This is a genomic window from Chlamydia muridarum str. Nigg (genome assembly GCF_000006685.1).
In the GTDB taxonomy this organism is placed as follows: Bacteria; Chlamydiota; Chlamydiia; order Chlamydiales; family Chlamydiaceae; genus Chlamydia; species Chlamydia muridarum.
The window spans coordinates 634,387-749,729 of sequence record NC_002620.2; the positions used below are offsets into that span (position 1 = coordinate 634,387).

Here is a 115,343-nt window from a genome sequence, read left to right on the forward strand (position 1 = left end):
AGCAAAGCCAGTACAAAACTAATGAAAGTAATAAATAACTCACACCCTCATACAACTGAACTGGATGCCTCGCTATTAAGCTACTGTCATTGGCAAAAACAACTCCCCAAGGCATAGATGTTGGAGTTCCTAAAATCTCTTGATTCATAAAATTCCCTACGCGGATCAATAGAGCCGCTACTCCAAATACAGCTCCACAAATATCGCAGATGTAGGTTACAGAAAGCATTGGTAAGCGACGAATATGAAATCGAGAAAATGCTGCAGACCATATAACCAAGGCAATTATGGCGCCATGACTAGAAAGCCCCCCCTTCCATATCTTGATAATTTCCGAGGGATTCTCAAAATAAAAGCTTCCTCCATAGAAAAGGACATAGAAAGCGCGAGCCCCAATAACAATGACCAAAAGAGCCCCTAAAGCAAAATTCTCCAAACCTGTTTTAAGTTCTTTTCGCATATTCGGGTCTTTGCAAAGTACCGTTGCCAGTCTAATCCCCGCGAAAGACGATAAAAAAATTCCTAAGGAAAAAAAGATTCCGTACCACGATAAATGAAGCCCAACTTGCGGGAAAGACAAGAGAGTCCTAGACTGTTCCCAATGTATCACGTTTTTATTACCTCTCTCAAAAAGAAACACTTCTCTAAATAAAGAAGACTATGTCAAAACTCTTTTGCGAGCAATCTTGCAAGCAACTTTCTTCTATTGTTTTCTCCTTCCATCTTCTATATTAGTTGCTTTTTGAAAATACTCATGATAGAGTCCCTTTAGTACATAAGTTCCCCTTGTCTTTTGCGCAAGTCTACAAGAGCGTTGCTAGGGACATAAAATTGAATCAAATTTTTCATTGAGTTGCGTTATGCGAAAATTCTGGTTACTAGCTTCTTTTGGTCTTTTGTCTTTAACTGCAACAACCCTCTCTAGTTGTTCTATGTCGACTTCCGGCAGCTATAATGCTAAATTGTATACTAGGGGAAGTAAGGCTAAAGGCGTTGTGGCTATGCTTCCCGTCTTTTACCGAACAGAAAAGTCTGCAGAGATTCTTCCTTGGAATTTGCAGGCAGAGTTTTCTGAAGAAATTAGTAAACGTTTGCACTCATCTGACAAACTACTCCTAATCAAACACCATGCGTCAGCCTGTGTTGCTGCGCAATTTTTCTCCCCTATCCCTAACCTTTCTTCTGAGTTAGCAGCTCAACTTTTACCTGCAGAATTTGTGGTTGCGGCAGAAATTTTAGAGCAAAAAACCCTGGAAAATGTTTTAAACCCCTCTATTTCAGCTTCTGTTCGTGTACGAGTATTTGACATTCGTCACAATAAAATCTCTATGGTATACCAAGAGATTTTAGACGCGAATCAATCTCTTGCCTCTGGAAGCAGCGATTATCATCGTTATGGCTGGCGCTCTAAAAATTTTGATTCGACTCCAATGGGTCTTATGCATCAGAGATTATTTAGAGAGATTGTTGCTCGCGTGGAAGGATATGTCTGCGCAAACTACTCTTAATGTATGGTAAGTTTAGGACTTCTACTCATTTTTGTTGGGATTTCAGCTTTTCTATCAAAAGGGCTTTTCTTATGGCCTAAACTTGAAGGGCATCGCAATTTTCCGTTCGGCTCAGTGTGTTGGGGAGCAGCGTTATTTCTTTTACCAGCTTTTCTTCCAAACTGGGCCCTCTTTTCTATATCCAGGGTTTCTTTTCATGGTATTTTTGTTTTCTTCGCCTTTATTTTGTTTCTACTAGGACTCCCCCTTCCTGTTACAAGATCTATTTTGTATGCAGGGAACTCTTCTAGTTCGACTTCTTGGTTGCTCGCTGTAGCGGCAGGGACTCGTATGTGGGTCATTACCATCACTGCTACACAAATATTAGCGCGATTATTGCAGTTCCTGTTACCACTTATTTTACCCAGACAACTTTTCCAAGAGCAGGTTATTACAGAGGAAATCCGAGAACAACTTTCGACAAGACCAGATCTTCTGTATATTTTTTGTATAGCCATGCTTATCCCCATTGCAGAAGAAATCTTTTTCAGGGGAATTCTTCAGACCTTCTTTAAAAACAAACTTTCTAGATGCAAAGCAATCCTAGCTAGTTCCTTTATTTTTGCGGTCACACACACAGAAGCTTCTTTAGGAAGTTTAATTTTTGTTCCAACGCTATTTGTATTTTCGTTATGCACAGGCTTCATCTATGAGAAAGTACAACACATAGCGGCCCCTATCACTCTACACATTCTGTTCAATAGCTGCCAACTAGTCTTGCTGACTTTATAGGGAAATAAAAAGAAAAGTAAGTCAGAGAAGACTCTTAGCACAAAAGGCCTTTCCTTAGGGCTGCTATCTTCCGATCCTGACCCGGTTCAGAAGTCTCTCATCTTAAGAGGTCCCCGACTTACGACATCTTTGGTATCATAAATAGAGTTTTCTCTCAACCTTCTTTACTTGAATCTCAACTAAGAAATTTTTTCTTGCTCTTTCATGCGAGACCAATACTCTGCCGCCTCTTCCAAAGAAATTTGGTTATCTGGATCAAAAACATGAGGAGATCGACGTCGAAGTTTTGCTATAGCTTCAGCAAAAACTTCCTCGGCTTTAAGTTTTCCTTCTCGCTCTAATAAAAAACACAAAGTTAATACTAAAGTAAGAACATCTCCTGCTTCCGAAGCAATTTCTAATGAGGCCTTATTCTCTTTCACAGCATCTGCTAACTCCTGGCACTCTCCCAATATATATCGTAACATAGAATCAATACTTTGCAGATTCGTCCAAGGACAAACTCCTTGCAATGCCATTGCTCGTGAAACTGCTGCCAACTGTAAGATATGACTTTCTTCCATAATCAAAGATCCTCTTCTCCTAAAAATAGGTTGATGCAAGTATAAAAACTACTAAAACTCTTCTCTATTTATATTTTTCTCAGGTCAATTCGATTTTACTAAAGCTTCCAGAACTCTAGAGAAAAAGTAGAATTCTACTAGCATTTTTTATAGATAATAAGAATAATCCGAATCCGCTCACAATAACCCAGATCGAATGTTCTCTCCAGTAATTATTGTTTTAACTGCAGTTTTCGTCCTGTGCTCGGGGTTTATTTCTTTATCGCACATTGCTCTATTTTCTCTCCCCTCGTCTCTTATTGCACACTATAATCACTCCAAGAACAAACAGCTTCGACAAATCGCCAATCTCATGGCTTACCCCAATCATTTACTCATTACCCTGGTCTTTTTCGACATAGGGATTAATATTGGGGTACAAAATTGTATAGCAACGTTAGTCGGAGACTCTGCATCATTTCTAATGACCGTAGGAGTTCCCCTCGCTTTAACGCTTGTTTTAGGAGAAATTATTCCTAAAGTCATTGCTATTCCTTACAATGTTCGAATCGCACGTCTTGTAACTCCCATTATCTTTGTCTCAACTAAAAGCTTCCGTCCTATTTTTGATTGGGCTATTTCAGGCATTAATTTTATCATTCAAAAAATGTTAGTTCATCAAGAGGGTGATTTTATTCAACCTCAAGAACTAAAAGAAGTCTTGCGCAGTTGTAAAGACTTTGGAGTCGTAAATCATGAAGAAAGTAGGTTACTGTTTGGATACCTCTCTATGGAAGAGGGAAGTATTAAAGAAAGAATGAAACCCAAACAGGAAATTGTTTTTTATGATGTCCTTACTCCTATTGAAAATTTATATCGGCTATTTTCTGGACAACGCTACTCAAGAATTCTTGTCTGCAAAGATGGACTACAAAATCTTTTAGGAGTTTGCTCTGCTAAATCTCTTGTCCTCCATAAGGAACAGTTACAATCTTCAGAAGATCTTCTTCCTCTTCTTAGAAAACCTCATTATATTCCTGAAACTGTATCTGCTAAAACAGCTTTATATCACCTAGCTAAAGAAGATAGTGGATTAGGTATCATTATTGATGAATATGGATCTATAGAGGGGTTAATCACCCAAAATGATCTATTTGAAATTGTTTCTAATGAAGTTTCCCATATCCGTCCTGCTTCCAAACAGTTCGCTCACTCAGATAAAAATGTTATCATCGCTGCAGGGACCTATGAGCTTTCTGATTTCTATGATCTTTTTGGAGTAGATCTTCCTACCACTTCTAATTGTGTTACAATCGGTGGGTGGCTTACAGAACAATTAGGAGAAATCCCTGAAACAGGAACAAAATTTGCCTGGGGACAATTTGTATTTCAGGTACTAGATGCAGCTCCTAATTGTGTAAAGCGAGTGTATATAAGGAAAACACATGGAAACTGACTCTCCATTCTTCTGGTTAGGAGTTAATCTCGTCTGCATTTTCGTCCAAGGTTTTTTCTCTATGATGGAAATGGCTTGCGTATCATTTAATCGTGTGCGTTTGCAGTATTACCTTACCAAAAGCAACAAAAAAGCTTCCTATATTAACTTTCTTATCAGAAGGCCTTATCGCTTATTTGGAACCGTGATGTTAGGAGTGAATATTGCCTTGCAAGTAGGGTCGGAAGCATCCAGAACCTGTTATCGACTCCTAGGTATTCCCCCTGAATATGCTCCTGCCACACAAATTTTTTTAGTTGTCATCTTTGCTGAGTTACTCCCTTTAGCCATTTCTCGCAAAATTCCAGAAAAAATAGCTCTAAAAGGAGCTCCTATCCTCTACTGTGCGCATTACCTTTTTTACCCTCTTATTCAGAGTGTTGGCGGCATCACAAGTATGATTTACTTTCTTCTAAATATCAAAGAAGAAACCCTGCACTCAACACTTAGTCGAGATGAACTGCAAAAAACATTAGAGACTCATCATGAAGAACAAGATTTCAATGTTATTGCTACGAATATTTTCTCCTTAAGCGCAACTTCTGTCGAGCAAATATGTCAATATTTAGACCAAATCCCGATGCTATCAGCAACCGCCTCCGTACAAGATTTTTGTCAAATAGTACGTCGCCATCGGCTAGATTTTGTTCCCGTTTACCATAAAGTCAAAAAAAATATCGTAGGAATAGCTTTCCCAAAAAACCTCATCAATCGAAATCCTAACGATCCTATTGTCCCTTATCTAAATTCTCCATGGTTTGTAACAGCGAAGTCTAAACTCATTCATGTTATTCAAGAATTTCGAAAAAATAGCTCTAATGTGGCTATTGTTTTAAATGACCACGGAGAGCCCATGGGAGCTTTGGGGTTACATACCGTATTCAAAACACTATTCAATACAGGAAATATTGCTCAATCCAAGCCGAAGACAGCTTCTCTAATTGAGCGAACGTTCTCAGGAAACACCCCATTATCTGAAATAGAAAATGAACTTAATATCTCTTTTTCAGACAATGAGTGTGAAACTATTGCACAACTGATGTTAAAGCTCCTTGACACCCCTCCGGAAGTCGGAGCCTCCATCATCATTAATGGCTTGCTATTGGAAGTAAAAGAAATTTCTCTATCTGGCATCAAGACCATTGAAATTAAAGACACCTTGTAATGGGTTAAGCATATTGTTGCAAATGCCGCACTACATGAATCACTTTCTGCACAGCAGTAAGAACTTCCTGTTCTGAAAGCAAATAACTAAAGGAAAATCTTAGAGTCGCCATAGCAAGCTCCTGAGGCACTTTCATAGCCGTCAATGATTTAAAAACCGTAGTTGCTCCTGAAGAGCATGCGGAACCATAACCACAAGCAACACCTTCAAGATCTAAAGCTATCTGCATAACCTCCCCTTCTAATCCAGGGAAAGCTATCGCAGAGAGATTGCTAACTCGAGGTTCTTTTTGGCAATGCACAACACACTCAGGAAAAGCTTCTTGCAAATGTGATTCAAATAGATCTCGATAGGAGCACATAGTCTGAGAAATAATAGATTGCTCAGCCAATATTTTTTTTAAAATATAATGTAAGGAAGCTATCCCATGAATATGTTCTGTCCCTGAACGGCTCCCCCCCTGCTGTCCTCCTCCCAAGATAATTGGAGATAGCTTAATTTTTGGGGCAGTAAGAAGCACCCCTATGCCAGACAAAGCATGAAATTTATGTCCAGAAAATGCCAGCATTGAAACTCCCTCTGGAACACGGATGACCTCTTTCCCCACAATCGCCGTAGCATCAACTATAAGTAAAAGGTTTCGTTCTTTAGCAAATGCAGCTATAGACTCAAGGTTAATCCTTACCCCAACCTCGCTATTTACCCATCCTAAAACAATAGCTGAAGTATCCGACTGGACAGCGTCCTTAATTTGTTCTAGAGAAACGACACATTTCCCTGGGATGGGGTCTAAATAAGTAACAGAAAGCTGCGCCTTTTTCAAAGGCTCAATAACCGCAGGATGTTCCATGCTAGAAGTGATTACATGGCTACCCGGAGGAATATTTTGAATCGCTAAATTAAGACTTTCTGTTGCTCCAGCAGTGTAAATCACGCGACACCGAGCAAACCCTAAAGCCTTTTCTATGAGAGAGGAAGTTTCTTTGATTAGCTGTTTTGTTTTTTTCCCAAAGCTATGAACACTAGAAGGATTCCCAAACCCTCCTTCTTCTATAAATAGAGAATGTAAATACATTAAGATGCCCGGATCTAAAAAAGCCGAAGCATTAGTATCTAAGTATATCGTCATAAAAATTAACGCATTCGAACAAGTACAACAGTAGCATTATCTCTACCGCCCCGACTATTTGCTAGGGAAATCAGGATATTCCCGCCTTCTTCTAAGGTAGTCGACTGAGTTAATATCTCTAGCATATCATGATCCGAAACCATACTAGTTAACCCATCAGAACAGAAAACAAACAGATCTTCTTTCTCATAGGACATTTCTCGAATATCCGGAGATACATGAGGACGTCTTCCTAACACATTTGTCAGAACGTGCTGCCCAGGATACCTTTTCACGTTTTGTTTTGAAAGCCCATATCGAGAAGCTAAATGATTTGCCAAAGAGTGATCTTCTGTTAGTCTTTCTAACATCTTATTTCTTAGCCTATAGACCCTACAATCCCCTACATGGAACAGCCAAGCTTTTCCCCTTCGGAATTGCATACAACTCAAAGTTGTCCCCATTCCTTTGAATTGCTCATTTGATAACCCTTGCCGATAAATCGATAGGTTAACTTCTGATAAAATTGTTTTTATGGATTCCTTGTACTGCTCGTCCTCTAAACGCGCTAAATCTACTTTATGCAAATCCACAAGCTCCATCAGATTGCAAACGGCCTCATAAGAAGCAACATCTCCTGCGAGATGCCCCCCCATGCCATCAGCAATAGCGATGATCTGGGAAGCACAATTCACCTGCCAAAAATCTTCATTATTATGTCTGACTAAGCCAACATCGCTTAACCCGAAATATTCAAATTCCGCAACAATCATCACGCCCTCTACGTCTAGGAACTTTCCTTAGACGGTCGATACACTAATCGCTTAAGATCTCCGGAGATATATCAAAGTTTTTTTTAAAAAAGAATGCAAACTTTTGCCCCTACAAACGAGTGGAAAGCAATATTGATTTTTATAAGAATCTTTTTATTCAATAAACGACTAGAAAATGGTTCCCCATTTGTTTACTTTGCCTAAATAAACATCAGTATTTTGCTCTGACCAAAAAACCATACTCAAGTATAGTTAGGGTATTCGAAAGTCGCTTCCCTTTTCATAATCAGTACTTAGAGGCCCCGCACAATGACGACATGGACTTTAAATCAAAATAATCTCACAAAATTTCTAAACCATGCTCAGTTAGAGCCCTCTTTGGAACGAGAAAGCGGCCTAACTTACATTACGATCTCCGCTGGAGAACATGAACTTCCTCTGTTTTTCGTTATTCGTAACGAGGGAGAAGTCTTACAACTTGTCTGCTACTTCCCTTATCAAATACAAGAAGGCCAACGAGATGCCACAGCAAGACTTTTACACCTTGTTAATAGAGACATTGACATTCCAGGATTTGGAATGGACGAAGAACAAAACATTATTTTCTATCGACTAGTCATCCCTTGTTTAAAAGGGGAGATTAATGAAAACTTGCTACGAGTTTATATAGATACGATTAAATTAATTTGTGACAGCTTTTTCCATGCCATAGGGTTGATCTCGACAGGGAATATGGATCTCGATGAATTAAAAAAACAAGCGAACCAGGAAAATAATCAAACTAATTAAATAAGAAAATTTTTTGAGGGACCTGTGCCAGATTTAATTTTTTATGATACGGAAACAACTGGGACACAAATTGACAAGGATCGCATAGTGGAAATAGCTGCTTACAATGGAACCACAGGCGAATCTTTTCAAACTTTGGTAAATCCAGAAATTCCTATTCCTGCTGAAGCAACCAAAATTCATGGGATTACAACTTCAGAAGTTGCCAACGCCCCTAAATTTCCAGAAGCATATCAGCAATTCAGTGATTTTTGTGGCACAGATAACATTCTTGTAGCTCATAATAATAATGCTTTTGACTACCCTTTGTTACTTCGTGAATGTCGAAGACATGGATTGCCCGAACCGCAGCTTCGTACGATTGATTCTTTAAAATGGGCGAAAAAATATCGAACAGATTTGCCTCAACATAGCCTTCAGTATCTTCGTCAAGTCTATGGATTTGAAGAGAATAATGCACACCGGGCTTTAGATGACGTAATTACTCTTCATAGAGTATTTTCCGTATTAGTCGGAGATTTATCTCCAGATCAGATTTATAATCTGCTAAATGAAACATGCCATCCTAGAGTCTTTAAAATGCCTTTCGGTAAATATAAGGGGAAACCTCTTTCTGAAGTCCCTTCTAGTTACATTGCTTGGTTACAAAAAGGAGATTACCTGTTACAACCAGAGAATAAAGAAATTAAAGCAGCTATCGAGGCTTATCAACAACTCAAATGACTTTCTCCGTAGCTTTTTCCCCTTGTCCAAATGATATTTTTTTGTTTAGGTCTTTCTTGGAAAAACATGAAGGGGCCCCTTCTTTGCGCCAAATTATGATCGCGGATATAGCCTCTTTAAATCACCTTGCTTTAGAAACTCGATTCTCTTTAATTAAAATCTCCGCGAGCCTATATCCCCGAATTGCAGATGCCTATCATGTTTTGGATGTTGGAACCACTTTAGGGCACAAGATAGGTCCGTTGGTTCTTTCTAAACATCCTGATAAGCTTTTAAGAACTCTCGCTACTCCAGGTGAAACAACAACGGCACATGCTCTTTGCCGACTGTTCTATCCGCAAACAGAACTAATTCCTATGAAATATCATGAGATCATCCCCGCTATCCTTGCAAATCAGGTAGACGGTGGAGCAGTAATTCATGAAGAACGTTTCTCTTTTCCAAAAGAGTTGTGCCTTGTGGACGATCTTGGTCAACTTTGGGAAGAAAAGTGGCATCTTCCTTTACCTTTAGGATGTATTGCAATCTCTAAAGAGATTTCTGCTGATGACTCTTATCGGTTAAATTATGCCCTTCTGAGATCCTTAAGGAGATCTTTAACAGAAAGCTCTTTGGCTATTCAAAAAGCTTCTGAGTATTCTCGAGATAAAAATGCAGCTACTATCCAACGTTTTATTGATACTTATGTAACGGAAGAAACATTCTGTCTCTCACCTATCGGAAGAGAAGCTCTCTCTACATTATGGACGGCTTGTCGTAATGTTTAAACTTCTTCTCATTTTTGCGGATCCTGTAGAGGCCTCTGAAACTCTTGCTCTTTTTCCTTTTTCCGCTCGTAGCGAATTCCTATATTCTTACTCCACAGAGACTGCTCTACTGGATGTCATAATATTGAAACAGTGGGGACACAAAGGAGTTCTCCAAGCACTAACCCCTACCCCCATCGGGTACGATCTTTGGCTAAATCTAGGATTTGCTGGAGCAGGAAACCCCTGCATACCACTTCTTAGAACCTATACAATTACATCTGTAAGAAAATGCTCTGACCAAATGTCCTTAGGGGAAGAACTCTTAGTAATTCCTGTACCAAAACTCCCTCTAGCGCAATTAACATCAGTAACATCTCCCTATAGAGAAGGCTTTAATCCACACTTACAACTGGTCGATATGGAGGGCTTTTCTATTGCACAGCAAGCTGCTTTAGTCTCATGCCCTTGTTCTATGATCAAAATATCCTCCGATTACACTACTCAGCAAGGAAGAAGCTTCTTACAAAGTAACAAAGCTCGTCTCTCTAAAAAATTAGCAGACGCCTTCTCTGTACTATACGCATCTTTTAATCATAAAAAAGTCGATTCACCACAAGCTACTACTACTATGGGTTCATAACGGGACTAAGCTCCCAATCCTTTGCACCGGATAAAACCCACATTCGTTGAAAAGCAGGACAAGAAACCAACAGTTCTTCCTTTGTTCCTTCCGCAATTTTCTTACCCTGTTCTAGATAGACAATACGATCTACATATTCAAGGGTGGAAAGCTTATGAGCAATAATAATTTGAGTACATCGGCCTTTCAATTTCCCAACCATTTCTTTGATATAATTTTCGCTAATGGCGTCAAGAGAAGATGTTGCTTCATCAAGTAATAGAATTGAAGTGTTATGAAGCAAAGCTCTGGCTATAGTCAAACGTTGCTGCTGCCCACCTGATAAGTTTTTTCCAGACTCTTCTAATAAACTATGCACTCCCTGAGGCATCTTACAAACAAATTCATAAGCACGAGATTGCTTTAGGGATTCAAAAACCTCTTCTTCCGAAAAATCTCTTCCGCAAGTCAGATTATTCCAAATGGTATCATAGAATAAGAATGGCTGTTGCAACACACAACCGATATGTTTTCTGAGAGAATTTTTGCTATAACTTGTGATGGGGAGTGAATCTACAAGTAATTCACCCTGAGAAATCTCATAAAGTCGTGGCAATAATTTAGCTATTGTAGATTTTCCAGATCCTGTTGGGCCAACAATTCCAATAGCTTCACCCTTTTTCAATACTAAATTAAAATCCGAAAGTACAAGACTGTCTTCTGAATAACCAAAAGACACATTACAAAACTGAATGCTGTGCTGCAACCCTTGAAATTCATTTAACTGTTCGGAAACAGTGGTCTGCTGTTTCGACAAATCTAATACTTCGTAAAATCGCTCTGCTGCTGCACAGCCCCTCATAATAGTAGCATTTTCATCAGCAAACTTTTTAATCGGATCATAGATAAGATATAACAACCCACAGAAAACGATGAGCTCTTCAGGTGGAATATGAAATTTATATAATCCGATCATTACAACAAAAGCAAAGAAAAGAGCCGCAATCGTATGCAGAAGAGGTCTTGGAATTAAGCTATATGCTGCGCTGCGTTCTTCCAAGCGCGCAATTTCATCATTTTTCTGACAATATTTGTGGAAAGAGAACTGTTCGGTTCTAAATACTTTTACTGTAAGGATCCCTAACAAAAAATCCAGCAACACTGCTGTAAAATGATCCTGATTTTTTTGAATCCGTTTAGCTAAGGATTTGATTTTCTTAGCGACTATAATGATGGGTAAAATAAGAATAGGGAATGCCAAACAAACGCAAGCACAAAATTTCCAAGAGATAGACAAACAAACCACTAAGGCTAACGCCATAGTAATGGGGGCTTGTATATAATTCACCATAAGTGCATTGATAGCCAATGCAATCATAGAAGAATCCGCTATCACTCGACTACTTAAATTCCCCATATCATGAGCATGGAAGAATGTCATCGGCAGTGTTTGCAAAGCTAAAAAATAGTCCTTACGCAAAGAACAGCTCACACGAATAGCGATAAGTTGCGCCAAAAATCTTTGAAAAAAGAGCGTTGTTGACTTCAAAATAGCAACAACAACAAGAAAAAGGGCTAGATATTGCAGCCTAGAAAGATCAAAACACCCCGAAAGATAAGCTGAAAGTCTTTTTGTTATTGATTGGGAGCCACCTGAATGTTTAGCAATATAGGCATTTGCCTGAGCCAGAGAAAGCGTATCGCCATCTCCAACTATACTATCCCACTGCTCCAGAAGCTGTTCTTTTGAGAGTTCTTTGCTTTTAACTAACGTATTATGATCCTGTTTCCCAAAAAGGAGAAAGGTATCGGGACCAGTCTTAGCGATAAGTCCCAAAGAAAAAATTTCTGCTTGAGACGTTATCGTCAGTCCTAATATGGATAAAAGAGAAAAACCGAGCAGAACTAAATGCTTTTTATGCCTCAGAACTGCTTTCAGAAGAAGTTTCATATAGACCTATCGTTCGGAATTTCTGGTATCGTTTCTCTAGCAACTCTTCTACCGGTAGATCTTTCAATTTAAGCCATTCTTGCAGGACATATTCTTGAACACTACGATATGTAGCCACAGGATTGTGATGCGCCCCACCTATGGGCTCTTTAATCACTGCGTCTACAATAGCAAATCCTTTAAGATCCTCTCCATGCATTTTTAACATGGCTGCGGCATCGCTATTTTTTTTGGGATCTTTCCACAAAATAGAAGCACATCCTTCGGGAGAAATTACGGAATAATAAGAATGTTCTAGCATTGCTACAACATCTCCTATAGCCATCCCTAAAGCTCCTCCTGAACATCCTTCTCCAATAACAACTACGATAATTGGAGTAGCTAATCTGGCAAGCTCAAACAAATTCGTTGCAATAGCCCACCCCTGCCCACGCTCTTCAGCTGTTAGTCCTGGGAAAGCCCCTGGGGTGTCCACTAAGAAGATAATAGGAAGACCAAATTTTTCAGCCATTTTAGCTAAGCGCAAAGCTTTCCGAAATCCTTCAGGACAAAGCATTCCAAAATTGCGATGCATACGAGATGTCGTATCACAACCTTTTTCTTGCCCTATGAGCATAAACCGTTGTCCCTGAATCTTTGCAAATCCTCCGACAACTGCAGGATCATCACGGAATGTTCGATCTCCACAAAGCTCAACAAACTCTTCACACATCCCTTCAATATAATTAATCGTGCGGGGTCTCGAAGGGTGTCGGCAAATTTGTACCCTTTCCCAAGGAGTAAGATTCGAATAAATTTTTTCTTTTAGTCTATCTAAGCGATTTTCCAATTTTTGAATCTCTGAAGAAGAAAGCAGACTGTTTTCTTTATTTTTTTCTTTGAAATCGGCGATCGTTTTTTCGTATTCGACAACCTGTTTTTCATGAGGAAGTAGTTCCACCGTAGCACGCTCCCTTCTTATAAAAAAGAGTTATTTTAATACAAATAATTATCAAAAACAACCAAAAACCAACTAGTTGATTATAACATCCCTTGTTTCAAGAAAATTATTTTAATTCCTTTCGAAGAAAAATCAAGCTTTTTCAAAAAAAACATTTAAAGAGTTTTGAGTATATGGAAGGTTAATTAAAAAATTACTTCCCCAAAACCGATCTTTCCCTTGTAAAGAAAAAATTTCCATATAAGGGCTAGAAGACAGAACCCGAATGGTCTCTTTCTCCCCCTTAATCAACACGTCATGAGCTGGCCCCTTATAAGAGTCCGGTGCTCCAGTGCGTAGTTTAGGTCCGTTGGATACCTGACATTGTACCCCCTTGCAAAAGATAGCAAAAGAGGCTTCGTGATTTTCTTTATCCAAAGAAGAACGAATCATACATCTTTGCTCAGAAATTTCAATAGAGTAGCGCGAACTAATTCCCTGTAGGGCATCCTGCAAATAAGAAAAACCAGTTTGTCTGAAGCAGGGACGTGCTAAAGATGCTGAAAAAGATATTATGGTATCTTCACCTTTCTCTTGGCACAAGAACTCTTTTACCCGACCACACAAACCAAACCCTAAACATTCTCCAGGATCACCTACGCAGGGGCCATAGTTAACAATCCCCACATCTCCAATAAAAAAAGCTCCTATTCCGCTTTTACAACCGCTACCGCTAACATAGGAAGAGAATGTGGACGTTCTTCTCATCCAAAAACCAAGAGAAGCATCTGTCAATGTTAACTGATCCTTAATCTGAGTTTCTTTTTGGCAAAAAAGCAACTTACTTATCGCAGTTTTTTCCTGTTCCGATCTGTCGCCTTCTTGGCTCCATAATGCTGGGAAAATTTTTCTCTCATGAGAAAACAGCGCATGTTGAAACGCAACCATTTTTTCCACGATTTCATAGCTTTCATCATAAAATTCTGCGATACGAGATAGCAACATAGCCATCTCAGCATGTTCTCCAGGGTAAGGAAGACCTCCCCATAAAAAACCTGCTCGACAAAATAATAATGCAGCCCCAGCATGGGTGTGATGCATACTGAGAAACTCATACCCAAGATCCAAGCCCTCTTCCAAAGCCGCTAATAAATAAGCTGCTCGAGCAATATCATGAACACGTAACAACGGATGATACAGAAAACACTGCACGGAGGCTCTTCTCAGTTTCTTATTCTGAAAAGCTGCTATAAGATTCTTACTTTGAATGTCAAAATTCCTATTAGAGAACGCTTCTAACACATTCTCTAGCTCTAACCGTGATTCTACTAGCATAGTCAATGAAAGGGCTTTCAGTAGCAAAAGATAATCTTGGGGAAAATTAGAGTCAAGCCTGTGTAACCATCAAGCTTGACCCTATGATCGAAAGCAGAGCGGGGAAAGGGAAGAGAACTAAGAAGATTTTGTTGGTGTTTCAATCAAACGTTTCATTCTTTTGCCAGGAGTGAACTTCACGGCTCTTCTAGCAGGGATATGGATAGGCACTGCTGCATTCTTAGGGTTACGCCCAACTTTAGGTTTTCTTTCTACAACCTGCAGAACGCCAAAATCTCTAAACTCTAATCTATCCCCCTGAACCAGAGCATCTGTCATCTTATCCAAAAAATTTTGGATAACAGTTCTCACGTGGTTAGGATGTATTTTATGATCTTGAGATATCGTACTGATTAGTTTCTTCTTAGTCATCGTTGCCATGGTAGCTCGTTGCCTCCTAGTTAAAGTGGTAACCCTTGCGTCCCTAAATACCGCAATATATGCGTATAATATGCATTCATCCTTTGGATTCAAGACTTTTTTTTATATTTCCAATGAACGCACAAAATCTACCCGTGAGTTGCACTCAACTGAAACCTCAGCTACTAAGAATATCTTTTCGAATACTTAAAGGTTTTGTTAAAGCCCTCTCTCCCCCAGATTATTTATACACTTTTTTTACTCCCGAATTCCCCGCTGTAGTCTTTTTAATCTGTCGATTAAGAATAAAGGCATGTATTCCTTCAGAAATACCTTTAGCTAAATGCGAACGATAACGGGAGTCTAAAAGAGCTGCTCGCTCTTTTGGATTAGAGAGGAACCCTGTTTCTACCAGGACCGCAGGCATGGAGGTTTCTCGGATAACTGCAAAATTACCCTCTTTAACCTTACGCTCCCGCAAAGCCCCATTCTTTTGCATGAAAGCTAGAATCGATTTCCCAAGGTTCTCTGATTTTTTAGTTCTCAATACATTTTTATCATTATAAAAATAGACCTCTGTACCTAAAGCAGAGGTATTAGAGGAGTAATTACAATGGATACTAACAAAAACATCTGCTTTGTTTTGGTTTGCTATCGCCGCTCGCTTATTCAAATCCACATAAACATCTGTGGATCTTGTCATGATCGTCTTATATCCCATTCGGCGTAGATACCCCTGCACACTTAAAGCTATTGATAAAGCTAAAGACTTCTCTTTATATCGCAGCTCCTTATCCGCAGTTCCTTCATCCTTACCACCATGGCCAGGATCTATCACAATAAGCTCATTTCGACTTACCTTGGGAACAACAGGAGTATTTACAGCATCCGAAAAACACTTATCCGGACCGACACCCAAAGCAAGCAGTAAAAACAAGAATTTTGAATTAATAAATCGAGGCCAAAGCTTCACACACAACCTCTCGATCATCAAAGACAATCGTCTGATGTTTGAAGATCTGATATACCTCATGTCCCTTCCCTGCAACTAACACAATATCCTTATCCAAAGCCATTGATATTGCTTTAACGATGGCTAATCTTCTATCACTTTCAATAACATAGCGATCTGTTGAAAATCCTGAACATATATCAGCAATGATCTGATCTGGATCTTCAGTTCTGGGATTATCTGAAGTGACAACAGAAAAACCATAAGTCTCAGCAACCTTTGCCATAATAGGCCTCTTGCTATGATCCCGATCCCCACCACATCCGAATACAATAATTAACCGTCCATCTGCAGGAAGCAGTTGCGATAAGATTTTACATACATTATCCAATGCATCTGGAGTATGTGCATAATCGATATAAATAGGACAAGGACCAGATAGAACTGGCTCCAAACGCCCTTTTGGAGCAGATAAATAACGAACATAATGTACTAGCTCTGCAAAATCTCCTCCCAGAATTTGATGGACTACTGACAGAGCAGCTAAAACATTGTACACATTATGTTCCCCTACCAAAGAGGTCTCACAAGAGAAAACATTTCCCTGATATAAGATATCGAAAGTGGACCCCAAAGAAGAAAATTTCAGATTTACAGCGCGATAATCCGCCTCTTGATGTACGGCATAAGAAACTCCTCTGGCAGGAGAAATTTCTAAAAAGCTTTGCGCATACTCACAATCCGAATTAACAACCGCAACCCCATGCTCTGGGAGAGAAACAAATAACTGCTTTTTAGCAACAACATACTCCTCAAAAGAACCATGAAAATCTAAATGATCTAACGAGACATTAGTCAGAACCCCTGCTAAAAATTCCGTTTCGCGAACCCTACCAAGAGCAAGTCCTATCGAGGATACTTCCACAACAGCTGATGATAAGTTCTGTTTAACCATTTCAGCAAAGTACTTTTGCAATAAGATAGCATCTGGAGTCGTAAAACTATCTATAATTCGGTGTTCTCCTAAAATATGCTCTATAGTCCCAACAAGCCCTGTACATCGCCCTTTATACTCCATGAGCTCTCTAGCTAAAGCAGAAACCGTTGTTTTCCCATTAGTTCCTGTAACCCCTATAACATCCAGGCGTTTCGAAGGATCATTATAGAATCGTGCTGCTAAACAAGCCTCCAAAGCAGTAAGATCTTCTGTAACAATCTGAACAACTGATAGAAAGGGATTATATAAAGAAGAAAGAATGGCAATTGCGCCATTCTCAACAGCTTGGCCTGAATAGTCGTTTCCATTACACATTTGACCTTGGCGAGCAATAAAAATATCTCCCACCCCCGTACAACGAGAGTCTCGAGTCAAATTTCTAACAGGAATAGACTCAACTTTCCCATAGATTTTAGCCGGAATATCCCGAAGAAGCTGGTCTAAATGCATGCCGAACACCTAAAAAACGTATGCAAAGGCTTCAAAAAGCGTTCTCGAATAATTTACTATACAAACATTCGTTGTCAAGCTTTGTCCACAACTAACACTCGCACATTAGAGAAAAGCTCCTACCTAGATCTTCTTCGAGATTTACTCTTTCACAAAAAATGTAACTGTTATATGGGTGAAAGAAATCTTTGTTATGAGATCCAAATTATGAAACTACTCTTCTCTGTGTTGCTCTTCTCTTCTCCAGTATTACTCATTCCAGGATGCACGCTCATTCCTCAACAACAAGCTTTAACACATTCTCTTTCATCGAAATAAATTACTATTTGCCATTCCAATCGTTATACAAAATTTTCAACTGAGTAATTTCTTCTTTCCAATCGTTTTGTTGTTGATCTTCCGGCACACCTAGATACGGCAATATTCGAGACGCTATTCTAGAAAAAACTGGGGCAGCACATCGCCCGCCCATGTAATTTTTAGTACCATCTTCTCTTACCCCGTGGGCAGGATCATCAATAGAAACAAGAATCACCAAAGGAACAGCTGTTTCCGACAAAGCAGTTATAGGCGCAAGTCCGATGAATGAGGCGATATGCCGTTTCTTATCATATCGCCCATTAACAAGCTTTTCAGTTGTACCTGTTTTCCCAGCACTAGAATAGCCTTTAGGAGCTGCACGAAATCCTGTCCCTCCTAAACAAGTTGTAAAGCGCATGGCACGCACAACATCTGAAACAATTGTTTCAGAAAGCAAACGAATTTTTTCCGGCTTTTCGGAAAAGATTATTTCTTCTCCAGAAGGAGAAACAACTCTTTTTACTAATGTGGGACGCACTAAAAACCCGCCATTACCAAAAACCGCATATGCTTGCACCATTTGCATACTTGTAGCCAATAAATTATAGCCCATAGCTAAAGAATACGGAGTTGATAAAGACCACTCTGGGGACCCATTTCTATGAAAACGCTTTCTTGAAGGAACCAAACCTACAGCCTCTGCAGGCAATTCTATCCCGGTTTTCTTTCCAAAACCAAAATCCTGTAAACGCTGCTCATACCAATCTGCCCCCAACTTTTGCACAATACGATCTGCAAGTTGAGCCATATATACATTGGAAGATTTTTGAATCGCCATGTACATATTTAAGTATCGATTATTCACAATGTCTCGGAGAGGCATTTTTTGACGCCCAGGAAACAAACGTCGGCTAACATCTATCGGCGCATAAGGATCAAAAAGAACTTCTCCATAACGTTTTTGCGACTCTTCATTTGCCAATAAGGCAATAGCGATAGTCAGCGGCTTCATAATAGACCCAGGCTCAAAAACATCACTAACTGCTTTGACCTTGGTATCTTCTATCCGGTCCTCACAATTAAAAAACTCTCGATACCCTACTGGATTAAAGAAAGGATACTGTGCTAAAGCAAGAATCTCTCCCGTATGTGAATTAAGCACAACAACTCGCCCACTGCGAGCCTTTGCCTCTAATACTCCTATAGCTATTTCTTGTTCTGCAATTGTTTGAATGTTGGCATCTATTGTTAAATAAACATCACTCCCATCTCTAGGAATTTTTGTTACTTTATCGACATCCAAACGGTTTAAAGGAGATCGCAATAGCTTACGCTCACCGTTTTCTCCTTTCAACAGATGATTAAAATAAGCTTCCAATCCTCCTGTAGGGAAAGCTTCGCCTGATTTTTCATCTTTCACTTCTCGGAGAGTATGTAAAACTTGTCCCAATAGCTGTCCAAAAGGATAAGAACGCTGGTAGTCACTAATAAAAAATAGCGCGTTAGTAGGGATTTTATGCTTGATAGCGAATGGCTTCCACCAAGATAAAATACGATCTCTGATGGAAGAGTCTAAAGAAACATATAGCTTACGGTAACGCGATTTCCTATCAAACTCATTACGGATACTTTGATAATCTCCTTCTCCTACCATGACGACAACCATATGAGCGATCTCATCACGGTATTCTTCAGGGACAACAACCGCATCCAAACACAAATGAAACTTAGTAACATCAATGGCTAGCGGTTGAAACTGCTCTTTTTCGCCTTTACGCAAACTTGTATTAGCAAAAAAAGTTCCCCTTTGAAAAGGGTCCTCAACACGAAATTCATGTTGATTTGCCGCCTCCATAGCCCAACGCTCTCCATCACAAATTTGAATTTTGTAATAACGAACTATTAAAAGTGCGTATAGAGACAAAACCCCAACAACGATTAGAGTTAATTGTCTACGGTAATTCATAAGATAAAACGCTGATTTTCTCCTCACTAGGATACTCTAGATACTGGTACTCCGGAAGAGAAGCTATCTGTAACAAGTGTTCAGGGCTTTCTAGTTTCTCCAGCAGGAAACTGAGTGCAACATTCTCTTGTTCTACTTGACGTAACCGAGCCCATAAACAAGGAATTTCTAACCGAAGTTTAGTAAGATCATTTTGTTTATCTATATACCGATAAAGAGCGCAGCACAAAAGACTTAAACATACAAACAGCCGCGAGAACCGATACCTATTCATCACTTATCTTTAAACTCTTCTCAAAACACCGCAACTTAGCCGAGCGTGATCGAGGATTCTTCCTAGTTTCTTCATAAGTTGGCATGATTACCTTTTTGGTCAATACTCGCCCCTCTCCTCTTGCCTCAGCTTCTCTAAAAGCCCACTTAACAGGACGATCATCTAAACTACAAAAAGAAATGATAGCTAAACGACCACCAGGACGCAGCCAACGCAAAGCGGAATCCAATAAAACTTTTAATTGCGCCCCTTCTTGATTAACATAAATGCGCAAAGCTTGAAATATCAATGTTAATGGATGAATTTTTTTTCTTAATCGATAGGATGGGAAAACCCCTGACGTTGCATCCTTTAGATCCTTAACCGTTAAAATCTTTTTCTTTTTCCTAAAATGAACCACAGCATTTGCAGCGCTCCTCCAAAGAGGCTCTTCTCCATATTTTCGGAAAATTTCTCCTATTTCCTCTTCTCTTAAAGAATTCAGCACCTCACTAGCAGTAATACCTCGAGAAGTATCCATTCGCATATCTAAGGGGTGATCCTCCCCTTGAAAACTAAATCCTCGTTCAAGGTCCGTTAATTGCATAGAGGAAACTCCTAAATCAGCAAGCACCCCATCATACATCCCATCAGGAGTTAGCGCGTTAACCTCATCAAACGAGGCATGACGCAAACACACTCGCCCCTTGAAAGGAAGCAACCTTTTCTCTGACAAAGCCAGAGCAGACAGATCTCTGTCGGACCCATCATAATGTTCTATTGAGGGGAATGAAGTTAGAAAAGCTTCTGCATGACCACCTGCGCCGACAGTAACGTCACAAAAAGTAGTAGGATGCTGGTCCTGAAATAATGAAAGACTCTCTTTTACCAAAACGGGAATATGAGGAATGGAATCAGTCACAAGAAACCTTTTACATAAAAAATTATCCTATTAAGCCGCAAAAACACTCTCTTCAAAACGTTCTCTTGCAGCTAAAGTAAAAGGCTTTAGTTTATCGTATATTTAGTTAAAAGCACAGTTATTCAATAAAATCTATTCTCAATGACTTTTATCTAAACTCTTAAAAATATTGGCGTTACATCCTTATCTTAGCCACACTTGACTTTTTCCCTCCCCCGATTATGATTAAAATTATAAGCCTTTCATAGGAGACTTATGGTCGAGATTTTCAACTACAGCACCTCGGTATACGAGAAGCACAGCTCTACAAATAAGCTCGTTAGTGATTTTCGTAAGGAAATCCAGATGGAAGGTGCGGCTATTCGCGATATAGCTAAGCATGCTCAAATCTTAGATATGACGCCTAAGCCTTCGGCTCTGTCGACGCTTATGCAAACCAATAAAAAAACATGCTGGGCCTCCTTTTCTCCTCCAGCAAATTTTCATAAGCAACGATTTTCCACTCCCTACCTAGTTCCATCTCTTGGCTCTCCAGACAAACAAGACCAAGACATGGAGAAGATTTCCTCTTATTTAAAAGTTCTGACCAGAGGGAAATTTTCCTATCGCTCAGAAACGTCCCCCTTGTTAAAAAAAAATAAGCCTTCATCTGATCAAGACGATACCTCCAAACAAAGCTTTGACCAAGACGAGGAAGAGGATGCTTTGGTTCATGAAGGTAAGATATTACTCAGAGCATTAGATCAAGGGATTAAAAGCTCTAATCTTCTAATTGACTACGTCATTTCTCGTATTTTTCAATTCGTACAAGGTTAAATATATATGCTAGATAATGAGTGGAAAGCAATTTTAGGATGGGGAGACGAAGAACTTGAAGAGCTCCGCATTTCCGGGTATTCATTTCTTCGCCAGGGGCACTATCAAAAAGCTATTCTTTTTTTTGAAGCTCTAATTATCCTAGATCCTTTGAGTGTTTATGATTTTCAGACTTTAGGGGGTCTTTACTTGCAAATCAATGAGAATGCCAAAGCGCTCTATATCTTAGATCAAGCTTTGCGTATGCAAGGAGATCATCTCCCTACTCTCCTTAATAAAACTAAAGCGCTATTTTGTCTTGGACGCATAGAGGAGGCATCCGCAATAGCTTCTTACCTAACTTCATGTGCAGATCCTATTATCGCCGATGATGCGGAAGCTTTACTACTTAGCTATGTGAAAACTCCTTTAATTACCGCTCGATAAATCTATTTGTTTTTAAAACCTCTTTTTTTTTCAAAAACGAGTCTTTTGTTATTGAGTATTTGTTCTTTTGACTTTCCGTTTTATGAAAATTTTAATAGAAAAATCTCGTATCCCTAAGCGTATTTTTGAACGAAATGTATTGATTGCTTATCGATAGCAGTGCTACATTTGCGGTTTTCTCCAGGAGGAGGATACATTACCGAATCCTTAATTCCTTAAGCGATAAAGAGAATGTGATGTTAACTTGCAACGATTGCAGTACGTGGGAACAGTTCGTTAATTATATCAAGACCCGCTGCTCCAAAACAGCTTTTGAAAACTGGATTGCTCCTATCCAAGTATTAGAAGAATCTCGAGAAAAAATTCGGTTAGAAATTCCGAATATATTTGTCCAAAGTTATCTGTTAGATAACTACAAAAAGGATCTTTGTTCTTTTGTGCCTCTTGATGCAGAAGGCAATCCTGCGTTGGAGTTTGTTGTTTCGGAGATTAAGCGTTCTTCTCCCCAAATAGCCGCGTCTGTTACTAAGCCTGCCGTCGAAGTTTCAGAAGAAAATAAAGATTTTCAACTCAAACTTAATGGAGCTTATCGCTTTGATAATTTCATTGAAGGTCCCTCCAATCAGTTTGTAAAATCTGCTGCCTTAGGGATTGCTGCTCGCCCAGGAAGATCTTACAACCCCTTATTTATTCATGGCGGAGTGGGATTAGGTAAGACTCACCTACTTCATGCTGTTGGACATTATGTTCGCGAACACCATAAGAATCTCCGCATACACTGCATTACAACAGAAGCTTTTATCAATGATTTAGTTCATCATTTGCGAGTTAAATCTATTGATAAGATGAAAAATTTTTATAGATCTTTAGATCTTCTCCTTGTCGATGATATTCAGTTCTTACAAAACCGACAAAATTTTGAAGAAGAGTTCTGTAACACTTTTGAAACTCTAATCCACCTGTCCAAACAGATTGTTGTAACTAGTGATAAACCCCCAGGCCAACTCAAATTGTCCGAACGGATTATTGCTAGAATGGAATGGGGGCTCGTTGCTCATGTTGGAGTTCCTGATTTAGAAACCCGTGTTGCTATTTTACAACATAAGGCTGAACAAAAAGGACTTAACATTCCTAACGAAATTGCTTTTTACATAGCAGACCACGTTTATGGAAACGTTCGTCAACTTGAAGGAGCGATTAATAAACTTACTGCATATTGTCTTTTATTTAATAAGCCTCTGACAGAAACCACTGTTCGGGATACTTTAAAGGAGCTTTTCCGTACCCCATCTAAACAGAAAGTTTCTGTTGAGAGCATTTTAAAGAGTGTTGCTACAGTATTTCAGGTAAAAATTCAGGATCTTAAGGGAACTTCTAGAGCTAAAAATGTGCCTTTAGCTAGACAAGTTGCCATGTATCTGGCTAAAACTCTAATTACCGATTCTCTTGTTGCGATTGGTGCCGCTTTTGGAAAAACTCACTCAACAGTTCTTTATGCATGCAAGACAATCGAACAAAAAATAGAAAAAGACGCTCTGCTAAAAAATCAGATTAGCTTATGCAAGAATAATATAGCGATAGACTCACCACAACACTTTGTGTAGTCTTTTCGAGCTTTTTTATTTTACATCGACCGTCTTATGTGGGGAGAGAAATGTTCAAGAGACCTACGAAAAATTTTTTTGATGGAGTCCAAACTTTGTATGAGGATAATGGCGCTAATTCCGCAGGTTATAGTGCTTATCCCCAACGAACAGAACGTTTAGAAAATCACCCCAACATTTTCGAAACTGCTAAGCCAGCAGAAACACGCTTGCTATCTCAAGAAGAACATCCCCAATGGACTACTGATCAGCAAGAAGTGGCTATCATTCAAGAAAATGTTTTCCCAGAAGAACCAGAAACTACTTTAGGAGAGGGAGTCTCTTTTAAAGGAGAGCTGACTTTTGAACGATTACTCCGTATAGACGGGAATTTTGAAGGCATTCTTGTTTCTAAAGGGAAAATTATCGTGGGCCCTCGAGGATATGTGAAGGCTAATATTGATCTAGAAGAAGCTGTAATTGCTGGAGTCGTTGAAGGCAATATTACAGTAACTGGGAAAGTATCTCTTCAAGGGAATGCGATGGTCACTGGCGATATTCAGGCGGGGAGCCTTTGTGTAGACGAAGGTGTGCGCTTGTGTGGCTATGTTTCTATCCAGGGAGCTGTTCCTAGTCAGCAAGAAGAAATAGACTTATAAAAATGGTTTCTGCTGGTCGGTTGCAAATAATTTTTTCCCGAACCATTTTATCTAGAGGGTAAATAGAGAGAATACACAACTTCTCTGTTGAGGAAAGAATTTTTTGTCTTTTGAAGAAAGAGCTTTTTTCGTAAGGGACTTTCAAATGTTTCGCTATAGCCACCGCAACACTTCTCTCTATATCTTTTGAAAAAAAGATAATGCGGTCGATTGAGCACTGATTGAACATCAAGGATCTTGATGCAGCTTTTGAGAAGCTTTGTTCTCCACTCACATTCCCCATACAAGCACAACGATATAATGCTAAAGTCTCAGGAGAAAAATCGTACAGGTATAAAGAATTGTAACAAGGTAAATTCGCGCAAGCAGAGCAAACCGCTATACTTTCTCCTACGTTCATCGTTTCTAAACACCTAGAGCACCTCTTCTCTAAAACGCGTCTACTGCATCGCCGCCAACAAGATAAGCAGATGCTTTTCCCAGGAGTTTTACAAATACAGCAAAGGACTGGAAATATTTGTCGAATAACAAATATTAGAATCGAGTAAATAACAGAGTTTTTTATTCGTAAAAATTTTAATAATTTGTTACGTTTTGGACGTGTAACGTTCTCAACCTTTCTCTCAGACACAATGCTCGAAAAATTTGTCGATTCCCTTTGGAAATTTTGTCGTAAAAGCAAATTTCAATACATGACACCTGTAGCAGATGCTGTGGATAGTTTCTGCTTCGAGCCCCTACACACACCATCCTCTCCTCCGTTCGTAAGAGATGCTGTCGACGTGAAACGTTGGATGATGCTAGTTGTAATTGCTCTAATGCCAACAGTCTTTGTCGCTATTTGGAATTCTGGTCTACAAGCCTTAGTCTATCAGTCTTCCGACCCCCAAATTATGGAAGCATTTTTGCACATATCTGGATTTACTAGCTATTTCTCATTCGTTTCCAAAGAGATCGGCATTGCTTCCGTCCTGTTCGCCGGATGTAAGATTTTTCTACCTCTTTTATTCATTAGCTATGCCGTCGGAGGCACTTGTGAAGTTCTTTTCGCCATTATTCGTAAACATAAAATAGCAGAAGGACTTTTGGTTACGGGAATGCTGTATCCCCTCATTCTTCCTCCTACTATTCCCTATTGGATGGCAGCCTTAGGGATTGCTTTTGGAGTGGTTATCGGGAAAGAGCTTTTTGGCGGCACTGGCATGAATATCCTCAACCCAGCCCTAACAGGAAGAGCATTTCTATTCTTCACATTCCCTGCTAAGATGAGCGGAGATGTCTGGGTTGGAAGCAATCCTAGCAAAATTAAAGAAAGCCTTGCTATGATGAATTCCTTGGCTGAAAGAAGCAATTTCGATGGATTTTCTCAATCTACCTGTTTACAAATCCTTAACTCAACTCCCCCTTCTGTTAAACGCGTTCATATCGACGCTATTGCCTCTAATATTTTAAAACTTGAACACGTTCCTTCTCAGGAAGTTCTTCAATCACAATTTTCTACATGGGCAGAGTCCTTCCCTGGATTAACTGTAGATCAGCTTTCTTTAGATCAGCTTCAAAACTTTGTAACATCTCCTACAGCTGAAGGAGGTCTAGGTCTTCTTCCTGCACATTTTGACGCAGCCTATTCTCTTACCGATGCTATTTATGGTATTGGAAAATTTTCTACCGGGAATCTATTTTTTGGAAATATTGTGGGATCTTTGGGAGAAACCTCAACTGTAGCCTGCTTGCTCGGAGCCGGTCTCCTACTATTAACCGGAATCGCTTCTTGGCGGACTATGCTTTCTTTTGGTCTCAGTTCTCTATTTTTTGCCTGGCTATTTAAAATTATAAGCATCTTAGCTGCTGGACAATCAGGAGCTTGGGCTCCAGCGAAATTTTTTATTCCCGTTTATCGCCATCTTTTTATTGGAGGATTAGCTTTTGGCCTAGTCTTCATGGCTACGGATCCTGTTACTTCTCCTGCAACCAAACTGGCAAAATGGTTTTACGGTGCTTTTATAGGTTTTCTTACGATCCTTATACGCTTAATTAATCCCGCATATCCCGAAGGAGTTATGCTAGCAATCCTATTAGGGAATGTCTTTGCACCATCATTCGACCGTATTGCCCTCAAGCAATACAGACAACGGAGAGTATAAAATGGCATCCAAGTCTCGTCATTATCTTAACCAGCCTTGGTACATTATCTTATTCATCTTTGTTCTTAGTCTGGTTGCTGGTACCCTTCTTTCTTCAGTTTCCTATGTTCTATCTCCAATCCAAAAACAAGCTGCAGAATTTGATCGTAATCAGCAAATGTTGATGGCCGCACAAATTATTTCCTATGACAATAAATTCCAAATATATGCTGAAGGGGATTGGCAACCTGCTGTCTATAATACAAAAAAACAGATACTAGAAAAAAGCTCTTCCACTCCACCACAAGTGACTGTGGCGACTCTATGCTCTTATTTTCAAAATTTTGTTAGAGTTTTGCTTACAGACTCCCAAGGGAATCTTTCTTCTTTTGAAGATCACAATCTTAACCTAGAAGAGTTCTTATCCCACCCCACATCTTCAGTACAAGATCACTCTCTGCATGTAATTTATGCTATTCTAGCAAACGATGAATCCTCTAAAAAGTTATCATCCTCCCAAGTAGCAAAAAATCCGGTATCCATAGAGTCTATTATTCTTCCTATAAAAGGATTTGGTTTATGGGGACCAATCTATGGATTTCTTGCTTTAGAAAAGGACGGTAATACGGTTCTAGGGACATGCTGGTATCAACATGGTGAGACTCCAGGATTAGGAGCAAATATAACTAATCCCCAATGGCAACAAAATTTCAGAGGAAAAAAAGTATTTCTCGCTTCCTCTTCCGGAGAAACCGATTTTGCTAAAACAACTCTAGGACTAGAAGTTATAAAAGGATCTGTTTCTGCATTATTAGGGGACTCTCCCAAAGCTAATTCCGCTGTTGATGGAATTTCAGGAGCTACACTGACCTGTAATGGAGTTACTGAAGCTTTTGCTAATTCGCTAGCTCCTTACCGCCCCTTATTGACTTTCTTCGCCAATCTTAACTCTAGTGGAGAATCTCATGACAACCAATAAATCCTCTTTAAGCTACTTTACTGATGCTTTGTGGATCAATAACCAGCCTCTCGTCGCTATTCTAGGGATCTGTTCAGCTCTTGCTGTTACCACCACAGTAACAACGGCTTTAACAATGGGATTAGCCGTTAGCTTTGTTACCGGATTCGCTTCTTTTGTTGTATCTTTACTAAGAAAAATTACTCCAGAAAGCGTTCGAATGATCGCTCAGCTTATCATCATTAGCCTTTTTGTGATCCTTATCGACCAATTTTTAAAAGCCTTTTTTTTCAATATTTCCAAAACGCTTTCTGTTTTTGTTGGTCTAATCATTACTAACTGTATTGTCATGGGACGAGCAGAAAGTATGGCTAGACATATTTCTCCTATTCCTGCGTTTTTAGATGGTCTGGGATCGGGACTTGGATATGGGTGGGTTCTTGTTTGCATCAGTATCATTAGAGAGTTATTCGGGTTTGGAACCATTTTAGGCTTCCACATCATTCCTAAGATTTTTTATGCTTCAGCAGCTCACCCCGATGGATATGAAAACTTAGGGTTGATGGTTTTAGCTCCATCAGCATTTTTCCTATTAGGAATCATGGTTTGGCTGGTGAATATTGTTAGAGCTTCAAAGACAAAGAGGTAACATATGTGGTTAGGAGACTATTCTTTAATAAATCTCTTAGGCATCTTTTTGCAAGCCACCTTTATCCAAAATATTTTGCTTTCCACATTTTTAGGGATGTGCAGCTATTTAGCCTGTTCTTCTCGCTTGTCAACAGCCAACGGCTTAGGGATGTCTGTAGCTCTCGTACTTACCATTACAGGAAGTATTAACTGGTTGATCCACCATTTTGTCACAGGGCCTCATGCCTTATCCTGGCTATCTCCTGCATTAGCAAATATAGATCTCAGCTTTTTAGAATTGATTACATTTATTGTTGTTATCGCAGCATTCACACAAATTTTAGAGCTCCTTCTGGAGCGATTTTCAAGAAACCTCTATTTAGCTTTAGGAATCTTTCTACCCCTTATTGCAGTAAACTGTGCTATTTTAGGCGGAGTATTATTTGGAATTACCCGAAACTATCCTTTTCTTCCTATGGTTGTATTTTCTTTAGGATCAGGATGTGGTTGGTGGTTAGCTATTGTTCTCTTTGCAACCATTAGAGAAAAGTTAGCCTATTCCGATATCCCTCAACATTTACAAGGAATGGGGATCTCCTTCATTACAACAGGCCTTATAGCTATGGCATTCATGGGATTAACAGGAATTGACATCTCAAAACCTACAGCTAAATCTGTAGTGATTTCAGACACTTCCACCAATAAATCAAAAACAACCTCCGCGCAAGAACGCCTCAGCTCAAACCACAAAGCTTAAACTACAGGGCAAAGCGTAAACAAACCCTAAGGATCTAGGGAAAAGCGCTCTCCATCGAAATCTTCTGACAATTGCAGAACAACGAACCAGCCCTCGGATTCTGCAGAATGATTAATTGGATGAGTATCGTCTTCAAGCGCAATATTAACTTCTATCACTTCTCCAGAAACAGGAGAAAGCACTTCAATAGCAGATTTCGAAGACTCTAAAACACAAAGTTCTTCTCCTTCTTTAATAGAAGCTCCTAAAGAAGGCAGATCTATATGCAAAATATTCCCCAAATGCTCCTGCATCCGAGATGATAAACCAAGTCTCACAATTTGAGAATGAATAGGCTCTATCCATACATGGTAGTCGGAATAATATTTTTTACCTTTCATACATGTCCCATTCAATTTCAATATTTCTAACTCTCGTTTTGGAAAAAAATCTCTGATAAATAAGGTCTTAAAAGCTCTTCATTCAAATGATTTTTTGCAAACAGCAATTTGTCTAAACTTACCGGATAATCGCAATAAGTTTTTGAGATAAAGGTATAATAGAAAGGACCTTTATCCGAATCAAATAATACATCCGATACTTGCCCTTCTTTCAAGGCCAGCATTTCTTCAAACTCTTGAGGGACTCCTTGATCTCCTCTAGAAAACGTCTTCACAGTTTTCTCCAATCCCCAGAACAGATCTCCTTGAGAAAATCTTCCAGATTGAAGCGACTTAACAAATCTAATTAAACGTCTTTGATAGAGATCCTTGCCCTGACAATTAGGGAAAGCCTCTTGTAAATGAGCCAAGACCCTAGTAATGCGCTCTTCTGCTTTATAACGTTCTAGCAAAACTTTCTTCAGCCCCTTACGAACTACTTCCTTATAAGGCAATACCTCATCCGTACCAGTACGATTTTTTACAATGATAGAATAAAAATATTCATCGTCCTGTGTATAGTAATCAACGGAATCTTGCTGCATCAAAACGTTAGCCAGACGAACTCCATTTTGAATGCCAGGCAATAGATGATCTGGCCCTAAAGATAAGAAAAGCTCCTCTTCTTTTTGCTCTTGCTTAGCTAACTCAGACTGAATGATTCCTAAATCAGCTCGAAGAATCGCCTTCCTTACATAAGAATGCGCTCTCTCTACGATTGCTGGTTTCAAATTCAAGACATCACGAAGAGAAGAACACGTCTCTAGTTCAGGAAACTCTAATAAAATTTCTTCGAAATTCTCGGGATTCTGATACCACTGGTATACCTGAGCCATAGGGATATATTTTTCAAGTTCCGAGAGTTTCACACGTCGATAACAAACAGAAAATCTCTTCCCTACCAAACACTCAGCTTTGCTTTTTACCTTTTCGATAGGAAGCAATTTCGTTTGAACGTCTAAGATATGACTCGAAGGCGCGGCTACTAAACTGAGATATGTCTCAAAAGCCTCTAAATCTTCTTTATCCTTAAAGACTAAAGTTTCTGGTAAATGAAACATTTCTACAGAGACCGTATCTTTCCCCATAGAAAAGAATTTCTGTAAAGGATAGAAGTCAAAGGCAACAGCACCTTCCAATGCTAAAAGAGCTCTTTTATATAACAAAATTTCTCGATACATACGGATAAACTCTGCTTCTTCAACTCCCATAAAAGAGTAAAAAGAAGAAACTAGCTGATCTAATGTCAGATTAAACTCCGCATGCCTACTGAGTCTCAAGAAAGCCTGTTGTGCTTTATCATAGAAATCCTGCTGAGCTTCTTTCAAAGATGGCATTGCGATGTTCTTTTTCTGCTCATCTATGAAACGTAACACCGCTTCTGTTACTGCAGAAACATACCTATCTCCAAACCAATCTTTAATATTACGATATCCAAACAAACGCAAGTCCCGGCCTTGCGCCAAAGAGCCGTCTACCGGAAGATTAAACATCTGGCGACGATATTCTAACATTTGTCTAAGGACATAATGAGGGAATTTTTTTTCTTCTAAGAATAACCTTACTCTAGCAGCAAACCCTTCCGGAGAAACTGGGTTTTCTAATTGTTGGAATATATGAAAAGCATCTCGTAATTGAGGAGCGGAGGATTTCCAAACTTCTTCAGAAGAAATAAAAGGAGCATCAAAACGCCGATACCCCTCATAGCTCCGTTCCTTATCGAAAGCAGGGAACCCTGACTTGTACACACTAAGAAATAATTTCTCTCCTAATTTATTCGTTAAGAAACGCTCCGTTAATACCCCTTCATTAAGAAAATTCCATTCTTTGGGATTACCAGTAAAAGGATAAGCTTCGTTAGATAAAAACCGTTTTAAAAGAAAAAATTCTTTTTCAGAGTATTTTCTACCCGATGGAGTTTTATAAACGGTTTTGTTAGACCCGAATTTTTGCGTTTTTTTAAAGGTCTGACCAATACCTACGCCAACTCCAGATAAACAAACGCCAGCGATAACTAATCCGATAAATTTCTTTTGATGTTTGTTAAAAAACGCTAACAAGAGGCCCTTCTTTTTTGAGAAAATTTATTAAGAAAAAAGGAAATCTACTCTTATAGGATTCCTTAATGGGGAAGGAGTTTTCCCCAGAATGCCTCATGGTACTTATTACGAAAGATTTTATCAAGTCCTCCTAGACTCAAAAGGATCCCTTCGGGAAGGCTGTATAAATGCCTTTCCCTAGGGATCCTGTGAGACTAAATTAGGCTGGCATGTATTTATTTTCCAAATATCCTAAACAATAATTCATAGGATCAAAATACCAATTAATAATCTCATCGTAGGTCGCTCTTTTAGAAAGAGTTAAATCTTTTTCAAATACAACCTGAGCCTTAGCTACAGCCTCTTCAGACTCAATAACAACGATGCATTCATAATCGCACACATCACTCTTCTTTCCAAAATTATAACTACCTATAACTAGAACGCGATTATCTACAAGCATGCATTTTTTATGTAATTGAGTATTGGTTATATAAAACTCATGAACTGAGAACTTTTTAGTAGCATGACTGGGGGAAAAGAGAAATCTTTTCCATAAAGCAGGCCTATCCCCAAAAGTCAGTGGGAAATAGTTAATTCGGTTCCCCCAAGCATATGTTTTAGTAATTGACGGGCTCCGATCTGTTCTTCCATTGGTTATTACCCCAATATCCACACCTCTACCCCAACAGGCCGTCATTAAGCTATTGTATATTTTCTCTACAGGAATAAAATACATCTGCGCTATCCGGATTGAATGTTCGGCTTGATCAATCAACCGAACATATTCCTGGGTAATCGCATTACTTGGTTCATCCGGCCCTGAAAAAATACAGCGAATCTTGTCTAAAGGAACAGAAACCGCACAAGAACTTGTTTCTATCTCTGGACAGAAAGACTGTCTTGCTCTTTCCACAGAAAGATTAATAGGATCTATTCCTCTGAAATCATCTAATTTTTTGTTAAACCAGAATTTTTTAGTGAAATTTTCCCATAAAGCATAATGAGCACAAAACTCTTTTCGAAGCAATGCACCTAATTCTTCTGAAACAATCGTGACATCTTGGTCTCGAAGAGCAGTAGGCCGAAGCACTCCCCCTATCATAGCACGAGGAGAATCAGAAATTCCAAGATCAACATCCCCTTTAGAGCACATGAGATCTTCTAAATTCGTGCCCCCAATAAAAACATACTTCCCATCAACGATAGAAAGCTTAATGTGCGTCTCAATCACATTAGGAGCAAAAAGATTACAATAAGGGGGGCAGTCAGAAAATAGGTAAAAGAATCGATCTCTTCGTTTCTCATGAAGAGCTTTCAAATTTTTCCGATCATGCTCATCAATGAGTGTAGGCTGAATCAGCATGTACCCTACAAGCTCAGGAGATTCTTCCATACGCTGATCCAAATGCTGAAGGATAGTAGATAAAATTTCTCCTCCAGTCATACAAGGGCATAATTCTACAGTGTATCTAGCATTGTCAATAGCAGCTAATAGGCTTTCATACATTTCATAGCCGTTATCATGAATAAGCACTTTAGCTGCTTTGTTCTTATCAGGAATAGCTATTGTGTGCGCGAAACCATTAGACGCCACAACACAGGCTAAAAACAAAAAAATTTTTTGTAACAATTTTACCTTCATCCCACTAAATCCCTTCCTGCATAAAAATTCGCATCAAGGAGTCCTTAACCTCTCCTCTGACTTCTTTTAATACAGATGCAGAAGCCTCTATCCCTAATGGGAAGAAAGCTTGTTTCTCTATTTCTGGTCCGATTTTATCTAAGAGCTGCGGCAATAAAATTTTTCGATAAAAACTAAGAGAGTTTCCAGATAAAAAGATAGAACCCTGATGTAAAAATCCCTGCTTTACGGACCTTTGAGCCGCTCCCCCCACTTTTTTATCCCCTACGAGAACATCGTATTTAGAAGTTTTTGCTACACAAAAGTTAGCGGACTCTACTCGTTCAGTTGATATTTCGTTGGAAGATAATGCACCTTCTAACCTAAACAATTTATTAACAACTTTGAGGACAAAACGGTTTACCACATGATAATTTGCTAAAACAGAGTCTTGATAAGAGGGATTTTCTGACGATACGAGTAAAGAAAATGCATAATCCCCATTATGGAAGGTGATCCCCCCTCCTGTAGGACGACTTGCAGCGCTTACTCCCAAAGACTCCCAATTAGCCAAAAAAAATCTTTCAGGCTTGATAAAGCACCCGTAGGTCACAGGAAAAAGACCTTCCCACTCATACAAATGAAGAATCATCTCCCCCGCTTTTAAAGAATCTAGGAGCAAACGATCCTTCTTCATAAGCTCTCTAGGAGTCCCTCTAATAGAATCAATGATACGAATTCTCATTATGCAATAAATATCTATAATCTCTGATAAACAAACCGAGAACAGTCTACTCTTGTTTATTTCAGAAATATATTACATCAGAATCGTGATCTAATAAATAGATAATACTAGTCCCCTAGCAAAGATACCCAAACATCAAAAAAAATTTATTACAAAAAAACGCTACGCCACACCCCCTCTTTACGAAAAGTTGCATCATTATCATAAATGTCGTATATGCTGAAGAGTATTCCACCTCGCCATATTCAGGTTTTTATGTTTGAGAAGTTTACCAATCGCGCAAAGCAAGTGATTAAGTTGGCGAAAAAAGAAGCTCAACGACTCAATCACAACTATCTAGGAACCGAGCACATCTTATTGGGATTACTAAAACTAGGCCAAGGAGTGGCTGTTAATGTATTACGCACTCTTGGCGTTGACTTCGACACAGCAAAAAACGAAGTAGAAAGACTCATTGGGTATGGACCGGAGATCCAAGTGTATGGAGATCCAGCTCTAACAGGTAGAGTGAAAAAATCTTTTGAATCAGCTAATGAAGAAGCCTCTATTTTAGAACACAACTATGTCGGAACAGAACATCTTTTACTCGGAATTCTCAATCAAGCTGATGGTGTGGCTCTGCAAGTTTTAGAAAACTTGCATATAGATCCTAAAGAAATCCGAAAGGAAATTTTAAAAGAGCTAGAAACGTTTAATTTGCAGCTCCCTCCTTCTTCCTCTATTACCCCAAGAAACACGAATAGTTCTTCGTCTTCCTCTTCAAAATCTTCTTCTTTAGGAGGACATTCTTTAGGTGGGGATAAACCTGAAAAGCTTTCCGCTCTCAAAGCGTATGGATATGACCTAACAGAAATGTTCAAAGAGGCTCGTCTAGATCCCGTTATTGGTCGATCTGCAGAAGTCGAACGATTAATTTTGATCCTTTGTCGTCGTAGAAAAAACAACCCAGTTTTAATTGGAGAAGCTGGTGTAGGTAAAACAGCTATCGTTGAAGGATTAGCCCAAAAAATTGTCTCTGGAGAAGTTCCTGAAGCTCTTCGTAAAAAACGATTGATCACCTTAGATTTGGCTCTGATGATAGCTGGAACCAAATATCGAGGTCAATTTGAAGAACGAATCAAAGCAGTTATGGATGAAGTCCGTAAGCATGGCAATATTCTTCTTTTCATTGATGAGCTTCACACCATTGTTGGCGCAGGGGCTGCTGAAGGAGCGATAGATGCTTCCCATATTTTGAAACCAGCCTTAGCTCGTGGAGAAATTCAGTGCATAGGGGCTACAACTCTAGATGAATATCGAAAACACATTGAAAAAGATGCTGCTTTGGAACGTCGATTCCAAAAAATTGTTGTTCAACCACCCAGTGTTGATGAGACTGTAGAAATTCTTAGAGGCCTGAAGAAAAAATATGAAGAGCATCATAATGTCTTCATCACCGATGAAGCTCTCGTTGCTGCTGCTAAACTATCCGACCAATACGTTCACGGTCGCTTTCTTCCCGACAAAGCTATTGACCTTTTAGATGAAGCTGGAGCTCGTGTACGTGTCAATACAATGGGGCAACCTTCGGAGCTTTTACGTTTAGAAGCTGAAATAGAAAGCACCAAACAGGCTAAAGAACAGGCTATAGGAACTCAAGAATATGAGAAAGCTGCCAGCCTTCGTGATGAAGAGAAAAAGCTTAGAGAAAAACTAAGCAACATGAAACAACAGTGGGAATCAAATAAAGAAGAACATCAAGTTCCTGTTGATGAGGAAGCTGTTGCTCAAGTGGTTTCAGTACAAACTGGTATTCCTGCGGCTCGCTTAACAGAAGCAGAAAGCGAAAAATTATTAATGCTAGAGAATACTCTACAAAAGAAAGTAATTGGCCAAGATCAAGCTGTTGCTAGTATTTGTCGAGCTATTCGTCGTTCAAGAACTGGCATTAAAGATCCTAATAGACCTATGGGATCCTTCCTATTTCTAGGTCCTACTGGAGTTGGGAAAACTTTGCTAGCTCAACAAATTGCTGTTGAAATGTTTGGAGGAGAAGATTCTCTTATCCAAGTAGATATGTCCGAATATATGGAGAAGTTTGCTGCGACCAAAATGATGGGATCTCCTCCAGGATATGTAGGTCACGAAGAAGGCGGACATTTGACAGAACAGGTTCGCCGTCGCCCTTATTGTGTTGTTCTCTTTGATGAAATTGAGAAAGCTCATCCAGATATTATGGATCTTATGTTGCAGATTCTTGAACAGGGCCGTCTAACGGATTCCTTTGGACGCAAGATTGATTTCCGTAATACCATTATTATTATGACTTCCAATTTGGGAGCTGATTTAATTCGGAAGACTGGAGAGATAGGTTTTGGTCTTCGTTCCCATATGGATTATGGAGTGATCAAAGAGAAAATAGATGCTGCAGTCAAAAAGCATCTAAAACCAGAATTTATCAACCGTCTAGATGAAAGTGTTATCTTTAAACCTCTTGAGAAGGAAGCCCTTTCTGAAATTATTCATCTAGAAATTAATAAACTGGGATCTCGTCTACAAAACCACCAAATGGCTCTTAATATTCCTGATTCGGTGGTCTCATTCTTGGTAGATAAAGGACATTCTCCAGAAATGGGCGCCCGACCATTAAGACGTGTAGTGGAGCAGTACTTGGAAGATCCTTTAGCAGAGATGCTATTGAAAGAGTCGTGCCGACAAGAAGCAAGAAAATTATGCGCTCGCCTAATAGAAGAGCGTGTTATTTTCGAGCGGGAAGACGAAATTTCTGCTTTAGCTGTAGAGGGGGATGGCCCCGCCTCTGTTACAGCTGATGAATCATAGGCACGGCAATTACTCCTCCTCCTAAACAAACGTCCCCCTGGTAAAAGGCTACTGTCTGTCCAGGGGTGACGGCTTTCACGGGGATATCGAATACCACTTGCACAGTCCCATCTTCTAAAGGATACACAGAGCATTTCTCGTCCGGAGATCTGTACCGCACTTTAGCACTGCATGTAATCGAACCTTGCAATGGAACAAACCAATTAAGTTCCTTGGCTATAAGTTCTTTCCGGTAAAGCAAAGGGTGGTCCTCTCCTCGCACAATATAAACCACATTCTTTTGCATATCCTTACCGAGAACATAACAAGGCTTTTCCATTCCCCCTACGTTTAGTCCCCTTCGCTGTCCAATCGTATAATAATGAGCTCCTTCGTGACAGCCGACTACTTTCTGAGTATCGAAATCAACAATATCTCCGGGGGAATTTGGCACAAATTGCTCAAGAAAACTCTTAAAAGGCCTTTTCCCTATGAAGCAAATCCCTGTACTATCCTTTTTTGTTGCAGTTGCCAACCCAGCTTCTATAGCAAGCTGACGAACCTCTGTTTTATACATTCCCCCTAAAGGGAAAAGAACATTGGATAGAGCTTCTTTGGGAGTCCCACACAAAAAATAACTCTGATCTTTATTCGGATCTACCCCTCTAAACAAACCTGTTCCATCCAACCCTCCCCGACAATAATGCCCGGTAGCTAAAAAGTCTCCTTTCAGCTCACGCACTTTCTTCTGCAATAAATCAAATTTTATCTCTCGATTGCACAATACATCGGGATTGGGGGTATAACCATTAGTATACTCTTTAAGAAATCTAGAGAACACCCTCTCTTTATATTCCTTAGCGAATGAAACTGTGTAATAAGGGATGGACAGCTGTTCAGCTATTTGTTCTACATCAAGAAAATCTTTTGTTGCAGTACATTCACCATTTTCATCTTGTTCCTCCCAATTTTTCATAAAGAGGCCAATAACATCATACTTCCCCTGTTTCTTTAGGAGATAAGCAACAACAGAGGAATCTACTCCTCCGGACATAGCAACAATAACAGTCTTACGCACAATGAACCTAGGGAACGTCTTTGGTTTATTGAAGTTTAAATACAATTACAAGGCATCTATGTTAGCAAAAAGAAGAGATCAAAAAAACCAGCTTTCTTAGAGAAGAAATTTTTACAAAAAAATTTTTTAATGCCGTCAAAAAAAATCCAACTATTCTAAAATAAAATTCTTAATTATTAGAGTATCTTTTTATGGTTTATTTTAAAGCTGGACAACCCGAGCATACACCTAGAACATTTCCTTTACAAATAAACCGCTCTTTCTCAGATAAACATCCAAAAGTAGCTAAGGCTCTACGCATTACCGCAATAGTCTTGGTTTCTCTGTCTCTTATCGCTTTAGTCGGATGTATAGCCGCACTTTCCGGAGGAGCCGTGATTCCTCTTGCTGCTATTGGAGGAATTGCTGCAGTAACCGGCCTCTTATCTTCGGCTATTGCAATCTATTCAGCAAAAAAAGCTCTAGCTCATAAAAAACAAAAACAATTGGCTGACTCTCTCCCTTTAGACACTGGTACTGAACACGTTCAGTACCTGACGACAAATAATTTTCGAGGAAATAACTGGGATACCTTAGAAAAGCTAGTCCAACAGTTCTCCCAGCTTGACCTAACAGTCCATCCTTCAGAAAAGGAGCTTTTAAAAGAGGTTTTCGGAACGGAATACAAATCTATCAATCAAACTATTGAAAGCATTTCTAATCGCTTCGCAAAAATACGGTCTCTTCTGTACCAAAGGGAACAACTCTACAAGGGAGAAGAACGTTATAATCGTTACTTGAATACTCCTTTACTTAGGAAGAACCGTATACTCACGCAAATCACTTCTAATATGATCAGGCTTTTACCTAGATCTGGAGGAGTCTTTTCTATTAAGGCAAATACACTCAGTCGAACCAGCCACACTCTGTATACAATCTTGAAAGTCTCTTTATCCTTAGGAGTGATTGCTGCAGTAGCGAGCCTTGTTATCTTTCTTCCTCCTAGCCTTCCTATCATAGCTGCCTTGGGATTAGCATCCTTGTCACTAGGAATAGCCGCCTTTCTTATGGCTCGAGGCATTCGGTACTTGCTAGAACGGTCTTCTATAAATAGAAAACAGCTGGCTGAGGATATTCAAAAAACTATCGGCCCGGATGTTTTGAACTCCATGGCTTATTATCAACATCAGCTTCTGTCACATCTTCATGAAACTTTATTAGATGAAGCGATTACAACTAAATGGAATCAGCCCATTTTCCTTGAACATGCTGATCTTGAATTGAAGATTGGTGACTTAACAAAACAATACGATATATTGAATTCAGCTTTTGAACAGGCTCTACGAAACGACGAGCTGTTGCGTGCTCAATTAGAAAAAAGAGCCTACCGATTCGGTTCTTCCATCACTGATAACGACACTGATAACGATTCAGGCGCTACAGAGTCCCAGCAAACAGATTCTGAGAACGACGGCTTTCAAGAAATTTTAAATAAAGGCATTGAGGCTGCTAAACAACGAAGAGAAAAGGCTAATCAGTCTGGTTCTAATAAAGAGGATATGTTTTCTATATGGAAGCCATCTAAACATCTAGCATTAGAAGATTTATGGAGAGCTAGTGAGGCTTGTACTGAAGAACAGCTATCTATTCTTGTAGACAATTGTATGAGCTACAAAACTTTGGAATGCCAAGCAGCCCTCCAAAAAGTAAGACTACAACTCCAAACCGCACAAAGATCTTTAGCTGCTCTAGAAAACCGTGCCGAAAATGCCTATTACGAATCCAATTTAAGCATGATGGACTTAGCCAGAGCAAACCAAGAAACTTACCGCCTTTTAAATATCTTATCTGAATTACAACAGTTAGCGCAGTATGTGTTGGATCGATAAAAATTCATAAAAACAAAAAAGAGAGCTTATTAGCCCTCTTTTCTTAGCCTTTCTATTAAGGTTGGGTTGAACCTCCTCCAGTTCCCCCTGTAGATCCAGACCCAGCAACTGTAGAATCTGAGGCATTAGAAATAATCACTGCCCCAACAATCATAGCAATCACGGTAACCACCATTGTGCATACCGAAATACCAAAATTTGCTCGGCGTTTTGCAACACAAGAAGAGCAAGGCCAATCTGTTCCTGAAGAATCACAACGATACTGGCGAGCATTCAAATAAGACGCAATATTGGTATTATTTGCTGAAGTTGTTGCCGCAAAATAATTCTCCGGAGCTGTATGCTCTCTTTCTTGACTAGACTCTCTCTTAGGAGCCGTTTCGGAAGTCTTAGCTTTATCTCCCTTAGCAGCTTTCTCTTCCACTATTTTCTTAGTTCTTTGAGAAGCTCTCTGTCTTGCTTTAGGACTGACAGAGTTTTCATTACGTTTTACTCTCGTAGCCAAAGCTTTTTCTGCATCGTAACGTAAAGTTGAAGTAATACGTCCATCTCTTTTGATCTTCTCACTTACTTTACAAGCCGCACGACCAGACCTACGAGCGGTCTTCTCTTCAGCTAACCATTCACGTATGAGTTGAAGTTTCTCTTCTGGGGACAAAGAAGCTCGTGCTGCAGCAACTGCCGCAGCTTTAGGACATAGTTCCTCTGTTTGTTCGCCCCTAAGAAGATTCTGTTTATCTTCTTTATGATCATTACACAGGCAATCAATCCTCTCCTTTTTAGACCGAAATCCCTTTCTTGGTTTCTGTCCTTGGACATTTTTCCCTTTTTTTGCTACCAAGCGCTGATCACGGCTTCCAGAGAACCCTCTTGTAATATAGGAAAAGACAGCCCGCTTACTAGGAACCAAGCTAGAATAAGATTTACCTAAAGATTTGCGTTTGCTCGAAGATTTGCCCGAAGACGCAACCGTTTCACGAAGTTCCTCAACAGCCTGAACAGCAATATCTGTTTCTGCTTGCAGAGGCTCTTCAGTTTTCTCCAAAGTCGCTTGCGCTTCTATAGCAGCTGGAAGAGCTTGGCTCACTTGATTCGCATGACCTACACTATGAGTGAAAGTCAACAAGATTGAGAGCATAGCGAGTTGCGAAGTAAGCTTATAACCCATCATGACGGCACTTTCTCCTAGATCCACCTTAGGGATCACCATAGCAACATTAAAGCTTTTTTCACAACTTGGACGTAAAATTCTTTTTTATTGGTAACTTAATGAATTCGAGCTTCCCAATTCTTAATAAAAGCTAAAAGCTGCGGCTGATCCGGGTGTTCCTTAAGAAAAAGACGAGCTTCTAAAGACATTCCCAAATGCACAATTTTATTCACTAAATTCAGATGATGTCTATCTTGGTTTGCAAAGAGAAAAAACATAGTATCAACAGGCTTACCATCCAAAGCCCCGTATTCAATGCTCTGGGATAAGAAAACAGGAACAACAATGTCATATCCAATATTAATCAAAAAATCTTTGGCATGAGGCAAAGCAATCCCCTCTCCAATACCGGTAGACATAAGGCTCTCCCGATGCATAAGCATTTCGAAGAGTACTCCAGAATCCAACTCAAACTTATTAGCTATATACTTAGCTGTATGCTGTAAGGCTTCTTCTTTACTATCTACAAGGACGTTTTTAAGGACCCCTCCTCGGTAAATAGCTCGGTAAAGACTGTATCTAAGAGACAAATCTTTAGATTCCCTCTTATCCTTCTCAGCCACAATAACCCCGTGATTATGGATGAGCCAGTCCTCAACTTCTTCTCTATTAAAGCGCAATTCATCATTGATTTTGTAACTAGGAATCCCCTCGAAAGACACCCATTGCCGAATAGAATCTTCCGCAACGTCCAATAATACAGCTAATTCATCTAATCGCAAATCCATAACTAGACTCCTGAAAAATGCTCATCACTTCTTCAACAGTTTGCACCTGTAGAAGTTGTGACCTTCTAGCTTCATCTCGTAAAGATTGTGTTAATGCTGATAACAATTTCAAATATTTCGAAGGAGCATCAGACGGTCCTCCAATAAGAAAGACAAGACGCACGGACAACCCATCTATGGCATCCCATAAGACACCTTCAGAATGAATACCTAACGCGATAAAAAAATCTGCATTTCCGTCAATTTTCCCATGAGGAATCGCAACTCCCATCCCGATACCCGTAGACATGATTCTTTCTCTAGCCAGCAAAGCGCGAAAAAAACTCTCCCTATCCTCCAGAAAACCAGCTTTAAAAGCCAATTCTGAGAGTTCAAAGAGAATGTCTTCCCGAGTATCTGAATGCAAAAAAGCGACTAAATCCGATGAGAGTAATGAACTTAGAGTAAAAGCTGGCTCATGGTCGGAAATGCAAGACATCTTAACATTCCCCAGTATGCCCAAATCCACCGGTTCCCCGCGCTGTGGCAGTCAACTCTTCCTGAGTTTCGACAAAAGATACCTGTTCAACTTTTGCCACAACAAGTTGTGCTATGCGCATCCCTGGTTCAACAATAAATGTGGACTCCCCAAGATTAGCTAAAATAACTCGGATTTCTCCTCTATAATCCGCATCTACAGTTCCTGGAGACTGCAAAACTATAACGCCATACTTGACGGCCAACCCGCTACGAGAACGCACTTGAATCTCATACCCGTGGGGGATATCCACAGAAATCCCAGTAGGAATTAAAGCTCGTTGTCCAGGTAAAATGGCTATTGGCTCACTAATATTTGCGCGGACATCAGCACCAGAAGCCCCGGAAGTAGCGTATTCAGGTAAAGAGCTACCCGACTCTAATTTACAGAAAAATTTCATAGAAGGCCCTATTTTTGAAGAGCCGCCCATGATCTTTTATTCGCTTGTCATCTGTCAACAAAAAAAATCCCCTAAAAGGTCTTAGAGCTACTTCTAGAGGATTTGTCTTGCCCTTAGGAATACGCCTGACAATTGAAAAAATTTAACAAGCTTTCCAAAGTTGCTTTGAGCTGTTTTCTCTCCACGACCTTATCGATCATCCCATGCTCCAATAAAAACTCAGACTTCTGAGCTCCTTCTGGAAGATCTTCTCCTATTACTTGAGAAACCACTCGTGGCCCTGCGAAGCAAATAAGAGCCTTAGGTTCTGCAATAATGACATCTCCCAAGGAAGCAAATGAGGCAGTGACTCCTCCAGAAGTAGGGTTGGTCAAAACAGAAATATAAGGAAGCTTGGCTTCATGTAATTTGGCCAAAGCAGCGGAGGTTTTGGCCATTTGCATTAGGGAGAATACAGATTCTTGCATCCTAGCTCCTCCCGAAGCAGAAACAATAATCACAGGCCATCTAGAATCTATAGCTTTCTCTATTAAACGAGTCAATTTCTCTCCAACAACTGCACCCATGGAACCTGCCATAAAGCTGAAATCCATAACGGCCAGAGCGACGGAATGCCCTCCAATCGTACAGTTCCCTACTAAAACTCCTTCGCTATCAGGATTATTTTTTCGAGCTTTCTCTAAGCGATTAGAATAGGTATCTGTGTCAACAAAATGCAAAGGATCTTGAGATTTTAATTCTGAGAACAAAGGATTCCAAGAACCTTCATCAGCCAACAGAGCTATCCGCTCTGAAGCACTAATGCGGTAGTGGTAAGAACACTTAGGGCAGCAATTAAAGTTCTGCCCTAACTCATTAGCATGGATCATCTCGCTACAATGCGTACATTTTAGCCAGCCATTGAAACTATCGGTCTTTATTTTTTGCACTTTGATCTTTGGTTTATCATAAGAAAATAAACGCACAAACCATCCTCTTTACAAAAAATTGAGCAATAATTTTATTTTAATTCTTCTTAACCAATCAATAATAAAATTATTACTTACTCATTTCTACAAAACGACTCTCTATATAATCCCAGTTAATTATACTTGGAAAATTCTTTAAATAATCCAATCTTGCATTTTTATACTGGAGATAGTACGCATGCTCCCACACATCTACTCCGAGGAGAGGTATCATCCCCGTTGTAGCCTCTAGAGGATCTTGGTTTGCTGTGGTCTGTATCATAAGCTCTTGTTTTTTGGGACAAAAAGCCAACCAACCCCAGCCGGATCCCTGTACGGCAGCAGAAGAACTAATAAAATTTTTTAAAAAATTGTCGAAAGAGCCCCAAAATTTTTCTATTAACTTAAGCAACTCATGACGAGGTGGAGTCCCTCCGCCTTTGTTTTGTGGCGCTAGCATTTCCCAAAACAATGAATGATTAATATGCCCCCCGCCATTGAAACGCAAAGCTGGGTTAATTGCGATTAATCCCGTGAGATCCTGAGTAGCACTTGCTACATCCAAGCTTTTCAAAGCTTCATTCAAATTATTTATATATCCTTGATGATGTTTTTGATGGTGGAGATGCATAATCTCCGCGCTAATTACAGGTTCCAAAGCATCGTAATCATAAGGTAAATCGGGAAGCTTATAAGAAGAAAAAACCATAGCCATCCTAAAAAATAAAGTTTCTATCCCACTATCCAGCTTATTCTGCTAGCAAGCTAAACAGACGAATCCCTATAGAACACCAATAAAATATTCACTGTCAAGAGCTCTCCGTTTTATTTGTAGATTCTAGGTACGAAAAAGACGCATTTTTGTTTCTTTAACAAAATTCTCTAACGCCTCAAAACTTTCTTTCTCTCGAGATTCTCGAACCGTACGCTCTTTAGAAAATTCTGAAAAATGGTGTTTTAATTCAAAGTATAACTTTATTTTTGGCTCTGTTCCGGAGGGACGCACAATCACTCTACCCGATCCTTCATAGTAGAAACAAAGCATCGACATTTTGGGTAAGGCTAATTTGTATGTAATTCCTGTAACTAGATCACACCCTTCTCCAGTTTTATAATTTTCAAAGGCAACCAGTTTGCGACCAGGTAAAGACATATAAAGAGGATCCTGAGTCTCCCAACGCTCTAATAACTCCTGCTTTTGATTAGGTTGATCCACAGGGAGATCAATAGACTCTGTTAAATTAGCATAATATCCATGGATCTCATACAGTTCTAACAAAGCATCTCGCAACGTATATCCGCGCAGTTTCTGCTGTAAAGCTGTTTCAGCAATGAGAGCTGCAGATATCATTGCATCTTTATCTTCTACATGAGAACCATACAAATACCCATAAGACTCCTCGGCTCCGAAAATAAAGCGTTCCATACCAGACCGCCATAATTCTATTTTCTCGCCTATATATTTAAATCCAGCTCCAACATTAACAACACTACCTCCATACGACTCAGTAATGGCCGTCAAAAGTTCTGTTGTTACAATGCTTTTGACTACCTTATCTTCAACCCCTAAAGGAGCTTTTTGAGATTCTCTACTGAGAATATGAGCTGCTAACAAACATGCTATCTGGTTACCATTAAACCGATAAGGACCATCTTTTTCCAAAGAAACAATGCCTATCCTGTCTGCATCAGGATCTGTTGCAATGAACAAATCATCCTTCTGATCTAGCATCTGCTGAATACCCAGAACCAACGCTTCCGGATCTTCAGGATTAGGAAGAACTATAGTAGGGAAATCCCCATCAGGAATCATCTGCTTTTCAACTAAACAGACCGAAGAGAATCCCCAGTCTTTCAAAATCCTTGGGACCATTGACACTCCAGTGCCGTGTAATGGAGAGTAACTCATCCGTAGTAAAGAACCGTGCTGACGATTGTCTTCCCTACATAACTGCAGTTGATGTAAGGCTTTCTCGTAATCAGCTTCTATTTCCTCTTGAATCAAACGAATACAAGGGTGATCTAAAGTATCCACTGACAATACTTGATCAATCATTTGAAATTCTTTCACGATTTCCTGATCCATTGGGGGCAAAACCTGCCCTCCTGTCGACATGTATACTTTGTAGCCGTTGTAAGCAGGAGGATTATGTGATGCTGTGATCATAACTCCAGCTTTAGCTTGAAATTCTCGAACTGAATAAGAAACAAGCGCTAAGGGCTCAGGCACCTGAAACAAGTAAGTAAGAATACCATTCCCGGCCAAAACTTTCGCTGTCTCTTGTCCAAACTCTAAAGAATGGTGTCGTGTATCATATCCAACCACAACACTGATATCCTCATCAGGATATCGTTGCTTTAGTACCTGAGCTAAACTTTGCGTGGCTCTGCGGACGGTAAACACATTTAACCGATTTGTGCCCACTCCCATAAGACTGCGCAATCCGGCTGTCCCAAAAGTTAAAATATCTCCGAACCGTTCTTTTAATTTTTCAGGGTCCTTATCCAGTAAATCTAAAATCAAGGTGTTATCACATGCATTATCCTGCAACCAAGATAAAATATTTTTGGCAGTTTGAGGATCAAACATTTCCTCAATTTTCTTTTTTGGAATTTCCATAGAACACCCTTTCGATCAGTGCAAAACACTCATCCCAACTCTGACAAATACTAAGCAAGAGTAGACAAACAGGACTATACGTTAGCACCCCGTTTTTGTAAAAATTTTGCTTATGGCAAGCAAAATTGAAATGAAAATTTGAAAGAACTAGTTAGGAAATCCTGCCGAAGAAAACCCAAGAATGATAACCGACGCTTTTGGATCCCAACCAAGAACCCCCTGAGGGTACTCTCCTGTAAAGAAAAGGGCCCATCCCGCTTTCTCTCCTGATAGACAGAGTACAACAGCGCAATCACAGTCTTCAAAAAAGATCTCTTCTTCAGCCTGCATCCAAAGATCCTTAACCAAAGCAACCTTCGAACGATGAACAAGTTCAGCAGCCAACCTATCTAAGCGCGCTTTTTTTACTATAGCATGAACTCCAGGAAGGGACCGGTAAACATTTTCCCTCCAACGCTGAAGATATCTATCTTTTGCGACAGCGACCTCTTTCAAGAACTGCTTCAACTCTGCTTCCAATTTCTTGCAATCAGAAACGGGCGCTATCTTTTCAAACAAGATATTTCCGTGATTCTGAAAATAACGCTTATGCTCTAGGTGTAAAACAGACCTCATACTCATCTAATTTAAGCGACCAAACTCGAAAGTACTATAGACTTTAAGAGTATTTCCGCCTATAAAAACCCGGTTGACATTTTAGATTTTGTATTCTTAAAAAATAGTTATGCAGCGTACCGTAAATATTCAGGCCGTAGAGTCTAAATTAAAATTTACATTTTCTCAGCCACGGCTTCTCGTCACAGCTCTTACCCATCCCTCGTATCGGAATGAGTTTCCTTCTGACGGGGAAGATAGTGAGCGTTTAGAATTTCTTGGGGATGCTGTCTTAGGATTAGTCGTCACTGAACACCTTTTCCTCCTCTTCCCCTCTTTGAATGAAGGGCTTTTGTCAACAACAAGATCAGCTTTGGTGAATGCTGAAGCATGTTTTAACTATACGCAAAAATTATCTCTGGGCGAACACCTCTTGATCGGTCGCGGTGAAAAAATGCAAAGTCATCGAGGAAAAATTTCTGCCTATGCCAACCTATTCGAGGCCATTTTAGGCGCTGTGTACTTAGATGGTGGACTAGCTCCCGCAAGACAAATTATCGTTCCTTTACTTCCCAATAAAGAGGCTATACTACCTCTAATGCTAGTTAATCCTAAAAATCGCTTACAACAATTCACTCAGCAGACATTAAAGGTTCTTCCTACATATATCGCTCTTCCTTGGTCATCCGAAGATGGCACTCCTGGATACCATGTACAAGTCTTCGTTAATGAAAAACTTTGGGGAGAGGGCTTTGCTGGATCAAAAAAGGAAGCAGAAAAACTTGCAGCTAAACAGGCGTTATCAACACATGACGACAACAAAAATTAAAACACAATGGGCATGTTCAGAATGCGGCTCCTATTCTCCAAAATGGTTAGGACAATGCCCTGGATGCTTTCAATGGAATACTTTAGTTGAAGAAATACATTCTTCTAAACTGAAAACCTCTTCTTATCCTCTCAGCTCTACAACTCCAGTTCCTCTTAACACTGTAAAATTTCAAGAAGAGATAAGAATTTCCACTCGTTCCAAAGGATGGAATCGCCTTCTTGGAGGGGGAACTGTATGTGGTAGTCTTACTTTACTAGGAGGAGAACCTGGAATAGGAAAATCCACCTTATTACTTCAGATCTCTTCGCAATTTGCTGAGCAAGGCTATAAAGTATTGTATGTTTGTGGAGAAGAGTCTGTATCCCAAACTTCATTACGAGCACAACGCCTACAAATCTCTAGCAGCAATATTTTTCTATTTCCAGAAACAAACCTTGAAGATATCAAGCAACAGATCTCCGATCTTGCTCCTGATATCCTAATCATTGATTCTATTCAGATTATTTTTTCCCCATCACTAAGCTCTGCTCCAGGATCAGTTGCTCAAGTTCGAGAAACTACAGCAGAACTCATGCATATTGCAAAACAAAAACAAATTACGACTTTTATTATTGGGCATGTTACTAAATCAGGGGAAATCGCAGGACCACGTATTCTTGAACATTTAGTAGATACCGTCCTTTATTTTGAAGGCAATGCGCACACCAATTATCGCATGATCCGCTCTGTCAAAAATCGTTTTGGCCCAACAAATGAGTTATTAATTTTATCTATGCAAACGGATGGGCTGCATGAAGTGGAAAATCCTTCAGGGTTCTTTTTACAAGAAAAAGTTGTGGAAACAACAGGCTCGACAATTATCCCTATTGTAGAAGGATCTGAAACGCTTCTTGTAGAAGTGCAAGCTCTAGTTTCTTCTTCTCCTTTCTCTAATCCAGTACGGAAAACTTCAGGATTTGATCCTAATCGGTTTTCTTTACTCTTAGCTGTTTTAGAAAAAAGAGCGAATGTCAAGTTATACACGTCTGATGTCTTTCTTTCGATAGCCGGTGGTTTAAAAATTACCCAACCTTCTGCAGATTTGGGAGCGGTTCTATCAGTTGTCTCCTCTCTATATAATCGCTACCTACCCAAGAATTATACCTACACTGGGGAAATTGGACTGGGCGGGGAGATTCGTCACGTCACACATATAGAGCATCGCATAAAAGAGAGCATTATCATGGGATTTAAGGGTATCGTCATGCCCTCTGGGCAAATAAAAGGCTTACCTAAAGAATATTTGGATCAAATTGATATTATTGGAGTAAAAACAATTAAAGATGCTGTCCGCCTACTACAATGACCCTTTTCTATCCGATTTTTGTTTAGGGAAGATCCCTTTACGTTTAGCATCTCGGAAGTCTCCTTTAGCCGTTCTACAAGCCCATGAATGCCTAAGAAGACTCCAAACATTTTTCCCTAGGTTATGGGGGCAGGTTATCACAGAAACAACACAAGGTGATCTTGACCAACACACCCCCTTACATTCCGTAGAAAACACCGGTTTTTTTACAGATGATATCGATTTTCTTGTTCAATCTGGGAAATGTGATCTTGCCATACATTCTGCTAAAGATCTTCCAGAAAAACCAAAGGCAAGGGTCATTGCCATTACAGCAAGTATAGATCCTCGAGATATCTTGGTATTTCAAGAAAAATATCTATTGCAGCCTTTCCCATCCCGATTACGCATCGGGTGCTCTTCTGATCGCAGAAGAGCACTTATCTCTTCTCTATACCCCTCTGCTGTTATCACAGATATTCGCGGAACCATCCAAACTCGATTGGCACTCTTGGATCAGCAAAAATTTGATGCTATTGTGATGGCTAATGCAGCTGTTTCTCGACTGGGATTACGCCTTCCTTGCACAGTAGTCCTGCCCCCCCCATACCATCCTTTTCAAGGACGTTTAGCAATCACATCCTGCCACCATATAGCAAGTTGGGAGAAATTATTCTTAACCTGTAAAATAACAGAAAATATAAACCTGCTCCATTTTTTCTCATAAAAATGAAAAACGCGTTTCATCCCCCCCTCCCTTCGCATATAAAAAAACTTCAAAACAAAACTCCCCCAAGCTAGACTCTTTCCCTAAGTTTCTATTTTATGGATTATTGTGACGATATCTGACTCATACGGGTCAATGACCTCTTCTAACCTTAGAAGTGATTATACTAGTGGTGATGGAAGATCCTCCAGTCCTTTCACTCCTAGGCAAGCAAGAGCTCGCTGTAATTCTGTGAAATCAATCAGCTCTTCCGTCTCTAAAAAATCAGAAGTAGATCGTCTAGTGCTTTGCAGCACCGCGTGCATTATTTTAAAAATTTTCTTTCTAATATCTTGGAAAATTTTCCCTATTATAGGTCTCTTTACCGCAGCAGAGCTCGTCTATAACAAAATTAAGGGCAATTCTGGAAAATTTTGGGGACTATGGTTTAGCTTATCTATGCTAGGAGGCTTAGGTATTCTTATGCTGCTTGCTATAGTGATTCTCTCCATATGGGTTGTCAGTGAGTTGCTTTGCTCGCTAGGGCGGCGCGCAGCCAATATAATTCATTATTGCAGTGCTAGACAATGCAAAACCATCAACTAAAATTTTAACCCTTATTGGGAAACGCTTTCAATAATCCCTTTATTTTTAGAGACATTAATATGAACAACATTACATTATCTGCAAGCTCTTCTTCTTTAAATTCTGAACCAGATCGTCCTCAAGAAAAAGTCAACCCCCATTTGCTTTTTATTTTGGCCTTAATTCCTGTTATAGGGCTAGGTGTTGCGCTTTATTTATGTATTAAAACAACAGATGTTCACTGGAAAAGCAATGCTGGGGTTGCTGTCCTCGGAGGATTAGGAATTTTAGCCATCGCCTACATCTTAATACAGACTCTATTGGTAATTCGTCTGGCTTTTAAGAAAATTAATAATTTTCTTCACCATCCTACTTTGCCTTGCTGTATTTCCTTTTCGTGTAAAACAAAAACAGAGTAGTTGCCTTTGTTATGATTTAAGGAAGACTCTCATCATAAAGAGAGTCTTCCTTAAAAACTAAAAAAGCTGTTTCTTTTTTATATGGGAAAGCTTTTCTCGTTTTCTTCTTGTTTCCTTATCCAAAAAAACTGTTTTCCATAGAAATATAGGCTTGTCGGTAAACTTCGTACCGTTCTTTCGGAGCATGTAAACAACGAAGCAAGAAATAACTTTGAAAAAGAGTTTTTTTCTTTTCCCACCAAACAAGTCCTTCTAAATAGTCCAGTGAATCATCATCAATACATTTCCCAATCAAAGCTGATCTTCCGTACTTAAATTGACAACGAGAGAAATGCGCTTTAACAGCGCTCCGATCTCCTGTTAAGGCTAAATAGCATCCCCAAAGAACAAAAGCTTCTGAATACTCTATAAGCCCTTTATCCTGAGGAAAGTTCTTGCTCAACAGTTCATAAGCTTGCTTCAAGTCTTGATTCCACAAAGAGACTTGGATCATATAAACTAGAACATGCTTGTGATCCTCTGCACTAGCAGAATTGTAGATATCTTGTAGAAAATCAGAAAACACCTTTACTTCTTCATCTATAAAGGCTTGTAAGCTAAATAAATCCAAAGCATACAGCTGTAAGGCAAAAGGAACTGCTGATATAAACTCCTTTGCTTGCCTATACTCTCTATTTTGCAAAGCCGCTAACCCTTGGACAAATAACACTAGTTCTTCGCCCCTCTGATTGTGCAAAGATTTGGGGAAAACAACTTCATCAACGAAAATGGCTAAATCTTCAGCGAATTGTGAGAAAACTTCTTTATTCCCTGAAGCACATACAACATAGAAGATATCTATAAGAGCTTGATAATCCCGTAAATCTCTAGCCCTTTGAAACAATTCAGGAAGGAATAAGGTAAATCCTGTCCAAAAGCTAAGGAAAAGCTCCATCTTAGAGGACTTAAACTGCAAAGGGGTCTTATCTATACGACAGAACAAAGTGGATTGCTGTCTATGATGAAGAAATTCGAGAAAACGCTCTTCCTCTCGAAGACCAATCTTTTCTGGGGCAATCCATAAAATTAACAGCATGAAAACTAAAGCTTCGCTGCGATGCTTATGCAGACTATCATACAAACGGAAACAAAGATGATCCTTTAGACGAGGAATCTCAGGATGTTGAGGATATCTTTTTAAAGCTAACAGCAAGCTCCGTATCTCTTCTACAAAACTGCCGTTTCGCTGATAAACCAAAGCCTTTCCAAGATACTCCAATGGAGCTCCAGTGCTTCCATGCAAAAGATCAAAAGTGCTAAGAGCTTGCATGAGATCCCCGCCCTGCTCCTCTATCTGAGTCAGTAAAGTCACCCCTAAGCGAAACTGTGCTTCATAACTTTCTTTTCTACCTGGGAAGGAATCTCGGATTTTACGATAAAAGCGAGCAGCTTGGTCATATAATTTTTCAGCTAAAAACGCATCAGGGACAGCCAGGCAACTCACTCGTAACGCCCCAATGCTTTCTAAAATCGTAATATTGCTAATTCCTTGTAGATCTTGAATGATTATCTCTATACGCTCCCCTAAACTAGGAAGATAATCTATGTGTAAAATAAATAAGATTTGATCAACAAAGACTGTAATTTTGTTATTAGATTTTTCTATCGAGATTGCAAAACGGGACTGTTGAGGAATAATGCCTTGGGATTCTTTCTGGATCTCTATTCCATTTTTGATAAGAGAGACCGAGAGCTCGTTATTTTGAGAAGAGAACCACAATCCATAACCACAATAAAACTCTCCTTTATCAGCTTCCTTGGAAGGGGGGAAAAAAATACCGACTCCTTCTTGAACAGAGCTTTTTGTTACCGAGCACTCAACACGAACGGAAGAATTCACTTCCATATCAGAGAGCATAAAATTGTACCACTGAGCCGGGGAGCTGGCTAATACAGGAAAATAACGGGAAAGTAAAATCGGTTCGTAATATTTCCAATTTTTCCTATCCTTAGTCGATAAAATATCTCTAGTTGTCCATTCTGATTCCCCTTGAAGATGTGGCTGCAAAGCTTTACGCAACTCTTGAACAGAAGAAAACCTCTGTACAGGATCAACAGCTATTGCTTTCATAGCAATTTGAGATAAAGAAGGGGGAATTTCTCGATAAGGCGCCATCTCTATAGGAGACAAAATACTGTCTTCATAAGGCAGTTTCCGCCCTTTTTTTCTCCGATATGGGAAAGATAAAGTCAACATTTGATAAAGGATAAGACCTAATGCATAAATGTCGGTCTTCTCCGAAGCCTCGGCTCCTAATAAGCTTTCAGGAGCCATATAATCAGGAGTCCCCACAATCTTTCCAGGAACTGTCATACTGGAATAACAGATATTTTTCTGACCATATGAAGAAAAACCTTCTTCATCTTTTTCTTGCTGCAACTCTTTAGCATGCTTAAAGATAGCAGCTCCCCAATCAACAATAACGACTTCTCCAAACAAGCCCAGCAGGATATTATCCGGCTTTAAATCCCGATGTAAAACCCCCTTTGAATGGATGTATTCTACAGTGGCACAAATTTTATCAAAAATTGGAAGAAAAGCCTTCACAGAAGTTTTTTCTTCCAATTCCTTGGAAAGGATCTCTTTTTGCCAAACGCTCTTTAATAAGTGTTTTAAAGAGAATCCCTCTATATAAGGCATTGTATAATAAACAGATTCGCCATCACTACATATGGAGTATACAGGAACGATACCAGGATGTATGAGGTCTGCGGCTATTTTTGCTTCCCGAAGAAAGCGTTTCCTCAGCAAAGGATTATCACTCAGATCTTCACGTATCTTCTTTAGAGCTACCCTACGAGAGCAAGCCTTATCATGGGCTAAATAGACTTCGCCCATGCCTCCTCTGCCTATTAGCCTAATTAATTCGTACCGTTGCAAAAGAAAAGCCTCTTTTAAAGCGATGCTATTTTATCCAAAATACTTTGCAACTCTTGACGGCTATTTCTTAGAGCGTCTTCTTTAGCTTGTACCAAGTTAGGATTAGCTCTAGTTCGGAAATCCTCGCTCGCTAATAGCTTAGACAAACTTTCTATACTATTCTCTAAACGAATTTTTTCTTTTTCTAGACGTGCATGCTCCTTAGCAAGATGTTCAGCAGGAAGAATTACCCCCACTTGAATTCCTTCCACAACCCCCAAACTAAAAATACAATCTTTTGGAGCTTCTGAAAGCTGTTCTATAGTTTTAATTCCTCCCAATGCACACATGATTGGAATACAAGCATCGAGCAATTCCTTTTTCTCTGAACTAATGATAAATGCTTGTAAAAGATCCCTAGGATCCAATTGCATCTCTCCTCGAATATTACGAATCGTATAAACCAGCTTTTCCGCTATAGCAAATGATTCTCTTAATCCCTGAGGGAAAGACAGCTCTATAGGTTGAGGATATCCTGCAATCATACAGGCTTCAGACCGTAACATACTCACAGCATGTCCAGTAACAGCATCCCCTAATCCATCACCTACAACACCTAGTGTTGTTTTTATCTTTTGGAAAAGCGTCTCAGTAATATACGGAACAATGGGGTGTAATACTCCCAAAATATTAACCAATAAAGTCGCTAAAAGCTTGCGCTTAGTAGCTCGTTGTTCGTCATTACCCTGTTTTCCGAACAATGTGGGTTTGATGATTTCGAGATAAGTAGAGCACAAATCATTTTTAAAGAAGTCATAAGCTAAAGCAGCTATTTTATCGAAAGAATAACAGTTGTAGTGGCTATCTATAAGAGCTAATAGTTCATTAAACCTATCTAAAATATAAAAATCTTCTAATCCAAGAAGATCCTTATTGACTCCTTCTTCTAAATCTCGACTTGTTAGCTCGGAAATATGTCCGAAAATAAACCGTGCGCCATTCCACAACTTATTAACGAAATTCTTATATTCTTCAAACAAACGATAATCGAGATCGATTTGCTCTCCGCGATTCGCACAGGAGCAAAGCGTAAAGCGCACAGCATCGGCACCATACATATCGATCATCTCAATAGGATCAATAACATTACCTTTCGATTTAGAAAGTTTTTCCCATTTAGCAACTACATTTTTTGGAAGAGCTTTCCCTTTATCATACTCACGTTTCTGATCCCCAGAGACATAAGTCCATTCCCCATTGTCATCATACTGCTTATAGGACTTACCAAAAATCAATCCGTGTAAAAAGACATCAGCAAAAGGCTTGGTATCAACCATTGCAGAACACATCAATACCATCCGAGTAACCCAGAAAAAGAGAATATCATGTCCTGTTACTAAGACAGAGGTAGGATAAAACTTTCTTAAATCCGCACTTTCTTCCGGCCAACCAAAACATGTCAAAGGCCATAATCCGGAAGAAAACCAGGTATCTAAAACATCAGGATCTTGATACCATGACTCAGGATCCTGCGCTACCTCCTCAGGGACTCCATCTCCATCGAAACAAATCACATACTCTTCATCATGCTTATTATGCCAAACAGGAATACGATGTCCCCACCAAAGCTGCCGACTAATGCACCAGTCTTTGAGATTATTTACCCAAGTAAGGTAATTTCTAATGAATTCCGGAGGGAAAAGATTAATTTCTTTGCTATTTACAAATTCTCTGAGAGATTCTCTGAATGAATCAACAGAAACAAACCATTGTTTTGAAAGGTAAGGTTCAATAATCGCTCCTGAACGATAAGAGACTCCTACTCGAGATGAATAGGCTTCCTTCCGAACAAACAAGCCTAAAGCCTCTAAAGAAGTGATAATATTCTCTCGAGCCGACTCTTTAGCTAAGCCTGTAAAAATCCCCCCATTCTCATTAATTTCTCCAGTTGGAGTCAAAATATTGATCATAGGAAGCCGATGATTCATCCCTGTCCGATAATCATCTTTATCATGAGCTGGGGTGATCTTAACAGCTCCAGTTCCAAAAGACGCATCAACAGAAAAATCACCAATAATAGGGATTTCCCTATCTACAAAAGGAACAATTACCTTAGCTCCTATCAAATGGCTATACCGTTCGTCTTCAGGAGAAACTGCAATCGCTGTGTCTCCTAACAGAGTTTCCGGACGTGTAGTAGCTACCGTAATAAACTCCTCAGAATTCACAACTGGATATCGGATATAATACAACCATCCTTCTCGCTCCTCATACTCGACTTCATCATCTGCTAAAGCCGTTTGCAAAATAGGATCCCAGTTAACTAGATAGTATCCCCTATAGATAACGCCTTTATCAAACAAAACTTTAAAAGCTTTTTTTACAGCACGATTGGCTTCAGGATCCATTGTAAACCGCTGCCTAGACCAATCACAAGAACACCCTAGCTGACGAAGCTGCGAAAGAATGACATTTTGACTTTTCTCCTTCCACTCCCAAACATGTTTCAAAAATTCTTCTCTAGAAAAATCCGTTCGTCGTTTACCAAGCGAAGATCGCAGATGTCTTTCCACAACAGTTTGCGTAGCAATCCCTGCGTGATCAGTTCCTGGAACCCAGCAAACCTCAAATCCTTTCATACGCTTATAACGGATAAGCATGTCCTGCAATGTATTCACAAGAGCGTGGCCCATATGCAGGATCCCTGTAACATTGGGAGGAGGCATAACTATCGAATACGCCGGTTTTTTACTATTAGCATCCGCTATAAACATCCCAGAGCGCTCCCAAAACGAATACACCCCAGACTCTGAACTTTTAGGGTCATACGCTTTAGGAAATTGATCTTCGTTCATGCCTTATTCCATTTATTTTGACTGTTAACAAGTCTCCGGTTTCTCAAAACATCTGAATTTTGAGTAAAGGGGTACTTTAACGGAAAACATATTGCCTTTAGAGGTTGATTATGATCAAGCGGGAGGTGCCTTAAGAGACTTGACCAAAAGCCTTCAATGAAATTACTTCCATCCACAAATGATGGCTTCGACTAAGAATCTCTTTATCATCTTTCGTCAAAGAAACCTTATAAGAAATAATACCTTGCCGATCCTGATAATCGCTATCTTTTAAAACATATACCTGATAGCCAGAAAGATATTGTACATCGTAAGAGAATTTTTCGGCTTCGCCATTGCCATAATATACCCATACGTGAAGAACCATGGGGAGAGAATTTCTAAAACATAAAGGCAGCCCCCAAGTAACAACTAGTTGCTGCCCTACAGATTCTACAACACATCCCCGATCTATACCGAGATGAGCCGCTGCCGTGTGCTCCTCATCGATAAATTCTAAAAATGAAGAGAGTGCAGGCCGCGAACATCCTTCTAAGCATATAGCCAAGAACGTCGCTGCCAAACACTTAAAACAATAACAGCGCAAAAACGAAAGCAAATAACGCAAAAGACTCAACAATCCCAATCGAAGCAAATGATTTACCGTATATCGCTGAGGAACGCGCATAAGCTTGAATAGCACTCACACAACACTTCCCTTGCATAAGAGCTGAAAGTAGCAATGCAGATCCTACAGCTATACCCATTACGATACCACTGACAGCAGAGACTTTTCCATCTTTAATTGCATCGTTTAGCAATAACATAAAAATCAATCCGTAAATAGATTGAGATGAGGGCATTGCAGACAAACCAATTATCTTTCCGTGTCCTTCATCGATTCGAGACATTACTGCATGAGAAGCAACCCCTGCCATTCCACATCCAATAGCACTACCAATCATTGCCAAGGCCATAGCTAATACAGGCCCCACTACTGATACATCTATCATATCTTTCCTTTACCTAGATCATTCCTATTTTATTCAACAAAGCACACATAAAACTCTTTGTATCAAATATTTTGAGACTTTTGACAAATTACCCTTTTCAATGGGTGCAAAAGTCTTCCACCGCCATCAAAGCTATAGTGATACCATTCTATAAAATTAAGACGGAGACCATGTATCACACCTCCCATAATGGAAAGTGCAATATTTACTGTATGCCCAAAGATAATTATCAAGACCCCTACTGCGGGGGAAAATCTTTCGCTCATTACCATGACAGTGTTCCCCACCATAGCTCCTGCTAAACTAAGAGCATACAGTCGTAAATAGGACAAAACATCTGAAAACACTTGAATAACAGCTGTTACCTCATCCAGGCCTCGTAATCCTCTCTGGATAATTCCGCCTAAAACAGCTATGCCTAAGCCTATAAATGTTACATAATATCCTACTTGCCCCCCTAATTCATAAGGAACGTGTAAGGCATAATGAATCAGAGAAACGGCTTGTAAATAGATAGGCAGATACATATACGCTCCGCACATGAAAACTACCCAGCCTATAGAAGAATACCTTTGTCTACAGTAGCGCAACATCCCTAAAGACAAATGAACTACCCCTACCAACAAAGCTATTTCCATTAGAATATTATCTGTAAATTTATCATAAACAACAGCTTTGTATACAGAATCTCCACTGCTAGTCCCTTGAGCCAAAAGAAACTCTTTAGGAGTTTTTTTATCCTTGAGCACAGGATAATCATGCACCAATTCTTTATAGCCTTTGGGGCGCTCCTTCAGGTAGTACTCAGCTTTCTTCATAGCAAGAAAATGCGTCAACGAATATTCCCGAAAAGGACTTGTATAGCTGACCGACACGCCAAAGAAGGATGTTGTAGCCCCACCCCAGCAAACGCATCCACCCCCTAATATCATAAACATTTTCAGAAAACGTTTTAATGCCAGAGAATGCTTTACCTGCTTCCGAGCTTTGAAAGACAAGAATAATGAAGTTGCTAAAAATATTAAACCGTACCCTGCATCATTAATAATCATTGAGAAGAATACGAAAAAGGATAAAAAGACCCATAAGGAAGGATCCTTATCTGTGGATGCGGGGGTATCATAAATATTGACCAAAGATTCCCCTAAAGCTCCCAGTCCATGGTTCTCTAAATATGTAGGGATTACTTCATCTGGATCGGGTTGCACCCGTTCTAAATAAACTCCTAAACTATTACAAAGCTTTTCTACTTCAGTCAAACGATCGACAATAACCCAACCCAAAGCACTAAACACTTTGTCATCGAATAAATCTTCTGTACTAGCTTCTGCATGCTGTAAAGTTTGCTCATTACATTGCTCACATAAAGCTTCTAATAATTCTTCTCGATAAGCATATAACTCACAAACACGAGCTTTCTTTTTACGCAAAAGGGTTTGAAGATGTTCTTCTTCTTCTCGCAATTCTCCAACAGAACGAGGAGCTTCTATTTCTGTAAAAATATCTTTGGATAGAGAGACAACCCCAATAACAACATAGTAATCATAGTTGTATGCTGTTGCTAGATAGAAAACATTCTCTTCCTCAACCTCTAAAGGAGCTCCTTCTATATGTTTTTTATAGAAAAATCGAACAGATAAACCTGTTTTCAACGTTAATTCACGAATTTCCTCAGAGGAGAAATTCCCTAGAGGTTTAACGCGAAAAATTTCTTTACTCAAGGCCTTTAAAGAATCTGTAATCGTTGTAATTTCATGATTAAGATCAAAAATTTCCTGAAGAAGCTGTTCTGTTGTCAGATATCCAGATTTGACTAACACTAAATCTGATGGCGAATATTTATTCGTTAACAAATTGAGTGTTTTTAACCCTTCAGAAATCCTACGAACATTTTCTGAATCCTTGAGTTTGTTTTTTGCCAAAAATTCGACAGCTCCAAGCTCTCGGCACGCAGAGAAAAATTCAGACTTTTTACGTCCAATAAATAAGTATTTATCCACGTTTATGCGCATGCAGACTACTCCTTATGCTGCTGAATTTTTTTCTTAGCCATTTTCATCTGACCCACATCGGTAATACTCCGATCACTTAAGAAAATAGCTATCTTTTTAATCGTTTGCGAAGTTGTCGGTATTAATTTTTTTTCAAAAAGATTAACCCGAATGGAGACACGACGAAGCTCTTCTTCCAAAAGACGCAGTCTCTCTTGAGCATTTTCAGCATAAATTTTACTCAGAACATACTCTTTTGCGGATGCAATTAAAGAATCTATCCAAATAGGGGTATCCAGCAAAGAATATTCTAGAGAAGTCAGTACAACGCGCTTCAACAAAGGAACTTCCACTCCAGCGATATTCTCAACATCCTTTTCAAAAATATCGATAGAAAAACATTGCTCAACAGCATCCGTATAGAGGGGGATGCTGAAAAGTTCTGCAAAAGCATGCATCCTATCTCGAGCCTGTTCATTAGCTGCCATACTTTCTGCTGCGGAACGCATTGCAGATTGTACTTCAGCCTGCAATAAAGCCTTCTTCAACTTCAATGTAGGAAGATACATCCCCAATAGATTAAGCTTTTGTTTCTCAGCTCGATAAGAATTTTTCGTTAATTTTATTTGTGAAGACATGCTTTCGGCCAATATTTCTGAATCAACTGCTCTTTAATTCCAACTTCCTCAGAATGAAAACTTTGTGCCAAAATTTTCCATCCGATATCTAAAGCTTCTTCAAGAGGAATATTCACCTCCAGACTCATTAATCGCGTCTCAAACAGCTCTGCAAAAGCTAATAATTTTTTATCCCAATTGGAAAGTTTGAAACCCATGGACATCCGTTCTGCAGACTTTCTAGAGTCCGCGTAAAGACGAATCAGCGCATTTGCTAAATCCCCATGATCTTCTCGAGTCCTTTTACCAATGACTAGTTGTTTCAACCGAGATAACGACCCAAAAGGATCTATTCGATTATCTTTCAGATAAAACTGTCCTTCTGTAATGAAGCCTGTATTATCAGGAACTGGGTGCGTGATATCATCCCCTGGCATCGTAGTCACACTAATCAAAGTAATGGATCCACCTTGCGCTATATCTACAGCTTTCTCATAACGTACAGCAAGATCAGAATACAAAGATCCTGGATACCCCCTGTTTGCTGGAATTTGATCCATTGTGATAGCGATCTCTTTCAAGGCATCAGCAAAAGCTGTCATATCTGTTAACAAAACCAGAACATTTTTCTTTTGCTCTAAAGCAAAACGCTCAGCACAAGCTAAAGCCATATCAGGAATTAACACACATTCAACTGGGGCATCTACAGCTTTATGAATGAACATAACGCATTTATCAGCGAATCCTAAACGTTGAGATTCTTCGACAAAAAAGCTGTAATCAACAAACGTTAATCCCATCCCTCCAATGATTACAATATCTGCATCTGTTTGAGCGGCAATACGCATTAACAATGCGTTATGATTTTCTCCTGAAGAAGAAAAAATAGGAATCTTTTGGGACTTCACTAAACAATTGAACATATCAATCATTGGTATGTTCGTGCGTACCATTTCTCTTGGAACAATCCGACAAACAGGATTAAAAGAAGGAGTTGTAATAGGTATCGGCTCTCCAAAACAAATCTCTTCATTGTCAATAGGTTTCCCTGTACCATTGAAACGTCTTCCTAATAGAGAATCCCCGTATACAACCTCCATAGGTCTTCCCAAAAAGACTACTTTGTCTCCTGTCGACAATCCAGAAGTGCCTCCAAACACTTGTAGAGTCACTTTCTTCGCATCGAAACGCAAAACAGAAGCATAAGACGAGCGCCCATCAGCTCGCTCAATCTGCACTAATTCACCTAAAGAGGCTCCTTCGGCCTCTACAGTAATCAAGTTCCCCTTGATATCCGTAATTCTTGTATATATTGTTTGCATACCTACGCCGTCTGCACCATTTTGCTTTCTAATAGTTTATAGATCACTTCTAGCCCCTTCTGATAGTCTTCAGAAAGGAATTTTTGACCATTCAGCGTTTTAATTTTACTTTGAAGCTCTAAAAAGAAACTCCGAGCATTATCTGGACAATCAAAACAGAATCTAGAGCTAAAAATATGACTCATTAAAGAAAAAAGCTCTATTTGACGATCAAAAGGACAATAACAGTCCTCTGCATCGAAAGCGTTTTGCTGTAAGTAACAGAAATCATACAACTCTGATTTCAAAAAGATTTCTATATCTTCCATAGAAATCCCTTCTTCCCCAACAACTTCTATTCGCTTACCAATTTCTGCTCCTTCTTCTAAGAAACGAGAAGCTTTTTTAACGGAATCTCCCCATCCTGGAACTTTTTTCTCTAAAATCTCCGCCACAGAATCCAAGTACTTAGACCATGAAATCATCGGATCAATAGAAGGATACCGTCTAGCATCTGCTCTAGCCTTAGAAAGCCCACAGAAAGCCCCAACAACAGATAAAGTTGCTTGTGTAACAGGCTCTTCAAAATTTCCTCCTGCGGGAGAAACCGCTCCACAGATAGTCAAGGAGCCTTCCGATCCATCTTTCATTTTCACAGCCCCGCCTCGCTCATAAAAAGCTGCTATTCGAGACGCCAAATAGGCTGGGAAAGCTTCTTCTCCAGGGATTTCTTCTAATCGCCCTGAAATTTCCCTTAAAGCTTGAGCCCATCTAGATGTCGAGTCAGCCAATAACAAAACATGCAACCCCATTTGACGGTAATATTCTGCTATAGTAATACCCAAATAAATGGAGGACTCTCTAGCTGCTACAGGCATGGAAGATGTATTACAAATAATACAGGTCCTATGCATCAAAGACTGCCCCGTATGAGGATCTGTCAAATGCGGGAACTCCTGAAGAATTTCTACAACCTCTCCAGCTCGCTCTCCACAAGCACACAAAACTACGATATCTACAGCTGCATACTTAGATAAATGGTGCTGTAAAACGGTCTTTCCTGCACCAAAAGGCCCTGGAGTACAAAAAGTTCCTCCCTTTAAGACGGGGATCTGAGTATCTAATACTCGTAACCCAACATCCATAATTTCATGAGACGGTACCTTTTCCCCTTCTAAAAAAGCCTGTTTAATGGGCCATTTCTGAACCATTGTAAATTCAAGCTCGGCTCCTGAAGCAGTACGTCCTTTAGCAATAACGGTATCAACAGTGTAATCTCCTGAAGAAATGACCCAAGTGATAGTCACTTCCTCAAAACAAGAGAAAGGAACCATGATTTTATGATCAAACCGCCCTTCCTTTACTGTACCAAGCACATCTCCCCGAGATAGAACATCCCCGACAGAAGCCTTTTGCGTATAAGCCCATACAGTTTCCCGACAAATGGCATTAACATACTCCCCTCTTTTCAAGAACAAGCTTGTATCTGCCAATACCTCTAAGCGATTCTGAAGTCCGTCAAAAATACCTTGCAATAGACCGGGCCCAAGTTCCGCTTCTAATAAATGCCCGGAAAAAGTTACCAAAGCGCCTCGAGAAATTCCTTGAGTTTCCTCAAAAACTTGGACTTTAACCTCATCTCCCACAACTTCTATAATTTCCGCTTTCAACCAAGTATCATCCACGCTGACATAGGCCACTTCTCCTTGACGCACATGCCCATCAAAATGCACCCGCAATAAATTTCCGTAAGCTTCTACGACATAGCCCTGCGTCGTTTGTTTTGAAGTTGCTACCATTTGATTCCTTTCTCCATCAAATTAATCAGTTCTTTCCCTTTTTGAACGCTCACATAGCTATTACGAATAGCCATTAAATAGGTAGTTACACGAGAAAGAATTGCATCTGCGTTAAAGTATTTGTCTCGTGACATCTCTTCCACTTTGTGAAACTCGTAGAGGGAGAGAGTCTGATTTAACATGTGCGGAAGACGCCCGTAATCTCCTAAAACATCTTTCAACTCAAAAAATTCATCCGGAAGTTCGTAATTGGGAGAATCTTTTTGCATCAACACATGCAAAACAACAGGATTCGAACTATCTTCATCCCGAAGGACAAAAGAGACATCTTTCTGCATTACTCTAGCTCGAAAGCCCGCTAAAATAATGCGTAAATCTTGCTTAAAGCGAAAATAGGTTCTAAGAAATTCTGAAGGATAACTTTGATAATGATCTAGAAAACTCCTAACTAGCTCTGAAAAATTAGCCAAACGTTCTTGAGAAGTTTTATATCGCAATAAAAAGTCTTTAAAAAAGTCTTCAAATTCCCATTCATCTGACCACATCTGCAGTCGCAATAAAGTTTCTACATTATTGTTTGTGACAGTCCCAAAGGAAAACGGAACGGGCTTACCAGACCAGAAAAAAGCAAAATTCTCTAAATCAAAAAAACGAAGCAGCACCACATAGGATTTCCAATCCTGCTCTGTAAAGTTCAGAGATAATAGATCGTTGATTTCTTGGAATAAATAAAGAGGGGGGGATTCTGGTTGTTGAGGAGAAAGAAAGGAAGATAAAAAATAATATTGATTCATAACGCACTCTTGCAACCTCAACTAAGAAATTCCCTGGATTAACTTTTCCAGAGACCAGTCTTCTTTTCTCAATGCATATAAAAAAGCTCCGAAAATACCGGAGCTTTTATTATCAACGAGTATTCCCTAACAACGATTCAAATAACATAGCTCCTCAACGCAAAGATTTCTAACAAGACTGAAAAATCATTTCTCGAAAATCTTTTTGCAAAAATCTAGTCAATAAATCCAATAAAGCTTCTGAGCTAATATCTAAAACCCAATTGCGCTCTTCCACTTTCAATTGCGCTCCACCAGAGAATTTTCCAATTACCACTCCCTTATCTTTGAGCTTAGACGTAATCTCCTTCCCTAAAGCTTCATTAACAGCTCGAGCCGATACATGCTTTCCTATACATGCAGAAAGATTCCCTGAAATCCCCTGTGTTTCAACAGTCTGCACCAAAGCTTGTACAAACTTAGCGCTTACTCCAGGATCGGTAGTAACCCCATCCAACCACTCTACTAAGGACTCTTTGAAAATCTTCGTTTCCACAGCTTGCTTTAAATTTTCTAGAGAACGCTTACCAGCCTGAACTAGAGCAGCCTCTCCTTTTTTTAAGGTTTGGCTAGCAGTTTCTTCCGCAGAGCGAATGATCCTTTGCGCTTCTTCTTTTGCTTCTTCCACAATACGTTTTGCTTGCTCTCTTGCATTATGGACAATAGAACCAGCCTCTTCCTCAGCGGGTTTTAAAGTCTCCTCTCGCAAAGTATCACATATTTGCTTCAATTTATCCTGAGCGCTGAGATCTGCCATATCTGAATACCAAGAAAAACAACGTTTATCTTAAAAAAACAATCAATTATGATCCGGTTAACCCCCAAGATTAGATCATAATAACGTTTAAAATCAAACACTAATCCTTATGAAAAGAGTTATCCTCTGCTCTCTTTTGTTAGCTAGTTTTCCTTCCGTCGCAAAAGCATCTTCAGACAAAAAATCTCTTTCTAGAGCAGCCCAATTACGAGAAAAACGAAAAGAACTTCTTCATGTTTCTGGGAAACCCTCCCCTCGCTATGCTTTAAGGAAACGAGCTTTAGAAGCAAAAAAAAATAAGCCCTCCGTAAGCTGGGTAACCTATTCTAACTCGACATACTCTTTCTTAATCCCTAACACCTGGCAATGCATCGATGATAAAACACAACTTCCAGAAAAATTAGATGTTTTATTCATCGGAAACGGCGCTGGAGGATTAACTCCGACGATAAATAGCTCCCACGAGATTATTCATAAAACAGAGGAAGCTTATATTCAGGAAATTTTAGAATACCATCGTGCAAATGAAATGACTCTTGAGTCATCTATCTTTACACATATTCAGGCCCCCAGTGGCAAGTTCACCATTATTAAAACAGAAAAAAACACCTCTTGGGGACGCGTTTTTTGCCTTCAAGGGGTTTCTGTAATTGACCACACGGCCTATATTCTTACTAGTACTTCTACTATAGAAGACTATCCTAACGTCTCCCTTTCTCTCCTGAAAGCAGCTTCTTCTTTCAAACTTTCAGAAAAAGAAGAAGCTGCCCGGGGTGACGCCATTCTAGAAAAAGCTTTGCAAGATTTACAAAATGGAAAATAGCGCAATGCTATCCGTGATATAAAACTTCTCCTCGCAGAGAATCGAAAATAAATCGCACTTGCACAGACTTGCCAGCTAGATTTAAATTCAAAAAGACTGGGAAACGAGAGAACAGCAGCTGAAAAGGAATTTCAACACTTTTCTCTTCAACAGAAACGGAGACGGCAGCATCTCCTAGAATAGACTTAGCTTCATAAATTCTTAAACAAAGAGCTGAAAATCGTCTGATAGCATCACATATCTCAGCATCGAATACAAAAGAAGCCTCACACTTATCGCATGTAAGAAAATTTTCTAAATCTATTACAGAGAAAGCCACGTTCCCACCACAACAATGTGGACAAGAAAAACACAAAGCCTGTTCCTTTTTTCCCATGACATCCTTTCTATTCAATGCTGCTTTACATCACTACTATAAAACTAGGCTTCTTGAGCAGCAATTTGTCTAATAAACTCAGTAACTGCAGATTCTAAAATTTGAGTATCTCCAGAAAAGATTCTAATTCCCTCGGCTAATTTCTCTGTTGCCATAGCATCTTCGTTCATCAAAAATCGGAACACACTTTCTGATAGCTCAACAGGTTGAATATCTAATTTTTTAGCTTCTTCAACACTTAGCTTTCTTTCAACAGGTTGTTGCTCTTTTTTGAGTTCTTCTAATATCTTTGGAGAGATAGTTAAAAAATCACACCCAGCTAAAGCTAACACTTGTTCTTTTGTTCTGAAAGAAGCTGCCATGATCTGCGTTGGAATATCAAATTTCTTATAATATGAATAGATATTCGCGACTGAAGCGACTCCAGGATCTGCTTCAATAGAATACCCCTCTGCACCATAAGCCGCAATCCACCAATCATAAATTCGACCAACAAAAGGGGAAACCAATGTTACTTTTGCTTTCGCTGCCGCAATCGCTTGTACAAGACTAAAAATTAAGGTCACGTTGCAGGCAATCCCTTGGTTTTCTAATACTTCTGCAGCACGAATACCTTCCCATGTCCCAGGAATTTTAATTAACAAACGCTTCTTATCTCCCCCCATTTTTTCAAATAGTTGGGACAAGAAAATCGCCCGTTGAACCATTGCTTCTGTATTAAAAGAAAGACGAGCGTCGATTTCTAATGAAACCCGCCCAGGAACATATTTTAGAATCTCAAGGCCTAAATTGACTTGGATCTTATCTAAAACAAAAGTAAGTGTCTGAACATCATCACCATTCTGTCTAATTCCCCAAGAAATAGCCTCTGTCAACATTGACTGATACTTAGGCTCTTGAGCAACCTTTAAGATCAAAGAAGGATTTGTTGTAGCGTCCTGAACATCTAAAGTCTTAATTAAATCAGGATCTCCAGAATCTCCAACAAGGACACTCCAAAGCTTAAGCTGATCGAACTGGCTAGACATAAACACCTTGTCAATTTTTGACTTTATGCGAAGCCTACCAAAAAAAATGATACTATTCAAGGGGGTTGTGATCATATTACTCCCCCCTTTCAAGTTTTTGAGGCAGACCCTTAGCCTGCTACAGACTCAAACTCACTATCGAAGTCAAAGACCAAGTCTTCTTGCTCTTTTTCGAGGTGCTGCTTAATACGTTTATGCGTATCAAATCCTGTACCACCAGGGATCATGTGCCCCATAATCACATTCTCTTTGAATCCTAGCAGATAATCTGTCTTACTACTGCAAGCAGCATCTGTTAAAACTCGAGTTGTGTCCTGGAATGAGGCCGCGGAAATAAAGGACTCCGTTCCCAAAGAAGCTTTAGTGATTCCAAGCAGCACTGGAACAGCTTGAGCAGGTTTCCCTCCATCCTCTTCCGTACGGCGGTTTTCTTCATAAAACTCTTTCTTATCGACATCCTCTCCGAACAACAAGGTTGTATCACCTGGATCAGTAATACGCACTTTCTGCAACATCTGTCGAACAATAATTTCAATGTGTTTGTCATTAATGTCCACACCTTGCAGTCGGTATACTTCTTGAACCTCATTAACCAAATATTTCTGCAATTCACGAACCCCACAAATTTCAAGAATTTCATGAGGAACGACTAAACCGTCCGTTAACTGCTGACCTTTGATTACGCTATCTCCACGTTGCACGATCAAGTGTTTGGTCAAAGAAATCAGATGCTCTTCTTCCATTCCCGTAACTTCATCACGCACAACAAGAATACGCTTATTCTTCTGGATACCTTTGAAGTCTACAACCCCATCAATCTTAGCAATATCCGCGGCATCTTCAGGCTTACGAGCTTCTACTAACTCTGCAACCCTAGGCAAACCACCAGTAATATCCTTCGTTTTAATTGCTCCTCGAGGCAATCTCGCTAACAACATTCCTGGAGCAATACGTTGCCCCTCTTCAACAGAGATAATAGCCCCAGAAGGAATGGCATATGTACCAACCAATTCCTGCATATTGGCGTCAGCATATATAGCAATCTGAGGATGCAATTCTCCCCTGTGTTGTTTCACAATTAATTCGACAAGACCCGTGTTCTTATTCGTGACTTTCTCTGTGGAAACTCCTTCCACTAAATCTTCATAGTGAACGAATCCTGGCTTATCACAGATAATTGGGATATTGTGGAGCTCAACTTCAGCAATTCTTTGTCCGGCCGTGACAGCTGCACCGTCATCAACCAAAATCTTAGCTCCCAATTCTACTGGGAATGTCGCTAAGCTTTCGATGGACTTCGTACTCAAAAGCTTCTTGTATTCACTCAAACTTCGTCCTTCGTCACGGACCAAGTGAAGAGCTCCCATCTTATTCAGAACAAGATTATTACCTTCTTGGTCTACAACAAAGCGTAAGTCTAAGTAAACAAGAATTCCATCACACTCGGCAACGATTTCTGGAGTTGAGGATGTCGCAGCAATCCCCCCAAGGTGGAACGTTCTCATTGTTAACTGAGTTCCAGGTTCCCCAATGGATTGAGCAGCAATAATACCAACAGCTTCTCCTAATCCAATCAGCCGGCCATTAGCAAGGTTCAAACCATAACACTTGGCACAAACTCCTCGCCGGCTTTCACAAGTAAGCGTAGATCGGATTTTTACGCTATCAATACCTGCATCATCAATAGCCTCAGCTTGGGAAGAAGTTAATACATCCCCAGCATAGGCTAAAACGTTACTTTTATCTCCTGGCTGATAGACATTTTCAGAAACTGTACGTCCATAAATACGGTCTTTCAAAGGCAGTAATTCTTCAGACCCCTGACGGATTGTCGACACCTCAATATGATTCAATGTACCACAATCTTTTTCTGTAATGATAACATCCTGAGCAACGTCCACCAAACGACGGGTTAAATATCCGGAATCCGCAGTTTTAAGCGCTGTGTCTGCTAATCCTTTTCTAGCTCCGTGAGAAGAAATAGAGTACTCAAGCACTGTCAATCCTTCTCGGAAGTTAGAAGTAATTGGAGATTCAATAATGGCTCCGTTAGGTTTAGCCATCAATCCCCGCAAAGCTCCAAGCTGTTTCAACTGAGATTTGTTTCCTCTAGCTCCAGAATCAATCATTAAGAACAGCGGATTATGTTTGCTATTGGTTTGCTTTTTGATCTCAGCATACAACGCATTAGATAAAAGATCGGAAACTTCAGTCCAGATACTAATTGTCTTGGAATGCCGCTCCCCATCGGTAATAATACCGTCTTCATATTGTTTCTTAACGACAGCAACCTTATCGTAAGCGTCTTTCAAAATCTCTTTCTTAATTTCAGGAATTCGAACATCCTTCAATCCCATAGAAATTGCAGCTTTCGTAGATTGCACGAAACCTAGCTCTTTCAAATCATCCAAAAAGCGTACAGTAGCTTCTAAACCAACTTTCTTATAGCATTGCAAGATTAGCTCACTGATACGTTTACTTGGCATACTATAGTTTTGGAAGCCAAGTTCTTTAGGAACGATTGTGTTGAAAAATACGCGGCCAGGAGTGGTCTCAATAATTTGACCATCAATTCGAACTTTAATGGCTTCATGAATATGAATCCCTCGTCCAGTTTCATCCCGACGAGAACCACATATCTCATCCTTAAGGATAAAACCTCCAGCATTCAAAGCACGAAGTACTTCTACTTCATCTTTAAATACTTTAGTTTTCCCTCCGTGTTCTTCAGGAAAATACGTTGGATCAGCCATCAAATAATAGATGCCCAATGTCATATCCTTAGAAGGTGTGGCAACAGGTTTTCCAGAAGATGGCAAGAAAATGTTATCAGGAGCCATCATTAACACCTTCGCCTCTAACTGAGCTTCAATAGAAAGAGGCACGTGAACCGCCATTTGGTCTCCATCGAAATCGGCGTTAAACGCTGCACACACTAATGGGTGAACCCGAATCGCTTTCCCTTCAATCAACACTGGCTCAAAAGCCTGTATTCCCAATCGGTGCAAAGTAGGAGCTCGGTTCAATAAGACTGGGTGTCCTTTAATGATTTCCTCAAGAACGTCCCAAACCTCTGGTGCGCCTCGTTGAATCATTTTCTTTGCTGAACGGATAGTATAAACACTACCCTGATCTTTTAGTCGCTTGATAATGAATGGCTCGAACAACTCTAACGCCATTTCTTTGGGCAAACCACATTGATTAAACTTCAACTCGGGACCAACAATAATAACAGAACGGCCAGAGTAGTCTACTCGTTTACCTAATAAGTTTTGTCGGAAACGACCATTTTTCCCTTTTAACATCTCTGATAGAGACTTAAGGGGTCTATTTCCTGCTCCCATAACAGGATGTCCATGACGTCCATTATCAAACAGAGCATCCACAGCTTCCTGTAACATCCGTTTCTCATTGCGAACAATTACCTCAGGAGTCTTCAAGCGCAAGATAGCTTTCAAACGATTATTTCGATTAATAACCCTACGATATAAATCGTTCAGATCTGAAGTAGCAAAACGCCCTCCATCCAATGGAACTAAAGGACGAAGATCTGGTGGAACAACAGGGATGTTCTTCAAGACCATCCATTCTGGACGGTTAGAGGAAGATACAAACCCTTCTACAATCTTCAACCGCTTAGCAAGCTTCATTCTTGCTTGCTGGGATTTTGTTTTTCTCAAACGATCTTTAAGCTCACCAAGGAGGCTTTCTAAATCCTCGGATTTAAGAAGATCATAAACAGCTTCTCCCCCCATTTTGGCGACAAAAGCATCTTTACCCCATTTCTCAACAACTTCTCGATATTTTGCATCATTCAGAAGTTGTTTTTTCACAAGATCAGTATTACCTGGATCAATGACAACGTATTCTTCGTAGTAAATTACACGCTCCAAATCCGAAGCTGTCATTCCCAAAACATTACCAATTCTAGATGGAGTAGTTTTGAAAAACCAAATGTGAACAATAGGAACAGCTAATTCAATATGAGCCATTCTTTCTCGTCGCACCTTAGACAGCGTGACTTCCACTCCGCAACGATCACACACAATACCTTTGTGCTTAATCTTCTTGTATTTACCGCAGTAACATTCCCAGTCCTTAGTAGGACCGAAAATCTTCTCACAAAACAATCCGCCTTTTTCAGGCTTGAATGTGCGATAATTGATCGTCTCAGGTTTCTTAATTTCGCCACAAGACCACTTGTCGCGAATAGTCACATCTGAAGCAATCCCAATTTCTAACTTATCAAACAACCCTTCTTTTGCTAGGGCTGCATCGTCTCGAGAACCTTCTTTGAACATTAACTTATCTCCAACAAGTGTTTTTTAAGCATCTACTACCATAGGGCGAACATCGAGCCCTAGACCTTGCATTTCTTTAATCAAAACATTGAACGACTCAGGCGTTCCAGAACGAAGTAAGTTTTCTCCTTTAACGATTGACTCATAGATACGAGTTCTTCCCGAAACATCGTCAGATTTCACGGTTAGGATCTCTTGTAACATATGAGCTACTCCATATGCCTCCAAGGCCCAAACTTCCATCTCCCCGAATCTTTGTCCTCCCATCTGAGCTTTTCCTCCGAGAGGCTGTTGGGTAACGAGAGAGTAAGGTCCTATCGAACGAGCATGGATCTTATCTGCAATCAGGTGGCTCAATTTCAACATATAGATGTATCCAACAACCACTTTACTGTCGAAACGCTCTCCAGTCTTACCATCGAATAAGTAGGATTTACCATCTTCAGGTAAGCCTTGCTCGATCATCATGTCCCAAATACGCGATTCAGGGAACCCTTCAAAGACAGGAGTCTTAACATAGATACCTGCTGTTTTTGCAGCATATCCCAGATGCGTTTCCAAAACCTGTCCAAGGTTCATTCGAGAAGGCACCCCTAATGGGTTCAAGATCATCTGTACCGTCTCTCCATTCGCCAAGAAGGGCATATCCGCTTCAGGAACAATCTTGGAAACAACCCCTTTGTTTCCGTGACGTCCAGCCATTTTATCCCCAACTTGTAATTTTCGTTTGGAGGCTACATAGACCTTAACTTGTCGGATTACCCCGTGGTCTAAATCGGCATCACCCTCTTTTATGTGTTCAGCCTCTGTCTTGTAATTTACTTCCAAACGCTGAACAGCTGTTTCATAGTTAGAAAGAATGTCTTTCAAAACATCGTACATATCACAAGGAGCCATTAGGAGATCAACTAAAGACTCTCTTTCTAAAAGCTCTATAGTTTCTTGATCAAAAACAGCCCCTTCCTGCACTAAAATATCTGCAGAGCGTCGATGAATGATTGCCGCAGGAGCTTTCTCATTAAGCAATAAAGCTCCCAACTTCTCTCTATGTTCCATCTTCAACTGAGCAAGCTGGCTCTTATACTCTTTTTGCAAGTCTTTAAGATGCACAGCCTCTTCAACCAGTTCATCATCACTCTTAGACAAGCGATCTTTTCTACTGAAGACTTTAACATCCATCACGACCCCTTCTGTACCAGGAGGAACCGTTAAAGAAGCATCTTTAACATCAGCAGCTTTTTCACCAAAAATAGCTCGCAATAAGCGTTCTTCAGGAGCTAACTCAGTTTCAGATTTTGGAGTGATTTTACCAACAAGAATATCCCCAGGCTTAACTTCAGCACCAATACGGACAATTCCGTCTTCTCCTAAATTTGCTAAAACTTCCTCAGAAACATTCGGAATGTCTCTTGTGATTTCTTCTTTACCAAGTTTAGTATCTCGGGCTGTCAGTTCAAACTCTTCTATGTAGATAGAAGTATAGGCATCCTGTTTGATTAATTTTTCAGAGATGATAATCGCATCTTCGAAGTTGTACCCATACCAAGGCATAAAGGCTACTAGCACGTTTTTACCAAGTGCAAGTTCTCCTTTATCCGTTGCAGGTCCATCAGCCAAAACATCCCCATGTGTCACTACATCTCCGACAGAACATAACGGAGTCTGGTTGATGCATGTTCCAGAGTTAGATCTTAAGAACTTTTTAAGTGGATATGTATCTTTCAGCGTTGGGTTATTTTTCTTCGCTACAACAATCTCGTAACTGTCGACATATTCAACAACCCCATCTTCTTGAGCAACAACAATAGCTCCAGAATCCTTAGCTGCACGTCCTTCTAATCCAGTTCCGACAATAGCAGCCTCCGTTTTCAATAAAGGCACAGCCTGCCGTTGCATGTTCGATCCCATAAGAGCTCGGTTAGCATCGTCATGCTCTAAGAAAGGAATAAGCCCGGTAACTACAGACACCAATTGTTTAGGAGAGACGTCCATATGTGTGACCGTACTCGTATCCGCTTCAAAAGCTTCTCCTTTATACCGAGCCCAACATACAGAATCCTTAAACATGTTATATTCATCAAGCTCCGCAGATGCCTGAGCGATGACACAATCCTCTTCAACATCAGCAGTCATGTACTCAATTTCATCTGTTACGATGCCATCACGCACAACGCGATAAGGAGTCTCAATAAAGCCAAATTCATTGATCTTAGCAAAAGAGGACAAGGAAGTGATCAATCCAATGTTTGGTCCTTCTGGAGTTTCAATTGGACAAATTCTACCATAGTGGCTGGAATGAACGTCTCGAACTTCAAAACCGGCTCTTTCCCTATTCAATCCTCCAGGTCCTAATGCAGATAATCGACGCTTATGTGTCAATTCCGCAACAGGATTCGTTTGATCCATAAATTGGGACAACTGGGAACGGCTAAAGAAATCTTTCAAGACACTAACTAGCCCTTTGGCAGAAATAATTTTTCCAGGAGTTAACGTATCGGAAGAAAAATCGAAGAGATTCATTCTTTCTCGAACGATTTTTTCCATTCTAGCCAATCCTGATCGGCAATGATTCTGAATTAATTCTCCAACAGAACGGACACGTCGGTTTGCCAAATGGTCGATATCATCGATAGACGTCTTCTCATCACCCATTCGCAAACGAATTAGATACTTTAGAGCTCCAATAACATCTTCTTTTCTCAAAGTCACTTGAGACAGTGTTTCGTCATCTAGAGGGAACCCTAATTTTTTATTTAATTTATAACGTCCAACACGACCTAAATTATAACGTTTAGAATCGAAAAATAGACGCATAATCGTAGAACGAGCATTAGCTAAAGTTGCTGGCTCACCTGGACGCAATCTGCGGTAAAAATCTTTAAGAGCAGCTTCGTAAGAATCTGTAGGATCTTTTGCCAACATCTTGATAATTGGATGATTTTCATCAGCTCCAACGGCAATTTTTAAAGATTGTACCCCAGCATCCAAAATGCGCTTCAGCATAGCAGTACTGAGTTTCTCTCCAGCCTTCCCGTAAACTAACGAAGAATCCGCATCTACTACATTGTCTGCTAAAACTTTACCAACTAAAGCAACAAAATCTTTTTCTGAACGCAGAGAGTGCTCTTCTACAGCGAAAAATTCTTCGATAATATCAGCATCTGTCGAATACCCCAATGCTCGAATAAACGTCATAGCTAAAATCTTTCTACGACGTTTTTTCCTATCAATGTGAATATAGATGAGGTCATTAATATCAAAAGAAGCCTCTAACCAACTTCCTCGATAAGGAATAATTCTAAAAGAGAACAAAACATTCCCTTTAGAATGTTTCTCCTGCTCAAAGTTAATCCCTGGAGAACGGTGAACTTGAGAAACAACGACCCTTTCTGCTCCATTGATAATAAAGGTTCCCTTGTCAGTCATAATAGGAATAGTTCCCATATAGACTTCTTCTTCCTTAATTCCCGTTTCATCAGTCAAACGGAAACGAACCTTTAAGGTAACGCTATAAGTAATTCCCCGACGAATACACTCTTCTGGGGAGTATTTGGGCACTCCTAAGTTATAAGAGAGGTACTCTAAAATCGTAGCTTCATTGTATGATTTGATAGGGAAAATTTCTCTGAAGACTTCTTCTAAACCAATGTTTTCTCGCTCTTCAGCTAGCTTCCCAATTTGAAGAAACTGCTTATACGACTTGATTTGAACTTCGACAAGATTAGGAAGATCTAAAATATCTTCTTTCTTTTTGATGCTGACCCGCTCCGGGCACTTGAACATGCGAGCTCTCCTAAGACTTTAAGACTTTTGGCGATACATTCCCTTATTTAGTTTCTCTATAGAGATCCCTAAACAGGCTATGACTAATGCTTTACTGACTAGGACAAGACCGAGCCTATCCAATATTGAAAACTGGATATTCTCAATAAAACTATCCTTTCAACAAACATATCACCTTGATTTCATTAAGAAAAAACCATTGCAACAGAAGTATTCTGTATGCGATGCCAAATACTAAAAATTAAGTCCAGACAAATCCGTTAAGATATACCGGGAACTCTCCTGTGCAGTTAAACGGAAAGAGAAGCTTGTAGAAACCTCCAAGCATCTCTTTTCCATAACAATTACAGTCCTTTAGCAACAGCCTTAGCACCAGCTTCTTGTAACTTCTTAACAGTGTCTTCTGCATCACTTTTAGAAGTTTTTTCTTTAACTGTCTTAGGTAATCCTTCAGTCATTTCTTTAGCTTCTTTCAAAGCTAATCCAGTAACTTCTCTAACAACTTTCAGAACCCCGATTTTCTTATCAGCAGGAACGTCTTCCAGAATTACAGCAAACTCTGTAGGCTCTGCAGAAGCAGGAGCATCACCAGCAGCAGCAGCACCAGCGACAGCTACTACAGGAGCAGCAGCAGTAACGTCCCACTTTTCTTCCAACATTTTTTTAAGCTGAGACAATTCAAGCACCGTCAAGCCGCTCAACTGTTCTACTAAAGTTTCCAAACTTTCTGTTGTCACTTTGTCACCCTTATTTTTTAGAATGTTAACACTACTCTTGAGTTTTTTCTGCTTTCTGGTCGACACAAGAAATAACACCAGAAAGAACCGAATTCATGATTCCTACAACTTGAGACATAGGAGCAGCAATGAGTCCAACAACCTGTTGTCTGAGCTCTTTCATAGAAGGCAGTTTAGCAACGGCCTCAACTTCCTTCCCAGACAAAGAAGCATTATCTATTCTTCCAGCCAGAAAAACCAGAGAATCGTTATGTTGTTTATTAAAATCTAATACTTGCTTTGCTGCAGACACAGGATCGCCGTAGGCAAACACAACCCCGAGATGCCCCTCACTATCTTCTGGATCCATTTCCACCCCAGAAGATTCTAAAGCCTTAAAGAATATTTTCTTCTTCAAAACTTCAAATTCAGCAGAAACACCGGAAAGATTGTTTCTAAAGCTTCTAGAATGCGCAGCAGTAAAACCTAGGTATCTCAACAAAATAAAACCTTGAGAAGCGGTTATCTTTTCTTCAACCTCGCGAAGCAGCAACTTTTTCTCTTCTTTCATTTTTCCTCTTTAAACTTAGAATTATAACGCAATCAACTCCCTAGTATCCACGGTAACACCAGGCCCCATGGTCGAGGAAATAGTGAAATTAACTAAATATTGTCCTTTAGCAGTTGCTGGTTTAGCCTTAACTAAAGCAGCGCACAAAGCTTCAATATTTTCTTTGATCTGCGCACTATCGAAAGAAAGTTTCGCAACTCCTACGTTGCATACACCTGCTCGATCAGCTTTAAATTCAATTTTACCTTTTCGCAGTTCCGCGATAGCTTTGACCACATCAGTTGTCACAGTACCAGATTTAGGCGTAGGCATAAGATTTCTTGGGCCTAAAACTTTTCCTAGCTTACCGACTTCTCTCATCATGTCAGGAGTGGCGACAGCAACATCAAAGTCAACCCATCCCCCCTTGATTTTTTCTACTAAGTCGTCGCTACCAACGAAGTCTGCTCCAGCCTCAATAGCTTCTGCAGCTTTATCTCCTGCAGCAAAAACTAAAATTCGCAAAACTTTACCTGTACCATGAGGCAAAGAAACCGAACCACGAATTTGCTGATCGCTCTTTCTAGGATCGATTCCCAATTTAACAGACACATCAACTGTTTGATCAAAACGCACAGCAGGACACTGTTTTAAAATATCTATCGCTTCACCTAAGGAATACGGCTTTGTGAAATCGTATTTCTCTTGGATACCACGAATGCGTTTTCCATGCTTTGTCATAATTATGCAGCTCTTTAACTAATTACTCTACATCCACACCCATGCTTCGGGCAGTCCCTTCAACCATTCTTTCGGCAGACTCTAAGAGAACAACATCCATATCTTTCATCTTTTGCTCAGCAATCGCTGTAATTTGTGCTCGAGCCAATTTACCAACTTTGTTTCTATTAGGAATCTTAGATCCAGATTCTAGTCCCAAAGCTTTCTTGATTAATGAAGAAACAGGAGGCTGTTTCATCACAAAAGAAAAAGTTTTATCCGAATATACAGTGATTACAACAGGAAGCAAATCACCTGGACGGTCTTGAGTTGCCGCATTAAACTCTTTGCAAAATCCCATAATGTTTACGCCTGCAGCACCTAAAGCAGGACCAATTGGTGGGGCTGGGTTGGCTTTCCCTCCAGGGATTTGCAATTTAATGATTTTAATAATTTTTTTATTCGACATATTCAGCCCTACTCTACCTTAGTATTCCTCTCAAAAACGAGGGGGAAAAACGAAAAAGTTAAATTATAAGAACAAGGAGAATAAGAATACACAGAATTCCTTATTCTCACTCACTTTCTTGTCCTGGAGCGACTTCTTCTACCTGCCAGAACTCTAAATCATCAACACGAGTCTCTCTTCCAAAGATAGAAACCATGACACTAAGCCGTCCTTTGTCATGAAATACCTCTGAAACAACCCCAACAAAATTAACAAAAACACCATCATTAATTTTAACTTGGGATCCCACTTCAAATTTATGTTTCTGAACAACTCCAGATTTCTTCTCTTCTAGATCTGCTAGAATATTTTTTACTTCTTCTTCGGACAAAGCTACAGGAGCCCCTCCTCCAAGAAATTCAACTACACCCTGAGTTTTCTTTACATAGGACCAAGATTCATCTGTTAAATGCATCTTAACTAAGAGGTAGCCCGGCCAAATATACTTTTCAACAATCTTATGTTCGCCTTTTTTTACTTCCATGACATTCTCGGAAGGGAGGATAATCTGCTGAATAAAATCAGACATCCCTGAGGCTTCTTTAAAATCCTCTAAAGACTTTTTTACTTTCTTCTCTTGAGCCGTAAAAACTTGGACGACATACCACTTAAACATGAATCAACCAAAGAAAAAGCTTGTTACTTTACCTAACAATGAAAGAGACTTTCGAAGAACTAAATCCACACAATAAATGGAAAAGCCAAAGCCAAAAATACTCATCAAAACAAGTTTGACATATCTTTTAAGATCTCGCTTAGTTACCCATTCAATCTTCTTAATTTCTTCCATAAAGTCACCCGCAAAAGCTGCTTGCTTTTTTGCGGAAGACACTTTCTTGAGAAACTTTCTTCGATGATCCTGCCCCATAAGCGAATTCTTCTTTCAGTTACCTAATACGAGTGCGGAGGGATTCGAACCCCCGACCGGCGGCTTTGGAGGCCACTGCTCTACCATCTAAGCTACACACCCAAAAGGCAAGGCTACAATAATGCCAAGAAAGCCTTGCCAACACATCGCTTAAATTATGCAATGATCTTAGAAATAGTTCCAGCACCGATTGTACGGCCGCCTTCACGAATAGCAAATCTCATTCCCTCTTCCAAAGCTACAGGGCTGATCAATTGCACTTCAAATTCAACGTTATCACCAGGCATGACCATTTCAACCCCTTCAGGTAAGGTTACAACACCGGTAACATCTGTTGTACGGAAGAAGAATTGAGGTCTATATCCTGTAAAGAATGGTTTATGACGACCACRTTCTTCTTTTTGTAAAACGTAAACAGCACACTTAAATTGTGTATGAGGTTTAACGCTATTTGGCAAACAAACAACCATTCCTCGTTCTACATCATTCTTACCGATACCTCTGAGGAGCAATCCAACGTTCTCTCCAGCACGACCTTCTGGAAGCTCTTTTCTGAACATCTCAACTCCAGTAACGATCGTTTCTTTAGTATCTCTAAGACCAACCAACTGAACTTTATCGGAAACTTTAACGATTCCACGCTCAATACGTCCAGTTACTACAGTTCCTCGTCCAGAAATAGAGAAGACGTCCTCAATAGGCATCAAGAATGGTTTATCAATTTCTCTTTCTGGAGTAGGGATATTGTCATCGACAGCTTGCATCAGCTCTCGAACTTTCTCTATGTAAGCAGCATCCCCTTCCAAAGCTTTCAGGGCAGAACCTCTGATAATTGGGCAACCTTTATACCCTTTTTCTTCAAGAAGCTCAGACAACTCCATTTCAACCAAGTCAACAAGCTCGGCATCTTCTTCGGAAATCATGTCAATTTTATTGAGGAAAACGACGATGTAAGGAACCCCAACCTGTCTTGCCAAAAGAATGTGCTCTTTAGTTTGAGGCATAGCTCCATCTGTTGCGGAAACTACTAAAATAGCTCCGTCCATCTGAGCCGCACCAGTAATCATGTTTTTAACATAGTCGGCGTGACCAGGGCAGTCCACGTGAGCATAGTGACGATTAGGAGTCTCGTACTCAACGTGAGAAGCGTTGATTGTAATACCGCGAGCTTTTTCTTCAGGAGTGTTGTCAATAGAGCTATAATCACGAAAATCAGCCAACCCATCTCCAGACAACGCACGCGTAATAGCAGCTGTCAACGTAGTCTTACCATGGTCAACGTGTCCAATGGTCCCTATGTTGATATGAGGCTTATTACGTTGAAAAGTTTCTTTTGACATCTCAAAAATCCTCAAATTAAAAATTAGTTTGCTACCAATATCTTTTGCCCAGAATAGGAATTGAACCTACGGCCACTTGCTTACCATGCAAGTGCTCTACCACTGAGCTACCTGGGCTTAGCGCAAAAAGGAATCAACCTAACCAGTATTGCAAATTCCCCGCAATCAAACTTTCAACTAGCTCCAACTAGTCTCCTCATCCCCTCAGCCGCAGACAAAAGTGGTGCAGAATACAACTGAAGATAATCTCGGTCTCGACGCGAGCATAGTAACTTCAGACGCAGATTATTATCAAGCTTTCCGCTTAAAACTGCGTGACTTTACCTCTATTAAAGGTCATTAAAGGACAGCAAAACAGCCCTAACGATGTCTATAGACAACGCGAGCCTTCGTCAAATCATAAGTAGACATCTCGACAGTTACGCGGTCTCCAACCAGCAAGCGGATATTGCTCATGCGCATTTTACCACACAAATGCGCAGTAATAGGGACTCCGTTCTCCAACATCACCCTAAAATGCATTCCGGGCAATAATTCTTCCACTCTACCTTCTAGAACGATCGTATCTTCTTTTTTTGCCATTCCTAAAAAAACCTAAAAAATATCCTATCTCTTGATCCCTGATCGAAATAAAAAACAGGTTTGAATATTCGTTAGGACTATAACACCTGCCATCCTCAGGAAACTCGAGAGAGCGATTATATCGACTAAATAGAAAATGTCAAACAACTTGTCAAAAAACGGAGGAGAAAGTATCTTTCGATGCTTTGCACTTGGCTTTCGCCGTTATAACGATAATTTTTAATTGGTTTACAAGCAAAAACCAGATACATTAAAATTGCCCTATTTAGACTCAATACTTCGCAGCAAACTTCCCTTCCCCCGTTCGAGCAAGAAACCCTGTTTCTATTTTAGAAAAAATATTTTGAGACATTCCTCACTCAAACTCAAAAAATTTGTTTATTTTTAAGGTAGATAGGCCATGGTCAAAGCCGTTACCCTCTCAACATCTTATTTTTATGAGATATCGCCCTCACGTTCTCCAAAAAAGGGGGGCTATTGCGGCTCCTATGAAGGTTCCGAATCATCAAATTCTTTGACTCCAGTGGCGCTGTCGACACTCTCTCCGGAACCCACTCAGAGTAAAAACAGAGTACGAGCAGTAGCCAATACTATCGGAGATTTTTTGCAAAGAAACTGGAAGTATCTACTCCTGTATACTCTTGCTTGGTCTTTAATTTTGATATGTCACAGCTCCGTTGCTCTTGTTTTAAGCATTTGGCTAGGAATAGGATTTGGAGCAGGACTTATCTTGGGAGTGATCTCTGCCAATTTCTTAGATAAAAACAACAAATATCCTCACCTGAACAGCCTATGGAACATCACCAATCACGGACTACAACAGCTAGATCCAAATGGAACAAGGCAAGTTCTCCTAGCCACAATCGTTGCGTCCATTTCAGCGCTCATTTATGCCTCTCCTCAAGCTATTGGTTTTGCTATCGGAGCTTTTTTAGGGAACCAAACAAGCACTTTAGCTGTTTATGGCTATCGATTCAAATCAGGCCCAGGATATATAGCTGATCGAGATCTTTTCAATAAACAAGAAGAGCGGATTCGACAAGCTCTTATGCAATGTCATCTAATCCGCAATCAAATGATTTTACAACACCACTTGGATTTATTAAAAAGACGCTCTCACCATAAGAGCTCTCTCCGTATCAGCCAATCCAAGACAATAACAATACGACCTCTCACAGACAGAGTTTCCCTACCCGAAGACATAGGGAGTGATCTCCTGTGCAAGAACCCTCAAACGGCAATTTCCATCCTCAATAATAAAATTTCCCAATTAAACCAATCGCTTGCTCAACTTTACGACTGTCCAACACGAGTTATTGAACAATGACACTAACCACCCCACCATCTGAACATAAGACCTGCTTAGCAAAACAAGAAAGAGCTTTAGCGCTTCTCTTTCCAAAAAACTTTGTTAAAGATAATTTGTATAAACAGCTCTTACAAATTGGCCGCACAGCTAAACCTTTCCCTAAAGAGTTTTTAACAAAAGAAAATTTAGTTTTAGGCTGCCAAAACGACCTCTATCTTCATAGTGAATTCAGAGATAATGCATTATTTTTTTTCACCTATACTGAAGCCTTGATTTCTTCCGGAATCGCAGTACTGTTTTCTGATATCTATTCGGGAGAAACTCCTGAAACTATCCTAACCTGCAAACCCTTATTTTTCGAAAAATTAAGCGAGCACTTATCTATGGGAAGGTCTCATGGAGGAGAGTCATTGTTCTTAAACATGCAGCGCATAGCTGTTCAGTATTTAACTCGAAAAACCTTGTAACCAAAGAGCCTAACCAATGGTTCTCACTGGCTAGGCTCCCTGTACCCATCAAAAAAAATTTAATTTCCACGACGAGAATTTCTTACCAGTCGGAATGCTGTATATAAAAAGTACAGCAGCATCACTCCGCACCATATCATACGTATAGTGTTGAGCAATCGAGCCACACTTCCCGTCTGCAGATCGCTTTCATAAACCCCTGTAATTTGAGGGAAAACATTTTTTACCATGCTACCCCCAACACATCCAGTAGTGTTATTTGCAATGACGGTAGAATTAGGTGAAGAGGTATTATTACAAGGAACCCTTCGACAAGCTTCTGGAAACCTCAAGCTGAAAGCATCTATTCCAACAAACATCAACTGTACTAAAGAAGCCATTGTCAGAGATATCAAATCCAAAGAACCCCCTACAGCAGCATGTTGTCGACGACCATATCTATCTAGCCGCCCATTAACTAAGCTTACTCCCTGACTACTTGACCTGGAATTCCTTTCCCGTTCTTCCCTATAAATAGCAGGTGTAGTGATTCTCATACCCAATCCCACAACACGACTCCAAACTCTAGGGCAATTCCTCTCCGAAATATCTAAAAGAATTACTGGAGTAAGGCAAGATTCCATCCAAAATAACATATTCCTTATGCAGGAAGATCCAGGACTACTTTGAAGTAATAATCGAATAGTCACTACGTAGCCAGAGCTTAACTCCATAATCCCAGCCAACCATGACCATGAGCCAAACAACCTAGCCAACATCCTAATCAAACGCATACGAGAAGCTCTATCAGGCCTGTTTGTGCATAGCAGGAAAATCTCAGAAAAAACTCCTCCAATATAAGAAGCTGTAAACATAGCATCGAACATATCTAAAGCTTCCCATGAAGATGGTGAATACGAATATACAGCCTTGCTTGTGGTTAGAGTATGTCTAGCTAACCCCGTCAATAGAAGAATCAATCGCATGTGAGGCAAAGGGAATGGATTCGCGGCGTGCACTGAAGAGGTCATATCCTGACTCAGAGCATCCTGTAAGCGGGTAAAACCAACACTCTCTTCTGAAGAAACCACGCGCACAAGCTGTAAACGAGATGAACACGAATCGTCACTAACTGGAGAACTTGCAGCCGATAGGGAGGCCACCCCTGCTAAACGCATGAACTCCAATCGCAAGGCAAATTCGAAACAAGAATCCCAAACTTCAGGAAATATACTTTGTGTATAGGGGGAAAACGGAATTCTTGAAATACATCCTCTTTGTCTAGCCGCCACAAAGCCACTAACATCTAACATCATTCCTAAGTTACCTGGACTCAAATAAAAGTGGCTGTTTGAAGTTGAGGTAACAAAAAATGAAGGATTTATTCCAACCACACGAATACGAGAGAGCCACTCCTGACACTGAATCAACTGAAGTGCTCTTTCTACGAAAAGACCTCCATCTCCATTATAAATCAGAAGAAAGCTTCCCGAAGCACATCTTTGAAAAAATCTAGACCAGGTCCCTAGCAAAGACCTTACCGTTGGATGATACTGGGAGATCGAAGAACAGCACGACAAACCCATTCCTCTAGTCAGCAAGGCACAAGCCAATCCCCCTGCATTAGGTATGGCCGTAACGGGCTGCTGAAGCATTTCACTCAACCTAATACCATCGCTCCAAACGCCACAGTTAGCTAATCCGCTCGAATTAACGTATCCAATTTCACAAGATGTTTGTAAGCTGTTCTCTTCCTCTTCACTAAAATTACAAACACGCACTCCGCAAAGCACTTCTTCATTAACTCCCAAATCTATTGATAAAGATTCAGAAGTCGAAGAACTGCCCACATCGCTAATAACACTGTCCACCCGTTCTGCAGTAGATTGAACCGAAGAAGAAGAAGTTGTGGACAAGATCCCTGTTGAAGAGCTCGAACTATCACTCGAATCTATTTCGATTTCCTCTTCTATAGTCAAACTGCAACCTTCATTCTGATTGCAGTCATTTGAACATGGCTTAGGCATAATAATTCCCCCTAAATACGCCCCCTGTTACTACTAAAAACTTTTCTAATAACCCCATATCGCTATCAACCGTAGGTATGACAGAGTCTATAATTGAGTAAAAAAAAAGCTCTTTGTTAAACCTTTGGAGGTCTAACAAAGAGCTTTTCTATACACATAAACCACTAACCTAAGCTCTGTCCTATCCTCCGTCTATTACTTTCTTCCCGTAGATAATCACGACTGACCGCATGGAAATGGTATGCATCGATTGTAAAAAAATAGCTACGTTTGAAGAAATAATTTGCGAACAAACACATCCAACAAGCCACAAGCTTGGCCACTGAATGAAGGCAAAAATATTTCTAAAACCTAGCGAGTTCATTTCTGAATTTCGTTAATATAAAAAACAGAAATTCTATTCATTTTTAATAAAAAACGCAAGTAATTTCTCAATCAGCTATAACTAATCGAGATATCGTTAAATAAAAAGTCGTAATCGAAAAAAGAGTTAGAAGAGTTCTTTAAAGCACTAGGAAAAAAGCCCTTTGTAGGACCAAAGGTTCAGTAAAGGCTTTTTTTTGACTTTGTAATATTTACTAAACCTTTCTTAACCTTAGGCCCTATTTTAGGTATTGAGCAAACTTAGTGATGCGGTCCTTATAACTAAACGGAAATTCTTACTTTAAGCCATTACAAAATGCTTCAAGCTCAATCTCCCAACATAAAAAACCGAGAACACAACACGCCGTTATAAGTTATCAACCGATCTCTCTTATCCGAAGATAAGACAAAACTGCTGTCCAAAACGACAGTATTCGTTGCCACAATAAATAAAAGAGAAAGCCTAGAATGGTATCGCTTTCTAAAAAAAGGTGCAATGGGGAAACCCTAAAAATTCATGAATCCAATTGTCATCCCTTCGAGAAGCTTTCCCTCTTGCCAAACATTCATAGCCTGTGGTAAGATTCCCTTCTTCTAGCCTGGGGCAATAGCTCAGCGGTTAGAGCTGCGGACTCATAACCCGTAGGTCCCTGGTTCAAATCCAGGTTGCCCCAATCTCCCTACACACTTGCAAGCCGTTGAGGCTGGCATTTCCCTGATCTAGTCTTATTGAAAGGCTAGTTCTCTTGGGTTCACAATGAGGTGGAATCGGTCCACGTACACTCTACGCGCCATTTACATCTAGTCTGCATGTGAAACCTGTTAGGGAATTTCGATTGAATCCCCTAGATTATAAGAATTCTTTTCAGAAAAAATTAGGCGCACACTACCCAATAAAACTTTTTTATTTTTCAGATAATGCACTCAACATGCGTCTGCGCAGATTCTACCAAAAGGACCTATCACCATGACAAAGAATGCAAGACTATTCTCGAGACATGATAGCTAAAGTTCCTAGTAAAAAGTTCAGCTTCATCAACTAATCAAGATTGAAGATCTCCTAAAATAAGGATGCCATATGCGCATACCGTCTACCTGACTGCTTCACAGACATTCTAAACAAAACCTATCTCTTCTAACCTTGCTATCCTATCTCCCGAGAGCTTACCTTTCCTGAAATTTTCTCTTTGATGCTTTACCCAAGATGCCAGCTGAGGATTTTCAGGATACCTCTGAGGAACTCTACAATGCCCATGCTCTTCTTGGAAGCGTTGCAATTCTAAAAAATTCTCCTCCCATGCTCCTTCAAAAACATCCCAAACAAAACCTATCTCTTCCAACTTTGTTATCCTATCTTCTGAAAGCTTACCTGCCTTAAAACATCTTCTTTGGACATGTACCCAAGACGCCAGCTGAGGATTTTCAGGATATCTACTAGGAACTCTACAATGCCCGTGCTCTTCTTGGAAGCGTTGCAATTCTAAAAAATTCTCCTCCCATGCTCCTTCAAAAACTTTCCAAATAAAACCTATCTCTTCCAACTTTGTTATCCTATCTTCTGAAAGCTTACCTGCCTTAAAACATCTTCTTTGGACATGTACCCAAGACGCCAGCTGAGGATTTTCAGGATATCTACTAGGAACTCTACAATGCCCGTGCTCTTCTTGGAAGCGTTGCAATTCTAAAAAATTCTCCTCCCATGCTCCTTCAAAAACTTTCCAAATAAAACCTATCTCTTCTAGCCTTGTTATCCTATCTTCTGAGAGCTTTCCTTCCTTAAAATCATTTCTCTGGTTGCGTACCCAAGTCGCCAGCTGAGGATTTTTAGGATACTCACGAGGAACTCTACAGTGGCCGTGCTCTTCTTGGAAGTGTCTTAGCTCCAGAAAATTCTCCTCCCACGCTCCTTCAGGAACATCCCAAATAAAACCTATCTCATTCATCCTCTCTATCTTATCTTCTGAGAGCTTACCTGCCTTAAAACATCTTCTTTGGACATGTACCCAAGACGCCAGCTGAGGATTTTTAGGATACTCACGAGGAACTCTACAGTGGCCGTGTTCCTTTCGAAAGTCTAATAAAACTCCAAACTGTTCGTACCACCCATCAGATATTTGCTTAATTACCTTCCTATTAAAAATAGGTAATATTTTTGGAGAGAGGGAATTAGCAAATTCTGCACCATCTATAGGAAAGGCATCATTTAAGATAATCGTAACTTTATCTAAAAGTTTAGCAGGATTTTTAAGTCTGCCTCTTCCCATTTCTATACGTAAATTATCTAATTGCTCAGATACCATATCATCATGTGTCTTCAAGGCCTTGAGCACATTCCAAACAGGACCAAAACAAGCGTTTTCAAAAGCTTGTTCGATATTATCTTCATCCATAAGATCGATATCGGCATCCAAGAGAACAGGGACTATTATATAACCTTTTTCTTTATTAGGAGCTTGTCTGATCGCCCTTCCGACAGCTTGAATAATCTCTATATGAGAACCTTTAGGATCCACAAAAGCAATCCCATTCAGAATAGGAAGATCAACTCCTTCTGATAAGCAATGCACATTCGCTATAACAGACACTTCTTTTGTAAGTTTAAAGTCTCTTAAAATATTGGCCCGATGGCCTTGAGTCATATAGCCAAAGATACAGCTAGTGTTTAGCTTCTTAGGTCGTTGGTTTTGATCAATCTTCTCAAGAGCTGCTTCAAAGGTGTCGGCAAACTTCTTGGCATCAGCCGTGCGACTATGATAGGAAATCGTGCGCTGAAGATGATATTGTTTCATAGTTTTAGCTATGAGAATCTGACTTGCAAGGGTTCTTGCATCATTTCCGTGATCGGAAATTTCCACACCTATTCCTTCTCCTTGGACGAAGGCTCCTTCTTCAGCATACTGTCGATACCGGGCATGGCTCATTAAAGGAATCACCACTTCATAATCACAGAGCAAATCTCTATCAATGGCTTGAGAGAAGGGGAGCTGATAAAATAGCGGACCAAATTTCTCATCATCATCCATCGAAACGATCTCAAACCCTTGATCTTTAGATAGAGCCTTTACCTGAGTAGAATAAATCCTTGGGGTAGCCGTCATGAACAATCTGCACCGAGATCTTAACCTATGGACAGTAGAAAAAGCGGTATCCACTTTCCCCGCACAACGGTGCGCTTCATCTGCTAGAACAAGATCAAAAATTAAGTCCTTTTCTCTCTCACAAGCTTCGAATAGTTTAGGAGAAGACTGATACGTAGAAAAAATAATTTTTGGAACATTAGGTTCTTTTTTCAGCAATTCTAGAATTCTTGTTGGATCCGTCGTTACTGGGAACCCTAGCTCAGAAACAGACATATCCTCATCATCGTTCTTTCTTTTTTTACCAACAGTATCGTCTGAGCAAACAAAAATAGGACGGAATGTGTAGAAATCGGTGTTATTTGCCCATTCACGAAACATCTGATCCACTAGCGAAATCGAAGGAACTAGAACAAGTGTGTACTTACATTGCAGTTTCTGAACGACCCATAATCCAACAAGAGATTTCCCTGTGCCACAAGCCATATAAATACGACCTTTATCATGTGTTGCAAATCCCTCCTCAATGGCACGAATCGCTTCTTCTTGATGGGGTCTAGGAGTTTTAAGTTTGGGTCTAGGCAGAGGTATTCGGGAGTTTCTCCATCTATTGAATTCCTCCATTTTGAGATATCGCGAGCTAACATTCCCTTGATTATTAATCTCGAACTTACAAGACACGCTGAGAGGCGCTGTATGAAGCAGTAATCGCAATGAAAAACGTGCTCGTAAAGATTCATCGACCTTAGCAGAAAAGGAGAGAAATGAATCTATATCTCTCCGTTCAATACGGGATTGTGGGTCATAACATTTACACTGGATCGCCCAAAACTCACCTGTATAAGTTTCTGCAATAAGATCGACACCTCGGTCTTTTGTATCTTGTTGCAGACTCAGTTTCCGTTTGATCTCCATTGGACAATCCGCCTGAAGCCAAACCTCCTTTAACTCAAGTTTGTACTCAGGATCGCACTCTAAAAGCCACTTACAATACTTCTCAAATTCCTTACCCTGCTCCTGTACTGTAAGAACGGAAAAACTTTTATGACTCATAATTCTATATCATTAATGCAGAAACTCCATCATTTTGGAGCAAATTAGCTGGAAAACCTCGTTTTCCCGCTGCTTCAACGGTAGAGTTTTCGATTCAACTATCTTGACTACTAAATTATGGGGAGAACGCAACTACTCTAAAGAAGTTTTACCACCTATCCCCTATGTGATTGGCTATAAAGCCGTGGGGAATGGTAGGGAAAACTAACGATTACAAGCAACGAAAGAGAAATTTTGATACTCAGTGACTTAGAAAATATCTTTGATGAATACCCAGTAGACACTGGGTATTCATTCAAGCTATTCACTTATAGGATTAATAGATGGATTCGAACAACGTGATTTCCTTGTGAGGGAGTTCAGATAAAAAGATTACGATGTCAAATTCCCCACTCCTTTGGCAGAATCTATCAAAGCCTGCATGAGGGTAACATCTTTCCGTAAAACACCAGGACGCTCTACTCCTGAAGATACATCAATCCCCCTGGGACTAAGAAGTCTCACTGCCTCCCCAACATTTCCAGGATTCACTCCGCCTCCTAACATCCAGTTGTCATGTTGGAATGGAGAAAATGCTCTCCAATCAAAAGGTGTCCCCCTTTCTCCTCCAATGTGATCATATATCACAGTAACCGTGTTACTCATTGGAGGGATCGCTGCTGATGGCTGACCATTAGAATAGACAGACACAACATAAAAAATGGAAAACAACTCTCGTAATTGAGAAAATTTAAAATCAATGTTCCTTCCAGACAACTGAATACTAGTAATTCCAGTTGCCGAGGAAATAGCGATAATTTCCCCTATAGAATGCTCTGAAAACACTCCTACAGGTTCCGAACCACCATCTCGTATTGCTTCTACAATGCACTTTGCCGTCTCTTTGGTAACGCATCTTTGAGAATCTTTAGCAAAAATCATGCCAACATAGTCAGCTCCAGCTTTAGCAGCTTCCCAAGCATCATCAGGATGCGTAACACCACAAATTTTCACCTTCATACAATAAAGGGTCTAAGACCAACTATTTAACGAAATAAACAAGAAAAAAATAAGGAAAGGTATTTAGCGTATCTAAAAGATTTATATCAAAGCAATAAAAAATAAATCGGATAAAATAAGCCCCTCTTGCAAGAAATCGAATATTACGCTTTGATCTATTCTACGAAATGAGTGCACAGGTTATTCGGAAATTCCATGCTTACAGATAAAAAAAGTTCTCCTACTTGGTCTAGTCTTCTCCCCTCCGAAACATCACAATATTTTGTTTTCGGTAACTGGAAAATGAACAAAACTTTTAGCGAAGCTCAGACCTTCTTAAAAGATTTTGTTTCTTGTGAAATTCTCTCTAATCCTAAAATCATTACAGGGATTATACCCCCGTTCACACTTCTGTCCTCCTGTCAGCAAATCATAAAGAATACCCCTATCCGTTTAGGAGCCCAAACTTTACACGAGGTGGATTCAGGAGCATTTACTGGGGAAATTTCAGCTCCAATGCTCAAAGACATCGGAGTCGATTTTGTCCTCATTGGGCATTCTGAAAGACGCCACATCTTCCATGAACAAAATCACTCTCTTGCAGAAAAACTACTCGCAGCGATTCGTAACGGAATCGTTCCCGTTCTTTGTATCGGAGAAACCCTAGAAGAACAAGAAGCTGGAGCAACTCAAGATATTCTTTTAGAACAACTAACCGTAGGGTTATCTCGACTCCCAGAACATGCCCCCTTCATTCTAGCTTATGAACCGGTCTGGGCTATCGGCACAGGGAAAGTAGCTAATCCTGACTTAGTTCAAGAAATTCATGCTTTCTGTAGAAATGTCGTCAAAGATCTTATTTCTAAGGATGCTGCCGAGCGCACTCCTATTCTTTATGGAGGGTCTGTGAAAGCTGATAATACTCGCGCACTTACTCTCTGTCCGGACGTTAACGGACTTTTAGTTGGAGGAGCTTCTCTATCTGTAGAGAGTTTTCTTGCTATTATACAACAAATCGCTGTCTCATAAATCATAGTACCTATGTCGATAACATCTCCTCCTGTAGAAGTCTCTGTCCTTACAGATTCTATTAAGAATCTTTTAGAAAAAAATTTTCTTCGGGTAGTGGTTAAAGGAGAACTCAGCAACGTCTCTTTGCAAACGAGTGGACACCTTTACTTTGCTATCAAAGATAGTAAGGCTGTTCTCAATGGAGCCTTTTTTCATTTCCGCAGCAAATACTTTGATCGTAGGCCCAAAGACGGAGATTACGTGATTCTTCACGGGAAACTCACCGTCTATGCTCCTAGAGGTCAATATCAAATCGTAGCCTATGCCCTTACCTTCTCTGGGGAAGGCAATTTGCTACAACAATTCGAAGAACGTAAACAACGTCTCGCTGCGGAAGGATATTTCGATCCCAAACGTAAGCGTCAGATTCCTTCTGAAGCTAGAACAATAGGGGTCATCACAAGCCCTACAGGAGCTGTCATTCAGGATATTTTACGAGTTCTTTCTCGACGCTGTCACCAATTTCAAGTGATCCTATACCCAGTCACTGTACAAGGTCCTACTGCTGCTCAAGAAATTTCTCGAGCCATTCAAGTTTTCAATCAAGAAAACATTAAAATCGACACGCTCATTGTTGCCAGGGGTGGTGGTAGCATCGAAGATCTTTGGGCCTTTAATGAAGAAATCCTAGTCAAAGCTATTGCAGCAAGTTCTATCCCTATTATTTCTGCTGTTGGTCATGAAACCGATTTTACTCTTTGTGACTTTGCTGCAGATGTTCGCGCACCAACCCCCTCGGCTGCAGCAGAAATTGTATGTAAAAGCAGTGAACAATATCACCAAGAGCTTCAAAATTTACTTCGACATCTCTCATCCCACTCGAGACAATTTATTGCTGCAAAAAAGAATCTTCTCTCTCATTGGAAAAAGCATCTTGCTACAGCAGATTTTTACCATACAGCACAACAAACTTTGGATTACACCCGACTATCCTTAGAAAGAACTCTAGATGCTAAACTCGAACATTATAAACAGCATCTCGCACAATATAAGCGTTGGCTAAAGAGCGATATCCTAATCCGTGTAGAAAAACACCTGTCTAATCTCAATCAAGCTCTTGAATCAGCTATTAAAAATAAACTTTATTCTAATAAAGTCTCTTTACATCAGCTATATACTTCTCGTTTCAAAAATGAATTACCTAATTTACAACATCGCACTCAACACGCAAAACATCTTTTAAACCAACTTTCTCGTAGATTGCACTTTGTAATGGCAAACTCACAAGAAACGAAATTACAAAGGTTTGCTCGCTTACAAGAAGAATTTTCTTTCATGATACAGCACCTTTTAACCAAAGCTAAGGAACGCTGCCAGTCCGTACAAGAACAGATGGCCTCTCTGAATCCAAAAAATGTTTTGAAAAGAGGTTTTGCCCAGCTCTTTGACTTTAATAAACACTCTGTTATCATTTCAGCTGAATCTCTTAAGCAAAGCGATCTTGTGCGGGTCTGCCTCCAAGACGGTGAAGCAGTTTTATCAGTAAAAGAAGTTTGGCTGAACAATGACAAAAAAGGCTAAAAACGTGGAAAAAGTTCCCTTTGAAGACGCAATGAAACGCTTGGAAGAGATTATAGATCTCATGAATCAGCCAACAACGGCTTTAGAAGCTTCTCTCGCTTTATATGAAGAAGCCGATCAGTTGATGCGCATATGCGAGTCCCGCATCCAAGAAGTTGAAGCACGTATTAAACAGCTCTCCGATCAACGGAGCGAATCATAATCGGCTATGCAAGAAGTCTTTGTTCCCGACGCAAGTCATTTGGATGACATTATACAACGCCTTCTTGTCTTACAGAAGGAACTGGATAGTTGCCATTCCATAGAGGCCACCCTGGCCATCTACGAGGAGATGTTTTCTCTCATTCACCAAGGAGAGACTCATTTGAGTCGTGTCGAGCAGCACAGTTTTCAACTACAATTAAACTCCGATGGTTCTATCGTTAAAGATGCTTCAGGCAACCCTATTAAGCATCCCTTTATCCCTGGGGAGCCTGCATGATCTCCCCTCTTCTACAACATATTAGCTCCCCTCAAAAGCTGCGTTCCTTATCTCTAGATCAACTTCCTTTGTTATGCGATGAAATCCGTAACAGAATTATTGCGACCCTTTCTTTAACAGGAGGCCATTTAGCTTCCAATTTAGGCATAGTTGAGCTCACTGTTGCTTTACATTATGTTTTCGCTTCTCCTGAGGATCAATTCATTTTTGACGTTGGACACCAAGCTTATGTACACAAACTACTAACAGGACGTAATACAGAAGCCTTCTCTAATATACGACATGATAATGGACTAAGTGGATTTACAAGCCCCCAGGAATCCAATCATGACATTTTTTTTTCTGGACATGCTGGAAATGCTCTTTCTTTAGCATTGGGGTTAGCTAAGGGAGCATCCCACGGCTCTTCGCATATTCTTCCTATACTCGGAGATGCTGCTTTTTCTTGTGGGCTCACCCTAGAGGCTCTGAATAATGTTCCCTCTGACTTATCGAAATTTATTATTGTCCTTAACGACAACCAAATGTCGATCTCTGAGAATGTAGGCAATATCCCTCAGGGAATCTCTCAGTGGATTCAGCCCCCAAAGTTCGATAAAATATTCCAGAAAATACATTCCTGGATGAGAAAAATTCCTGGTTTTTCACGACAAAAAAGCGAACTGTTGCACAAGGTGGATATTGCTCTAAAATCTTTATCTCATCCTTTATTTGAACAATTTGGCATCCATTATGTAGGTCCTTTCGACGGACATAACATTAAAAAACTCATTCCTGCTTTAGAAGCAGTCAAAGGGCTCCCCTACCCCGTTCTTTTTCATGTATGCACAGCTAAGGGCAATGGTTTGGCTGAGGCCGAAAAAGACCCAGCTCTCTATCACGGAGTAAAAGCTTATTTCAAAAATCATTCCCCCAAGAAAAAACCTCTTAGTTCTGAAGTAAAAACACCCTCTTCTTTCCCTCAGCATGTAGGCCATATCCTATGCCAATTAGGGGAAAAACATCCTCGCTTGCAAGTCGTGACTCCTGCCATGTCCTTGGGATCTTGTTTAGAAGATTTCCGTAAACAATTCCCTGATCGCTTCACTGATGTAGGGATAGCAGAAGGCCATGCCGTGACTTTTTCGGCAGGAATAGCTCGAAGCGGCACTCCTGTAGTCTGTTCTATCTATTCCACATTTTTAAACCGAGCTATGGATAACGTATTTCACGATGTCTGCATGCAAGAACTCCCCGTGATTTTTGCTATTGACCGAGCAGGGTTAGCCTTCCATGATGGGCGAAGCCATCATGGAATTTATGACTTAGGGTTCCTATGTTCTATGCCTAATATGGTAGTTTGCCAGCCGAGAAACGCCAGCGTTCTTGAAAGACTGCTATTCTCTTCTTTACTTTGGAAGTCCCCTTGCGCGATTCGATACCCCAACCTCTCTACTCGTAAAGAAGTCTCCAATCCTTCTTTTAGTCCTATTTTCCCTGGAGAAGCAGAAGTTCTTTGCCAAGGAGACGATCTATTATTAATAGCCCTTGGACACATGTGTGATACTGCTCTAGCAGTCAAAGAACAACTTCTTGATCATGGGATCTCTACCACTGTTGTTGATCCCATTTTTATTAAACCTTTAGATACAGAACTTCTGCAAACACTGCTTTCCCATCACTCAAAAGTAGTCGTTTTAGAAGAGCACTCTATTCATGGGGGATTATCCGCAGAATTCCTTCTCTTCTTAAATAACCACAATCTTAAAACCGATGTTCTCTCTTTAGGTATTCCTGATATATTTATTCCTCATGGGAATCCTGAAACGATTTTAAATATGATTGGGTTAACTAGCGATCAGATCACCCTGAAGATTCTCGCGCATTTTAATTTTTCAGCACCTATTCCCATCTAGCACTTTTTCAAAGTTTACCCCTCCCCATCGCTAAATATTTTGTATAGTTGAAGGCTTCTTTCATTTTGGATATCCTAAGAAAATATTCCTCTTACTAATACTGGGATCCCGCTTTATGATCGCTAGAACAAAAATTATTTGTACAATAGGCCCTGCAACAAACACCCCAGAAATGCTTGAAAAACTTCTTGATGCGGGGATGAATGTAGCGCGTCTTAACTTCAGTCATGGTACCCACGAAAGCCACGGCCGGACCATTGCTATTCTTAAGGAACTACGCGAAAAGCGCCAAGTCCCTTTAGCTATTATGTTGGATACAAAAGGACCAGAAATTCGTTTAGGCCAAGTAGAATCTCCTATAAAAGTGAAGCCAGGAGACCGTCTCACTTTAACCAGTAAAGAAATTTTGGGATCCAAAGAAGCTGGAGTCACTCTTTATCCTAGCTGCGTGTTCCCTTTCGTTCGCGAACGCGCTCCCGTCCTGATTGATGATGGATATATCCAAGCCGTAGTTGTCAATGCTCAAGAGCATCTCATTGAGATAGAATTTCAGAATTCAGGAGAAATCAAGTCTAATAAATCACTTAGCATCAAAGATATAGACGTAGCCCTCCCCTTCATGACAGAGAAGGATATCACGGATCTAAAATTCGGGGTCGAACAAGAACTTGACCTTATCGCAGCATCTTTTGTCCGATGTAACGAAGACATCGATAGCATGCGTAAAGTTTTAGAAAACTTCGGCCGGCCAAATATGCCGATCATTGCCAAAATAGAAAATCATTTAGGGGTACAAAATTTCCAAGAAATAGCCAAAGCTTCTGATGGAATTATGATCGCACGAGGAGATCTCGGCATCGAATTATCTATCGTTGAAGTCCCTGCCTTACAAAAATTTATGGCTCGTGTGTCCAGAGAAACAGGCCGTTTTTGTATCACCGCAACACAAATGCTCGAGTCAATGATTCGCAATCCCCTTCCTACACGAGCCGAAGTTTCCGATGTAGCTAATGCTATCCACGATGGAACTTCCGCTGTGATGTTATCAGGAGAAACTGCTTCAGGAACTTATCCTATAGAAGCTGTAAAAACTATGCGCTCGATCATCCAAGAAACGGAAAAATCCTTTGATTACCAAGCCTTTTTCCAACTCAATGACAAAAATAGCGCTCTCAAAGTCTCTCCTTATCTTGAAGCAATAGGCGCTTCAGGGATCCAAATCGCTGAGAAAGCTTCTGCTAAAGCGATTATTGTATACACCCAAACTGGGGGATCTCCCATGTTTCTTTCTAAATATCGTCCCTATCTCCCCATTATTGCCGTTACCCCAAACCGCAATGTATACTATCGCTTAGCAGTAGAATGGGGCGTATACCCTATGCTAACCTCAGAATCTAACCGAACAGTTTGGCGCCACCAAGCTTGTGTCTATGGAGTAGAGAAAGGAATCCTTTCAAACTATGATAAAATTCTTGTTTTTAGCCGAGGAGCAGGGATGCAGGACACGAATAACCTTACTCTGACTACTGTAAACGATGTTTTATCTCCTTCTCTTGAATGACCAACTCTGTAAATTTTTAACCTATATAGTTTACGAGCATGCCTTCTATTGTTAGACTTTCCGGTATCACCGTAAGAAACTTAAAAAATGTTACGGTAGAATTCTGTCCCAGAGAAATCGTTTTATTCACTGGGGTCTCTGGCTCTGGAAAGTCTTCTCTTGCTTTCAATACTATTTATGCAGCAGGCAGGAAACGTTACATCACGACCCTGCCCTCCTTTTTCGCAACAAGAATACACTCTCTACCAGACCCTGCTGTAAAAAAGGTTGAAGGATTATCTCCCACCGTTGCTGTTAAACAAAATTTTTTTGCTCAACACGTACATGCGACTGTTGGCAGTACAACGGAAATCAACTCTTATCTAGCTTTACTGTTCTCGTTAGACGGACAAGCCTACGATCCCATTACGCTACGCCCTTTAACCTTGTACAGCAAAGAAAAAATATTAGCTGAAATAGCGGCTATTCCAGATGGAACTCAACTCACTCTACTAGCTCCATTGCCCGCAGGAGATATACTGAGAGTCCGAGAATGTCTCCGCCAGGGCTTCACAAAAATCTTAATCGATGGAGAGATCTCTCCTATTCACAAATTTCTTGCAACAGGAGTTCCTGTTCCTTCTCAGCTCATTATTGATACGCTGATCAAAAATGCTTCTAATACTCCACGCTTAAAAGTCAGCTTATTCACAACGCTAGACATTGGTCATGGAGAATGTTGCTTGCACTTCGACAATCAAAAACGTGTCTTTTCTACACAAACCACTCTTCCAGAAACACAAAACACCTACACGCCATTATCCCCAGATCTTTTTTCTTCTCATAGCCATAAGGATCGTTGCCCTCAATGCCATGGCTCTGGAATTTTTGTATCCATTAACGATCCCTCTATCATTCAGCAAAACCTCTCTATCGAAAAGAACTGCTGTCCTTTCGCTGGTAGCTGCTCCATTCTTTTATACAAAACAATCTATCAATCTTTAGCCGATAACTTAGGATTTAGTCTTAGTACTCCATGGCAGGATCTGTCTCCTGAAATCCAGCATATCTTCTTATATGGGAAAGAAGGCCTCTCTTTGCCAGTCAAACTGTTTGACGGAACTTTAGGAAAAACAACTCAAACGCATAAGCAGTGGAAAGGCGTGCTGAACGAAATTGGAGAAAAAATCCGATTTGCAAATAAGCCTTCTCGTTATCTCCCTAAGGGGACCTCTTACACTGAATGTCCTAGATGTCAAAAAACTGGGCTCAGCGATTATGCTAATGCTGCTAAATGGCATGGCAAGAGCTTTGCAGATCTGCAACAGATGTCTCTTCAAGAGTTATTTATTTTTCTGAACCAGCTTCCTCCAAAAGATCCTGCTATAGAAGAGGTCATTCAGGGACTAAAGGCTCGCCTTGCCATGCTGATAGACTTGGGGCTTCCCTATCTCTCTCCCGAAAGATCCGTAAACACTCTTTCCGGAGGAGAACAAGAGCGCACGGCATTGGCTAAGCACTTAGGAGCCGAGCTTATGGGTGTCACCTACGTTTTGGATGAACCCTCAATTGGACTACATCCACAAGATACCTATAAGCTAATGGATGTCATCAAAAAACTCCGTGACCAAGGAAATACAATCCTACTCGTCGAACATGATGAACAAATGATCTCCCTTGCAGATCGAGTCATTGATGTCGGACCAGGAGCCGGAATTTTTGGTGGGGAAGTGGTTTTTAATGGAACCCCTAAGGAATTTTTAGCAAACAGCCACTCTTTAACAGCGCAATATCTTCGTCAAGAGCAACAAATTCCTATCCCTGCTAAACGCCAGACCTCTTTAGGTTCTATAACCCTATCCCGGGCAAATAAACACAACCTTAAAAACCTGACTGTTTCCATTCCCTTGGGACAATTAACTGTCGTAACTGGGGTTTCTGGCTCCGGGAAATCTTCTCTTATTAACGACACGCTGGTCCCCTGCGTGGAAGAATTTATCGAACAAGGTTCCTGCCCCAATCTTGCTGTTCAAGGGAAACTATCCCGGCTGGTGCATATCAATAGAGATCTCCCTGGAAGATCACAGCGCTCTATCTCTTTAACTTATATCAAAGCTTTTGATGAACTCCGTCAGTTATTTGCTGAGCAACCTCGCTGCAAACCTCTAGGGTTAACAAAAAGTCACTTTAGCTTCAATACTCCCTTAGGAGCTTGCTCAGAATGTGGCGGTCTTGGATCCATAACTGCTATGGATAACCAGGATTCCATAACATGTCCTTCTTGTTCAGGGAAAAGATTCCTTCCTCAGGTCTTAGAAATCCGTTATAAAAACAAAACGATCGCAGATATTCTTGAAATGACGGCTTATGAAGCTGAAAGTTTCTTTTTAGATCAACCCAGCATTCATAACAAAATTCAAGCTTTGTGTACCTTAGGATTACAATATCTTCCTCTTGGAAGGCCCCTCTATAGTTTATCTGGAGGGGAAATTCAAAGATTAAAGCTTGCATGCGAACTATCTAATCCTGTTAAACACCCTACTCTTTATGTTCTAGATGAGCCCACAACAGGTCTCCACACTCATGACGTCAAACAATTGATTCATGTTTTACAATCCCTAACTGACCAAGGACATTCTGTTGTGATTATCGAACATAACATGCATGTAGTAAAAATTGCTGACTACGTGCTGGAACTTGGACCAGAGGGAGGAAATAAAGGGGGGTGTCTCATAGCCTCTTGCTCTCCTGAAGAACTCATTCATAAGCATACCCCTACATCCTTAGCCCTTCGTCCTTTTCTATCTCAACACCAAGAACTTCCCCATCTTCCGGATCTGAGACAACAGCCTCCTATTCCTGCGGCAATCATTATTACAAATGCTCATCACCATAATCTCAAACATATCGATGTTTCTATTCCTCGCTATGCGCTAACAACAGTGACAGGCCCTTCAGCTTCAGGAAAACATTCCTTGGTATTTGATGTACTTCATGCTGCAGGCAATATCTCCTATGCAGAACTATTTCCTCCCTATATCCGACAAGCACTCATAAAGAAAACTCCTCTTCCTTCCGTGGACAAGGTAATAGGGTTGTCTCCAGTTATCGCTATAGAAAAAAATAGTGCAAAAAACTCGAGTCACTCTGTGGCATCAGCGTTAGAAATCTCTGATATGCTAGAGGAGCTTTTTACCCAAATAGGACGCCCTTATTCCCCTGTCTCAGGAGATCTATTAAAAGAAGTCTCTCCTCAGACTATCGCAGAAGAATTGCTAGAAAATTACGCTCAAGGATACGTAACAATCACCATCCCCTTCCCTCCAGAAGAAGATTTTTTCTCTTATACTCAAGAAATGCTGCGGGAGGGATTCTTAAAGCTTTATGCTAACGAACAGCTCTATGATCTAGAAGGGCCGTTCCCAGATTGTTTAGAGTCCCCAGCTCTTGTCATTCATCATGTAAAAATTCTTGAAAAAAACATCCCATCCATTCTGTCTTCGCTCTCTTTGGCCTTTAGCAAATCCTCCTCCATCCGTCTTCATATTGAAAACTATGGAATAACTACTTCTAAAACTTACCAATTAGGATTACAAGACTCCTTAGGGAACTCATTCCCCAGTAATGATAACACAACGCATCTGTGTCCTTTTTGTCATGGAAACGGCTCTTTAAGCACATTTTCTATACTTCCATATAAAAACCGCTTTGCAGAACATACCCCTCTATCCCTATTCACTAGCCTCTTCCCTAATCAGGATCCTACTCCAATCTATCCTCTTCTCGAAGAATTGGGAATTCCATCGATTGCTCTATTTCAAGAAATGGATGACCATTCTTTTCAAAAGCTCTGTTTAGGAACTCTGCAAAACCCAGGTTTTGATGCTTTATGTACGAAAGCTATGCTAGCGCATCCTACAACGAATTTCCCGACCTACCTTATCTCAGAAACTCCATGTAACCAATGTCAAGGGAACGGCACCTATACCTACGAGCATTGTACTCGTATTCACGACATCTCTTTATCAGATATTTATCAATCAGATGTCCCCTTTCTTAAAAAGTTCCTTCTTTCTTTAGGGAAAGATCTCCCTCTTGTTTCAGATATTTTCCAGAAACTGGAGCTTCTCGAACGCGTTGGTCTGAGCCAGGTTATCCTAGGACAAGAGCAAAGTTCTTTAAGTGATGGGGAGCGTTACCAACTTTTACTGGCAAAAGCCTTTTCTTCAGGACTTACAGATGTGATCTACCTCTTAGAGGATCCCTTGGCAGGTATTCATCCTAAAGATGCGCCTTCCTTGCTATCTGTTATTAAAGATCTCGTAGCCAATCATAACACTGTAGTAGTAACAGATAGAGAGGGATCTCTTTCCAAACACGCAGATCACGTTATCCATCTAGGCCCTGAACCAGGTCCTAACGGAGGCTACCTATTAGAGACTAGTGCTTTCAGAGATCTCCAACCTATATCCCAAAGCACATACATCTCTGACCAAATTCCAAAACTATCTGTCTCTGTATTAACCTCAGCTATCCAAATAGACAACCTTTCTATTCCTTTACGCAGCCTCTCAACCATTTCTGGAGTATCAGGATCTGGGAAAACTACTTTACTATTAGAAGGGATTTACAAAAGCGGCTGCGCTATGCTTGAAAAAGATCCTTCTCTATTCTCTGAAATTATTTTTCTAGATTCCCATCCTCAACCCGCTTCTTCTCGCTCCGATATCAGTACTTATTTCGATATTGCTCCATCATTACGAAACTTTTTTTCTTCCTTAACACAAGCAAAAGCGCTAAATATTTCTGCTTCCATGTTTAGTCCCAACACAAAACAAGGACAGTGCTCCGATTGTTGGGGACTTGGGTATCAATTAATAGATCGAGCCTTTTATGCTATGGAAAAACGTTCCTGCCCAACATGCGGAGGATTTCGCGTACAACCGCTTGTTCAGGAAGTTGTGTATGAAGGCAAGCATTTCGGACAGTTGCTACAGTCATCACTAAATGAAGTTGCCAAGGATTTCTCTTTCTTAAAAAAAGTTCAAAAACCTTTACAAACTCTCATCGCCAATGGACTAGGATACCTGCCTTTAGGGCAAAACATGTCTTCTCTTTCTTTGAGTGAAAAAATTGCTATAAAAATAACTAAATACTTATTCCTTCCCCCCAAACATCCCACTCTATTCTTGCTAGATGGAGTAGCTACTTCTCTCGATAACCAACAAAAGTACACTTTACTTTCTCAGCTAAAAACCCTGGTATCCTTGGGACATACTGTGGTTATTATCGAAAATCACCCTGCCTTCTCTCAATATGCAGATTTTTTGATACAAATGGGGCATAAAACAGATAAAACCAGTAGTCGAATCATTTTTTCAGGGATTAATCAATCTCCCTCCCTTTCGAATAAGTTAGAGTAGATTAATACAGGGGAAAATGCGTAAACTAGTCAGGAAAAGAGACTCGCGAAATCCACTCGCAGTTTCCTTTATCAGGATAGCATACGGTTCTTTTAGTTATGACCTCTTATCAAGTTTCTTCAAGAAGACATCGTCCCAATACTTTTTCAGAGATTCTTGGACAAGATATGGTCGTGTCCATACTCAAAAATTCTCTTCGACTCAATCGTTCCGCCCATGCCTATATATTTTCTGGAATTCGCGGAACTGGAAAAACAACATTAGCACGAGTATTTGCTAAAGCCTTAAATTGCCAGTCCCCAACAGAAAATCAAGAACCCTGCAACCAGTGTGCTATTTGTAAAGAAATCTCTCTTGGCACCTCAATGGATGTCATGGAAATCGATGGAGCTTCTCATCGAGGAATCGAAGATATTCGGCAAATTAATGAAACTGTCCTCTTTGTTCCTTCAAAATCCCGATATAAAATTTATATTATCGATGAAGTGCACATGCTGACCAAGGAAGCTTTTAATTCATTACTGAAGACATTAGAAGAACCTCCTGCACATGTAAAATTTTTCCTTGCTACTACAGAAATTGCAAAAATTCCTAATACCATATCCAGTCGCTGTCAAAAAATGCTCTTAAAACGTATTCCTGAAGAGACTATTATTGATAAACTGACAACCATCGCAAAATTAGGAAAAATAGAAGCTTCTCGAGAAGCTCTTCTTCCCATTGCCAAGGCCGCACAAGGAAGCCTCCGCGATGCCGAGTCGCTTTATGACTATGTAGTAGGCCTTTTCCCTGAGTCATTCACCCCAGAAGACACAGCTAAGGCTCTTGGGATTCTTTCCGATGACACGCTATACCAAATAGCAGAAGCCATCACCACCCAAAACTATGAACAAGCTCTTTCCCCAGTCTCCGACGCTATGCATATGGGGGTGGCACCAGCTCACTTTCTTCAAGATCTGACATTGCTTTTCCGCAGCTTACTTTTAAAACAGCATTCTCAAAAATTTGATTCTATAGCTGTTAAGTACTCTTCTGAAAGTTTACTAGAAATTCTTGATTTTCTGGGCGAGTCTGCTCGACATGTCAATCTTGCACTTTTTGAAAAAACATTTTTAGAAACAGTGATTATTCGCCTTCTGCGAATCTATTCTCGCCCTACGCTTTCTCAACTTGTCTCGCAAATAAAACAACCCGCCCAATCTCCATTACGCCCAATCCCTTCTTCCCCAGTGCTAGATCCTGGCCCCTCCCCCACCAAATCTATCGTTAAAGAGGAAGTAAAAGCATTACCACAACCAGTAGAAGCCAAATTTTCTCAGGGGAGCTTACTAACCCCACCCCCTTCGCAGCCTAAGAAAGAAACCCTTAATCAAGAAGTATCTGCTCCTTCATCGAGCACCCCTTCCTGTTCTGAAGCTGCTGCTATTGATACGTTATTACAATTTGCTGTTGTAGAATTTTCTGGAGTTTTAACTAAGGAGCCGAAACATGGGTAGCGGTTACGCTAAAAAGAAAAAAGAAGCCAAATTAATGGAACGCCAATTTATGGAAATGGAAGCCTCTCTCGAGCAAAAACGTTTCTCTGGAGAGGCTGGAAATGGTCTTGTATCTGTGACCATTAATGGGAAATGCAATCTAGTTGATGTTAAAATCAAACCTGATTGTCTAGATCCTGAAGATCCCGAAGTTGTAGCAGACCTATTTCGTGCAGCATTTAAAGCAGCAAAAGCTGCTTTGGATAGCGAAATGTCCGCTATGCACATGGGAATGCCTTTCTAATCCTCCTATTACATGTTCAGGAGTTTGTGAACCTCTTCATATGTTCTTGCCCGCAATAGCTGTTTTGCTAGTCGAGAGCACTCCTTTGAATTCAAGGCTAACAATCTCATTTTTAAAGAATGTATTGCGGGAGCCACAACAGATAATTCCCGCACTCCAAACCCTATGAACATGGGCAAAAGGAGATGATCTCCAGCCATCTCCCCACATACGGATACTGGAATATTTCTTTGTTTTGCTCGCGCGGCAACATAATGAATCATTCTAATGACAGAAGGGTGGGGCACTTGTTTCCAATTACCTGGGAGAGAGCGTTCTCTAGACATTCCCAGTGTATACTGAGCAAGATCATTTGTTCCTAAAGCAATAAAAGAACTTTCCTGTAGGATCTCCTCTATCATCCAAACTGCAGAGGGGATCTCTATCATACTTCCCCAAATGATATTCTCACTAATCCCATTCTGTAACTGCACTTCCTCTTGAAACATCTGCTTCACTAAAATAATCTCAGAAGCATCCAGAACTCCTGGAATCAGAACTTTTAATTTCCCTTGTCGAGAAGCTATAGCGATCGCTTGCAATTGTCCTCTTAAAATAGTCTCTTGCTCCAATAGCCAACGTACAGACCGATGAGCAGAGGCTATAAAAGGACACACCTTATCCTCTCCAAAATCAAATAATCGCAGCACATTGATATCAGAACAGGAAAACTGAACTAATTTGGTATATTCAGCAACTTGTTCCTCAACAAAAGGAAGCCTTCCTAAAGAAAATGCCATGAATTCCGAACGGAATAAACCGATAGTAGTTCCTGGAAACTCTCTTGAAATAGACCCTAATTCATCCACTCCTACTATTTGGGCAGAAAGAGAAATGAGAGGCTGTGTTTTTTCTATCTGAATAGGGACAGTCATTGACACTGCTGATTGCTTACGATAATAGGCTTGGATCGTACTCAACTTAGGATTAAACGTTATCTCTCCTTTCTCCCCATTAATCAGAACTAAGTTTCCGTTATATTCTCTGATTCTTTGCCAAGACTCGGCAGAAAAATTAGCCACATAAGGAATATTTTTCGCTAATGACACAATTGCTGTATGCGAAGTTTTTGAACCCTCTAAAGATACAAATCCCCTTATGTACTTGGGATTTGCATTGGCAGCTTCCGAAGGAGTGAGCTCTTCTGAAAAAACGATCAAGTTCTGATCGGACTCTCCCAAGGAACTTTTATGCTGACAACATAAATGTCCAATCACACGATTAGAAATATCATGAATATCCTGAATACGATCTACAGCTATAGCTGTTGTTTTTTGCACAGCACATAAAGATTTCTCTATCTCCCCCATTACAGAAGAAAAAACAAACTCGGCATTCTTACGATCTTTTCTAATGGTTTTAACAACTTCTTCCGTAAGAAGAGGATCTTTTATAATTTCCAGATGTGCCTGTAAAATAGAAGCAATTTCCTGATACCCTTGCTTCCCCTTAGCTTTTTTTTCCAAAGCAGCAAGATCTGATCGAGATTCTTTTAAAGCCTTATAGTAACGATTGATCTCATGCTCCACTTCTTCCTGAGGGAGAGTCAACTCTCGTATTCGTAAAGAAGATTTTCCTAGCAATAAAGATTTACCCAATCCTATTCCAGGAACAACAGGCTCTCCTACAATCACAAACTCTTGCTGCAATTCCTTTTGACTCGTAGCGCCCATTTATAACTCTCCGAATCCAGAATTAAAAACCTCTGCTAGTTTTTGCATTACACGAGAAGCCGAAGGGCCTTTTATTCGCACAGTGATCTCTCCATTATAAGAAGCTCCTAACATAAGAATACTCATGACACTCCTAGCATTCACTGTTTTTCCTAAATAAGTGAAAGTTGCTTCACAATCTTCGCCATCAAATAATTTAACAATAGTTCCTGCCGGACGTACATGTATTCCTGAAGGGTTTCGTATCATGAAAATAGCAGAGAGTTCTCCATCCTCTACAGGATTATGAAGAACTAAATCATCCCCACCGCTCATAGCATTCTTCCCTGTGCTTATAAAAACAAAACGATAGTAAGATAAATCCAATCAAAAAGATATGATAATCAGTACTTAGAGTCTATTTTCAATAGCCTTAAAAGATATCCGAGTTCCCCCAGCTAAAATACTTTCTAAGTTTTTTGATATAACAGATACTGTTCCAACCAGAGTAAAAATGTATGGTAGTGATTATCAGAACTCGTTTCCGGCAAAACAAATTTCCCATAATGAAATTGACTTTGATTGTCTAAATGCACGTTATACGAAGAGAAATACTGTCTAATCTTAGAATCAATAATGAAGCAACGACAATCCGCTACATCATACTGAGCATAAAAAGGAAATATACCTAGCGAACTACAATTATCTTCATGCGAAATCTTCCCCATTTCTAATAACTTCTCTCTAAGAAGATACTGAGCTTTCGCTAAATAACGATAAGGGAAAATTCCCAGTTCTCCTTCTCGAGCAAATCCATTATGAATGGAAAAGAAACGCTGATAGGTCTCATCTCCAAGCTTAGGGAAAACGGTTCCAGAGGTCTTGAAAGGAGGAGCTCCCACATACACTACATCATTGTAGTTGTATACCATTTGCACGCTATAAGGATCGGATAGACTATTTCGAACTATCCGAACGTCCAAATGGCTTAAAGAGGAAAAAAATGACAAATACCTGGGAAATCGCTATTCTCAACGCCCAATGCGGAAAACCAGAAGTCTTGAAATAGCTCTATCCGGTCTGATCGAGACAAGCCTACCAGCTCAAACCAGCCTCTAGGCAATTGAGGGACTTTAGTAGCTATTTCTTCCCAAGTAAGCGTTCTGCGCATCTGCTCCAAAGAAAAAACTTCTGCCTGTTGCTTAGAAAAAGCTGATGTTAAGTCATCTTTGTACCACTGCATTTCTAACCTCATTACATCGCTTATCTTCCTTATGGATAAGACTATTGAATTCCTGCTCCGTTTTTCAAAGGCAACATCCCTTTTTCATTGGTGGAGCTTACTGGTTTGCAGGCATACTCGCTCATGAAGCTCCTATCTGCTGCGCACTCCTGATTGTAGCGCTCCATCCTTTTATTCCCAAATACTGCGTAAAAACTCTCTTCTTCTTTTTTCTTTGTTTTGGCTGCCCACTACTCTTTTCTCCTTTTGGAACTTCCACTTCAAATAAGCAGTTCACCGTTCCTGCTTCAAAAATACGCGTAGATAAAGGTCCTGCTTCCGGTTACTTTTTAGTTAAGAAAACAGGTAACAGAGCCTATTCAAGCATAGCTCTCTCTCTGGAAACAGAGAATAAACACTTCTATCAGGACCTTCCTTGTTCTCTTGTTTCCTCTACTCCATTGAATGAGCAGACCATTTATCATCTACAAGGAATCATTTCCAAATCTTCATATCCCATTACTTTTCGCGTATCCAATCTTATAGAGAAAACAGCCCTCAGTGCTCCTAAACTAAAAAATAACCCTTTTTCTTTTTTCCCTATTTTCAAAGAAAACTTCCGTAAGAGCCTCCACAAGAAGCTCATTAACTTATTTCCTAACCAAGACATCGGAAGATTTTCTTCGAGTTTGATCCTTGGAACCCCTCTTCCCTACAAACAGAAAGAACTATTCAAAAGTAAAGGTCTCTCCCATCTTTTTTCTGTATCAGGATGGCATTTTTCATTGTTTGCCAACGTGCTATTCTTCGTATTAGGGGATATCCCTCCCAAAAAGCGTGGGCTGCTTGTGATGTTTCTATTATCTCTTCTCAATCTGGTTTTCCCAACCTCTCCATCTGTATTTAGAAGCTGGTTCTCTTCTATTCTTTTCTGCTTAGCTCCTTTTTCTATAGGATACTGCTCTAGCTTAAATCGCTTAGGCATTAGTTTTATCTGCTGCTCTCTGATTTTTCCTCTATCATCCCCAGCTTTAATACTGAGCTTCCTAGCAACTTTAGGTATCTTATTTTTCTATACCCCTCTGCTACGTTTCTTTTATTCCCCCTGGAAATTATTATTCGGAAATCGATGGTTTCTCTTTCCTATTCGTTTTTTGTTTACAACACTATCTATCTCGATTGCTGCTCAACTTTTTATCATTTTTCCCATGATTCGAATGTTTAAAATTCTTCCTTTAGATGGGCTTATCTACAACTTATTCTATCCAACACTCGTTGTACCAATCTTCCTGCTGATACCTTTATCCTTTTTCATTCCCCTTCTATCTCGATTTTCTGAATCTTATATCGCATGGATCCTTACTCTTAACTGTCTGCACGCTCCTAATATCCTGATCTCATTAACATCAGCGCCCCTATCTTTAGAATGGATCTCTCTTTTCTCCATTCTTCTCTTTTATCTAGGCGTCTTTTTATCTACAGGAAAAGCTTCTAACCCATCTGTAAACCACTCGATTATCATCTGAATCACTCCAAAAAAAAGCGCTCCCATGAGAGGGAGCGCTACTCTAAAGGAAGTACTCAAGAAATCTAAAACTCTGCCAATGATTTCGCTTCTTGAAAGATCATTTCTTTCTGTGGAAGAACTTCATTCTCTAACACCTTGGAATAAGGAATAGGGGAATGCCGCCCTCCTATACGTTTGATCGGAGCATCTAGATATCTATAAGCTCTTTCCGCTACCAAAGCCACAAGCTCGCTACCAAAGCCACAAAACTCTGAAGCTTCGTGAACAACCAGCAATTTCCCTGTCTTTTTCACAGATTCACACACGGTAGCAAAATCACAGGGAACGATTGTTCGTAAATCAATCACCTCGACAGAGACCCCTAATCCTAAAAGATCCTTCGCAACCTCTACACTCATAACTAGGGACATTCCCCAAGAAACAATCGTTAAATCCGTTCCTGAGTGCACAATACGAGCTTTACCAAAAGGAAGAACATAATCAGAAGAAAATACAGGCGTTGTACTAAATGCCCGTCGCTGATACAAGGCCTTGTGTTCCAAAAACACTACAGGATTAGGATCACGAATAGCTGCTTTCAATAAAGCTTTCGCATCAGCAGCATTTGAAGGATATGCTACCTTTAATCCTGGGCAATGGGCAAGAAAAGCTTCTATATTCTGAGAATGATAAGGCCCCCCTTGAATATACCCTCCGCAAGGAGTTCTTATCACAATAGGCATCTCCCACTCTCCTGCGGAGCGATAATAGATACTCGCTGCCTCAGAAAACAACTGGTTGATACCTGGCCAGATATAATCAGCAAATTGAATCTCTGCAACAGGCTTATGGAAGCCATCAAAAGCCATTCCAATCGCAGTTCCAATAATGGTAGCTTCCGCCAAAGGTGTATTGAAACAACGATTTCTTCCAAATCGCTCCGTCAGAGTTCTTGTAACCCCAAAAACCCCTCCTTTATTCCCAGCAACATCTTCACCAAAAACAACAACACCGGGATCTCTATGCATCTCTTCAACCAAAGCCTCGGTTATCGCATCACGCATAACCCGAGGCTCTGATCCCTGTAAAGAAGCGGACTCTAAGGAATTTTCATAGTCGATCAAGGAAACATTATAGGGAGCAAAAACCTCATGTTTGGTAGCCCCTTTACAATGGAAAGGCGTAGACTCAGCAAGCTCACAAGCCTTGCTAATCGTTTCTTGAAGCTCTTCCTTAATTTGCTCAATAGTCTCTTGAGCAACTCCAAAATCATCAATCAGAGATTTTTCTAAACGAACCAAAGGATCTTGTTCTTGACAGTACAGCAATTCTTCTTCAGAACGATATTTAGTCTGGTTATCTGAATTGCTATGAGACTCCAACCGCACAACATCGACGATTACTAAGGCGGGAATATGGTGATGTCTTGCATCAGAAACTGCGCAATCAAAAGTTTGTGTCAACGCAGACAGATCCCCCCCATCTACTTTGTATGTCGCAAGGCCAGAATAGCTCTTCCCAAGCGCTACCAAATCTGCTCCACATTGATCAGCAAAAGGAACTGAAATCGCCCATTGATTATTTTGTATAACAATCACAAGCGGGAGCTGATGCAAAGATGCAAAATTTAACATCTCATGGAATTCCCCTTGCGAAGTAGATCCGTCCCCTCCCGATACATAAACGACTTCATTTTTCCCAGAATTTTTAACCGCCCAGGCACGCCCAGCTGCTTGCAAAAACTGTGTCCCAACTACACTAGACTGGCAACATATACGAAGTTTTTTATGAGAATAATGGTAGGGCATCATTCTGCCATCAGAATGATTTTGTGTCGTTCGAGCTAAAAAAGAAGCAAAAATCTCAGAAAGATCACATCCTAACCCTAGAGGGAATCCTTGGTCCCGATAGTAAGGAAATGCCCAGTCCTTGCCTGGAATCAAACTCTTTGCCGCCACAACGCCTGCAAGCTCATGACCAGCGCAAGATAGTTGAAAGGAGCCGCCCGAACCACTTTGACGAGATAACAACAACATCTTCCGCTCAGAGAATCTTAAAGTCCATGCCAACCTAAATACATTCTCAACAGCAGAATCTAATTGATATATGGAGTGTCTCACAGCAGCTCCCTCTTAGGTAAAAAGATCCTTCTTTCTATACAGCAAAGTCAGAAAAAAAACCTTTAATTTTGTCTAAGAAACTACGTTTTTTAGGGAAATTTTCGGCTTTTTCCGTCTCAGAAAACTTCCTCAACAACTCTTTTTGCTCATTAGACAAATGCTGAGGAGTCTCCACTGATATTCTTACCAAGAGATCCCCTCTAGCTTTCCCATGTACATTAGGGAATCCCTGTCCTCTAACTTTAAGGACTGTTCCACTCTGAATACCCTCGGGAATATTTAAACGACAGGTTCCCTCTTTTAATAAAGTAGGGATTTCCTTCTTAATTCCTAAAGCAGCATCAACAAATCCAATGGGAAGCTCTAAAACTAGATCATCTCCGTGACGTTCAAAAACTGGATGTGGTTCTACGTCAATAAAGATATAGAGATCCCCGGCAGGAGCTCCATTTTGCCCCGCGTCTCCATAGCCTTCCATCTTAAGTCTCATTCCAGAGTCTACCCCAGAAGGAATATTGACATGAACGCTACGTTTGTCCTTAATGCGGCCTTGGCCTCTACATTCGGAACAAGGATCTGTAATAACTCTACCTTCCCCACTACAATCTGGGCAGGTAGAAGCCATAGAGAAGAAGCCCCGGCTTTGGACTACTTGACCTGAACCTTTGCATCGATCGCAAACCTTCACGCCTTTAGAGGTTTTCGCTCCACTACCAGAACAAGCATCGCAAGATTTATAACCAGAAACAAGAAGCTCTTTTTCAACGCCTTTTGCTGCTTCTTCAAAGGACAAAGTAATATGTACTTTTTTACTAGCTCCCTGCCGAGCACCTTCAGATCCCCCTCGCATCCCGAAAGCTTCTCCAAGGCCTCCAAACAACCCCTCAAAGAACCCGCCTCCATTACCGCCAAAGTCTCCTCCAAAGGCTCCCATAAACGTTCGTAAAGCATCTTCCATGTTGCCCATGCCAGCGCCACCAAATCCACCAGCCCCAGCAAATGGCCCGTCTTTACCATAACGATCGTAAGACTCCCGCTTCTGTGCATCGCCTAATACTTCGTAAGCTTCAGAAACTTCTTTAAAACGTCGCTCCGCTTCAGCATCCCCAGGATTCTTATCCGGATGGTACTTCACCGCGAGCTTACGATATGCTTTTTTTATTTCTTCAGGAGTAGCAGTCTTAGCTACACCCAGTATAGTGTAGTAATCCATGTTGAAACACCACTAACAGAGATTTTTAACGACCACGATACTTGGCAGCAGCTTTAGACTTTGCTCGTTTTTTAACAGAAGGTTTGTCGTAGAATCTATGAGACTTAGAAGTTTTCAAAATTCCTTCTTTGTCAATTTTTTTCTTCAAAATTCTTAGAGCTCGATCTATAGGCTCTCCAACTCTAACTTTAACACTGGGCATGAATAACCTTATTACGTGATTAGTTTTATTTTAATAACGCGCGCCTAGCTCGAACGCACTGAAGACCGGGGATTGTAGCACCACTTTTATTTAGGCTTCAAGAGATACTTAGGTTATACAACCTAATTTGAATTATCAAAATTATCTAACAAGTAAATAAAGCTCTTGAAAGGGGCCTTTCCCCTAAACGAAAATTGCTTTAAAAAAAGGAAGACACACTTCGATAGTCCAAACATAGTGGAGAGTTATTAGATAGAACAAACTGTGCCACAACATATTTACGAATTCGATCGATACAAGGCGCTACTTGTTTCACCGAAATACGTGGGGAAAAAAGTTCTATAAAGTGCGTTGGGTCTGGGGTGACTACCTGACAACATCCTTTGTCTAAACAGTACTCAAGAGCTTCGGAATAGGACAATAAAATTCCAGGAGCAGCGTCCTTATCATTGAGTAAAAATCCATCAATAGAAAGCTCCGAATTCAGAGCTACTACCCCACCCTTTTTCCCAAGAGGCAACACAAGAGCTTCCTCTTTACTATCAATAGAAAGATAGCCCTCTAGGGAACTATATCCGACTAAAGGCACATTTTTAGCCAATGAAAGCCCTTGAGCAAAGGAAACTCCTACCCGAGTCGCAGAAAACCCTCCGGGACCAACAGATACTCCAATACCTTGAAAGGGCAAATCCAAATTGTTAAAAATAAAATTTAAAACCGGGCCTTGATCTGAACCTGTGGGTAGAGACCAGACTTCTAAAACAGCTTGACAATCCACGTAGGCCAAGAATGGTTGTGAACCCGAAGTGTCAATAACAAAGTACTTGTGCACGGCCCAAACTCCAAGCTGATTTAAAATCAAGAATTATAGCCGTTAAAACTGTTTTAATTCAAAAATTAATTCACTGAAATCAAAAACAAATGTCCTTTTACTAAAAACTTGTTTATAATTCGATAAAATAGGCCTTCCCAAAAGTTTCTCCGTGTGACGATTTTGTAAAAACCACGCCATACTTTCTCGTGTTAGATGCACTAATTGTTGTGATTTTGTAGTATATCAATAAGAAGAAGTAATATTAAAATGCGCACACAACCCTTGCTCTTCCAAGGATTTTGAACTAGTTGCCCAAGGATAATTGTGAACTCGACGAATAATACAGACTCTCAAAATCTGGATCCGAATGCTTCAGAAGTCGAAAAACTTCTTGATGAATCCGCTGAGGCAGAAGAGAAGACAGATGACCATACTCCCCCCTCAGAACTTTTTATTCTTCCCCTGAATAAACGTCCTTTCTTCCCAGGCATGGCAGCCCCACTGCTAATAGAAGCAGGTCCTCATTATGAAGTGCTTACTCTGCTTGCTAAATCTTCCCAAAAACATATCGGTCTCGTTCTAACTAAAAAAGAAGATGCCAACACCTTAAAAATTGGGTTTAATCAACTTCATCGAGTCGGCGTATCTGCGCGCATTTTACGCATTATGCCTATCGAAGGAGGCAGCGCACAGGTATTATTGAGTATAGAGGACCGTATTCGGATCGTTAAACCCGTACAAGACAAATATCTAAAAGCCAAGGTCGCATACCATAAAGAAAATAAAGAACTGACTGAAGAGCTAAAGGCTTACTCTATTAGCATCGTATCGATTATTAAGGACCTTTTGAAGCTCAACCCACTATTCAAAGAAGAGCTTCAGATTTTCTTGGGGCACTCCGATTTTACTGAACCTGGTAAGTTAGCAGATTTTTCAGTTGCTCTAACTACAGCAACACGAGAAGAGCTTCAAGAAGTTTTAGAAACGACTGATATGCACGATCGCATAGACAAGGCTCTTGTTTTACTTAAAAAAGAACTTGATCTAAGTCGACTACAAAGCAGCATTAATCAAAAAATTGAAGCAACCATCACAAAAAGTCAAAAAGAGTTCTTCTTGAAAGAACAACTAAAGACTATAAAAAAAGAATTAGGTCTTGAAAAAGACGACCATGCTGTTGATCTCGAAAAATTTATGGAACGTTTAAACAAACGAGATGTTCCTCAGTATGCGATGGATGTTATCCAAGATGAAATGGATAAACTACAGACATTGGAAACCTCTTCAGCGGAATATGCTGTCTGCCGCAACTATCTCGATTGGTTAACCATTGTGCCTTGGGGAATCCAAACCAAGGAATACCATGATTTGAAAAAAGCTGAATCTATCTTAAACAAAGACCATTATGGTTTAGAAGATATCAAGCAGCGTATTCTTGAGTTAATCAGTGTAGGCAAGTTAGCGAACGGAATGAAAGGAAGCATCATTTGCCTAGTTGGTCCTCCAGGAGTAGGGAAGACTAGTATTGGTCGAAGCATTGCAAAAGTTCTTCACCGTAAATTCTTCCGATTTTCTGTAGGAGGAATGCGCGATGAAGCTGAGATTAAAGGCCATCGTCGAACCTATATTGGGGCCATGCCAGGAAAGCTTGTGCAAGCTTTGAAACAGAGTGCTATCATGAATCCGGTCATTATGATTGATGAGGTCGATAAGATCGGTTCCAGCTATCATGGAGACCCTGCTTCTGCGCTTCTTGAAGTATTGGATCCTGAGCAAAACAAAGATTTCTTAGATCATTATTTGGACGTTCGCGTTGATCTGTCCAACGTGCTTTTCATTTTGACAGCAAACGTATTGGATTCCATTCCAGACCCGTTATTGGACCGTATGGAAGTATTACGTTTATCCGGATACATTCTGGAAGAAAAATTGCAGATAGCTACCAAATACCTTGTTCCGCGAGCAAGGAAAGAAATGGGACTTTCCGCACAAAACGTCTCCTTCCAGCCTGAAGCTCTCAAACATATGATCAATAACTATGCTAGGGAAGCAGGCGTGCGTACACTTAATGAAAACATTAAGAAAGTATTGCGAAAAGTGGCTCTAAAGATTGTTCAAAATCAAGAGAAAAATCCTTCTAAGAAATCTCGGTTTACAATTACGCCAAAAAATCTACAGGATTATCTCGGCAAACCTATTTTTTCCAGTGATCGTTTCTACGAAAAAACTCCAGTAGGAGTCGCTACGGGCCTGGCCTGGACTTCTTTAGGAGGAGCCACCCTATACATAGAAAGCGTTCAAGTCCCCTCGTCATCAGGTAAAGCTGACATGCATCTAACTGGTCAAGCTGGAGACGTCATGAAAGAGTCGTCACAGATAGCCTGGACGTACCTTCACAGCGCTCTAGAACGTTATGCTCCAGGACGACCATTCTTTGAAAAATCTCAGGTCCATATTCACATTCCTGAGGGAGCTACTCCGAAGGATGGCCCTTCTGCAGGGATCACTATGGTAACCTCGTTACTTTCTTTACTTTTGGATGTTCCCGTCCTGAATAACCTTGGCATGACCGGGGAACTCACCCTAACGGGAAGAGTATTAGGCATAGGCGGTATACGAGAGAAACTCATTGCAGCAAGAAGATCTAAACTCAATGTTTTGATTTTCCCTGAAGATAATCGCCGAGATTATGACGAACTCCCTGCCTATCTTAAAAAAGGCTTGAAGGTACACTTCGTTACGCACTATGACGATGTGTTCAAAATAGCTTTCCCTGGGGTCTAAACACGGCTCTTAAATGGAGTTCTCTGAGTTATGAAACTCAGAGAACTCTTTCTATCCCTTTTCTCAACAAATTCAAATTTAGTATAATTTGCCTTCAAAATAGTATAGGAGGCTATTGTGCAACTTCCCTCTATCATTCGCTCTTTCTTCCCCTCTCTTACCTCCTCTAATTCGATTAAAAAATCTCTTTATGAACAAACCGAACGCATTGTCAACAGGGCATACCTTATTCTGCTATCATTATCCACATTAGGAGTTATCTCTGGAGTGTTCCTCTCACTCACCTCTCCTTTACTAGGGGCAAGTATTTGTTTGATTTCTTTGGCCATTTTCTCTTGTCTACTAGTCCTATTCCCTCTACTCCCAGATGTTGCAAGAATAATCGTTCAAAAACGGACCCCCATTCCTACTCCCAAACACGCTCCATCAAACGTGTTAACAAAACACTTCAAATCGATTAAACTAGACTTTAAATCCCATTAACAGGACTTTAAGAAAGCTCCCTTAACATTTTTAAACAAAAGACTATGGGTTCTAACGAGCTTTTGCTTGTGTTTAGGCATAATGCAAGATATAATTTCTCTCCGAAACTCGAAGAGAGTTAAGAAATTATTTTCCCCCTACTTTATTGGCATTTTCTGGCAACAACCAGTTCTCGCTTCCCTGTCCTGTCTTTTTTCAAGAAAGGGAAATGGCTTTGCTGGGCATAATAATTTCACCTTTTAGAAATCTCTTCCTTAAAGAGGACATTGCATGAGTTATCGAGGTCTAACTATTCTAGGTTGTTCAAGCCAACAACCAACTCGACATCGTAATCATGGGGCATATTTGCTTCGCTGGAACGGTGAAGGTCTTTTATTTGATCCAGGAGAAGGAACCCAGCGACAATTCATTTATGCCAACATTGCCCCCACGGTAGTTTCTCGCATTTTTATCAGTCATTTTCATGGGGACCACTGTCTGGGTCTGGGATCCATGCTCATGCGCCTAAACCTAGATAAGGTTTCTCATCCAATACATTGCTACTATCCTGCTTCAGGAAAAAAATATTTTGATAGACTTCGCTATAGCACAATTTATCACGAAACGATCAAAG

At 40.2% G+C, this 115,343-nt stretch carries 99 protein-coding genes, 3 tRNA genes, 1 other RNA gene and 1 pseudogene (2 of these 104 only partly in view); 40 read left to right on the forward strand and 64 right to left on the reverse strand.

Annotation, left to right across the window (positions count from 1 at the left end; all coding sequences use genetic code 11):
- Positions 1–610 carry the 5' portion of a prolipoprotein diacylglyceryl transferase gene (locus TC_RS02655; protein WP_010230677.1) on the reverse strand. Its footprint begins 215 nt before the window's first position, so 610 of the gene's 825 nt are visible here — the first part of the coding sequence; its start codon is at positions 608–610; its stop codon lies off the left edge, out of view.
- A gap of 250 nt (positions 611–860) precedes the next feature.
- On the opposite strand from TC_RS02655, the gene TC_RS02660 reads away from it, so the two are divergent.
- Together TC_RS02660 and TC_RS02665 are read left to right on the forward strand one after the other, a co-directional pair.
- Positions 861–1,508: a CT253 family lipoprotein gene (locus tag TC_RS02660; RefSeq protein ID WP_010230678.1), complete on the forward strand. Its 648-nt coding sequence runs from the start codon at positions 861–863 to the stop codon at positions 1,506–1,508.
- 3 nt (positions 1,509–1,511) lie between these two features.
- Positions 1,512–2,279, forward strand: coding sequence for a CPBP family intramembrane glutamic endopeptidase (locus TC_RS02665; RefSeq protein ID WP_010230679.1), 768 nt, complete (start codon positions 1,512–1,514; stop codon positions 2,277–2,279).
- 18 nt (positions 2,280–2,297) lie between these two features.
- On the opposite strand, the gene ffs is transcribed toward TC_RS02665, so the two are convergent.
- Both ffs and TC_RS02670 read right to left on the reverse strand, forming a co-directional pair.
- Positions 2,298–2,397: signal recognition particle sRNA small type (gene ffs, locus TC_RS04810), an RNA gene on the reverse strand.
- A gap of 61 nt (positions 2,398–2,458) precedes the next feature.
- Positions 2,459–2,842, reverse strand: coding sequence for a MazG nucleotide pyrophosphohydrolase domain-containing protein (locus tag TC_RS02670; RefSeq protein WP_010230680.1), 384 nt, complete (start codon positions 2,840–2,842; stop codon positions 2,459–2,461).
- A gap of 196 nt (positions 2,843–3,038) precedes the next feature.
- On the opposite strand from TC_RS02670, the gene TC_RS02675 reads away from it, so the two are divergent.
- Positions 3,039–4,277 carry a hemolysin family protein gene (locus tag TC_RS02675; protein ID WP_010230681.1) on the forward strand — a complete coding sequence of 413 codons (1,239 nt, stop codon included), beginning with the start codon at positions 3,039–3,041 and terminating at the stop codon, positions 4,275–4,277.
- Complete coding sequence (locus TC_RS02680) at positions 4,267–5,481, forward strand: CNNM domain-containing protein (protein WP_010230682.1); 1,215 nt, start codon at positions 4,267–4,269, stop codon at positions 5,479–5,481. The genes TC_RS02675 and TC_RS02680 overlap by 11 nt, the downstream gene beginning before the upstream one ends.
- A gap of 4 nt (positions 5,482–5,485) precedes the next feature.
- Here TC_RS02680 and TC_RS02685 read toward each other — a convergent pair whose 3' ends face one another.
- Both TC_RS02685 and TC_RS02690 read right to left on the reverse strand, forming a co-directional pair.
- A complete protein-coding gene (locus TC_RS02685; protein ID WP_010230683.1) occupies positions 5,486–6,610 on the reverse strand; it encodes a cysteine desulfurase family protein in 1,125 nt (374 codons plus the stop codon).
- A gap of 5 nt (positions 6,611–6,615) precedes the next feature.
- Positions 6,616–7,362: a PP2C family protein-serine/threonine phosphatase gene (locus tag TC_RS02690; RefSeq protein WP_010230685.1), complete on the reverse strand. Its 747-nt coding sequence runs from the start codon at positions 7,360–7,362 to the stop codon at positions 6,616–6,618.
- Positions 7,363–7,671: 309 nt separating this feature from the next.
- Between TC_RS02690 and TC_RS02695 the strand changes: the two genes are divergently transcribed.
- The 4 genes from TC_RS02695 to TC_RS02710 are packed head-to-tail and all read left to right on the forward strand — an operon-like array spanning position 7,672 to position 10,263.
- Positions 7,672–8,151, forward strand: coding sequence for a YbjN domain-containing protein (locus TC_RS02695; RefSeq protein WP_010230687.1), 480 nt, complete (start codon positions 7,672–7,674; stop codon positions 8,149–8,151).
- A gap of 24 nt (positions 8,152–8,175) precedes the next feature.
- Positions 8,176–8,874 (forward strand): putative quorum-sensing-regulated virulence factor, encoded by a 699-nt coding sequence (locus TC_RS02700; protein WP_010230689.1) that lies wholly within the window; start codon positions 8,176–8,178, stop codon positions 8,872–8,874.
- Positions 8,871–9,641 (forward strand): 1,4-dihydroxy-6-naphthoate synthase, encoded by a 771-nt coding sequence (locus TC_RS02705; protein WP_010230691.1) that lies wholly within the window; start codon positions 8,871–8,873, stop codon positions 9,639–9,641. The genes TC_RS02700 and TC_RS02705 overlap by 4 nt, the downstream gene beginning before the upstream one ends.
- The gene (locus TC_RS02710; RefSeq protein ID WP_010230693.1) at positions 9,634–10,263 is read left to right on the forward strand and encodes a hypothetical protein; all 630 of its coding nucleotides are present in this window, start codon (positions 9,634–9,636) and stop codon (positions 10,261–10,263) included. Before TC_RS02705 ends, TC_RS02710 begins: the two co-directional genes overlap by 8 nt.
- Here TC_RS02710 and TC_RS02715 read toward each other — a convergent pair.
- The 6 genes from TC_RS02715 to TC_RS02740 all read right to left on the reverse strand — a co-directional run bounded on the left by TC_RS02715 (position 10,250) and on the right by TC_RS02740 (position 17,245).
- Positions 10,250–12,193 (reverse strand): ABC transporter ATP-binding protein, encoded by a 1,944-nt coding sequence (locus tag TC_RS02715; RefSeq protein ID WP_010230695.1) that lies wholly within the window; start codon positions 12,191–12,193, stop codon positions 10,250–10,252. The genes TC_RS02710 and TC_RS02715 overlap by 14 nt on opposite strands.
- On the reverse strand, positions 12,159–13,133 hold the full coding sequence (locus TC_RS02720) for an acetyl-CoA carboxylase carboxyltransferase subunit alpha (RefSeq protein ID WP_010230698.1): 975 nt from the start codon (positions 13,131–13,133) through the stop codon (positions 12,159–12,161). Before TC_RS02720 ends, TC_RS02715 begins: the two co-directional genes overlap by 35 nt.
- Positions 13,134–13,265: 132 nt before the next feature.
- On the reverse strand, positions 13,266–14,447 hold the full coding sequence (locus TC_RS02725; RefSeq protein WP_010230702.1) for a hypothetical protein: 1,182 nt from the start codon (positions 14,445–14,447) through the stop codon (positions 13,266–13,268).
- Between the two features lie 117 nt (positions 14,448–14,564).
- Complete coding sequence (locus TC_RS02730) at positions 14,565–14,867, reverse strand: HU family DNA-binding protein (protein ID WP_009871614.1); 303 nt, start codon at positions 14,865–14,867, stop codon at positions 14,565–14,567.
- A 220-nt stretch (positions 14,868–15,087) separates the two neighbouring features.
- Positions 15,088–15,879, reverse strand: a complete 792-nt coding sequence (locus TC_RS02735) for an N-acetylmuramoyl-L-alanine amidase family protein (RefSeq protein WP_010230781.1) — start codon at positions 15,877–15,879, stop codon at positions 15,088–15,090.
- Positions 15,794–17,245: a UDP-N-acetylmuramoyl-L-alanyl-D-glutamate--2,6-diaminopimelate ligase gene (locus TC_RS02740; RefSeq protein ID WP_010230785.1), complete on the reverse strand. Its 1,452-nt coding sequence runs from the start codon at positions 17,243–17,245 to the stop codon at positions 15,794–15,796. Before TC_RS02740 ends, TC_RS02735 begins: the two co-directional genes overlap by 86 nt.
- Between TC_RS02740 and TC_RS02745 the strand changes: the two genes are divergently transcribed.
- On the forward strand, positions 17,240–17,563 hold the full coding sequence (locus TC_RS02745) for a hypothetical protein (protein WP_010230790.1): 324 nt from the start codon (positions 17,240–17,242) through the stop codon (positions 17,561–17,563). The genes TC_RS02740 and TC_RS02745 overlap by 6 nt on opposite strands.
- Before the next feature lie 4 nt (positions 17,564–17,567).
- On the opposite strand, the gene TC_RS02750 is transcribed toward TC_RS02745, so the two are convergent.
- Genes TC_RS02750 through rsmH form a run of 3 tightly spaced genes read right to left on the reverse strand, consistent with a single transcriptional unit; the run spans position 17,568 to position 20,686 of the window.
- Complete coding sequence (locus TC_RS02750; RefSeq protein WP_010230793.1) at positions 17,568–19,511, reverse strand: peptidoglycan D,D-transpeptidase FtsI family protein; 1,944 nt, start codon at positions 19,509–19,511, stop codon at positions 17,568–17,570.
- On the reverse strand, positions 19,498–19,785 hold the full coding sequence (locus TC_RS02755) for a hypothetical protein (RefSeq protein ID WP_010230796.1): 288 nt from the start codon (positions 19,783–19,785) through the stop codon (positions 19,498–19,500). Before TC_RS02755 ends, TC_RS02750 begins: the two co-directional genes overlap by 14 nt.
- Positions 19,778–20,686 carry a 16S rRNA (cytosine(1402)-N(4))-methyltransferase RsmH gene (gene rsmH / locus TC_RS02760; protein WP_010230799.1) on the reverse strand — a complete coding sequence of 303 codons (909 nt, stop codon included), beginning with the start codon at positions 20,684–20,686 and terminating at the stop codon, positions 19,778–19,780. Before rsmH ends, TC_RS02755 begins: the two co-directional genes overlap by 8 nt.
- Positions 20,687–20,941: 255 nt before the next feature.
- Between rsmH and TC_RS02765 the strand changes: the two genes are divergently transcribed.
- The 4 genes from TC_RS02765 to TC_RS02780 all read left to right on the forward strand — a co-directional run bounded on the left by TC_RS02765 (position 20,942) and on the right by TC_RS02780 (position 24,170).
- Positions 20,942–21,502: a DUF5399 family protein gene (locus tag TC_RS02765; RefSeq protein ID WP_010230803.1), complete on the forward strand. Its 561-nt coding sequence runs from the start codon at positions 20,942–20,944 to the stop codon at positions 21,500–21,502.
- Between the two features lie 6 nt (positions 21,503–21,508).
- Positions 21,509–21,928: a type III secretion chaperone gene (locus tag TC_RS02770; protein WP_010230807.1), complete on the forward strand. Its 420-nt coding sequence runs from the start codon at positions 21,509–21,511 to the stop codon at positions 21,926–21,928.
- Between the two features lie 236 nt (positions 21,929–22,164).
- On the forward strand, positions 22,165–23,532 hold the full coding sequence (dnaA, locus tag TC_RS02775) for a chromosomal replication initiator protein DnaA (RefSeq protein ID WP_010230809.1): 1,368 nt from the start codon (positions 22,165–22,167) through the stop codon (positions 23,530–23,532).
- Positions 23,533–23,582: 50 nt separating this feature from the next.
- Entirely contained in the window at positions 23,583–24,170 is a 588-nt protein-coding gene (locus TC_RS02780; RefSeq protein ID WP_010230811.1) for a bactofilin family protein, read from the forward strand.
- On the opposite strand, the gene TC_RS02785 is transcribed toward TC_RS02780, so the two are convergent.
- Positions 24,142–24,801, reverse strand: coding sequence for a hypothetical protein (locus tag TC_RS02785; RefSeq protein WP_010230813.1), 660 nt, complete (start codon positions 24,799–24,801; stop codon positions 24,142–24,144). The two genes, TC_RS02780 and TC_RS02785, sit on opposite strands and share 29 nt — an antisense overlap.
- A gap of 1 nt (position 24,802) precedes the next feature.
- Between TC_RS02785 and TC_RS02790 the strand changes: the two genes are divergently transcribed.
- From TC_RS02790 to nqrE, 4 genes are read left to right on the forward strand one after another with little or no spacing between them, the layout of a single operon-like run.
- On the forward strand, positions 24,803–26,314 hold the full coding sequence (locus tag TC_RS02790; RefSeq protein ID WP_010230815.1) for a Na(+)-transporting NADH-quinone reductase subunit B: 1,512 nt from the start codon (positions 24,803–24,805) through the stop codon (positions 26,312–26,314).
- A 1-nt stretch (position 26,315) separates the two neighbouring features.
- Entirely contained in the window at positions 26,316–27,272 is a 957-nt protein-coding gene (locus TC_RS02795) for a Na(+)-translocating NADH-quinone reductase subunit C (RefSeq protein ID WP_010230817.1), read from the forward strand.
- Positions 27,259–27,900 (forward strand): NADH:ubiquinone reductase (Na(+)-transporting) subunit D, encoded by a 642-nt coding sequence (gene nqrD, locus TC_RS02800; protein WP_010230820.1) that lies wholly within the window; start codon positions 27,259–27,261, stop codon positions 27,898–27,900. Before TC_RS02795 ends, nqrD begins: the two co-directional genes overlap by 14 nt.
- A 3-nt stretch (positions 27,901–27,903) precedes the next feature.
- Positions 27,904–28,638 carry an NADH:ubiquinone reductase (Na(+)-transporting) subunit E gene (gene nqrE / locus TC_RS02805; protein ID WP_010230822.1) on the forward strand — a complete coding sequence of 245 codons (735 nt, stop codon included), beginning with the start codon at positions 27,904–27,906 and terminating at the stop codon, positions 28,636–28,638.
- A gap of 26 nt (positions 28,639–28,664) precedes the next feature.
- Here the strand turns inward: nqrE and TC_RS02810 are convergent, their stop codons facing one another.
- From TC_RS02810 to TC_RS02825, 4 genes are all read right to left on the reverse strand, one after another.
- Entirely contained in the window at positions 28,665–29,018 is a 354-nt protein-coding gene (locus TC_RS02810; protein ID WP_010230826.1) for a glycine cleavage protein H-like protein, read from the reverse strand.
- A gap of 26 nt (positions 29,019–29,044) precedes the next feature.
- The gene (locus TC_RS02815) at positions 29,045–31,141 is read right to left on the reverse strand and encodes a hypothetical protein (protein ID WP_161634203.1); all 2,097 of its coding nucleotides are present in this window, start codon (positions 31,139–31,141) and stop codon (positions 29,045–29,047) included.
- Between the two features lie 175 nt (positions 31,142–31,316).
- Entirely contained in the window at positions 31,317–32,741 is a 1,425-nt protein-coding gene (locus TC_RS02820; protein WP_010230832.1) for a phospholipase D-like domain-containing protein, read from the reverse strand.
- Between the two features lie 4 nt (positions 32,742–32,745).
- Positions 32,746–33,465: a lipoyl protein ligase domain-containing protein gene (locus tag TC_RS02825; protein WP_010230834.1), complete on the reverse strand. Its 720-nt coding sequence runs from the start codon at positions 33,463–33,465 to the stop codon at positions 32,746–32,748.
- A 255-nt stretch (positions 33,466–33,720) separates the two neighbouring features.
- Here TC_RS02825 and TC_RS02830 point away from each other — a divergent pair, with 255 nt between their 5' ends.
- On the forward strand, positions 33,721–36,285 hold the full coding sequence (locus TC_RS02830) for an ATP-dependent Clp protease ATP-binding subunit (protein ID WP_010230835.1): 2,565 nt from the start codon (positions 33,721–33,723) through the stop codon (positions 36,283–36,285).
- Here TC_RS02830 and mnmA read toward each other — a convergent pair.
- Positions 36,266–37,342: a tRNA 2-thiouridine(34) synthase MnmA gene (gene mnmA / locus TC_RS02835; protein ID WP_010230836.1), complete on the reverse strand. Its 1,077-nt coding sequence runs from the start codon at positions 37,340–37,342 to the stop codon at positions 36,266–36,268. The genes TC_RS02830 and mnmA overlap by 20 nt on opposite strands.
- A 191-nt stretch (positions 37,343–37,533) precedes the next feature.
- Here mnmA and TC_RS02840 point away from each other — a divergent pair, with 191 nt between their 5' ends.
- Positions 37,534–39,210, forward strand: a complete 1,677-nt coding sequence (locus TC_RS02840) for an inclusion membrane protein IncM (RefSeq protein ID WP_010230837.1) — start codon at positions 37,534–37,536, stop codon at positions 39,208–39,210.
- Positions 39,211–39,265: 55 nt separating this feature from the next.
- Here TC_RS02840 and TC_RS02845 read toward each other — a convergent pair whose 3' ends face one another.
- The 8 genes and pseudogenes from TC_RS02845 to TC_RS02880 form a co-directional block, all read right to left on the reverse strand.
- Positions 39,266–40,420 (reverse strand): hypothetical protein, encoded by a 1,155-nt coding sequence (locus tag TC_RS02845; RefSeq protein ID WP_010230838.1) that lies wholly within the window; start codon positions 40,418–40,420, stop codon positions 39,266–39,268.
- A gap of 56 nt (positions 40,421–40,476) precedes the next feature.
- On the reverse strand, positions 40,477–41,148 hold the full coding sequence (locus tag TC_RS02850; protein ID WP_010230839.1) for a PTS sugar transporter subunit IIA: 672 nt from the start codon (positions 41,146–41,148) through the stop codon (positions 40,477–40,479).
- Positions 41,129–41,626: a PTS sugar transporter subunit IIA gene (locus TC_RS02855; protein WP_010230840.1), complete on the reverse strand. Its 498-nt coding sequence runs from the start codon at positions 41,624–41,626 to the stop codon at positions 41,129–41,131. Before TC_RS02855 ends, TC_RS02850 begins: the two co-directional genes overlap by 20 nt.
- 1 nt (position 41,627) lies before the next feature.
- Positions 41,628–42,065 carry a dUTP diphosphatase gene (gene dut / locus TC_RS02860; RefSeq protein WP_010230843.1) on the reverse strand — a complete coding sequence of 146 codons (438 nt, stop codon included), beginning with the start codon at positions 42,063–42,065 and terminating at the stop codon, positions 41,628–41,630.
- Positions 42,049–43,030: pseudogene (accD, locus tag TC_RS02865) on the reverse strand (acetyl-CoA carboxylase, carboxyltransferase subunit beta). The gene dut and the pseudogene accD overlap by 17 nt, the downstream one beginning before the upstream one ends.
- 73 nt (positions 43,031–43,103) lie before the next feature.
- Positions 43,104–43,721: a superoxide dismutase gene (locus tag TC_RS02870; RefSeq protein ID WP_010230850.1), complete on the reverse strand. Its 618-nt coding sequence runs from the start codon at positions 43,719–43,721 to the stop codon at positions 43,104–43,106.
- 129 nt (positions 43,722–43,850) lie between these two features.
- Positions 43,851–45,632, reverse strand: a complete 1,782-nt coding sequence (locus TC_RS02875; protein ID WP_010230856.1) for a phospho-sugar mutase — start codon at positions 45,630–45,632, stop codon at positions 43,851–43,853.
- A 147-nt stretch (positions 45,633–45,779) separates the two neighbouring features.
- On the reverse strand, positions 45,780–46,247 hold the full coding sequence (locus tag TC_RS02880) for a DUF5070 domain-containing protein (RefSeq protein WP_010230859.1): 468 nt from the start codon (positions 46,245–46,247) through the stop codon (positions 45,780–45,782).
- A 109-nt stretch (positions 46,248–46,356) separates the two neighbouring features.
- Here TC_RS02880 and rnc point away from each other — a divergent pair, with 109 nt between their 5' ends.
- From rnc to TC_RS02895, 3 genes are read left to right on the forward strand one after another with little or no spacing between them, the layout of a single operon-like run.
- Positions 46,357–47,055: a ribonuclease III gene (gene rnc / locus TC_RS02885; protein WP_010230864.1), complete on the forward strand. Its 699-nt coding sequence runs from the start codon at positions 46,357–46,359 to the stop codon at positions 47,053–47,055.
- Positions 47,036–48,403, forward strand: coding sequence for a DNA repair protein RadA (radA, locus tag TC_RS02890; RefSeq protein WP_010230867.1), 1,368 nt, complete (start codon positions 47,036–47,038; stop codon positions 48,401–48,403). Before rnc ends, radA begins: the two co-directional genes overlap by 20 nt.
- Positions 48,381–49,109, forward strand: a complete 729-nt coding sequence (locus TC_RS02895) for a hydroxymethylbilane synthase (RefSeq protein WP_010230871.1) — start codon at positions 48,381–48,383, stop codon at positions 49,107–49,109. The genes radA and TC_RS02895 overlap by 23 nt, the downstream gene beginning before the upstream one ends.
- 161 nt (positions 49,110–49,270) lie before the next feature.
- On the opposite strand, the gene TC_RS04860 is transcribed toward TC_RS02895, so the two are convergent.
- On the reverse strand, positions 49,271–49,414 hold the full coding sequence (locus tag TC_RS04860) for a hypothetical protein (RefSeq protein ID WP_155102807.1): 144 nt from the start codon (positions 49,412–49,414) through the stop codon (positions 49,271–49,273).
- A 339-nt stretch (positions 49,415–49,753) separates the two neighbouring features.
- Here TC_RS04860 and TC_RS02905 point away from each other — a divergent pair, with 339 nt between their 5' ends.
- Entirely contained in the window at positions 49,754–50,092 is a 339-nt protein-coding gene (locus TC_RS02905; protein WP_010230878.1) for a hypothetical protein, read from the forward strand.
- A gap of 115 nt (positions 50,093–50,207) precedes the next feature.
- Here TC_RS02905 and pknD read toward each other — a convergent pair whose 3' ends face one another.
- The 10 genes from pknD to TC_RS02955 form a co-directional block, all read right to left on the reverse strand.
- Positions 50,208–53,012, reverse strand: a complete 2,805-nt coding sequence (gene pknD / locus TC_RS02910; protein WP_010230882.1) for a serine/threonine-protein kinase PknD — start codon at positions 53,010–53,012, stop codon at positions 50,208–50,210.
- Between the two features lie 14 nt (positions 53,013–53,026).
- Positions 53,027–55,846 carry a valine--tRNA ligase gene (locus TC_RS02915; protein ID WP_010230885.1) on the reverse strand — a complete coding sequence of 940 codons (2,820 nt, stop codon included), beginning with the start codon at positions 55,844–55,846 and terminating at the stop codon, positions 53,027–53,029.
- Between the two features lie 130 nt (positions 55,847–55,976).
- Positions 55,977–56,513: a hypothetical protein gene (locus tag TC_RS02920; RefSeq protein WP_010904369.1), complete on the reverse strand. Its 537-nt coding sequence runs from the start codon at positions 56,511–56,513 to the stop codon at positions 55,977–55,979.
- A complete protein-coding gene (locus TC_RS02925) occupies positions 56,413–56,838 on the reverse strand; it encodes an ATP synthase subunit C (RefSeq protein WP_010230889.1) in 426 nt (141 codons plus the stop codon). Before TC_RS02925 ends, TC_RS02920 begins: the two co-directional genes overlap by 101 nt.
- Before the next feature lie 62 nt (positions 56,839–56,900).
- Complete coding sequence (locus TC_RS02930) at positions 56,901–58,850, reverse strand: V-type ATP synthase subunit I (RefSeq protein ID WP_010230892.1); 1,950 nt, start codon at positions 58,848–58,850, stop codon at positions 56,901–56,903.
- Between the two features lie 5 nt (positions 58,851–58,855).
- Positions 58,856–59,467: a V-type ATP synthase subunit D gene (locus tag TC_RS02935; protein ID WP_010230895.1), complete on the reverse strand. Its 612-nt coding sequence runs from the start codon at positions 59,465–59,467 to the stop codon at positions 58,856–58,858.
- Positions 59,452–60,768, reverse strand: a complete 1,317-nt coding sequence (locus TC_RS02940) for a V-type ATP synthase subunit B (RefSeq protein ID WP_010230897.1) — start codon at positions 60,766–60,768, stop codon at positions 59,452–59,454. The genes TC_RS02935 and TC_RS02940 overlap by 16 nt, the downstream gene beginning before the upstream one ends.
- 2 nt (positions 60,769–60,770) lie before the next feature.
- Positions 60,771–62,546: a V-type ATP synthase subunit A gene (locus TC_RS02945; protein ID WP_010230899.1), complete on the reverse strand. Its 1,776-nt coding sequence runs from the start codon at positions 62,544–62,546 to the stop codon at positions 60,771–60,773.
- Complete coding sequence (locus tag TC_RS02950; protein ID WP_010230901.1) at positions 62,540–63,340, reverse strand: DUF2764 family protein; 801 nt, start codon at positions 63,338–63,340, stop codon at positions 62,540–62,542. Before TC_RS02950 ends, TC_RS02945 begins: the two co-directional genes overlap by 7 nt.
- Before the next feature lie 169 nt (positions 63,341–63,509).
- A complete protein-coding gene (locus TC_RS02955; protein ID WP_010230903.1) occupies positions 63,510–64,136 on the reverse strand; it encodes a V-type ATP synthase subunit E in 627 nt (208 codons plus the stop codon).
- 109 nt (positions 64,137–64,245) lie between these two features.
- Between TC_RS02955 and TC_RS02960 the strand changes: the two genes are divergently transcribed.
- The gene (locus TC_RS02960; protein ID WP_010230906.1) at positions 64,246–64,959 is read left to right on the forward strand and encodes a hypothetical protein; all 714 of its coding nucleotides are present in this window, start codon (positions 64,246–64,248) and stop codon (positions 64,957–64,959) included.
- A gap of 7 nt (positions 64,960–64,966) precedes the next feature.
- On the opposite strand, the gene TC_RS02965 is transcribed toward TC_RS02960, so the two are convergent.
- From TC_RS02965 to infA, 14 genes are all read right to left on the reverse strand, one after another.
- Entirely contained in the window at positions 64,967–65,335 is a 369-nt protein-coding gene (locus TC_RS02965; protein ID WP_010230909.1) for a hypothetical protein, read from the reverse strand.
- Between the two features lie 44 nt (positions 65,336–65,379).
- Positions 65,380–66,363 (reverse strand): transaldolase, encoded by a 984-nt coding sequence (gene tal, locus TC_RS02970; protein ID WP_010230911.1) that lies wholly within the window; start codon positions 66,361–66,363, stop codon positions 65,380–65,382.
- Between the two features lie 110 nt (positions 66,364–66,473).
- Positions 66,474–70,664, reverse strand: coding sequence for a DNA-directed RNA polymerase subunit beta' (gene rpoC, locus TC_RS02975; RefSeq protein ID WP_010230914.1), 4,191 nt, complete (start codon positions 70,662–70,664; stop codon positions 66,474–66,476).
- Between the two features lie 24 nt (positions 70,665–70,688).
- Complete coding sequence (gene rpoB / locus TC_RS02980; protein WP_010230915.1) at positions 70,689–74,447, reverse strand: DNA-directed RNA polymerase subunit beta; 3,759 nt, start codon at positions 74,445–74,447, stop codon at positions 70,689–70,691.
- A 344-nt stretch (positions 74,448–74,791) separates the two neighbouring features.
- On the reverse strand, positions 74,792–75,184 hold the full coding sequence (gene rplL, locus TC_RS02985) for a 50S ribosomal protein L7/L12 (RefSeq protein ID WP_010230916.1): 393 nt from the start codon (positions 75,182–75,184) through the stop codon (positions 74,792–74,794).
- Positions 75,185–75,215: 31 nt separating this feature from the next.
- Positions 75,216–75,734 (reverse strand): 50S ribosomal protein L10, encoded by a 519-nt coding sequence (gene rplJ, locus TC_RS02990; protein ID WP_010230917.1) that lies wholly within the window; start codon positions 75,732–75,734, stop codon positions 75,216–75,218.
- A gap of 21 nt (positions 75,735–75,755) precedes the next feature.
- On the reverse strand, positions 75,756–76,454 hold the full coding sequence (rplA, locus tag TC_RS02995; RefSeq protein ID WP_010230919.1) for a 50S ribosomal protein L1: 699 nt from the start codon (positions 76,452–76,454) through the stop codon (positions 75,756–75,758).
- A 22-nt stretch (positions 76,455–76,476) separates the two neighbouring features.
- Positions 76,477–76,902 carry a 50S ribosomal protein L11 gene (gene rplK / locus TC_RS03000; protein ID WP_010230923.1) on the reverse strand — a complete coding sequence of 142 codons (426 nt, stop codon included), beginning with the start codon at positions 76,900–76,902 and terminating at the stop codon, positions 76,477–76,479.
- 106 nt (positions 76,903–77,008) lie between these two features.
- A complete protein-coding gene (gene nusG, locus TC_RS03005; protein WP_010230925.1) occupies positions 77,009–77,557 on the reverse strand; it encodes a transcription termination/antitermination protein NusG in 549 nt (182 codons plus the stop codon).
- Positions 77,558–77,560: 3 nt separating this feature from the next.
- Positions 77,561–77,809 (reverse strand): preprotein translocase subunit SecE, encoded by a 249-nt coding sequence (gene secE, locus TC_RS03010; RefSeq protein WP_010230926.1) that lies wholly within the window; start codon positions 77,807–77,809, stop codon positions 77,561–77,563.
- Between the two features lie 29 nt (positions 77,810–77,838).
- A tRNA-Trp gene (locus tag TC_RS03015) sits at positions 77,839–77,911 on the reverse strand.
- Positions 77,912–77,964: 53 nt separating this feature from the next.
- Positions 77,965–79,149, reverse strand: coding sequence for an elongation factor Tu (gene tuf, locus TC_RS03020; protein WP_010904371.1), 1,185 nt, complete (start codon positions 79,147–79,149; stop codon positions 77,965–77,967).
- Between the two features lie 45 nt (positions 79,150–79,194).
- Positions 79,195–79,266 (reverse strand) — tRNA-Thr (locus TC_RS03025).
- Positions 79,267–79,509: 243 nt separating this feature from the next.
- A complete protein-coding gene (gene infA / locus TC_RS03030; RefSeq protein WP_009871670.1) occupies positions 79,510–79,731 on the reverse strand; it encodes a translation initiation factor IF-1 in 222 nt (73 codons plus the stop codon).
- Positions 79,732–80,131: 400 nt separating this feature from the next.
- Between infA and TC_RS03035 the strand changes: the two genes are divergently transcribed.
- Both TC_RS03035 and TC_RS03040 read left to right on the forward strand, forming a co-directional pair.
- Positions 80,132–81,058 carry a hypothetical protein gene (locus tag TC_RS03035; RefSeq protein WP_010230951.1) on the forward strand — a complete coding sequence of 309 codons (927 nt, stop codon included), beginning with the start codon at positions 80,132–80,134 and terminating at the stop codon, positions 81,056–81,058.
- Positions 81,055–81,507, forward strand: coding sequence for a SufE family protein (locus TC_RS03040; RefSeq protein ID WP_010230954.1), 453 nt, complete (start codon positions 81,055–81,057; stop codon positions 81,505–81,507). Before TC_RS03035 ends, TC_RS03040 begins: the two co-directional genes overlap by 4 nt.
- Before the next feature lie 59 nt (positions 81,508–81,566).
- On the opposite strand, the gene TC_RS03045 is transcribed toward TC_RS03040, so the two are convergent.
- Entirely contained in the window at positions 81,567–83,513 is a 1,947-nt protein-coding gene (locus TC_RS03045; RefSeq protein WP_010230956.1) for a DUF687 family protein, read from the reverse strand.
- Positions 83,514–84,477: 964 nt separating this feature from the next.
- On the opposite strand from TC_RS03045, the gene TC_RS03050 reads away from it, so the two are divergent.
- Positions 84,478–84,550 (forward strand) — tRNA-Ile (locus TC_RS03050).
- Positions 84,551–84,991: 441 nt separating this feature from the next.
- Here TC_RS03050 and TC_RS03055 read toward each other — a convergent pair.
- Positions 84,992–88,006, reverse strand: coding sequence for a DEAD/DEAH box helicase (locus tag TC_RS03055; protein ID WP_010230958.1), 3,015 nt, complete (start codon positions 88,004–88,006; stop codon positions 84,992–84,994).
- A gap of 372 nt (positions 88,007–88,378) precedes the next feature.
- Positions 88,379–89,005 (reverse strand): phosphoribosylanthranilate isomerase, encoded by a 627-nt coding sequence (locus tag TC_RS03060; RefSeq protein ID WP_010230961.1) that lies wholly within the window; start codon positions 89,003–89,005, stop codon positions 88,379–88,381.
- 195 nt (positions 89,006–89,200) lie between these two features.
- On the opposite strand from TC_RS03060, the gene tpiA reads away from it, so the two are divergent.
- From tpiA to TC_RS03105, 9 genes are all read left to right on the forward strand, one after another.
- Complete coding sequence (tpiA, locus tag TC_RS03065; RefSeq protein WP_010230963.1) at positions 89,201–90,013, forward strand: triose-phosphate isomerase; 813 nt, start codon at positions 89,201–89,203, stop codon at positions 90,011–90,013.
- A gap of 12 nt (positions 90,014–90,025) precedes the next feature.
- The gene (gene xseA, locus TC_RS03070) at positions 90,026–91,576 is read left to right on the forward strand and encodes an exodeoxyribonuclease VII large subunit (protein ID WP_010230965.1); all 1,551 of its coding nucleotides are present in this window, start codon (positions 90,026–90,028) and stop codon (positions 91,574–91,576) included.
- A complete protein-coding gene (locus tag TC_RS03075) occupies positions 91,560–91,778 on the forward strand; it encodes an exodeoxyribonuclease VII small subunit (protein WP_010230968.1) in 219 nt (72 codons plus the stop codon). The genes xseA and TC_RS03075 overlap by 17 nt, the downstream gene beginning before the upstream one ends.
- Positions 91,779–91,784: 6 nt before the next feature.
- Positions 91,785–92,057: a hypothetical protein gene (locus tag TC_RS03080; protein WP_010230972.1), complete on the forward strand. Its 273-nt coding sequence runs from the start codon at positions 91,785–91,787 to the stop codon at positions 92,055–92,057.
- Positions 92,054–93,952: a 1-deoxy-D-xylulose-5-phosphate synthase gene (locus TC_RS03085; protein ID WP_010230977.1), complete on the forward strand. Its 1,899-nt coding sequence runs from the start codon at positions 92,054–92,056 to the stop codon at positions 93,950–93,952. The genes TC_RS03080 and TC_RS03085 overlap by 4 nt, the downstream gene beginning before the upstream one ends.
- Positions 93,953–94,067: 115 nt before the next feature.
- Positions 94,068–95,513, forward strand: coding sequence for a pyruvate kinase (gene pyk / locus TC_RS03090; protein WP_010230987.1), 1,446 nt, complete (start codon positions 94,068–94,070; stop codon positions 95,511–95,513).
- A gap of 38 nt (positions 95,514–95,551) precedes the next feature.
- On the forward strand, positions 95,552–100,915 hold the full coding sequence (gene uvrA / locus TC_RS03095; RefSeq protein ID WP_010230990.1) for an excinuclease ABC subunit UvrA: 5,364 nt from the start codon (positions 95,552–95,554) through the stop codon (positions 100,913–100,915).
- Positions 100,916–101,013: 98 nt separating this feature from the next.
- On the forward strand, positions 101,014–102,411 hold the full coding sequence (gene dnaX / locus TC_RS03100) for a DNA polymerase III subunit gamma/tau (RefSeq protein ID WP_010230992.1): 1,398 nt from the start codon (positions 101,014–101,016) through the stop codon (positions 102,409–102,411).
- Positions 102,404–102,694 (forward strand): YbaB/EbfC family nucleoid-associated protein, encoded by a 291-nt coding sequence (locus tag TC_RS03105; RefSeq protein WP_010230995.1) that lies wholly within the window; start codon positions 102,404–102,406, stop codon positions 102,692–102,694. Before dnaX ends, TC_RS03105 begins: the two co-directional genes overlap by 8 nt.
- An 8-nt stretch (positions 102,695–102,702) precedes the next feature.
- Here TC_RS03105 and ptsP read toward each other — a convergent pair whose 3' ends face one another.
- From ptsP to TC_RS03125, 4 genes are all read right to left on the reverse strand, one after another.
- The gene (gene ptsP, locus TC_RS03110) at positions 102,703–104,406 is read right to left on the reverse strand and encodes a phosphoenolpyruvate--protein phosphotransferase (protein ID WP_010230997.1); all 1,704 of its coding nucleotides are present in this window, start codon (positions 104,404–104,406) and stop codon (positions 102,703–102,705) included.
- The gene (locus TC_RS03115) at positions 104,407–104,721 is read right to left on the reverse strand and encodes an HPr family phosphocarrier protein (protein ID WP_010230999.1); all 315 of its coding nucleotides are present in this window, start codon (positions 104,719–104,721) and stop codon (positions 104,407–104,409) included.
- Between the two features lie 134 nt (positions 104,722–104,855).
- Positions 104,856–105,317 (reverse strand): hypothetical protein, encoded by a 462-nt coding sequence (locus tag TC_RS03120; protein WP_010231001.1) that lies wholly within the window; start codon positions 105,315–105,317, stop codon positions 104,856–104,858.
- Positions 105,318–105,373: 56 nt separating this feature from the next.
- Positions 105,374–105,628 (reverse strand): hypothetical protein, encoded by a 255-nt coding sequence (locus TC_RS03125; protein ID WP_010231003.1) that lies wholly within the window; start codon positions 105,626–105,628, stop codon positions 105,374–105,376.
- On the opposite strand from TC_RS03125, the gene TC_RS03130 reads away from it, so the two are divergent.
- Positions 105,601–107,133, forward strand: coding sequence for a ComEC/Rec2 family competence protein (locus TC_RS03130; RefSeq protein ID WP_010231005.1), 1,533 nt, complete (start codon positions 105,601–105,603; stop codon positions 107,131–107,133). The two genes, TC_RS03125 and TC_RS03130, sit on opposite strands and share 28 nt — an antisense overlap.
- Positions 107,134–107,197: 64 nt before the next feature.
- Here the strand turns inward: TC_RS03130 and TC_RS03135 are convergent, their stop codons facing one another.
- From TC_RS03135 to TC_RS03150, 4 genes are all read right to left on the reverse strand, one after another.
- Complete coding sequence (locus TC_RS03135; protein WP_010231007.1) at positions 107,198–109,234, reverse strand: alpha-ketoacid dehydrogenase subunit alpha/beta; 2,037 nt, start codon at positions 109,232–109,234, stop codon at positions 107,198–107,200.
- Positions 109,235–109,268: 34 nt separating this feature from the next.
- Entirely contained in the window at positions 109,269–110,447 is a 1,179-nt protein-coding gene (dnaJ, locus tag TC_RS03140) for a molecular chaperone DnaJ (protein WP_010231012.1), read from the reverse strand.
- Between the two features lie 25 nt (positions 110,448–110,472).
- A complete protein-coding gene (gene rpsU / locus TC_RS03145) occupies positions 110,473–110,649 on the reverse strand; it encodes a 30S ribosomal protein S21 (RefSeq protein WP_009871693.1) in 177 nt (58 codons plus the stop codon).
- Positions 110,650–110,848: 199 nt separating this feature from the next.
- The gene (locus tag TC_RS03150; RefSeq protein WP_010231029.1) at positions 110,849–111,481 is read right to left on the reverse strand and encodes a tRNA threonylcarbamoyladenosine biosynthesis protein TsaB; all 633 of its coding nucleotides are present in this window, start codon (positions 111,479–111,481) and stop codon (positions 110,849–110,851) included.
- Between the two features lie 306 nt (positions 111,482–111,787).
- Here TC_RS03150 and lon point away from each other — a divergent pair, with 306 nt between their 5' ends.
- The 3 genes from lon to TC_RS03165 all read left to right on the forward strand — a co-directional run.
- Positions 111,788–114,247 (forward strand): endopeptidase La, encoded by a 2,460-nt coding sequence (lon, locus tag TC_RS03155; protein WP_010231044.1) that lies wholly within the window; start codon positions 111,788–111,790, stop codon positions 114,245–114,247.
- A 117-nt stretch (positions 114,248–114,364) separates the two neighbouring features.
- The gene (locus TC_RS03160; protein WP_010231045.1) at positions 114,365–114,730 is read left to right on the forward strand and encodes a hypothetical protein; all 366 of its coding nucleotides are present in this window, start codon (positions 114,365–114,367) and stop codon (positions 114,728–114,730) included.
- A 270-nt stretch (positions 114,731–115,000) separates the two neighbouring features.
- A protein-coding gene (locus TC_RS03165; RefSeq protein ID WP_010231046.1) for a ribonuclease Z crosses the window boundary here: on the forward strand, positions 115,001–115,343 show its beginning. It continues 572 nt past the right edge of the window; 343 of the gene's 915 nt are visible here — the first part of the coding sequence; it begins with the start codon at positions 115,001–115,003; the stop codon falls past the right edge of the window.

What these genes read in the sequence shown, in the direction of transcription:
- TC_RS02780 (WP_010230811.1), top strand. Translation starts at nt 23,583, where the DNA reads ATGTTCAAGAGACCTACGAAAAATTTTTTTGATGGAGTCCAAACTTTG.
- TC_RS03055 (WP_010230958.1), bottom strand. Translation starts at nt 88,006, where the DNA reads ATGAGTCATAAAAGTTTTTCCGTTCTTACAGTACAGGAGCAGGGTAAG.
- TC_RS02810 (WP_010230826.1), bottom strand. Translation starts at nt 29,018, where the DNA reads ATGAAAGGTAAAAAATATTATTCCGACTACCATGTATGGATAGAGCCT.
- dnaX (WP_010230992.1), top strand. Translation starts at nt 101,014, where the DNA reads ATGACCTCTTATCAAGTTTCTTCAAGAAGACATCGTCCCAATACTTTT.
- TC_RS03130 (WP_010231005.1), top strand. Translation starts at nt 105,601, where the DNA reads ATGTTAAGTCATCTTTGTACCACTGCATTTCTAACCTCATTACATCGC.
- TC_RS02660 (WP_010230678.1), top strand. Translation starts at nt 861, where the DNA reads ATGCGAAAATTCTGGTTACTAGCTTCTTTTGGTCTTTTGTCTTTAACT.
- TC_RS02845 (WP_010230838.1), bottom strand. Translation starts at nt 40,420, where the DNA reads ATGGTGATCCCTAAGGTGGATCTAGGAGAAAGTGCCGTCATGATGGGT.
- TC_RS02965 (WP_010230909.1), bottom strand. Translation starts at nt 65,335, where the DNA reads ATGGGAAAAAAGGAACAGGCTTTGTGTTTTTCTTGTCCACATTGTTGT.
- TC_RS02850 (WP_010230839.1), bottom strand. Translation starts at nt 41,148, where the DNA reads ATGGATTTGCGATTAGATGAATTAGCTGTATTATTGGACGTTGCGGAA.
- TC_RS02960 (WP_010230906.1), top strand. Translation starts at nt 64,246, where the DNA reads ATGAAAAGAGTTATCCTCTGCTCTCTTTTGTTAGCTAGTTTTCCTTCC.
- radA (WP_010230867.1), top strand. Translation starts at nt 47,036, where the DNA reads ATGACGACAACAAAAATTAAAACACAATGGGCATGTTCAGAATGCGGC.
- TC_RS03125 (WP_010231003.1), bottom strand. Translation starts at nt 105,628, where the DNA reads ATGCAGTGGTACAAAGATGACTTAACATCAGCTTTTTCTAAGCAACAG.
- TC_RS03035 (WP_010230951.1), top strand. Translation starts at nt 80,132, where the DNA reads ATGGTCAAAGCCGTTACCCTCTCAACATCTTATTTTTATGAGATATCG.
- TC_RS02825 (WP_010230834.1), bottom strand. Translation starts at nt 33,465, where the DNA reads ATGAGAATTCGTATCATTGATTCTATTAGAGGGACTCCTAGAGAGCTT.
- TC_RS02685 (WP_010230683.1), bottom strand. Translation starts at nt 6,610, where the DNA reads ATGACGATATACTTAGATACTAATGCTTCGGCTTTTTTAGATCCGGGC.
- TC_RS02755 (WP_010230796.1), bottom strand. Translation starts at nt 19,785, where the DNA reads ATGAATAGGTATCGGTTCTCGCGGCTGTTTGTATGTTTAAGTCTTTTG.
- TC_RS02875 (WP_010230856.1), bottom strand. Translation starts at nt 45,632, where the DNA reads ATGGAAATTCCAAAAAAGAAAATTGAGGAAATGTTTGATCCTCAAACT.
- TC_RS02705 (WP_010230691.1), top strand. Translation starts at nt 8,871, where the DNA reads ATGACTTTCTCCGTAGCTTTTTCCCCTTGTCCAAATGATATTTTTTTG.
- pyk (WP_010230987.1), top strand. Translation starts at nt 94,068, where the DNA reads ATGATCGCTAGAACAAAAATTATTTGTACAATAGGCCCTGCAACAAAC.
- nqrE (WP_010230822.1), top strand. Translation starts at nt 27,904, where the DNA reads ATGTGGTTAGGAGACTATTCTTTAATAAATCTCTTAGGCATCTTTTTG.
- TC_RS03060 (WP_010230961.1), bottom strand. Translation starts at nt 89,005, where the DNA reads ATGAAGGTGAAAATTTGTGGTGTTACGCATCCTGATGATGCTTGGGAA.
- TC_RS02820 (WP_010230832.1), bottom strand. Translation starts at nt 32,741, where the DNA reads ATGAAGGTAAAATTGTTACAAAAAATTTTTTTGTTTTTAGCCTGTGTT.
- rpoB (WP_010230915.1), bottom strand. Translation starts at nt 74,447, where the DNA reads ATGTTCAAGTGCCCGGAGCGGGTCAGCATCAAAAAGAAAGAAGATATT.
- TC_RS03080 (WP_010230972.1), top strand. Translation starts at nt 91,785, where the DNA reads ATGCAAGAAGTCTTTGTTCCCGACGCAAGTCATTTGGATGACATTATA.
- TC_RS03040 (WP_010230954.1), top strand. Translation starts at nt 81,055, where the DNA reads ATGACACTAACCACCCCACCATCTGAACATAAGACCTGCTTAGCAAAA.
- xseA (WP_010230965.1), top strand. Translation starts at nt 90,026, where the DNA reads ATGTCGATAACATCTCCTCCTGTAGAAGTCTCTGTCCTTACAGATTCT.
- TC_RS02670 (WP_010230680.1), bottom strand. Translation starts at nt 2,842, where the DNA reads ATGGAAGAAAGTCATATCTTACAGTTGGCAGCAGTTTCACGAGCAATG.
- infA (WP_009871670.1), bottom strand. Translation starts at nt 79,731, where the DNA reads ATGGCAAAAAAAGAAGATACGATCGTTCTAGAAGGTAGAGTGGAAGAA.
- TC_RS03120 (WP_010231001.1), bottom strand. Translation starts at nt 105,317, where the DNA reads ATGGTATACAACTACAATGATGTAGTGTATGTGGGAGCTCCTCCTTTC.
- TC_RS02695 (WP_010230687.1), top strand. Translation starts at nt 7,672, where the DNA reads ATGACGACATGGACTTTAAATCAAAATAATCTCACAAAATTTCTAAAC.
- TC_RS02740 (WP_010230785.1), bottom strand. Translation starts at nt 17,245, where the DNA reads ATGCATTTAGACCAGCTTCTTCGGGATATTCCGGCTAAAATCTATGGG.
- rplJ (WP_010230917.1), bottom strand. Translation starts at nt 75,734, where the DNA reads ATGAAAGAAGAGAAAAAGTTGCTGCTTCGCGAGGTTGAAGAAAAGATA.
- TC_RS02905 (WP_010230878.1), top strand. Translation starts at nt 49,754, where the DNA reads ATGAACAACATTACATTATCTGCAAGCTCTTCTTCTTTAAATTCTGAA.
- TC_RS02895 (WP_010230871.1), top strand. Translation starts at nt 48,381, where the DNA reads ATGCTGTCCGCCTACTACAATGACCCTTTTCTATCCGATTTTTGTTTA.
- TC_RS02680 (WP_010230682.1), top strand. Translation starts at nt 4,267, where the DNA reads ATGGAAACTGACTCTCCATTCTTCTGGTTAGGAGTTAATCTCGTCTGC.
- TC_RS02830 (WP_010230835.1), top strand. Translation starts at nt 33,721, where the DNA reads ATGTTTGAGAAGTTTACCAATCGCGCAAAGCAAGTGATTAAGTTGGCG.
- TC_RS02675 (WP_010230681.1), top strand. Translation starts at nt 3,039, where the DNA reads ATGTTCTCTCCAGTAATTATTGTTTTAACTGCAGTTTTCGTCCTGTGC.
- TC_RS02840 (WP_010230837.1), top strand. Translation starts at nt 37,534, where the DNA reads ATGGTTTATTTTAAAGCTGGACAACCCGAGCATACACCTAGAACATTT.
- TC_RS02690 (WP_010230685.1), bottom strand. Translation starts at nt 7,362, where the DNA reads ATGATTGTTGCGGAATTTGAATATTTCGGGTTAAGCGATGTTGGCTTA.
- TC_RS02710 (WP_010230693.1), top strand. Translation starts at nt 9,634, where the DNA reads ATGTTTAAACTTCTTCTCATTTTTGCGGATCCTGTAGAGGCCTCTGAA.
- tal (WP_010230911.1), bottom strand. Translation starts at nt 66,363, where the DNA reads ATGTCTAGCCAGTTCGATCAGCTTAAGCTTTGGAGTGTCCTTGTTGGA.
- nusG (WP_010230925.1), bottom strand. Translation starts at nt 77,557, where the DNA reads ATGTTTAAGTGGTATGTCGTCCAAGTTTTTACGGCTCAAGAGAAGAAA.
- dnaA (WP_010230809.1), top strand. Translation starts at nt 22,165, where the DNA reads ATGTTAACTTGCAACGATTGCAGTACGTGGGAACAGTTCGTTAATTAT.
- TC_RS02770 (WP_010230807.1), top strand. Translation starts at nt 21,509, where the DNA reads ATGCTAGATAATGAGTGGAAAGCAATTTTAGGATGGGGAGACGAAGAA.
- TC_RS04860 (WP_155102807.1), bottom strand. Translation starts at nt 49,414, where the DNA reads ATGCACGCGGTGCTGCAAAGCACTAGACGATCTACTTCTGATTTTTTA.
- TC_RS03105 (WP_010230995.1), top strand. Translation starts at nt 102,404, where the DNA reads ATGGGTAGCGGTTACGCTAAAAAGAAAAAAGAAGCCAAATTAATGGAA.
- TC_RS02955 (WP_010230903.1), bottom strand. Translation starts at nt 64,136, where the DNA reads ATGGCAGATCTCAGCGCTCAGGATAAATTGAAGCAAATATGTGATACT.
- secE (WP_010230926.1), bottom strand. Translation starts at nt 77,809, where the DNA reads ATGGGGCAGGATCATCGAAGAAAGTTTCTCAAGAAAGTGTCTTCCGCA.
- rpsU (WP_009871693.1), bottom strand. Translation starts at nt 110,649, where the DNA reads ATGCCCAGTGTTAAAGTTAGAGTTGGAGAGCCTATAGATCGAGCTCTA.
- uvrA (WP_010230990.1), top strand. Translation starts at nt 95,552, where the DNA reads ATGCCTTCTATTGTTAGACTTTCCGGTATCACCGTAAGAAACTTAAAA.
- TC_RS02950 (WP_010230901.1), bottom strand. Translation starts at nt 63,340, where the DNA reads ATGAATCAATATTATTTTTTATCTTCCTTTCTTTCTCCTCAACAACCA.
- TC_RS02730 (WP_009871614.1), bottom strand. Translation starts at nt 14,867, where the DNA reads ATGGCAACGATGACTAAGAAGAAACTAATCAGTACGATATCTCAAGAT.
- TC_RS02750 (WP_010230793.1), bottom strand. Translation starts at nt 19,511, where the DNA reads ATGAATTACCGTAGACAATTAACTCTAATCGTTGTTGGGGTTTTGTCT.
- rnc (WP_010230864.1), top strand. Translation starts at nt 46,357, where the DNA reads ATGCAGCGTACCGTAAATATTCAGGCCGTAGAGTCTAAATTAAAATTT.
- TC_RS03045 (WP_010230956.1), bottom strand. Translation starts at nt 83,513, where the DNA reads ATGCCTAAGCCATGTTCAAATGACTGCAATCAGAATGAAGGTTGCAGT.
- TC_RS02920 (WP_010904369.1), bottom strand. Translation starts at nt 56,513, where the DNA reads ATGCGCGTTCCTCAGCGATATACGGTAAATCATTTGCTTCGATTGGGA.
- TC_RS02745 (WP_010230790.1), top strand. Translation starts at nt 17,240, where the DNA reads ATGCATGCCGAACACCTAAAAAACGTATGCAAAGGCTTCAAAAAGCGT.
- rplA (WP_010230919.1), bottom strand. Translation starts at nt 76,454, where the DNA reads ATGACAAAGCATGGAAAACGCATTCGTGGTATCCAAGAGAAATACGAT.
- rplK (WP_010230923.1), bottom strand. Translation starts at nt 76,902, where the DNA reads ATGTCGAATAAAAAAATTATTAAAATCATTAAATTGCAAATCCCTGGA.
- TC_RS02665 (WP_010230679.1), top strand. Translation starts at nt 1,512, where the DNA reads ATGGTAAGTTTAGGACTTCTACTCATTTTTGTTGGGATTTCAGCTTTT.
- dnaJ (WP_010231012.1), bottom strand. Translation starts at nt 110,447, where the DNA reads ATGGATTACTACACTATACTGGGTGTAGCTAAGACTGCTACTCCTGAA.
- TC_RS03115 (WP_010230999.1), bottom strand. Translation starts at nt 104,721, where the DNA reads ATGAGCGGTGGGGATGATTTAGTTCTTCATAATCCTGTAGAGGATGGA.
- TC_RS02940 (WP_010230897.1), bottom strand. Translation starts at nt 60,768, where the DNA reads ATGCAAACAATATATACAAGAATTACGGATATCAAGGGGAACTTGATT.
- nqrD (WP_010230820.1), top strand. Translation starts at nt 27,259, where the DNA reads ATGACAACCAATAAATCCTCTTTAAGCTACTTTACTGATGCTTTGTGG.
- ptsP (WP_010230997.1), bottom strand. Translation starts at nt 104,406, where the DNA reads ATGGGCGCTACGAGTCAAAAGGAATTGCAGCAAGAGTTTGTGATTGTA.
- TC_RS02715 (WP_010230695.1), bottom strand. Translation starts at nt 12,193, where the DNA reads ATGAAACTTCTTCTGAAAGCAGTTCTGAGGCATAAAAAGCATTTAGTT.
- TC_RS02795 (WP_010230817.1), top strand. Translation starts at nt 26,316, where the DNA reads ATGGCATCCAAGTCTCGTCATTATCTTAACCAGCCTTGGTACATTATC.
- TC_RS03075 (WP_010230968.1), top strand. Translation starts at nt 91,560, where the DNA reads ATGACAAAAAAGGCTAAAAACGTGGAAAAAGTTCCCTTTGAAGACGCA.
- TC_RS02915 (WP_010230885.1), bottom strand. Translation starts at nt 55,846, where the DNA reads ATGAACGAAGATCAATTTCCTAAAGCGTATGACCCTAAAAGTTCAGAG.
- TC_RS02765 (WP_010230803.1), top strand. Translation starts at nt 20,942, where the DNA reads ATGGTCGAGATTTTCAACTACAGCACCTCGGTATACGAGAAGCACAGC.
- rpoC (WP_010230914.1), bottom strand. Translation starts at nt 70,664, where the DNA reads ATGTTCAAAGAAGGTTCTCGAGACGATGCAGCCCTAGCAAAAGAAGGG.
- TC_RS02855 (WP_010230840.1), bottom strand. Translation starts at nt 41,626, where the DNA reads ATGTCTTGCATTTCCGACCATGAGCCAGCTTTTACTCTAAGTTCATTA.
- TC_RS02945 (WP_010230899.1), bottom strand. Translation starts at nt 62,546, where the DNA reads ATGGTAGCAACTTCAAAACAAACGACGCAGGGCTATGTCGTAGAAGCT.
- TC_RS02880 (WP_010230859.1), bottom strand. Translation starts at nt 46,247, where the DNA reads ATGAGGTCTGTTTTACACCTAGAGCATAAGCGTTATTTTCAGAATCAC.
- TC_RS02725 (WP_010230702.1), bottom strand. Translation starts at nt 14,447, where the DNA reads ATGCTAGTAGAATCACGGTTAGAGCTAGAGAATGTGTTAGAAGCGTTC.
- TC_RS02925 (WP_010230889.1), bottom strand. Translation starts at nt 56,838, where the DNA reads ATGATAGATGTATCAGTAGTGGGGCCTGTATTAGCTATGGCCTTGGCA.
- dut (WP_010230843.1), bottom strand. Translation starts at nt 42,065, where the DNA reads ATGAAATTTTTCTGTAAATTAGAGTCGGGTAGCTCTTTACCTGAATAC.
- TC_RS02935 (WP_010230895.1), bottom strand. Translation starts at nt 59,467, where the DNA reads ATGTCTTCACAAATAAAATTAACGAAAAATTCTTATCGAGCTGAGAAA.
- TC_RS02930 (WP_010230892.1), bottom strand. Translation starts at nt 58,850, where the DNA reads ATGCGCATAAACGTGGATAAATACTTATTTATTGGACGTAAAAAGTCT.
- TC_RS03085 (WP_010230977.1), top strand. Translation starts at nt 92,054, where the DNA reads ATGATCTCCCCTCTTCTACAACATATTAGCTCCCCTCAAAAGCTGCGT.
- TC_RS02735 (WP_010230781.1), bottom strand. Translation starts at nt 15,879, where the DNA reads ATGAGGTATATCAGATCTTCAAACATCAGACGATTGTCTTTGATGATC.
- tpiA (WP_010230963.1), top strand. Translation starts at nt 89,201, where the DNA reads ATGCTTACAGATAAAAAAAGTTCTCCTACTTGGTCTAGTCTTCTCCCC.
- TC_RS02790 (WP_010230815.1), top strand. Translation starts at nt 24,803, where the DNA reads ATGCTCGAAAAATTTGTCGATTCCCTTTGGAAATTTTGTCGTAAAAGC.
- TC_RS02870 (WP_010230850.1), bottom strand. Translation starts at nt 43,721, where the DNA reads ATGGTTTTTTCTTCTTATAAGCTTCCCGATTTACCTTATGATTACGAT.